Annotated in this window: 101 protein-coding genes (1 of these 101 only partly in view); 50 read left to right on the top strand and 51 right to left on the bottom strand. The window is 68.1% G+C overall.

Translation table 11 applies throughout. The features are described from left to right. The first annotated feature begins 107 nt into the window (after nt 1–107). Complete coding sequence (locus tag HWX09_RS15070) at nt 108–686, top strand: peroxidase-related enzyme (protein WP_027781584.1); 579 nt, start codon at nt 108–110, stop codon at nt 684–686. A gap of 131 nt (nt 687–817) precedes the next feature. Here the strand turns inward: HWX09_RS15070 and HWX09_RS15065 are convergent, their stop codons facing one another. After that, a complete protein-coding gene (locus HWX09_RS15065; RefSeq protein WP_027781585.1) occupies nt 818–1,693 on the bottom strand; it encodes an SDR family NAD(P)-dependent oxidoreductase in 876 nt (291 codons plus the stop codon). A gap of 189 nt (nt 1,694–1,882) precedes the next feature. Then, entirely contained in the window at nt 1,883–2,461 is a 579-nt protein-coding gene (locus HWX09_RS15060; RefSeq protein ID WP_027781586.1) for a TetR/AcrR family transcriptional regulator, read from the bottom strand. A 198-nt stretch (nt 2,462–2,659) separates the two neighbouring features. On the opposite strand from HWX09_RS15060, the gene zwf reads away from it, so the two are divergent. Further along, the gene (zwf, locus tag HWX09_RS15055; protein ID WP_027781587.1) at nt 2,660–4,135 is read left to right on the top strand and encodes a glucose-6-phosphate dehydrogenase; all 1,476 of its coding nucleotides are present in this window, start codon (nt 2,660–2,662) and stop codon (nt 4,133–4,135) included. 70 nt (nt 4,136–4,205) lie between these two features. Here the strand turns inward: zwf and HWX09_RS15050 are convergent, their stop codons facing one another. Continuing rightward, nucleotides 4,206–5,147, bottom strand: a complete 942-nt coding sequence (locus HWX09_RS15050) for a LysR family transcriptional regulator (RefSeq protein ID WP_027781588.1) — start codon at nt 5,145–5,147, stop codon at nt 4,206–4,208. A gap of 102 nt (nt 5,148–5,249) precedes the next feature. Between HWX09_RS15050 and HWX09_RS15045 the strand changes: the two genes are divergently transcribed. From HWX09_RS15045 to HWX09_RS15015, 7 genes are all read left to right on the top strand, one after another. Then, nucleotides 5,250–6,452 (top strand): MFS transporter, encoded by a 1,203-nt coding sequence (locus HWX09_RS15045; RefSeq protein WP_027781589.1) that lies wholly within the window; start codon nt 5,250–5,252, stop codon nt 6,450–6,452. Between the two features lie 26 nt (nt 6,453–6,478). Beyond that, on the top strand, nt 6,479–6,802 hold the full coding sequence (locus HWX09_RS15040) for a hypothetical protein (protein ID WP_027781590.1): 324 nt from the start codon (nt 6,479–6,481) through the stop codon (nt 6,800–6,802). A gap of 13 nt (nt 6,803–6,815) precedes the next feature. Further along, nucleotides 6,816–7,766, top strand: a complete 951-nt coding sequence (locus HWX09_RS15035) for an LLM class oxidoreductase (protein WP_027781591.1) — start codon at nt 6,816–6,818, stop codon at nt 7,764–7,766. A gap of 149 nt (nt 7,767–7,915) precedes the next feature. Continuing rightward, nucleotides 7,916–8,722, top strand: coding sequence for a 2,5-didehydrogluconate reductase DkgB (dkgB, locus tag HWX09_RS15030; protein WP_027781592.1), 807 nt, complete (start codon nt 7,916–7,918; stop codon nt 8,720–8,722). A gap of 69 nt (nt 8,723–8,791) precedes the next feature. After that, on the top strand, nt 8,792–9,907 hold the full coding sequence (locus HWX09_RS15025; RefSeq protein ID WP_027781593.1) for an alkene reductase: 1,116 nt from the start codon (nt 8,792–8,794) through the stop codon (nt 9,905–9,907). Nucleotides 9,908–9,927: 20 nt separating this feature from the next. Further along, complete coding sequence (locus HWX09_RS15020) at nt 9,928–10,932, top strand: aldo/keto reductase (RefSeq protein WP_027781594.1); 1,005 nt, start codon at nt 9,928–9,930, stop codon at nt 10,930–10,932. A gap of 168 nt (nt 10,933–11,100) precedes the next feature. Further along, entirely contained in the window at nt 11,101–11,619 is a 519-nt protein-coding gene (locus HWX09_RS15015; RefSeq protein WP_034185246.1) for a DUF3455 domain-containing protein, read from the top strand. Between the two features lie 103 nt (nt 11,620–11,722). On the opposite strand, the gene HWX09_RS15010 is transcribed toward HWX09_RS15015, so the two are convergent. Next, entirely contained in the window at nt 11,723–12,397 is a 675-nt protein-coding gene (locus HWX09_RS15010) for an O-methyltransferase (RefSeq protein WP_027781596.1), read from the bottom strand. Between the two features lie 49 nt (nt 12,398–12,446). Between HWX09_RS15010 and HWX09_RS15005 the strand changes: the two genes are divergently transcribed. Both HWX09_RS15005 and HWX09_RS15000 read left to right on the top strand, forming a co-directional pair. Next, nucleotides 12,447–13,124 carry a TetR family transcriptional regulator gene (locus tag HWX09_RS15005; RefSeq protein ID WP_027781597.1) on the top strand — a complete coding sequence of 226 codons (678 nt, stop codon included), beginning with the start codon at nt 12,447–12,449 and terminating at the stop codon, nt 13,122–13,124. 533 nt (nt 13,125–13,657) lie between these two features. Next, nucleotides 13,658–15,046, top strand: coding sequence for an NCS2 family permease (locus HWX09_RS15000; RefSeq protein WP_027781598.1), 1,389 nt, complete (start codon nt 13,658–13,660; stop codon nt 15,044–15,046). Nucleotides 15,047–15,248: 202 nt separating this feature from the next. Here HWX09_RS15000 and HWX09_RS14995 read toward each other — a convergent pair whose 3' ends face one another. Beyond that, nucleotides 15,249–15,650: a CopD family protein gene (locus tag HWX09_RS14995; RefSeq protein ID WP_027781599.1), complete on the bottom strand. Its 402-nt coding sequence runs from the start codon at nt 15,648–15,650 to the stop codon at nt 15,249–15,251. Further along, on the bottom strand, nt 15,647–15,955 hold the full coding sequence (locus HWX09_RS14990) for a DUF3817 domain-containing protein (protein WP_027781600.1): 309 nt from the start codon (nt 15,953–15,955) through the stop codon (nt 15,647–15,649). Before HWX09_RS14990 ends, HWX09_RS14995 begins: the two co-directional genes overlap by 4 nt. Nucleotides 15,956–16,062: 107 nt before the next feature. Between HWX09_RS14990 and HWX09_RS14985 the strand changes: the two genes are divergently transcribed. The 4 genes from HWX09_RS14985 to HWX09_RS14970 all read left to right on the top strand — a co-directional run bounded on the left by HWX09_RS14985 (nt 16,063) and on the right by HWX09_RS14970 (nt 20,345). Beyond that, nucleotides 16,063–17,010 (top strand): helix-turn-helix domain-containing protein, encoded by a 948-nt coding sequence (locus HWX09_RS14985; protein ID WP_027781601.1) that lies wholly within the window; start codon nt 16,063–16,065, stop codon nt 17,008–17,010. Nucleotides 17,011–17,076: 66 nt separating this feature from the next. Continuing rightward, nucleotides 17,077–17,997, top strand: a complete 921-nt coding sequence (locus tag HWX09_RS14980) for a LysR substrate-binding domain-containing protein (protein WP_027781602.1) — start codon at nt 17,077–17,079, stop codon at nt 17,995–17,997. Between the two features lie 226 nt (nt 17,998–18,223). After that, nucleotides 18,224–19,006: an ABC transporter substrate-binding protein gene (locus HWX09_RS14975; protein ID WP_027781603.1), complete on the top strand. Its 783-nt coding sequence runs from the start codon at nt 18,224–18,226 to the stop codon at nt 19,004–19,006. 223 nt (nt 19,007–19,229) lie between these two features. Beyond that, complete coding sequence (locus HWX09_RS14970) at nt 19,230–20,345, top strand: succinylglutamate desuccinylase/aspartoacylase family protein (RefSeq protein WP_027781604.1); 1,116 nt, start codon at nt 19,230–19,232, stop codon at nt 20,343–20,345. 149 nt (nt 20,346–20,494) lie between these two features. On the opposite strand, the gene HWX09_RS14965 is transcribed toward HWX09_RS14970, so the two are convergent. Beyond that, the gene (locus HWX09_RS14965; protein WP_027781605.1) at nt 20,495–21,301 is read right to left on the bottom strand and encodes a MetQ/NlpA family ABC transporter substrate-binding protein; all 807 of its coding nucleotides are present in this window, start codon (nt 21,299–21,301) and stop codon (nt 20,495–20,497) included. Between the two features lie 309 nt (nt 21,302–21,610). Here HWX09_RS14965 and HWX09_RS14960 point away from each other — a divergent pair, with 309 nt between their 5' ends. From HWX09_RS14960 to HWX09_RS14920, 9 genes are all read left to right on the top strand, one after another. Further along, complete coding sequence (locus HWX09_RS14960; protein ID WP_027781606.1) at nt 21,611–22,771, top strand: porin; 1,161 nt, start codon at nt 21,611–21,613, stop codon at nt 22,769–22,771. A gap of 218 nt (nt 22,772–22,989) precedes the next feature. Next, the gene (locus tag HWX09_RS14955; RefSeq protein WP_011548992.1) at nt 22,990–23,250 is read left to right on the top strand and encodes a DUF2866 domain-containing protein; all 261 of its coding nucleotides are present in this window, start codon (nt 22,990–22,992) and stop codon (nt 23,248–23,250) included. A gap of 124 nt (nt 23,251–23,374) precedes the next feature. After that, entirely contained in the window at nt 23,375–23,758 is a 384-nt protein-coding gene (locus HWX09_RS14950; RefSeq protein ID WP_027781607.1) for a DUF6232 family protein, read from the top strand. Nucleotides 23,759–23,944: 186 nt separating this feature from the next. After that, complete coding sequence (locus tag HWX09_RS14945) at nt 23,945–24,172, top strand: hypothetical protein (RefSeq protein WP_027781608.1); 228 nt, start codon at nt 23,945–23,947, stop codon at nt 24,170–24,172. Nucleotides 24,173–24,405: 233 nt separating this feature from the next. Continuing rightward, nucleotides 24,406–26,676 (top strand): TonB-dependent hemoglobin/transferrin/lactoferrin family receptor, encoded by a 2,271-nt coding sequence (locus HWX09_RS14940; RefSeq protein ID WP_027781609.1) that lies wholly within the window; start codon nt 24,406–24,408, stop codon nt 26,674–26,676. A gap of 49 nt (nt 26,677–26,725) precedes the next feature. After that, nucleotides 26,726–27,817: a hemin-degrading factor gene (locus HWX09_RS14935; RefSeq protein WP_027781610.1), complete on the top strand. Its 1,092-nt coding sequence runs from the start codon at nt 26,726–26,728 to the stop codon at nt 27,815–27,817. Continuing rightward, nucleotides 27,814–28,731 (top strand): helical backbone metal receptor, encoded by a 918-nt coding sequence (locus tag HWX09_RS14930; protein WP_027781611.1) that lies wholly within the window; start codon nt 27,814–27,816, stop codon nt 28,729–28,731. The genes HWX09_RS14935 and HWX09_RS14930 overlap by 4 nt, the downstream gene beginning before the upstream one ends. A 15-nt stretch (nt 28,732–28,746) precedes the next feature. Beyond that, the gene (locus HWX09_RS14925; RefSeq protein WP_027781612.1) at nt 28,747–29,841 is read left to right on the top strand and encodes an iron ABC transporter permease; all 1,095 of its coding nucleotides are present in this window, start codon (nt 28,747–28,749) and stop codon (nt 29,839–29,841) included. Nucleotides 29,842–29,860: 19 nt separating this feature from the next. Then, nucleotides 29,861–30,682, top strand: a complete 822-nt coding sequence (locus HWX09_RS14920; RefSeq protein ID WP_027781613.1) for a heme ABC transporter ATP-binding protein — start codon at nt 29,861–29,863, stop codon at nt 30,680–30,682. 83 nt (nt 30,683–30,765) lie between these two features. On the opposite strand, the gene HWX09_RS14915 is transcribed toward HWX09_RS14920, so the two are convergent. Next, entirely contained in the window at nt 30,766–31,377 is a 612-nt protein-coding gene (locus tag HWX09_RS14915; protein ID WP_027781614.1) for a trimeric intracellular cation channel family protein, read from the bottom strand. A gap of 8 nt (nt 31,378–31,385) precedes the next feature. Beyond that, entirely contained in the window at nt 31,386–33,518 is a 2,133-nt protein-coding gene (locus HWX09_RS14910; RefSeq protein ID WP_027781615.1) for a PBP1A family penicillin-binding protein, read from the bottom strand. A 242-nt stretch (nt 33,519–33,760) separates the two neighbouring features. Between HWX09_RS14910 and HWX09_RS14905 the strand changes: the two genes are divergently transcribed. Continuing rightward, nucleotides 33,761–34,555: an aminoglycoside phosphotransferase family protein gene (locus HWX09_RS14905; protein ID WP_027781616.1), complete on the top strand. Its 795-nt coding sequence runs from the start codon at nt 33,761–33,763 to the stop codon at nt 34,553–34,555. 353 nt (nt 34,556–34,908) lie between these two features. Here the strand turns inward: HWX09_RS14905 and HWX09_RS14900 are convergent, their stop codons facing one another. Next, nucleotides 34,909–35,799 (bottom strand): SDR family oxidoreductase, encoded by an 891-nt coding sequence (locus HWX09_RS14900; RefSeq protein WP_027781617.1) that lies wholly within the window; start codon nt 35,797–35,799, stop codon nt 34,909–34,911. Nucleotides 35,800–35,897: 98 nt separating this feature from the next. On the opposite strand from HWX09_RS14900, the gene HWX09_RS14895 reads away from it, so the two are divergent. Together HWX09_RS14895 and HWX09_RS14890 are read left to right on the top strand one after the other, a co-directional pair. Further along, on the top strand, nt 35,898–36,776 hold the full coding sequence (locus HWX09_RS14895) for a helix-turn-helix transcriptional regulator (RefSeq protein ID WP_027781618.1): 879 nt from the start codon (nt 35,898–35,900) through the stop codon (nt 36,774–36,776). 251 nt (nt 36,777–37,027) lie between these two features. Next, nucleotides 37,028–37,441, top strand: a complete 414-nt coding sequence (locus tag HWX09_RS14890; protein WP_027781619.1) for a hypothetical protein — start codon at nt 37,028–37,030, stop codon at nt 37,439–37,441. Between the two features lie 79 nt (nt 37,442–37,520). On the opposite strand, the gene HWX09_RS14885 is transcribed toward HWX09_RS14890, so the two are convergent. From HWX09_RS14885 to HWX09_RS14865, 5 genes are all read right to left on the bottom strand, one after another. After that, nucleotides 37,521–38,357 carry a bifunctional allantoicase/(S)-ureidoglycine aminohydrolase gene (locus HWX09_RS14885; RefSeq protein ID WP_027781620.1) on the bottom strand — a complete coding sequence of 279 codons (837 nt, stop codon included), beginning with the start codon at nt 38,355–38,357 and terminating at the stop codon, nt 37,521–37,523. A gap of 851 nt (nt 38,358–39,208) precedes the next feature. Next, nucleotides 39,209–39,646 carry a hypothetical protein gene (locus tag HWX09_RS14880; RefSeq protein WP_027781621.1) on the bottom strand — a complete coding sequence of 146 codons (438 nt, stop codon included), beginning with the start codon at nt 39,644–39,646 and terminating at the stop codon, nt 39,209–39,211. A gap of 375 nt (nt 39,647–40,021) precedes the next feature. Next, nucleotides 40,022–40,681, bottom strand: a complete 660-nt coding sequence (locus HWX09_RS14875) for an isoprenylcysteine carboxylmethyltransferase family protein (RefSeq protein WP_027781622.1) — start codon at nt 40,679–40,681, stop codon at nt 40,022–40,024. Nucleotides 40,682–40,857: 176 nt separating this feature from the next. Continuing rightward, nucleotides 40,858–41,034: a hypothetical protein gene (locus HWX09_RS14870; protein WP_175888582.1), complete on the bottom strand. Its 177-nt coding sequence runs from the start codon at nt 41,032–41,034 to the stop codon at nt 40,858–40,860. Nucleotides 41,035–41,288: 254 nt separating this feature from the next. Continuing rightward, entirely contained in the window at nt 41,289–41,708 is a 420-nt protein-coding gene (locus HWX09_RS14865; RefSeq protein WP_027781623.1) for an HIT domain-containing protein, read from the bottom strand. Between the two features lie 242 nt (nt 41,709–41,950). On the opposite strand from HWX09_RS14865, the gene HWX09_RS14860 reads away from it, so the two are divergent. Continuing rightward, entirely contained in the window at nt 41,951–43,372 is a 1,422-nt protein-coding gene (locus HWX09_RS14860; protein WP_027781624.1) for a serine hydrolase, read from the top strand. Between the two features lie 74 nt (nt 43,373–43,446). On the opposite strand, the gene HWX09_RS14855 is transcribed toward HWX09_RS14860, so the two are convergent. The 6 genes from HWX09_RS14855 to HWX09_RS14830 all read right to left on the bottom strand — a co-directional run bounded on the left by HWX09_RS14855 (nt 43,447) and on the right by HWX09_RS14830 (nt 49,010). After that, entirely contained in the window at nt 43,447–44,070 is a 624-nt protein-coding gene (locus HWX09_RS14855) for a glutathione S-transferase (RefSeq protein WP_027781625.1), read from the bottom strand. A gap of 72 nt (nt 44,071–44,142) precedes the next feature. Continuing rightward, nucleotides 44,143–45,642 (bottom strand): TIGR01777 family oxidoreductase, encoded by a 1,500-nt coding sequence (locus HWX09_RS14850; RefSeq protein WP_027781626.1) that lies wholly within the window; start codon nt 45,640–45,642, stop codon nt 44,143–44,145. After that, nucleotides 45,639–46,508, bottom strand: coding sequence for a DUF393 domain-containing protein (locus HWX09_RS14845; RefSeq protein WP_027781627.1), 870 nt, complete (start codon nt 46,506–46,508; stop codon nt 45,639–45,641). The genes HWX09_RS14850 and HWX09_RS14845 overlap by 4 nt, the downstream gene beginning before the upstream one ends. A 94-nt stretch (nt 46,509–46,602) precedes the next feature. After that, nucleotides 46,603–47,073 carry a DUF2269 domain-containing protein gene (locus HWX09_RS14840; protein WP_027781628.1) on the bottom strand — a complete coding sequence of 157 codons (471 nt, stop codon included), beginning with the start codon at nt 47,071–47,073 and terminating at the stop codon, nt 46,603–46,605. After that, nucleotides 47,070–48,389, bottom strand: coding sequence for an SDR family oxidoreductase (locus HWX09_RS14835; protein WP_027781629.1), 1,320 nt, complete (start codon nt 48,387–48,389; stop codon nt 47,070–47,072). Before HWX09_RS14835 ends, HWX09_RS14840 begins: the two co-directional genes overlap by 4 nt. An 87-nt stretch (nt 48,390–48,476) precedes the next feature. Beyond that, nucleotides 48,477–49,010, bottom strand: coding sequence for a MarR family transcriptional regulator (locus HWX09_RS14830; RefSeq protein ID WP_006480371.1), 534 nt, complete (start codon nt 49,008–49,010; stop codon nt 48,477–48,479). Between the two features lie 163 nt (nt 49,011–49,173). On the opposite strand from HWX09_RS14830, the gene fabV reads away from it, so the two are divergent. Then, a complete protein-coding gene (gene fabV / locus HWX09_RS14825; protein ID WP_027781630.1) occupies nt 49,174–50,376 on the top strand; it encodes an enoyl-ACP reductase FabV in 1,203 nt (400 codons plus the stop codon). Between the two features lie 49 nt (nt 50,377–50,425). On the opposite strand, the gene HWX09_RS14820 is transcribed toward fabV, so the two are convergent. Then, nucleotides 50,426–51,130 carry an SDR family oxidoreductase gene (locus HWX09_RS14820; RefSeq protein WP_027781631.1) on the bottom strand — a complete coding sequence of 235 codons (705 nt, stop codon included), beginning with the start codon at nt 51,128–51,130 and terminating at the stop codon, nt 50,426–50,428. Nucleotides 51,131–51,472: 342 nt separating this feature from the next. Between HWX09_RS14820 and HWX09_RS14815 the strand changes: the two genes are divergently transcribed. Continuing rightward, the gene (locus HWX09_RS14815) at nt 51,473–52,057 is read left to right on the top strand and encodes a TetR family transcriptional regulator (protein ID WP_027781632.1); all 585 of its coding nucleotides are present in this window, start codon (nt 51,473–51,475) and stop codon (nt 52,055–52,057) included. 46 nt (nt 52,058–52,103) lie between these two features. Here HWX09_RS14815 and HWX09_RS14810 read toward each other — a convergent pair whose 3' ends face one another. Together HWX09_RS14810 and HWX09_RS14805 are read right to left on the bottom strand one after the other, a co-directional pair. Next, a complete protein-coding gene (locus HWX09_RS14810; RefSeq protein ID WP_027781633.1) occupies nt 52,104–52,682 on the bottom strand; it encodes a membrane protein in 579 nt (192 codons plus the stop codon). Nucleotides 52,683–52,707: 25 nt separating this feature from the next. Then, complete coding sequence (locus tag HWX09_RS14805) at nt 52,708–53,238, bottom strand: GNAT family N-acetyltransferase (RefSeq protein WP_027781634.1); 531 nt, start codon at nt 53,236–53,238, stop codon at nt 52,708–52,710. A gap of 204 nt (nt 53,239–53,442) precedes the next feature. On the opposite strand from HWX09_RS14805, the gene HWX09_RS14800 reads away from it, so the two are divergent. The 3 genes from HWX09_RS14800 to HWX09_RS14790 all read left to right on the top strand — a co-directional run bounded on the left by HWX09_RS14800 (nt 53,443) and on the right by HWX09_RS14790 (nt 54,861). After that, nucleotides 53,443–53,808, top strand: coding sequence for a metalloregulator ArsR/SmtB family transcription factor (locus HWX09_RS14800; RefSeq protein ID WP_027781635.1), 366 nt, complete (start codon nt 53,443–53,445; stop codon nt 53,806–53,808). After that, nucleotides 53,780–54,265 carry an SRPBCC family protein gene (locus tag HWX09_RS14795; RefSeq protein ID WP_027781636.1) on the top strand — a complete coding sequence of 162 codons (486 nt, stop codon included), beginning with the start codon at nt 53,780–53,782 and terminating at the stop codon, nt 54,263–54,265. The genes HWX09_RS14800 and HWX09_RS14795 overlap by 29 nt, the downstream gene beginning before the upstream one ends. A 119-nt stretch (nt 54,266–54,384) precedes the next feature. Further along, nucleotides 54,385–54,861 carry an SRPBCC family protein gene (locus HWX09_RS14790; protein WP_027781637.1) on the top strand — a complete coding sequence of 159 codons (477 nt, stop codon included), beginning with the start codon at nt 54,385–54,387 and terminating at the stop codon, nt 54,859–54,861. Nucleotides 54,862–54,876: 15 nt separating this feature from the next. Here the strand turns inward: HWX09_RS14790 and HWX09_RS14785 are convergent, their stop codons facing one another. The 4 genes from HWX09_RS14785 to HWX09_RS14770 form a co-directional block, all read right to left on the bottom strand. Beyond that, nucleotides 54,877–55,992, bottom strand: a complete 1,116-nt coding sequence (locus HWX09_RS14785) for an amidohydrolase family protein (RefSeq protein ID WP_027781638.1) — start codon at nt 55,990–55,992, stop codon at nt 54,877–54,879. A 1-nt stretch (nt 55,993) separates the two neighbouring features. Continuing rightward, on the bottom strand, nt 55,994–57,298 hold the full coding sequence (locus HWX09_RS14780) for an MFS transporter (protein WP_027781639.1): 1,305 nt from the start codon (nt 57,296–57,298) through the stop codon (nt 55,994–55,996). A gap of 82 nt (nt 57,299–57,380) precedes the next feature. Further along, on the bottom strand, nt 57,381–58,673 hold the full coding sequence (locus HWX09_RS14775) for a CaiB/BaiF CoA-transferase family protein (protein ID WP_027781640.1): 1,293 nt from the start codon (nt 58,671–58,673) through the stop codon (nt 57,381–57,383). Further along, nucleotides 58,670–59,656, bottom strand: a complete 987-nt coding sequence (locus tag HWX09_RS14770; RefSeq protein ID WP_027781641.1) for a hydroxymethylglutaryl-CoA lyase — start codon at nt 59,654–59,656, stop codon at nt 58,670–58,672. The genes HWX09_RS14775 and HWX09_RS14770 overlap by 4 nt, the downstream gene beginning before the upstream one ends. Nucleotides 59,657–59,828: 172 nt before the next feature. Here HWX09_RS14770 and HWX09_RS14765 point away from each other — a divergent pair, with 172 nt between their 5' ends. After that, nucleotides 59,829–60,647 (top strand): IclR family transcriptional regulator, encoded by an 819-nt coding sequence (locus HWX09_RS14765; RefSeq protein ID WP_027781642.1) that lies wholly within the window; start codon nt 59,829–59,831, stop codon nt 60,645–60,647. A 145-nt stretch (nt 60,648–60,792) separates the two neighbouring features. Continuing rightward, on the top strand, nt 60,793–61,431 hold the full coding sequence (locus HWX09_RS14760; protein ID WP_027781643.1) for a 2-hydroxychromene-2-carboxylate isomerase: 639 nt from the start codon (nt 60,793–60,795) through the stop codon (nt 61,429–61,431). 29 nt (nt 61,432–61,460) lie between these two features. Here HWX09_RS14760 and HWX09_RS14755 read toward each other — a convergent pair whose 3' ends face one another. Beyond that, entirely contained in the window at nt 61,461–62,444 is a 984-nt protein-coding gene (locus HWX09_RS14755) for a LysR family transcriptional regulator (protein WP_027781644.1), read from the bottom strand. Between the two features lie 101 nt (nt 62,445–62,545). Between HWX09_RS14755 and HWX09_RS14750 the strand changes: the two genes are divergently transcribed. Both HWX09_RS14750 and HWX09_RS14745 read left to right on the top strand, forming a co-directional pair. Next, on the top strand, nt 62,546–63,778 hold the full coding sequence (locus HWX09_RS14750; RefSeq protein WP_027781645.1) for an MFS transporter: 1,233 nt from the start codon (nt 62,546–62,548) through the stop codon (nt 63,776–63,778). A gap of 424 nt (nt 63,779–64,202) precedes the next feature. After that, entirely contained in the window at nt 64,203–64,895 is a 693-nt protein-coding gene (locus HWX09_RS14745; protein WP_027781646.1) for a phosphatase PAP2 family protein, read from the top strand. Between the two features lie 99 nt (nt 64,896–64,994). Here HWX09_RS14745 and HWX09_RS14740 read toward each other — a convergent pair whose 3' ends face one another. Next, nucleotides 64,995–65,654, bottom strand: a complete 660-nt coding sequence (locus HWX09_RS14740; protein ID WP_027781647.1) for a glutathione S-transferase family protein — start codon at nt 65,652–65,654, stop codon at nt 64,995–64,997. Nucleotides 65,655–65,779: 125 nt separating this feature from the next. Beyond that, a complete protein-coding gene (locus HWX09_RS14735) occupies nt 65,780–66,850 on the bottom strand; it encodes an MBL fold metallo-hydrolase (RefSeq protein ID WP_027781648.1) in 1,071 nt (356 codons plus the stop codon). 307 nt (nt 66,851–67,157) lie between these two features. Here HWX09_RS14735 and HWX09_RS14730 point away from each other — a divergent pair, with 307 nt between their 5' ends. Together HWX09_RS14730 and HWX09_RS14725 are read left to right on the top strand one after the other, a co-directional pair. Beyond that, nucleotides 67,158–68,063 carry an HTH-type transcriptional regulator ArgP gene (locus HWX09_RS14730; RefSeq protein ID WP_027781649.1) on the top strand — a complete coding sequence of 302 codons (906 nt, stop codon included), beginning with the start codon at nt 67,158–67,160 and terminating at the stop codon, nt 68,061–68,063. A gap of 181 nt (nt 68,064–68,244) precedes the next feature. After that, nucleotides 68,245–68,457, top strand: coding sequence for a DUF1059 domain-containing protein (locus tag HWX09_RS14725; protein ID WP_027781650.1), 213 nt, complete (start codon nt 68,245–68,247; stop codon nt 68,455–68,457). A gap of 105 nt (nt 68,458–68,562) precedes the next feature. On the opposite strand, the gene ltaE is transcribed toward HWX09_RS14725, so the two are convergent. Beyond that, the gene (gene ltaE / locus HWX09_RS14720) at nt 68,563–69,576 is read right to left on the bottom strand and encodes a low-specificity L-threonine aldolase (protein WP_027781651.1); all 1,014 of its coding nucleotides are present in this window, start codon (nt 69,574–69,576) and stop codon (nt 68,563–68,565) included. A 385-nt stretch (nt 69,577–69,961) separates the two neighbouring features. On the opposite strand from ltaE, the gene HWX09_RS14715 reads away from it, so the two are divergent. Genes HWX09_RS14715 through HWX09_RS14705 form a run of 3 tightly spaced genes read left to right on the top strand, consistent with a single transcriptional unit; the run spans nt 69,962 to nt 72,571 of the window. Then, the gene (locus HWX09_RS14715) at nt 69,962–71,383 is read left to right on the top strand and encodes a cytochrome ubiquinol oxidase subunit I (RefSeq protein ID WP_027781652.1); all 1,422 of its coding nucleotides are present in this window, start codon (nt 69,962–69,964) and stop codon (nt 71,381–71,383) included. Between the two features lie 29 nt (nt 71,384–71,412). Further along, nucleotides 71,413–72,420 (top strand): cytochrome d ubiquinol oxidase subunit II, encoded by a 1,008-nt coding sequence (gene cydB / locus HWX09_RS14710; protein ID WP_027781653.1) that lies wholly within the window; start codon nt 71,413–71,415, stop codon nt 72,418–72,420. After that, nucleotides 72,392–72,571, top strand: coding sequence for a hypothetical protein (locus tag HWX09_RS14705; protein ID WP_027781654.1), 180 nt, complete (start codon nt 72,392–72,394; stop codon nt 72,569–72,571). Before cydB ends, HWX09_RS14705 begins: the two co-directional genes overlap by 29 nt. Before the next feature lie 123 nt (nt 72,572–72,694). On the opposite strand, the gene HWX09_RS14700 is transcribed toward HWX09_RS14705, so the two are convergent. From HWX09_RS14700 to HWX09_RS14685, 4 genes are all read right to left on the bottom strand, one after another. Further along, nucleotides 72,695–72,979, bottom strand: a complete 285-nt coding sequence (locus HWX09_RS14700; RefSeq protein ID WP_027781655.1) for a helix-turn-helix domain-containing protein — start codon at nt 72,977–72,979, stop codon at nt 72,695–72,697. A gap of 15 nt (nt 72,980–72,994) precedes the next feature. Continuing rightward, nucleotides 72,995–74,311: a HipA domain-containing protein gene (locus tag HWX09_RS14695; RefSeq protein ID WP_027781656.1), complete on the bottom strand. Its 1,317-nt coding sequence runs from the start codon at nt 74,309–74,311 to the stop codon at nt 72,995–72,997. A gap of 110 nt (nt 74,312–74,421) precedes the next feature. After that, nucleotides 74,422–74,616 carry a YqaE/Pmp3 family membrane protein gene (locus tag HWX09_RS14690; protein ID WP_027781657.1) on the bottom strand — a complete coding sequence of 65 codons (195 nt, stop codon included), beginning with the start codon at nt 74,614–74,616 and terminating at the stop codon, nt 74,422–74,424. Between the two features lie 159 nt (nt 74,617–74,775). Continuing rightward, nucleotides 74,776–76,452 (bottom strand): alkaline phosphatase family protein, encoded by a 1,677-nt coding sequence (locus HWX09_RS14685; RefSeq protein WP_027781658.1) that lies wholly within the window; start codon nt 76,450–76,452, stop codon nt 74,776–74,778. Nucleotides 76,453–76,701: 249 nt separating this feature from the next. On the opposite strand from HWX09_RS14685, the gene HWX09_RS14680 reads away from it, so the two are divergent. Beyond that, on the top strand, nt 76,702–76,923 hold the full coding sequence (locus tag HWX09_RS14680) for a hypothetical protein (RefSeq protein ID WP_011548933.1): 222 nt from the start codon (nt 76,702–76,704) through the stop codon (nt 76,921–76,923). A gap of 53 nt (nt 76,924–76,976) precedes the next feature. Here HWX09_RS14680 and HWX09_RS14675 read toward each other — a convergent pair whose 3' ends face one another. After that, complete coding sequence (locus HWX09_RS14675; RefSeq protein ID WP_027781659.1) at nt 76,977–80,813, bottom strand: DUF748 domain-containing protein; 3,837 nt, start codon at nt 80,811–80,813, stop codon at nt 76,977–76,979. A gap of 151 nt (nt 80,814–80,964) precedes the next feature. Next, on the bottom strand, nt 80,965–82,401 hold the full coding sequence (locus tag HWX09_RS14670) for a DUF1254 domain-containing protein (protein WP_027781660.1): 1,437 nt from the start codon (nt 82,399–82,401) through the stop codon (nt 80,965–80,967). 484 nt (nt 82,402–82,885) lie between these two features. Here HWX09_RS14670 and HWX09_RS14665 point away from each other — a divergent pair, with 484 nt between their 5' ends. After that, the gene (locus tag HWX09_RS14665) at nt 82,886–85,918 is read left to right on the top strand and encodes a heavy metal translocating P-type ATPase (RefSeq protein WP_080681194.1); all 3,033 of its coding nucleotides are present in this window, start codon (nt 82,886–82,888) and stop codon (nt 85,916–85,918) included. 150 nt (nt 85,919–86,068) lie between these two features. On the opposite strand, the gene HWX09_RS14660 is transcribed toward HWX09_RS14665, so the two are convergent. The 4 genes from HWX09_RS14660 to HWX09_RS14645 form a co-directional block, all read right to left on the bottom strand. Next, on the bottom strand, nt 86,069–86,548 hold the full coding sequence (locus tag HWX09_RS14660; RefSeq protein WP_027781662.1) for a GNAT family N-acetyltransferase: 480 nt from the start codon (nt 86,546–86,548) through the stop codon (nt 86,069–86,071). Nucleotides 86,549–86,732: 184 nt separating this feature from the next. Beyond that, nucleotides 86,733–86,888: a hypothetical protein gene (locus HWX09_RS14655; protein ID WP_011548928.1), complete on the bottom strand. Its 156-nt coding sequence runs from the start codon at nt 86,886–86,888 to the stop codon at nt 86,733–86,735. Between the two features lie 175 nt (nt 86,889–87,063). Beyond that, nucleotides 87,064–88,434 carry a hypothetical protein gene (locus HWX09_RS14650; protein ID WP_027781663.1) on the bottom strand — a complete coding sequence of 457 codons (1,371 nt, stop codon included), beginning with the start codon at nt 88,432–88,434 and terminating at the stop codon, nt 87,064–87,066. Between the two features lie 92 nt (nt 88,435–88,526). After that, entirely contained in the window at nt 88,527–89,225 is a 699-nt protein-coding gene (locus HWX09_RS14645) for an MgtC/SapB family protein (RefSeq protein ID WP_027781664.1), read from the bottom strand. Between the two features lie 114 nt (nt 89,226–89,339). Here HWX09_RS14645 and HWX09_RS14640 point away from each other — a divergent pair, with 114 nt between their 5' ends. Then, the gene (locus tag HWX09_RS14640) at nt 89,340–90,449 is read left to right on the top strand and encodes an AGE family epimerase/isomerase (protein ID WP_027781665.1); all 1,110 of its coding nucleotides are present in this window, start codon (nt 89,340–89,342) and stop codon (nt 90,447–90,449) included. Here HWX09_RS14640 and HWX09_RS14635 read toward each other — a convergent pair. Beyond that, complete coding sequence (locus HWX09_RS14635; protein ID WP_027781666.1) at nt 90,422–92,041, bottom strand: methyl-accepting chemotaxis protein; 1,620 nt, start codon at nt 92,039–92,041, stop codon at nt 90,422–90,424. The two genes, HWX09_RS14640 and HWX09_RS14635, sit on opposite strands and share 28 nt — an antisense overlap. Nucleotides 92,042–92,320: 279 nt before the next feature. On the opposite strand from HWX09_RS14635, the gene HWX09_RS14630 reads away from it, so the two are divergent. Beyond that, nucleotides 92,321–92,764, top strand: coding sequence for a PaaI family thioesterase (locus HWX09_RS14630; protein WP_027781667.1), 444 nt, complete (start codon nt 92,321–92,323; stop codon nt 92,762–92,764). Between the two features lie 58 nt (nt 92,765–92,822). Here the strand turns inward: HWX09_RS14630 and HWX09_RS14625 are convergent, their stop codons facing one another. The 5 genes from HWX09_RS14625 to prpB all read right to left on the bottom strand — a co-directional run bounded on the left by HWX09_RS14625 (nt 92,823) and on the right by prpB (nt 100,069). Beyond that, nucleotides 92,823–93,875, bottom strand: coding sequence for a CaiB/BaiF CoA-transferase family protein (locus tag HWX09_RS14625; protein WP_027781668.1), 1,053 nt, complete (start codon nt 93,873–93,875; stop codon nt 92,823–92,825). Between the two features lie 194 nt (nt 93,876–94,069). Continuing rightward, a complete protein-coding gene (gene prpF / locus HWX09_RS14620) occupies nt 94,070–95,260 on the bottom strand; it encodes a 2-methylaconitate cis-trans isomerase PrpF (RefSeq protein WP_027781669.1) in 1,191 nt (396 codons plus the stop codon). Nucleotides 95,261–95,284: 24 nt separating this feature from the next. After that, complete coding sequence (gene acnD, locus HWX09_RS14615) at nt 95,285–97,879, bottom strand: Fe/S-dependent 2-methylisocitrate dehydratase AcnD (protein ID WP_027781670.1); 2,595 nt, start codon at nt 97,877–97,879, stop codon at nt 95,285–95,287. 83 nt (nt 97,880–97,962) lie between these two features. Continuing rightward, a complete protein-coding gene (prpC, locus tag HWX09_RS14610; RefSeq protein ID WP_027781671.1) occupies nt 97,963–99,135 on the bottom strand; it encodes a 2-methylcitrate synthase in 1,173 nt (390 codons plus the stop codon). Nucleotides 99,136–99,175: 40 nt separating this feature from the next. Continuing rightward, nucleotides 99,176–100,069: a methylisocitrate lyase gene (prpB, locus tag HWX09_RS14605; RefSeq protein WP_027781672.1), complete on the bottom strand. Its 894-nt coding sequence runs from the start codon at nt 100,067–100,069 to the stop codon at nt 99,176–99,178. A gap of 170 nt (nt 100,070–100,239) precedes the next feature. Between prpB and prpR the strand changes: the two genes are divergently transcribed. Further along, nucleotides 100,240–102,222 carry a propionate catabolism operon regulatory protein PrpR gene (gene prpR, locus HWX09_RS14600; RefSeq protein ID WP_027781673.1) on the top strand — a complete coding sequence of 661 codons (1,983 nt, stop codon included), beginning with the start codon at nt 100,240–100,242 and terminating at the stop codon, nt 102,220–102,222. Nucleotides 102,223–102,237: 15 nt separating this feature from the next. On the opposite strand, the gene HWX09_RS14595 is transcribed toward prpR, so the two are convergent. Next, nucleotides 102,238–102,873, bottom strand: coding sequence for an ABATE domain-containing protein (locus HWX09_RS14595; protein ID WP_227789630.1), 636 nt, complete (start codon nt 102,871–102,873; stop codon nt 102,238–102,240). 275 nt (nt 102,874–103,148) lie between these two features. Between HWX09_RS14595 and HWX09_RS14590 the strand changes: the two genes are divergently transcribed. Further along, nucleotides 103,149–103,532 carry a VOC family protein gene (locus tag HWX09_RS14590; RefSeq protein WP_027781675.1) on the top strand — a complete coding sequence of 128 codons (384 nt, stop codon included), beginning with the start codon at nt 103,149–103,151 and terminating at the stop codon, nt 103,530–103,532. A gap of 188 nt (nt 103,533–103,720) precedes the next feature. Here the strand turns inward: HWX09_RS14590 and HWX09_RS14585 are convergent, their stop codons facing one another. Then, on the bottom strand, nt 103,721–104,569 hold the full coding sequence (locus HWX09_RS14585; RefSeq protein ID WP_027781676.1) for an ureidoglycolate lyase: 849 nt from the start codon (nt 104,567–104,569) through the stop codon (nt 103,721–103,723). Nucleotides 104,570–105,232: 663 nt separating this feature from the next. Between HWX09_RS14585 and HWX09_RS14580 the strand changes: the two genes are divergently transcribed. Further along, nucleotides 105,233–106,054 carry an IclR family transcriptional regulator gene (locus HWX09_RS14580; protein ID WP_027781678.1) on the top strand — a complete coding sequence of 274 codons (822 nt, stop codon included), beginning with the start codon at nt 105,233–105,235 and terminating at the stop codon, nt 106,052–106,054. A gap of 176 nt (nt 106,055–106,230) precedes the next feature. After that, complete coding sequence (locus HWX09_RS14575) at nt 106,231–106,782, top strand: hypothetical protein (protein WP_027781679.1); 552 nt, start codon at nt 106,231–106,233, stop codon at nt 106,780–106,782. A 606-nt stretch (nt 106,783–107,388) separates the two neighbouring features. On the opposite strand, the gene HWX09_RS14570 is transcribed toward HWX09_RS14575, so the two are convergent. Further along, nucleotides 107,389–109,616, bottom strand: partial view of a GNAT family N-acetyltransferase gene (locus HWX09_RS14570; protein WP_027781680.1) — the 3' portion only. Its footprint extends 130 nt past the window's final position; 2,228 of the gene's 2,358 nt are visible here — the last part of the coding sequence; its start codon lies off the right edge, out of view — the gene reads right to left on this strand; the stop codon is at nt 107,389–107,391.

Genomic DNA, 109,616 nt, shown 5'->3' with positions numbered 1-109,616 from the left:
GCAGCGGCTGCACCAGCTGCATCAAGGCCGGATATAGAGCTGCAGCCCATCCTGTCCGTCGAAACACGAGAAAACTGTTGCAAACGGGACGCGTTCATATAGACCTCATGATCGCTTCAGACAACGCGCCCGTCAGCCGCTTCCCGGTGCCGGCGCTCGAAGACCTGCCCGACGACATTCGCGAACGCATCTCGGCCGTCCAGGAAAAGTCGGGCTTCATCCCGAACGTGTTCCTCACCCTCGCGCATCGCCCGGACGAGTTTCGCGCATTCATGGCGTACCACGACGCGCTGATGGACAAGCCGGGCAACCTCACCAAGGCCGAACGGGAAATGATCGTCGTGGCTACCAGCGCCGTGAACCAGTGTCAGTACTGCGTGATCGCGCACGGTGCGATCCTGCGCATTCGCGCGAAGGACCCGCTGATCGCCGACCAGGTCGCGACCAACTACCGCAAGGCCGACATCACCGCGCGACAGAAGGCGATGCTGGACTTCGCGATGAAGGTGTCGCAGGCCGCGCATCAAGTGGGCGAAGCTGATTTCGACACGCTGAAAACGCACGGCTTCACCGAGGAGGACGTGTGGGACATCGCGGCGATTTCGGCGTTCTTCGGGATGTCGAACCGCATCGCGAACGTGACGAACATGCGCCCCAACGCGGAGTTTTACGCGCTGGGACGCTGAGCGCGCGACGGCAACGGCAGCGGCGACGGCTCGGCGATCCGGGCGTACACGCGCCCCTCTTCGACCGACCGCCGCGCGCCCCGGCGCAACATCAACGCGGCACACCGCCGCCGCGCGCCGCGGCCTCGCGCCTACTCGACCTGCTTCAACGCGTGCAGCCCTTCCGGCAGCGTCGCATCCGGAAACTGCGTGGACAGCGTCGCATCGCGCCACCGCGCCGCCTCTTCCGCGCGCTGCCGCTCCGCCTGCTCGCAGACGAACAGCGCATCGCCGCCGAGCAGCAAGCGCAGCGGCACGTCGTCGCGGCGCGACAACTCGACGATCAGCGCCGCGATCCGGGCGGGATCGCCGACCTCGTGGCCACCGTACGCGCCGAGCAGGTCGAGAATCTTCCCGACCGACGGCCGATAGTCGGGCAGCAGATCGTCGAGGCCGCGCTTCGCCTGCGCGGCCCATTCGGTACGCATCCCGCCCGGTTCGAGCGTGCACACGCGCACGCCGAACGGCGCGACTTCCTTCGCGAGCACGTCGCTGAATCCGCCGACCGCCCACTTCGCGGCTTGGTACGCCGACAATCCGGGCGTCGCCGAGCGCCCGCCGACCGACGACACCTGGAAGATGTGCCCGGCGCGCTGCGTGCGCATCGTCGGCAGCACCGCGCGCGTCAGGTTGATCACGCCGAACAGGTTCGTTTCGATCTGGTCGCGGAAGACGTCGGCGCCCGTCTGCTCGAACGGTGCCGTATGGCCGTAGCCCGCGTTGTTCACCAGCACGTCGATGCGGCCGAACGCGGCGCGTGCCGCCGCGACGGCCTGCGCGGCCGCCGCTTCGTCGGTGACGTCCAGCTCGACCGGCAGCACCCGGTCGCCATGACGCTCGGCCAGATCGGCCAGCCGCGCCGGATCGCGCGCGCCGGCCACCAGCCGGTCGCCCGCTGCCAGCACCGCTTCCGAAATCGCTCGCCCCAGGCCGCGTGCGGCCCCCGTTACCAACCAGACTTTCGACATTTTCCGCTCCTTGATCACGATAAAACGATGAAAATGAATGATTACTCACTCATTAATATGGGCGACGTATCGATCCTAGCCGACCTGTATCGCCCTGCCTGAAACCGTCCTGCCTTCCGTCGTGCGGCACACGCACCGCCTATGCCGCCACGACGGCCAAACCCTTCCGTCACATCGTTCGCGTCACGCTCACACCGCGTGCAACACGGCCCACAGCGCGCGAAACCCCGCTTCCCGGTAGGCATCGGCCCGCGCCGGATCGCGTGCGATCGACTCCATCGCGGTTTCCGCGATCGACGTAAACAACGCCGAGCAGAACGCATGCGCTTCGTCGCGGTTCAGCGCGCCCGACGCGGCGACCTGCTCGCGCAGCAACGCGCCGATCCCGCCGAAGCCTTCCGAGCCGGCCGCGCGATGCGCGTCGTCGATGCGCCCGCTCACGCCCAACTGCCGCAACGCGCGCCGGCCGTCCGGATTCGCGACGCCCCACGACACATAGCCATTCCACGCATGCCGCAGGGCCCGCTCGGCCGGCGCATGTTCCGGAAACCCGGTCATCATCGCGTCGCGCATGTCGGCCTTCAGGCTCAGGTACAGCGCGTTCAGCAACGCGTCCTTGGTCTCGAAGTACGTGAACACCGTCCCTTCCGCCACGCCGGCGAGCCTCGCGATGCGCGCGGTCGTCGCGCTCGGGCCGTCCTCGGCGAGCGCACGCGCGGCCGCGGCGAGGATGGCTTCGTGCTTGTCGGGACTGCGCGGTCGGGCCACGTTGATTCCTTTAATGAGTGAGCGCTCAATCATAATGGAGCGAAAAGGAGGAATGCAAGCCCTGTTACATCCGGGGGAACGCATACGCAATCCATCAAAACGGTGCACTATTGCGTTTTGCCGTACCGGCGCCGGCCATCCGGTGCCCGATGCCTCGACGTTCGTTTCACGTTCATCGTTTCAAACCGCGAACCTCCCATGACGAATCAGCCTTCCCAGACCGCGGCCGACCGGCCTGTCGACATGATCATCTTCGGCGGCGGCGGCGACCTGGCCGCCCGCAAGCTGTTGCCCGCGCTGTACATGGCGCACCTGCACTGCAATCTTCCGCCCGAGACGCGCATCATCGCCGTCGGCCGCCGCGACTGGGGCATCGACGGCTATCGCAAGTTCATGGACGAGCAGTCGCGCCCGTTCATCGACGAGAAGGCGTTCGATGCCGACGCGTGGAGCCGCTTCCTCGACCTGTTCAAGTACGTGCTGATCGACGTGAACGCGCCGGACGACTACCTGCGGCTCGCCGAAGCGGCGCGCGGCGACGCGATCCGCGTGTTCTACCTGTCGACGTCGCCGGAGCTGTTCACGACGATCTGCGACAATCTGTCGGCCGCGCACCTCGTCGACGCGCACTCGCGCGTCGTCCTCGAAAAGCCGCTGGGCCACGATCTCGCGTCCGCGAAGGCGATCAACGATGCGGTCGGCAAGCACTTCGAGGAATCGCAGATCTACCGGATCGACCACTATCTCGGCAAGGAAACCGTGCAGAACCTGATGGTGCTGCGCTTCGGCAACCCGATCTTCGGGCCGCTGTGGCAGGCGCCGAGCATCCGCAGCGTGCAGATCACGGTCGCGGAAACGGTCGGCGTCGGCAGCCGCGCGGGCTTCTACGACCACACCGGCGCGCTGCGCGACATGGTGCAGAACCACCTGCTGCAACTGCTGTGCATCGTCGCGATGGAGCCGCCCGTGTCGCTCGACCCGGACGCGGTGCGCGACGAGAAGCTGAAGGTGCTGCGCTCGCTGCGGCCGATGGCGCTGTCGGACGTCGCGCGCGACACGGTGCGCGGCCAGTACACGGCCGGCGCGGTCGACGGCCAGCCGGTCAAGGGCTATCTCGAGGAAGACAACGTACCGGCGGACAGCCGCGCGGAAACCTTCGTCGCGCTGCGCGCGCACATCAACAACTGGCGCTGGGCGAACGTGCCGTTCTTCCTGCGCACCGGCAAGCGGCTGCAGCGCCGCCAGTCGGAAATCGTGATCGAGTTCGCGGACATGCCGTTCTCGATCATCCCGACCGGCCCGCGCCATTACAGCAACCGCCTCGTGATCCAGCTTCAGCCGGAAGAGTCGATCCAGCTGCAGATGCTCGCGAAGGAGCCGGGCAGCGGGATGAACATGGTGCCCGTGAGCCTGAACCTCGACCTGCAGCAGGCGATTCCGGAGCGGCGCGCGGAAGCGTACGAACGGCTGCTGATCGACGTGATCCGCGGCCGCCTCACGCACTTCATGCGCCGCGACGAGCTCGAAGCCGCATGGTCGTGGGTCGAGCCGATCCTCGACGGCTGGAAGCAGCTCGGCGACCGGCCGCGGCTGTACACGGCCGGTACGTTCGGGCCGGCGGCTTCGTCGGCGCTGCTCGCGCGCGACGGGATGTCGTGGGCCGAAGAGGCGTAATCGCAACCCGACGGCGTGCCGCCGCGCGGCACGCCCGTTCCCGAAGGGCAGCGCCGCCTGCGCTACGCCGCTACTGCGACAGCAGCCACGTCGGCTTGCGCCGCGCCGGCGCATCGCCGGCGCTTCCGGCGCCGAGCACCTCGATCAGGTAATCGACGAACGATGCGATCCGCGACGAGATCGCGGTGTTCCGGTAATACACCGCGTTGATCGGCTGCTCGACCTCGAGCGTCTGCCGCGCGAGCACCTGCACGAGCCGCCCGGCCTCGCGATCCTGCGCGGTCACGAAATCCGACAGGCACACGACGCCGGTGCCCTCCAGCGCGAGCTGCCGCAGCGTCTCGCCGCTCGACGACCAGACGCCGGGCTCGATGCGGTAGGGCTCGCCGTCCGTGCCGAGGATCGGCCATACGTTCAGCGATTCGGGCTGCGTGAAGCCGAGCAGCGTGTGCTTCGCGAGATCCTCGACCTTGCGCGGCTGGCCGTGCGCTTCGATGTAGGCGGGGCTCGCAAGGATCCGCACCCGGCTGCTGCCGATGCGCCGGCTGTGCAGCGTCGAATCCTTCAGCCGGCCGATCCGGATCGCGACGTCGGTGCGCCGCTCCAGCAGGTCGATGATGCCCTCGTTGCTGTTCAGTTCCAGGTCGACCTTCGGAAAGCGTTCGCGGTAGCCGCGCACGAGCGGCACGATCACGTGCAGCATGAACGGCGTCGCGGCGTCGACGCGCAGGCGCCCGGACGGCATCTCGCGCCGCGCGAGCATCTGCTCTTCCGCGTTCTCGACCGATTCGATGATCGCGCGCGCGTTCTGCAGGAATGCGCGCCCTTCCTCGGTCAACTCGAGCCGGCGCGTGGTCCGGCGCAGCAGCGTGGTCTTCAGCTTCTCCTCGAGCCGTGCGAGCGTGCGGCTCGTCGCCGACACGGTGAGGTCGAGTTGCTGGGCGGCGGCCGTGATCGAACCGGTGTCCACCACGGCGGCAAAGGCCTGGAGTTCGTCGAGGGTGATCTTCATTATTGATTTGAAATCAAAACAATTTGGTTTATAGACCAGTTTTTCAGCAAAAGTAAAGCCGGCACACTGCGATCCGTTCCCACTGAAAACCCGGATCCCGTCATGCCACTCGCGTTGCTTGCGCTGACCATCAGCGCCTTTGCCATCGGCACCACCGAATTCGTGATCGTCGGGCTGATTCCGACGATCGGTGCCGACCTCGGCGTCAGCCTGCCGTCCGCCGGCCTGCTCGTCAGCCTGTATGCACTGAGCGTCGCCATCGGCGCGCCGCTCCTCACCGCGCTCACCGGCCGCGTGCCGCGCAAGGCGCTGCTCGCCGGGCTGATGGCGCTCTTCACCGTCGGCAACCTCGTCGCGTGGCAGGCGCCGGGCTACGAATCGCTGATCGTCGCGCGCGTCCTCACCGGCCTCGCGCACGGCGTGTTCTTCTCGGTCGGCTCGATCATCGCGACCACGCTCGTGCCGAAGGACAAGGCCGCGAGCGCGATCGCGACGATGTTCAGCGGCATGACCGTCGCGTTCGTCGCCGGCATTCCGCTCGGCACCTTCATCGGCCAGCACTTCGGCTGGCGCGCGACGTTCCTGATCGTCGCGCTGTTCGGCCTCGTCGCGTTCCTCGGCGCGGTCGCATTCGTGCCGCGCGGGCTGCCGCAAACGCCGCCGGCGCCGCTCGCCCGCCAGTTGCGCGTGCTGGCCCAGCCGCGCCTGCTGCTCGTCTATGCGATGACCGCGGTCGGTTACGGCGGTTCGCTGATCGCATTCACGTACATGGCGCCGCTGCTCGAACAGATCGCCGGCTTCACGCCGTCGCAGGTCAGCCTCGTGCTCGTCGGCTACGGCGTATCGGTCGCGGTCGGCAACGTGTGGGGCGGCAAGCTCGCGGACGCCGTCGGCCCCGTGAAGGCGCTCAAGCGGATCTTCCTGCTGCTCGCGATCGTGCTGCTCGCGCTGACCTTCACGATCCACGTGAAATGGCTCGCGGTGCTGACGATGCTCGCGTGGGGCGCCGTGGCGTTCGGCAACGTGCCGGGGCTGCAGGTGTACGTCGTCAAGCAGGCGCGCCACTTCGCGCCGGACGCCACCGACGTCGCATCGGGCTTCAACATCGCCGCCTTCAACCTCGGCGTGGCCGGCGGGTCGTCGCTCGGCGGCCTGATCGTCGCGAACGTCGGCCTCGGCCACACGCCGTGGATCGCCGCCGCCGTCACGCTCGGCGCATTCGCGCTCACCGCGTTGAGCGGCCGTCTCGACCGCCGCCACGGGCTGCCCGAACGCACGGCCGAACCCGTCGAACTCGCCCATTGAACGTCACCTTTGCAGGAGCCACCAGCATGAACGCATCGACCCCACGTCCGCCGTTCGCCGGCAAGACTTTCGAAGTCCGTTACGACGGCCTCACCGCGCTCAACGCGTACGACGAAGACGGCCGCCACATGCGCTACGAGATCACCGAAGGCCCGTACGCGGGCGCGAAGGGCGAAGTCGAATACACGTGGCAGCCCGTCGCCGGCGAGACGTACGCGATCTCGTGGCAGGAAGCCGATCGCGCCACCGTCGTGCATATCGACGATTTCGCCGCCGGCACGTCGCGCTCGTTCTTCACTGCGTCGTCGCTCGATTTCTACCGGCTCGACGGCAGCCTGCGCGCGGTCTGAACGGAGCCCGACCATGTCCACTTCACTCGACACGCTCGCCGACGGCGGCTTCAGCATCGGCATCGAACTGCCGCTCGACAACGACTGGACCGCGTCCGGCAACGCGAAACGCCGGCATGACGGCCGCCACCCCGGCGTGCCCGATCTGGAAATTCACGCGGAACTCGCGCAACTGGCCGACACGCTCGGTTTCCGCGCGCTCTGGGTGCGCGACGTGCCGGTGTACGACCCGTCGTTCGGCGACGCCGCGCAGGTGTTCGAAACGTTCTCGTATCTCGGCTACCTCGCCGGTGTCACGCGCGACATCCTGCTCGGCACCGCGGCCGTCGTGCTGCCGCTGCGCGAACCGCTGCTCACGCTGAAATCGGCCGCGACGATCCAGGAATTGAGCGGCGGGCGCCTGCTGCTCGGCGTCGCGAGCGGCGACCGGCCGGTCGAATATCCGCTGTTCGGCCGCGACTTCGCCACGCGCGGCGCGAACTTCCGCGACCAGATCGCGCTGCTGCGCGACGGCGCGCGCGGACATCTGCCGCCCGGCCTGGAAGTGCTGCCCGCCGCCCGTTCGCCGGTGCCGCTGCTCGTCGCGGGCCTCGCGCAGCAGACGCCCGCGTGGATCGGCGAACACATGGACGGCTGCCTCGCGTATCCGGGCACGCCGGCCGATCACCTGCAGCGCGCCGCGAACTGGCGTGCGGTGGCCGGCGACAAGCCGTACGTGAGCTTCATCCACCTCGACCTCGCGGAAGATCCGCACGAACCGCTGCAGCGGCACCGCTTCGGCGCCCGGGCGGGACGCGTCGCGCTGACGGAGGAACTCGCGGCGATGCGCGACGCGGGCGTGCGGCACATCGGCCTGCATTTCCGCCGCAACCGGCGGCCGCTCGACGAGACGATGGCCGAGATCGCGGCGGACGTGCTGCCCGCGTTCCATCCGAAAAAGAATCCGCAGGCGCACGCCGCATAAGACCGGCCACGGCCCGCACGCGCCCGCGATACGTTCAATATTTGACTTCAAATCAAATATCTTTGGCATCTAAAGGCGTTTATTTCATCAGTATCACGCGCCAGAATGACTCGCATACCGCAACCGTTCCCCTCTCCCAGGAGCACATGATGAGCAAGATTCCCGCATTCGGCCTCGGTACGTTCCGCCTGCAAGGCCAGGTCGTCATCGACTCGGTCCGCAACGGCCTCGAAGTCGGCTACCGCGCGATCGACACCGCGCAGATCTACGGCAACGAAGCCGAAGTCGGCGAAGCGATCGCCGCATCGGGCGTACGCCGCGAAGAGCTGTTCCTCACGACGAAGATCTGGGTCGACAACTACGCACCGGACAAGCTGGCGGCCAGCCTCGAGGAAAGCCTGCGCAAGCTGCGCACCGACCATGTCGACCTGACGCTGATCCACTGGCCGGCCCCGGGCAACGGCGTGTCGATCGACGCGTTCATGACCGCGCTGGCCGATGCGAAGGCGAAGGGACTCACGCGCCAGATCGGCATCTCGAACTTCAACATCGAACTGACGAAGGAAGCGATCGCGGCCGTCGGCAAGGACGCGATCGCGACGAACCAGATCGAGCTGAGCCCGTACCTGCAGAACCGCAAGCTGGTCGAGTTCCTGAATGCCGAAGGCATCCACGTGACGTCGTACATGACGCTCGCGTACGGCAAGGTGCTCGGCGACCCGGTGATCGGCGCGATCGCGCGGCGTCGCGACGCGACGCCGGCGCAAGTCGCACTCGTATGGGCGCTGCAACTCGGTTACTCGGTGATTCCGTCGTCGACCAAGCGCGAGAACCTAGCGAGCAACCTGCTCGCGCAGACGCTGCGCCTGACCGACGAAGACATGGCGCAGATCGCCGCGCTCGAACGCAATGGCCGCGAAGTCGACCCGGCCGGCCTCGCGCCGAAGTGGGACTGAGCGCGCCGCGCCCTTATTCGATATGACCCGCCCGCGGCCCGCCGGCCGCGGCACCGACAGGACACCAGCATGACCCGTGACCCGCTTTTCCAACCGCTGCGACTCGGCGCGCTGACGCTGCCGAACCGCATCGTGATGCCGCCGATGACGCGCTCGCGCGCGACCCAGCCCGGCGACGAAGCCAACGAACTGATGGCCGCGTACTACGCGCAGCGCGCGAGTGCGGGCCTGATCGTCAGCGAAGGCACCTACATCGCGCCGCTCGGCAAGGGCTACGCCTGGACGCCCGGCATTCATACGCCGTCGCAAATCGCCGGCTGGCGCAAGGTGACGGACGCCGTGCATGCCGCGCACGGCCGCATCTTCGCGCAGCTGTGGCACGTCGGCCGGCTGAGCCACACGAGCCTGCTCGGCGGCGCGCAACCGGTGTCGTCGTCGCCGCTCCAGGCGAAGGGCGTGAACGTGTTCATCGCCGGCGAAGACGGCAGCACGCCGGGCTTCGTGCAGGCATCCGAGCCGCGCGCGCTGTCGATCGACGAAATCCGCGAGATCGTCGATCAGTACCGCGCCGCCGCGCGCCATGCGATCGAAGCCGGCTTCGACGGCGTCGAGCTGCACGGCGCGAACGGCTATCTCGTGAACCAGTTCATCGACTCGAACGCGAACACGCGCACCGACGCGTACGGCGGCTCGCTGGAAAACCGGCTGCGCTTCCTGCGCGAAGTCACGCAGGCGCTGATCGACGGCACCGGCGACGCATCGCGCGTCGGCATCCGTCTCGCACCGCTGACCACGCTGAACGGCTGCGTCGACGACGATCCGGAAACGACCTACCTCGCCGCCGCGAAGCTGCTCGGCGAACTCGGCGTCGGCTACCTGCACATCGCGGAAGCCGACTGGGACGACGCGCCGCTGATGCCGGTCGCCTTCAAGCAGCAATTGCGCGCCGCGTACCCGGGCGTGCTGATCTATGCCGGCGCGTACACCGCCGAGCGCGCACGCGAAGCGATCGCCGCCGGCTGGGCCGACCTCGTCGCATTCGGCCGCCCGTTCGTCGCGAACCCCGACCTGCCCGAGCGCCTGCGCATCGGCGCCGCGCTCGCGACGCACGATCGCGACACGCTGTTCGGCGGCGGCGCCCACGGCCTGACCGACTACCCGATGCTCGCGCAAGCTGCCGCGTGAACGATCCCCAGGAATCCGACATGAGAATCACGCTTCCTTCCCGCCTGGGTTTCGGCACGGCGCCGCTGGGCAACATGTATCGCGACATTCCCCACGAAGAAGCACTGGCCACGGTCGACGCGGCCTGGGAAAGCGGTATCCGCTACTTCGACGCCGCGCCGCTATATGGCGCTGGCCTCGCCGAGCTGCGCCTCGGCGAAGCGCTCGCGGGCCGTCCGCGCGACGACTATGCGCTCGGCACGAAGGTCGGCCGGCTGGTCCTCGACGAACACGAGGACGCGTCGCAACGCGATCTCGGCGAAAAGGGCGGCCTGTTCCGCCATGGTCTGCCGAACAAGATCGTCTACGACTACACCGAGGACGGCACGCTGCGCTCGATCGAAGCGAGCCTCGAGCGGCTGCGCACCGACCGGCTCGACACCGTGTGGATCCACGATCCGGCCATCGACTTCCACGGCGAGCGCTGGCTCGACGTGTTCGACGTCGCGATGTCGGGCGCGGCCAGGGCACTCACGCGGCTGCGCGACGAGAAGGTCATCAAGGGCTGGGGCCTCGGCGTGAACCGCGTCGAGGCGTGCGAGCTCGCACTCGAGCGCTCCGATCCCGACGGCTTCCTGCTCGCAGGCCGCTACACGCTGCTCGATCATGCGGGCGCGCTCCAACGGCTGATGCCGGAAAGCGTCGCGCGCGGGCTCGGCATCATCGTCGGCGGTCCGTACAATTCCGGCGTGCTCGCCGGCGGCACCCACTTCGAGTATCAGCCGGCGACGCAGGAAATGCTCGATCGCGTCGCGCGCATCCGGCAGATCGGCGAACGCTTCGGCGTGGACGTCCGCGCGGTGGCGCTGCAGTTCTCGCTCGCGCATCCGGCCGTCGCGGCCGTGATCCCCGGCGCGAGCCGGCCCGATCGCATCGACGAGAACCTGCGGCTGGCCGCGGTGCCGATTCCGTCCGAACTGTGGCAAGTACTGAAGGCCGAGCGCCTGATCGCGGAACACGCGCCGACGCCGGCCGGCGCGGCCTGACGCGCTTCCAGGCGAGCGCCGCGACGAGCGGCGCGCATAACCATTCGGTCGCAATCGCGGCGACTATCGCCGCGATTGCCATTTCCGAATTGCAGCCTGCGCAATCGGCGTCTAGGGTTTACCGGATCGACTCCGCCCGACCCACCCGACCTGAAAGGACGCCCCGCCATGCCAAGCCGCTCTCCGAAACGCGACATGCTGCCGGCTCTCGCGGCAGGCCTTTCCTTCGCGGCCTTCACGTTGCCGGCTCATGCCGACGATGCGGCCGGTCTCGTGCCGCCCGAGCCTGCGACGCCCGTGCTGTCGACGACCGCGACTGGCGTGCAGATCTACGCATGCGAGTACGACCACGAACACCGGCTCGCGTGGACATTCCAGCGCCCGGAGGCAATGCTGTTCGACGCCGGCGGCACACTCGTCGTCCGGCACGGCGCGGGACCGTCGTGGGAAGCACTCGACGGCAGCCGTATCACCGGCAAGAAGCTTGCGGAAGCGCCTGGCACACGGCCGGGCAGCATTGCGCAACTGCTGCTCGCCGCGACGCCGGCCGCAACCGGTACGCTGGCTGGCGTGCGCTTCGTGCAGCGGCTCGATACAGCGGGCGGCATGCCGCCGGCGGCGACGTGCGCGACCGAGCATGCGGTCGGCCGCTTTCCGTACTTCGCGCGATATGTGTTCCTGAAGTGACACGCGCGGCGCCGTAAGCATCGAGCGTCATCATGGCAACTCGTCTGTTATTCAGCTTTCCTATATTTCAGGCACGGGAGCGTAAAACCGCCGACACGCTCGTTCAAGCCGTTCGGCCCGTCCGCATCGACAATTCGACGTCGCCGCCGAACGGCACCGACAGATAGCCGTTTTCCGGCGCACGCACGTAAGCAAGATAGTCGGGGCTGTATTCCGCGTTGTCTGCCACGACGAACGCCCCCGCCCTGAGCCGCGGCTCGACCAGCGCGAGAATCTCCGGGTACAGCGCCTTCGCCCCGTCGAGCAGCAGCAGGTCGACCGAATCCGGAAGGCCGGCGGCCAGCGTGCGCAGCGCATCGCCTTCGCGAATCTCCACGAGATCGGCCAATCCGGCCGCCGCCAGGTTCGCGTGCGCGCGCACGACCTTCGACGGCTCGAACTCGCTCGTGATCAGCCGCCCGCCTCCGTTGTCGCGCAGCGCGGCCGCGAGATGCAGCGTCGAAATGCCGAACGACGTGCCGAATTCGACGATTGCGTTGGCGCCGCTGCTGCGCGCGAGCATGTACAGCAGCGTGCCCGTCTCGCGCGACACGGCGAGCGGATAGTCCTTCAGGCGCGCATACAGATCGGCGTAGTCCGTCTTGCTGCGCATCAGCCGCGCTTGCTCGTCGCGCGACACGTTGGCGAAGTCGGGGCTCGTCGCGGGCGACGACGCGTCGGCTTCGTCGAACAGGCGCGCCAGCAGCGAAGCCAGCGGGTCGAGCATCAGGGTGGTCATGCGAATCTCCAGTATCGGGTTTGAGTGCGTCGTTGCACACAACTAGAATATGACGAACTATTCAGGTTTTACTATTCGCATTGGCAAACCGCTCATGACCGACCGCCGAAACACCCCGATTGCCACGCGCAAGCAGCCTCGGCAGGCGCGCTCGAACCGTCTCGTCGAGGACGTCCTCCAGGCGGCTATTCAGGTTTTGGCGAGCGAAGGCGCGCAGCGCTTCACGATGGCGCGCGTCGCCGAGCGGGCCGGCGTGAGCGTGGGCTCGCTGTACCAGTACTTCCCGAACAAGGCGTCCGTGCTGTTCCGGCTCCAGCACGACGAGTGGCGGCAGACGCACGCCATGCTGTGCGGGATGCTGCAGGACACGCGGAAGACGCCGCCCGAGCGGCTGCGCACCGCCGTCCACGCGTTCATCCGTTCGGAATGCGACGAGGCGCCGATGCGCATCGCCCTCGACGATGCCGCGCCGCTCTATCGGGACGCCCCGGAGGCGCACGAAGTGAAGGCCGAGGGCAACCGGGTGTTCAACGCGTTCATTCGCGAAGCGCTGCCCGACGTATCGGACGCCACGCATGCGCTCGCGTGTGAGCTGATCTTGACGACGCTCACGACGGGCGGCAAGGCGTTCTCCGAGACAGCGCGCACGCCGGCGGAAATCGACGCCTACTCGGCCGCGATGGCCGACATGTTCTGCGCGTATCTCGCGCATCTCGCACACGATTGAGGCCCGCGCCCGTACGGAAACCGCGCACGCGCGCCAGCCGTATCGTCCGGATGCAGATGGCAGAGGCGCGCGGCCGCGAATCCCGTCACCCGCCGCCGTTCGCACCGGCCGTCCCGGTCGCCTCGAAAGCCGTTCGTAATATTCCATGCGTCGCCCGCTTCCCCGCCCGCCGACCCTGCCTTCAAATAGTCGCCTTAACGGATTCGAACTAGGCGTATACACGCGTGTCGGCGCGACGGAGCCCCGTTGCACGCCGATATAAGCGCTGCGACATGCGCTGCATGCTCTTCCCCCGATGGGACGTGATGGGCGGCTCGCCTAACCTTCGCTACGGCAAAGCACACGTGACGGGGTCGACCACACCACGCGTCGTCCGACGCGACACCCTCGCGCTCGTTTCGATTCGCACGTAACGACACGCATCGCGCGTCATTCGTCTCCACGACGTTGCCGAACAATCCCAACCAGATACGAGACACCCTGACGACGGTTCGCTACGGACCGTTTCAGCATGCTGATAAAGGAGCAAGCTCATGAGTGATACCCCGGTGCAGCCGACGGTCGGCGTCGGCGCGCAAGAAACTGACTTTGGCACCCAGGGAGTCATCGACCGGTACTTCGGCATTTCGTCGCGCGGCAGCACGCAGCGTCGCGAAATCATTGCCGGCGTGACCACCTTCCTCGCGATGGTCTATTCCGTGTTCGTCGTGCCCGGCATGTTCGGCAAGGCCGGTTTCGACACGAGCGCCGTGTTCGTCGCGGTGTGTCTCACCACCGCGTTCGGCTCGCTGCTGATGGGCCTGTGGGCGAAGCTGCCGATCGCGATCGGCTGCGCGATCTCGCTGACCGCGTTCACCGCGTTCGGCCTCGTGCTCGGCAAGGGGCTGTCTCCGACGGTCGCGCTCGGCGCCGTGTTCCTGATGGGCCTCGTGTTTACCGGCATCTCGGTCACCGGCGTGCGTTCGTGGATCCTGCGCAACCTGCCCGCGGGCGTCGCGCACGGCACGGGGATCGGCATCGGCCTGTTCCTGCTGCTGATCGCATCGAACGACGTCGGCCTCGTGATCAAGAACCCGGGCGCCGGCCTGCCGGTCTCGCTCGGCCAGGTCACCGCGTTCCCGGTCATCATGTCGGTCGTCGGTCTCGCCGCGATCTTCGGCCTCGAAAAACGTCGCGTACCGGGCGGCATCCTGCTCGTCGTGATCGCGATCTCGCTGTTCGGCCTCGTGTTCGATCCGGCCGTGAAGTACCACGGCATCTTCGCGCTGCCGTCGCTGAGCGCACCGGGCCATGCGTCGCTGATCGGCGCGATGGACATCAAGGGCGCGCTGTCGATGGCCGTGCTGCCGAGCGTGCTGGCGCTGGTGATGACCGCCGTGTTCGACGCGACCGGCACGATCCGCGCGGTCGCCGGGCAGGCGGGCCAACTCGACGAGAACGGCCGCATCATCAACGGCGGCCGCGCGCTGACCGCCGATTCGATCAGCTCGATCTTCTCCGGCTTCCTCGGCGGCGCGCCGGCGGCGGCCTACATCGAGTCGAGCGTCGGCGTGGCCGCGGGCGCGAAGACGGGCCTCGCGGCAGCCGTGGTCGGCCTGCTGTTCCTCGTCGTGATGTTCTTCTCGCCGCTCGCGGGCCTCGTGCCGTCGTACGCCACCGCACCGGCGCTGATGTACGTCGGCCTGCTGATGCTCGGCAGCGTGAGCAAGCTGCACATGGACGACATGGTCGACGCGATGTCGGGCCTCGTGTGCGCGGTGTTCATCGTGCTGACCGCGAACATCGTGACGGGCATCATGCTCGGCTTCTCGACGCTCGTGATCGGCCGCATCGCCAGCGGCGAATTCCGCAAGCTCAACGTCGGCACCGTGCTCATCGCGGCCGTGCTCGTCACGTTCTACCTCGGCGGCTGGGCCATCTGATCGCGAGACATGCGCGACGTCGCCGGCACAAGGGCGACGCGCATCGAGACGAGATCGTCTCCTCCACCATCGTCGTTGATGGTCTCCAGGCCTGGGAACGCAAGTTTCCAGGCTTTTTTTGTCCGAGCGGCGCCCCGTGACATGCTTCGCGAAAACGGCGCGATGCCACTCGCGCCCGGTGCCGCGATCGCGGAGTTGACCGTCAGAACGGCTTGATCACGGCCAGCCCGACGACGAGCGCGGTCGCGACGATCACCGCGCTCGCCGCCTGCCCGAGCCATGGCGCCGGCATGACGACGAGATCGTCGCGCTCCATGCGCCGCAGCGTACCGGCCAGGATTCCGTGCAGCACCGACAGCGCGGCGACGAGCGCGAGCTTCACCGACAGCCACGCGGCGCCGAACCAGTGACCGCTCAGCGCGAGCGCGATGCCGGCGATCCAGACGATCGCGAGCGCGGGCGACGTCACCGTACGATCCCAGCGCCGCACCGCGCGATGCACGGCGAGGTTCGCAATACGGACCGCGACGGACGACAACAGCAACCCGCCGACGAACGTGACGACGGCGACCAGGTGCACGGCCTTCAGCACCAGGTAGATCATCGCGCGTGCCGCCTGCGCGCGATCCAGCCGGCGCTCGCCAGCCCCGCGAACGGCACGACGGCCGACAGCACGAGCCGTGCGACCTCGCCCCTGCTCCACAGCCCGCTCGATGCGGTGCCGACCACGGCCCATACGTACATGACGAACGCGATGCCGTGCACCGGGCCCATGATCGATACCGCGACCGGATACCCGGCCAGATGCTTGAGCGGCACGGCCACGCACACCAGCACGACGAGCGTGGTGGCCTCCATCAACGACAGGTATTGCAGGTTCCGCAACGCGTTGCGATCGTCTTGTTTCATCGGCAGGGCTCCAGGTGGGTCCGCCGCGATTGTCGCGTGTGGTGCAGGTTCCAGCCATTGGCTAGAATGACATCTTTCAACGGATTCCGGCCACGGCCGCACCCGCCATGCATACGGTCGCCGTTCTTGTGTTGCCCGATGTCGTCCCGTTCGATCTGGGCGTCGCATGCGACACGTTCGCGCGCGTGCGGGCGCCCGACGTCGCGCCCGCGTACCGCGTGCGCGTGTGCAGCGAGCAGCCGCGCGTCGGCGGCGACCTGTTCGAGCTGCGCCCGCCTTTTCGTCTCGATGCGCTGGCCGACGCCGATACGATCATGGTGCCCGGCACGTCGGTGCCGCTCGCGCCCACGTCGCGCCGCGTGCTCGACGCGCTGCGCGCGGCGGCCGCGCGCGGGTGCCGGATCGCGTCGATCTGCAGTGGCGCGTTCGTGCTCGCGGAAGCCGGGCTGCTCGACGGCCTGCGCGCGACGACGCACTGGCTCGCGGCCGCCGAACTCGCGCGCCGCTACCCGAACGTCGACGTCGACCCGAACGTGCTGTTCGTCGACAACGGCCGGATCCTGACGTCGGCCGGCGCGGCGGCCGGCCTCGATCTATGCCTGCACATGATCCAGGCCGACTATGGCGCGGCGGTCGCCGTCGACGCCGCCCGCAGCGCGGTGGCGCCGCGCGTGCGCGAAGGCGGGCAGGCGCAGTTCATCGCGCCCGAATGGCCGGCCGGCGGCGACGGACTGCACGACCTGATGGACTGGCTGCAGGCCAACCTGCGCAAGCCGCTGACGCTCGACGCGATCGCGCGCAAGGCGTCGACCAGCGTGCGCACGCTGACGCGGCGCTTCCGGGAGCAGACGGGCACGTCGCCGGGGCAATGGCTGCAGATCGTACGTGTCAGGCATGCGCAGCAGTTGCTGGAGGTGACCGAGCTGTCGATCGAACATGTGGCGACGGAAGCCGGGTTCGGTTCGGTCACCGCGTTTCGCGAACGCTTCGCGCGCATCGTCGGCACATCGCCGCAGCGTTATCGGCAGGCGTTCCGCGCGCGCGCCGATGCGTGACGTGCGTCGGGATCACCCCTGAAGCATCAATCCGCCGCCCCCTTTCGCGCCACCCGGACCCTATCGATGACCCGCATCCGCAACCCGTTGAACATGGCGCAGCTCCAGGCGTTCGTCTCCGCCGCGCACCTCAAGAGCCTGCGCGCCGCCGCCCGCGAGCTCGGCGTCACGCAGCCGGCGATCACGCACACGATCCGCGAGCTCGAAACCGCGCTCAACGCGGAGCTGCTCGCACGCAGCGTGCGCGGCGTCGAGCTGACCGCCTGCGGCGAGGCGCTGCTGCCGCGCGCCGAGCAGTTGCTCGGCGACATCCGCCGCACGGTCGAGGCGGTCGAGCAGGTGAAAGGCGAGATGTCGGGGCGCGTCGCGGTCGGCACGATGCCGTCGATCGCGCTGACCGCGTTGCCGCGCGCGGTGACGGCGTTCCGCGGGTCGATGCCGAACGTCAGCCTGCATCTCGTGGAAGTGACGGTGCCCGACGCGCTCGCGCAGTTGCGCAACGGCACGCTCGACATCGCTGCGATGCACCATGTGCCGGCGCTCGACCGCGATTTCACGCAATTGCCGCTGCTGTCGACCGAATTCACGATCGTGATGCGCGACGGCCACCCGCTCGCCCATGCGCGCCGGTTAGAGGAACTGCTCGACGCCGAGTGGATCGTCACCGTCGGCGCCGAGCAATTTCCGCACAGCGTGATGGTCGGGATGTTCGAGGCGCACGGGCTGCCGCTGCCGAAGCGTTTGCTGCGCTCGCCGATGTCGTTCGCGGTGACGCTGGGGCTCGTCGCGCGCTCGGACGTGATCGGCTGCTTCACGCGCCCGCTCGCCGCGATGGTCGCGCCGCTCGGCATCCGCACGGCCGAACTCGACGAAAGCATGCCGCGCTTCGACCTGTCGATCATCGCGCGGCGCGACCTGCTGCCCACGCCGGCCGTCTCGCACTTCGTCACGTGCCTGCAGCGCGCGGTCAACGAAACGCTCGGCTGAACCGTTCCTGTGTGTGAAACGGCGGCGCACCCGACGCGCCGCCGCCGGGCCCGGTATCGGGGCTTGTCCTAGGCGCCCTGCCGGTATTTTGTCTTGATAATCTTGCGCACGTCGCGCGCCCCCATCGGGCGGGCGAAACGGACTGTCCGACGCGAAGCCGCGGCGGGCCGAAGGCTTACGGCGCGGCACAACCGCGCACCCATCGAACAAAACGAGGAGTCACCGAGTGAAAAAGATTCTTGCGGCTGTGACCGTGGCCCTGCTCGCCGTATCGGCCGGCAGCGCGTACGCGAAAGACTGGACGACCGTGCGGTTCGGCGTCGACGCAAGCTACCCGCCTTTCGAATCGAAAGGCGCTGACGGCAAGGTGGTCGGCTTCGACGTCGATCTGGGCAACGAAATCTGCCGCCGCATGAACGCCAAGTGCGTGTGGATCGAAAACGACTTCGACGGGATGATCCCGGCGCTGAAGGCCCGCAAGTTCGACGGCGTGCTGTCGTCGATGTCGATGACGCCGGCGCGTCAGGAACAGATCGCGTTCTCGGCGAAGCTGTTCAACACGCCGACGCGCCTCGTCACGAAGAAGGGTGCCGGCCTGATGCCGACGGCCGAATCGCTGAAGGGCAAGACCGTCGGCGTCGAGCAGGGCACGATCCAGGAAACCTACGCGAAGACGTATTGGGCATCGAAGGGCGTGAACGTCGTGCCTTACCAGAACCAGGACCAGGTCTACGCCGACCTGATCTCCGGCCGTCTGGACGGCGCGCTGCAGGACGCGGTGCAAGCCGAGATCGGCTTCCTGAAGACGCCGCGCGGCGCGAACTTCGACTTCGCCGGCAAGGACATCGACGATCCGAAGACGCTCGGCAACGGCGCCGGTATCGGCCTGCGCAAGGAAGACACCGACCTGAAGGCGAAGATCGACGGCGCGATTGCCGGCATGCGCAAGGACGGCACGTACGACAAGCTCGCGAAGAAGTACTTCGATTTCGACGTCTACGGCAAGTAATCCGGCCGACAGACGCGCGATTCGGCGCGATGGGAACGGGCTCCGCGAGGAGCCCGTTTTTTTTGCGCGCGGCGCGGGCGACGTTTTTTTTCCGCGCCAACCTGATGATTCTCAACGGAAAACCGCGCGTTCTGGCGCCGGTTTGATGGCGGCGAGAAAGGCAACGTACAATCGATCTTCCTCGCACACGGATCATTCGCGGCTGCGCCGCACTTCCCTCATCATGCAAACGCAGACCCATCCGCTGATTTCCCCCGCCGTCGGCACCGAACGCCGGATCACCAGCTTCCATTACGGCCCGCGCGGCGGCAAGAAAGTCTACATCCAGTCGTCGCTGCACGCGGACGAGCTGCCCGGCATGCTGGTCGCCACGCTGCTGCGCCGCAAGATCGCCGCGCTCGAGGCCGCCGGCAAGCTGCTGGGCGAAGTCGTCGTCGTGCCCGTGCCCAATCCGATCGGCCTGTCGCAACACGTGTTCGGCGATCATCTCGGCCGCTTCGAGCTCGGCTCGATGCAGAACTTCAACCGCAATTTCTACGATCTCGCGGCGCTCGTGCTGCCGCGCGTCGAAGACCGCCTCACGAGCGACGCGCAGCGCAATCTCGCCGTCGTGCGCACCGCGATGCGCGAAGCGCTCGACGAACAGAAGCCGCGCACCGAACTCGACTCGCAGCGCCTCGCGCTGCAGAAGCTGTCGTTCGACGCCGATATCGTGCTCGACCTGCACTGCGACAGCGATGCGGTGATGCATCTCTACACGAATCCCGATCTGTGGCCGGACGTCGAGCCGCTGGCGCGCTATCTCGATGCCCAAGCGTCGCTGCTCGCGCTGAATTCGGTCGGCAACCCGTTCGACGAAATCCACAGTTTCTGCTGGTCGGATCTGCGCAACCGCTTCGGCGACCGCTTCCCGATCCCGAACGGCGCGATTTCCGTCACGGTGGAACTGCGCAGCGAACGCGACGTGTCGTACGAGTTCGCCGAAAAGGATGCGCAGGCGATCGTCGAATACCTGACCGAGCGCGGCGTCGTCGAAGGCACGCCGGCGCCGCTGCCGCCGCTCGCGCACCCTGCCACGCCGCTCGCGGGCACCGATCCGCTCGTCGCGCCCGTATCGGGCGTGATCGTGTTCCGTACGCCGGTCGGCGTGATGATCGAGGCAGGCCAGGCCGTGGCCGACATCGTCGATCCGTTGACCGATCGCGTCGTCACGCTGAAGAGCAGCGTGTCGGGCGTGCTGTACGCGCGCCAGATCGTGCGCTTCGCGACGGCCGGCATGGAAGTCGCGCGCATCGCCGGCGCGACCGCGATCCGCACCGGTTCGCTGCTGTCCGCCTGAGCCCGCGCGCGGCCCGCGCGCCGGACCTACCGCGGTTCGCATGCGGTCGCATGCACCAACGAAATCGCCCGCTTGCGCGGGCGATTTGCTTTCCGGAACGCGCGCCGGCGGCCGGCGATCGGCGGCCGGCCGACGCGCGCGAAAACCGTTCAGAACGCGGGCACGATCGCACCACCGAACTTCTGGTCGATGAACTTGCGCACGTCGTCCGATTCATAGGCCGCGACGAGCTTCTTCACCCACGGCTTGTCCTTGTCCTGCGCGCGCACCGCGATCAGGTTCGCGTACGGCCCGCGCAGATCCTCGATCGCGATCGCATCCTTCACCGGCGTGAGCCCGGCCTTGACCGCGTAGTCGGTGTTGATCGACGCGGCATCGACGTCGGGCAGCGCGCGCGGCAGTTGCGCGGCGTCGAGTTCGACGATCCTGATCTTCTTCGGATTCTCGGCGACGTCGAGCGGCGTCGCGTTCACGCCGTTCGTGCCGGCGCCGGCCTTCAGCTTGATCACCCCGTACTTCTGCAGCAGCAACAGCGCGCGGTTGCCGTTCGACGGATCGTTCTGGATCCCGACCTTCGCGCCGACCGGCAAATCCTTCAGCGACTTGAGCTTCTTCGAATAGAAGCCCATCGGGGCGGTATAGGTGAGCCCGACGTTGACGATCCTGTAGCCGCGCTGCTTGATCTGGCTGTCGAGGAACGGCTGGTGCTGGAAGCCGTTCGCATCGAGATCGCCGGCATCGAGCGCCGCGTTCGGCTGCACGTAGTCGTTGAATTCGATGACCTTGATCGCGAGGCCTTCGCGCGCGGCGACCTTCGTCACTTCGGTCCAGATCTGCGCGTCGGGGCCGCTCATCGTGCCGATCTTCAGCGTTTGCGGGTCGGCGTGCGCGCCGGGCGCGGCGAATGCCAGCGCGGCGGCAAGTGCGCCGAGGCCGGTCAGGATCGAATGTCGCATGGGGTGTCCTCTTGTCCCGTGTCGTTTGTTGGAGCACGGATCGTGGCACGGAGCCCGAACGCCATCAACCAAGCTTATTTCATGTGCATATTACGGCGCTGGATCAAACAACTGCCGAAATCGGTATAACTCCGGGCTAGGCAACCGGGCAGAATCCAGTGTCGCATCGGCACCACACATTCTTCATATGACAGACGCTGTCATATTCATTACGTGGCCCGCCGATAAAGTTGCGCCGGTCCGTGAACGCGCCCACAGAGTGCGCCGGAACCGCAACTGGACACGCCATTTATTCGCTCGGAGAATCCTTTGAACAAGAAACTGTTGACCATCGCCATCCTCGCAGCAACGGCCGGCGCGGCGCACGCGCAAAGCAGCGTGACCCTGTACGGCGTGATCGACGCCGGTATCAGCTATGTGAACCACAGCAAGAACGCTGCGGGCGGCAGCAGCAAGCTGTTCAAGTATGACGACGGCGTTGCCCAGGGCAGCCGTTGGGGCCTGCGCGGCACCGAAGACCTCGGTGGCGGCCTGAAGGCGATCTTCGTGCTCGAAAACGGCTTCAACAGCGGCAACGGCACGATCGGCCAGGGCGGCGCGATCTTCGGCCGTCAGGCTTACGTCGGCCTGAGCCAGTCGCAATACGGCACGGTCACGTTCGGCCGCCAGTACTCGTTCTCGACCGACATCCTCGGCTCGAACTACTCGACGGGCGGCAACACGATCGGCGGTAACTACGCGTACCACGTGAACGACGTCGACCAGCTCACGTCGAGCCGCATCAACAACTCGGTGAAGTTCCAGAGCGCGAACTACGCCGGCTTCACGTTCGGCGCGTTGTACGGCTTCTCGAACTCGACCGACTTCGCCGGCGCACCGGCCACGACGTCGGGCACGACGACGACGGCAGGCTCGTCGCGCGCATACAGCTTCGGCCTGAACTACGCGAACGGCCCGTTCGCCATCGGCGCCGCGTACACGGACATCCGCTTCCCGAGCCAGTCGACGCCGGCGTTCTCGACGACGATCGCGAACATCAGCACGGGCAACATCCGCGACCTGCGCACGTATGGCGTCGGCGGCCGCTACATCTTCGGCCCGGCGACCGCATGGCTGCTGTGGACGCGCACGCAGTTCACCCCGCTCGCGAGCGGCGCATCGGGCACGTTCTACAACGCATACGAAGCAGGCCTGAAGTACGCGATCACGCCGGCCCTGTCGGCAGCAGCCGGCTACACGTACACGAACGCCACGCAAAGCGGCAGCTCGGCGCACTGGAACCAGGGCGACCTGGGCCTCGACTACGCGCTCAGCAAGCGTACGGACGTGTACGGCCTCGTCGTCTACCAGAAGGCATCGGGCAACAACGTGCAGGCGCAGATCGGTTCGAGCACGAGCTACTTCAACACGTCGGGCAACGGTTCGTCGAACCAGCTGGCCGCTCGCGTCGGTATCCGTCACAAGTTCTAAAGCATCCGCTTGACGGTCCGCTCAACGCGCGGATCACGACGGCGAGAAGCGCCCCGCTCCACGCGGGGCGCTTTTTTATGGGCTTTTAAGTTTCGCTTAATTCTGGGCTGAGAGGATGCTCTCACCCCCCCTGTTGGCCGCCTGAGCATCGGCGGCTTTTTTTTTAAACGCCGACGGCGCCGCCATCGATTGCCCACAAGACAGGATCGGAGGCCATGATGATCGAAGATACCGTTTTCAGCCATCTGCACGCGATTCTGACGTGCCAACACTCGCTGCCGGTCCAGAGCTGCCGCGTCTCGGTTGAAATGCAGCGCCCCTGGGGCCGCCCGTATCGCCTCGTCGAATGGACGATGCATCTCGACGCCCCCGCGCGGCGCCAGATCGTGCCGGCCGAATCGACCGACGAAGAGATCGCCGAAGTCGTCGCGTCGCACGTGCCGGGCCGGCTGTACGGCGACGGCCGGCTGCAGTTCTGAACGCGGTTCCGCTCCCCCCGCTTCCCGTCTTTCGGCCGCGCCGCACGCATCGTGCGGCAGTCGGTCTCGTTTGACGCGGCAACGAAACCTGCTACGCTGCGCGTTTTCGTCCACGCAACACACGATGGAAAACGCATTCAACGAACGTGGCGTCATGGTCACGCGCAACGGCCTGTCGGCCGCCGGGCAGGTATTCGCCCTGCGTGACATCCGCCGCGTCGACGTCGTCAAGATTCCGAAGAACCGTCTCGTGCCGTCGCTGATCTCGCTGATCGGCGCGGCCATCGCCGTCGCCGGCGGCATCGGCGCATCGAGCGCCGCGCTGGTGGTCGGCGTGATGCTCGCCGTCGTCGGCTATCTCGCCTGGGCCACGCAGGACATCACGTATCGCCTGATGGTCGAGATGCCCGACGGCAAGCGCGAAGCGCTGTCGAGCGTCGACGCCGAGTTCGTCGAACGCGTCGCGCAGGTCGTGCGCGACGCGCAGGCCGTCACCGCCGGCGGCTGATTTCGCCTGCATCCGTGCCCGTGGCGTTTCGCGCGGGCTGCAAGAGCGCGGCGCGTGTCGGCTCGTGAAGCCTTCGCGTCGAATCACGGCCGCCCGCCGTCACGCACGCACCTCGCCTCCATTGCGCACGCCGACCGCCTAGTATGGAAAGAGCGGCCCGCCGCCGCATCGTCCGAGGAGGTCGGCATGAACGTCCAATCGCTGTCCGGCATGCTTCGCGCGCAGGAACTGCTGCTCGTGTCGATGATCCGCGCGCTTCCCCTTGACGAGCGCCGTGCGCTCGTCGACCTCTACACCGAACAGATCGCGTTCGCCGAACAGGCCGGTATCGAAAGCCACAGCGATCGCGCGACACACGATGCGTTCATCGCGCATGCGCGCAATCTGCTGATTCGCATCGAAGCGCTGGCGTAGGCCCCGTTTCTCCCGAATTTCCGCCCCCGGCTCGCGCAAGCCGTGCATGCGAGCGCTTACTCGCATGGGCCGCTTTGCGCCCTTGTATTGATAATAATTCTCATTTACACTGGTAAAGTTGTCAGTTGCCTTTCACATCGCCGTTTGCCGCATGCCGCGCGCAAACGGGCCAGCCAGGTGAACGCGTCACCCAGCCAGCCTTCGGGCTCGTTATCGTCAATGGGAGACCACCTGTGCATTGCTATACGCTGGCGCGGCGGCCGATCTGTGCCGCGCTGTTCGGCGCGTTCGGCCTGTCCGTCGCCACGGCTCACGCCGAATCGTCGCCGCAAGGCGCCACCCCGCCTGCTGCCGTCCTGACCGCCGCGTCCACGCGCGGCGATGCGGCGCTGCTCGACCCCGTCACCGTCACGGCCACTCGCACCGCCACCGCGGCGAGCCGCACGGCGGCGTCCGTGTCGGTGATCACCGACGACGATCTCGAGGAGCAGCAGGCCACCAACATCAAGGACGCGCTGCGCTACGAGCCCGGCATCACGGTGCGCCGCACCGCGTACCGGCCCGGCACCGCCGCGCTCGGCGGCGGCCGCGACGGCGATTCGAGCATCAACATCCGCGGCCTCGAAGGCAATCGCGTGCTGCTGATGGAAGACGGCATCCGCCTGCCGAACGCGTTCTCGTTCGGGCCGCTCGAAGCGGGTCGCGGCGACTACGCCGATCTCGACACGCTCAAGCGCATCGAGATCCTGCGCGGGCCGGCGTCGGCGCTCTATGGAAGCGACGGCCTGACCGGCGCGGTGAACTTCATCACGAAGGATCCGCGCGACCTGCTGTCGATCTACGACAAACCCCATTACTTCTCGTTCCGGCCGAGCTACGACTCGGCCGACCGCAGCATCGGCGCGACCGTGTCGGCCGCGGGCGGCAACGATCGCATCCAGGGGATGATCATCGCCGACGGACGGCGCGGCCACGAGGTCGACACGCGCGGCGGCAACAACTCGGCGAGCACGCTGCGCACGACGTCGAACCCGCAGGACGTCTATTCGGAATCGCTGCTCGGCAAGCTCGTGCTGACGCCGACCACGCGCGACACGATCAAGCTCACCGCGGAAACGGTGCAGCGGCGCGTGAGCACCGACGTGCTCTCCGCGATCAATCCGCCGACGACGCTCGGCCTCACGACGAACGACCGGCTCGAGCGCAACCGCTTCAGCGCCGACTACGACTTCCGCGACGACACGTTCCGCTGGTTCCAGACCGCGCACGTGCAGTTCTACTACCAGGACGCGAAGCAGGACCAGTACGCGTTCGAGACACGCGGCGCGCCGCTGAAATCGCGCTCGCGCGACAACCAGTACAAGGAACGCACGTTCGGCGGCGCCGCGTTCGCCGAAAGCGGCTTCGCGACCGGCCCGCTCGCGCACAAGCTGCTGTACGGCGTGGACGGCAGCCTGTCGCGCGTGACGAACATGCGCGACGGCACGGTGCCGGGCGTCGGCGAAGCGTTCCCGAACAAGGCCTTCCCCGACACCGACTACACGCTGTTCGGCGCATTCGTGCAGGACCAGATCGGCTACGGCCGCCTGCTCGTCACGCCGGGCCTGCGCTTCGACACGTACCGGCTGAGCCCGACCGGAAACGATCCGCTGTTCACCGGCAAGGCCGTGTCGACGAGCGCGAACGAACTGTCGCCGCGCGTCGCCGTGCTCTACGAGATCACGCCCGCGCTCATTCCGTACGTGCAGTACGCGCACGGCTTCCGCGCGCCGACTCCCGACCAGGTGAACAGCAGCTTCTCGAATCCGGTGTACGGCTACACGTCGATCGGCAATCCGGACCTGAAGCCCGAAACCAGCGACACGTTCGAAGCCGGCCTGCGCGGCAAGGCCGGCACCGGCTACGGCGTCGTGCGCTACAGCGCCGCTGCGTTCACCGGCCGCTACCGCAACTTCATCTCGCGCACGACGATCGCCGGCAGCGGCCGGCCGGTCGACCCGTTCGTGTTCCAGTACGTGAACTTCGCCGACGCGCGCATCCACGGCCTCGAAGGCCGCGCCGAATGGGTGATGCCGAACGGCATCACGCTGAAGACGGCGATGGCGTTCACGAAAGGTTCGACGCAGAACGACGGCGCGGCCAGCCAGCCGCTCGACACCGTGAACCCGTTCTCGGCCGTGTTCGGCGTGCGGTACGAGCCGAGCGAGCGCTGGTTCGTGCAGACCGACCTGCTGTTCCAGGCCGCCAAACGCGACAAGGACATCGACAAGTCCGACTGTTCGAACAAGGCGTGCTTCACGCCGCCGTCGTCGTTCGTCGTCGACCTGCGCGGCGGCTACCGCTTCAACAAGCACGTGAGCGCGACGATCGGCATCCGCAACCTGTTCGACCGCAAATACTGGAACTGGTCGGACGTGCGCGGCATCGCGGCCGATTCGCAGGTGCTCGACGCGTATTCGTCGCCCGGCCGCACGGTCGCCGTCAGCATGAAAGTGGATTTCTGATGCGCGTTGCCCGCGCTGCCACCCCAACCGTTACTTGAAGGAGTCCGACATGATGCAATCCGCCCTTCCCGGTCAATCGGCCACGCCGGCCCGCGCGGCCGCCGCACTGCGCGACGCGTTCATCAAGCTCAAGACGGAGCGGCAGCTGCGCAACCGCGACGTCGCGCAGGCGCTCGGCGTCAGCGAAGGCGAGGCGCTCGCCGCGTTCGTCGGCGAGCACGTCGTGCGGCTCGAAGCGCGCTTTCCGGCGATGTTCGAGGAAATGCCGCGCCTCGGCTGCGTGATGGCGCTGACGCGCAACGACACGGCCGTCCACGAAAAAGACGGCGAGTACGCGCAGATGAGCCACGATGGCCCCGTCGGCCTCGCGCTCGGCGACATCGACCTGCGCATCTTCTATCGTCACTGGGTGTCGGCGTTCGCGGTGCGCGACGAGACCGCGCACGGCCCGCTGAAGAGCCTGCAGTTCTTCGATGCACAAGGCCATGCGATCCACAAGGTCTACCTGCGCGCGCACAGCGATCACGCCGCATACGACGCGTTCGTCGAACGCTGGCGCGCGCCGTCGCAGGAAGCCGGCCTCGACGTCGCGCCCGCCGCGCCGAAAACGCCCGAGCGCGCGGACAGCGAGATCGACGTCGCGGGCTTTCGCGCCGCGTGGGACGCGATGACCGACACGCACCAGTTCTTCGGCATCACGCAGCGCTTCGGCGTAAGCCGCATGCAGGCGCTGCGCCTCGCCGACCCGCAATACGCGTATCCGGTCGAAACCGCGCATGCGTTGCGCCATGTGCTCGAACGGGCAGCCCAAAGCGGCCAGCCGATCATGGTGTTCGTCGGCAACGCGGGGATGATCCAGATCCATACGGGGCCCGTCGCGAACGTGCGCGAGGTCGGCGCGTGGATCAACGTCCTCGATCCGGGCTTCAACCTGCACGTGCGCGAAGACCTGCTCGCCGCCGCATGGGTCGTGAAGAAGCCGACGAGCGACGGCATCGTCACGTCGCTCGAACTGTTCGACCGGCAGGGCGACCACGTCGCGCTGCTGTTCGGCGAGCGCAAGCCGGGAAAGGTCGAACGCGACGACTGGCGCGCGCTCGTCGCGACGCTGCCGCCGGCCGCACGCGGGGACGCGCGGTGAGCGCGCGGCCATTCGATCCGCGCCGCCGCGCGGTGCTGGCGAGCGCGGCGGCCGGCGCGCTCGCGGGCGCGCTGCCCGGTAGCGTGCTCGCACAAGTTGCGCCGGCCGCACCGAAGCGCGTGATCGTGATCGGCGGCGCGCTCGCGGAGACCGCATTCGCGCTCGGCGGCGCCGAGACGCCGCGTTACCGGCTCGTCGGCGCCGACACGACCTGCACGTATCCCGACGCCGCGAAGCGCCTGCCGAAGGTCGGCTACCAGCGCGCGCTGTCGGCCGAAGGGCTGCTGTCGCTGCGGCCCGATCTCGTGCTGGCATCGGCGGAAGCCGGTCCGCCGACGGCGATCGCGCAGGTGAAAGGCGCCGGCGTCCCGGTCAGGACGTTCGACGAGCGCCACGACGTCGAATCGGTGCGCGCGAAGATCACCGGCGTCGCGCAGGCGCTCAACGTGCGCGATGCGGGCGCCGCGCTGCTGCGGCGTTTCGATCGCGACTGGCAGGCTGCACGCGACGCAGTCGCCGCGCGCGTACCCGGCGGCGCGCAGCCGCCGCGCGTGCTGTTCGTGCTGAACCATACCGGCACCCAGGCGCTCGTCGCCGGCCAGCGCACGGCCGCCGACGCGATGATCCGCTATGCGGGCGCGCGCAACGCGATGCAAGGCTTCGATCACTACAAGCCGCTGACGACCGAGGCGCTCGCGGCCGCCGCCCCCGACGTCGTGCTGATCTCCGACGAAGGGCTGGCGGCCGTCGGCGGTCACGCCGCGCTGCTCGCGACACCCGGCTTCGGCGCGACGCCGGCCGGCCGCGCGCGGCGCGTCGTATCGCTCGACGCGCTGTTCCTGCTCGGCTTCGGCCCGCGCCTGCCGCTCGCCGTCACGACCCTGCATCGACGTCTGTCGGATGCGCTCGCCTGATCCCGGATCGACACGATGCCCGCTCACGCTTCGCCCTTCGACGCGCCATCGCCCGCCTCGCGCACCGGCGCCGGCGCCGCGCGCGTCGGCACGTCGCGCCGCTTCGCGCCGTTCGTCCTGGCCGCGCTCGCCGTTCTGGTGGGCGCGATGTCCGTCGTCGCGCTGTGCGTCGGCGCGTACCGCATTCCGCTGGCGGAAGCCTGGGCCGCGCTGAGCGGCGACCCGGCCGCGCAACAGGCGCGCGCCGTGCTGCTCGACATCCGCGCACCGCGCGTCGCGCTCGCGCTGCTGGTCGGCGGCGGCTTCGGCGCGACCGGCGCCGCGATGCAGGCGCTGTTCCGCAATCCGCTCGCCGATCCGGGCCTCGTCGGCGTGTCGAGCGGCGCCGCGCTCGGCGCGACCACGCTGATCGTGCTCGGCCCCGCGCTCTTCGCCGCACACGCGAGCGCAGCCGCGCTGCCGGGCGCCGCGTTCGCGGGCGGCCTCGCGGTCGCGATGCTCGTCTACCGGCTCGCCGCATCGCGCGGCCGGCTTGCGCTGCCGCTGCTGCTGCTCGCGGGAATCGCGATCAATGCGCTGGCCGGCTCAGCGATCGGGCTGCTCACGTTCGTGGCCGACGACGCGCAGCTGCGTTCGCTGACCTTCTGGAGCCTCGGCAGCCTCGGCGGCGCGCAATGGTCGACGCTGGCGGCCGTCGCGCCGTGCGTCGCGATCGGCTGCGTGCTGCTCGTGCGTGAACGCGATGCACTGAACGCGCTGCAGCTCGGCGAAACCGAAGCGCTGCATCTCGGCGTGCCCGTGCAGCAACTGAAGCGACGCGTGCTCGTCGCGGTCGCGCTCGCGATCGGCGCGCTCGTGTCGTGCGCGGGCATCATCGGTTTCATCGGGCTCGTCGCGCCCCATTGCGTGCGCCTCGCGTGCGGCCCCGACCAGCGCATCGTGCTGCCCGGCGCCGCATTGCTCGGCGCGTTGCTGACGCTCGCGGCCGATCTGGCCGCGCGCACGGTCGCCGCGCCCGCCGATATTCCGCTCGGCGTGCTGACCGCGCTGCTCGGCGCGCCGTTCTTCCTCGCGCTGCTGTGGAAAAACCGCGGCGCGCTCGGCGGGTAATCCCTTTTTCACGACGACCATGCTGACTGCCCACCACCTCGACGTCGCCCGCCGGCACGACACGATCCTGCACGACCTGTCGCTGTCGATCGAACCCGGCCGCGTGACCGCGCTGCTCGGCCGCAACGGCGCGGGCAAGAGCACGCTGCTGAAGACTTTCGCCGGCGAACTGACCGGCAACGTCGCGCCGAACGGCGTGCGCGTGACGGGCGACGTCACGCTGAACGGCGAACCGCTCGCGCGCATCGACGCACCGCGGCTCGCATGCCTGCGCGCGGTGCTGCCGCAGGCCGCGCAGCCAGCCTTCCCGTTCAGCGTCGACGAAATCGTGCTGCTCGGCCGCTATCCGCATGCGCGGCGCAGCGGCGCCACGTCGCACCGCGATCGCGACATCGCCTGGCGCGCGCTCGAACGTGCGGGCGCCGAAGCGCTCGTCGGCCGCGACGTCACGACGCTGTCGGGCGGCGAGCTCGCGCGCGTGCAGTTCGCCCGCGTCCTCGCGCAGCTGTGGCCGGACCACGACGCAGCGGAATCCGGCCCACGTTACTTGCTGCTCGACGAGCCGACCGCCGCGCTCGATCTCGCGCACCAGCACCGGCTGCTCGATACCGTTCGCGCCGTCGCGCGCGAATGGCAGCTCGGCGTGCTCGCGATCGTCCACGATCCGAACCTCGCCGCGCGGCATGCGGATACGATCGCGATGCTCGCCGACGGCACGATCGTCGCGCATGGCGCCCCGCGCGACGTGATGACGCCTGCCCATATCGCGCGGTGCTATGGCTTCGCGGTGAAGATGGTGGAAACCGGCGACGGGACGCCGCCGGTGATGGTGCCCGCGTAGCGCAGGTGTGTATTGCAAGATCGTCGTGCCGCTCGATGTCGCGTGCTGCCCTCGTTGGCGGCCTTCACGAACGCCCGCCGTACTCAATGCTCGACATCCGCCGCGCCGAAGCTCCGCATCTTCCAGCCCAGCCGCACGGCGAGCATCCGCATCGCGAAGCCGACCGCCAGCGCGATCGCCGTCGCAAAGCCCGCGTCGATGCCGAGATGCTGCATCCCGACATACAGCGCGCCCGTGACGAACGCGACGCTCGCATACAGTTCCTCGCGCAGGATCAGCGGCATCTCGTTGCAAAGCAAATCGCGCAGCATCCCGCCGCACACGCCCGTGATCGCGCCGGCCAGCACGACGATGATCGGCGCCGTGCCGGTCGACGCGCCGATGTCGCAGCCGATGATCGTGAACGCCGCGAGGCCGATCGCATCGACGGTGACGAACAGCGTCTTCATCCGCACGACGTGCCGCGCCGCCCACGATGCGACGGTCGCCGCGACGAGCGTGATCACCAGGTATTCGGGATGCGCGATCCAGCCGAGCGGATAGTGGCCGAGCAGCACGTCGCGCACGGTGCCGCCGCCGAGCGCCGTCACCGCGCCGACGAGCGCGAGGCCGAAGCGGTCCATCCCGCGGCGCATGCCCATCAGCGCCCCCGACATCGCTTCCGCGACGATCGCGATCAGATAGAGCGTATGCATGGCGCGCGTCAGTCGTCGGTCCGGAACAGGTCGAGCACGCGTTCGCGCTCGGCCGCATCGACGGCGGCGGGCATCGGCTCGCCGGGCCTGCCGTTGTCGGCAGGCGCGTCCGACGCGTCCCGCACCGCCGCGCCGCCGCATGCAAAGCGGCTGCGGATATACGGCGGCACGTCGGCCGTACACGTGCCGCGCGTGTATTCGGCGTACACGAAATCGCCGTCGACGAGCGCGACGTCCTGCGGCGGCGTCGCATCGACCGGCGTGCGCCCGTCGACGGCCGTCTTCATGTAGTCGAGCCAGACCGGCAACGCCAGCGTCGCGCCGGTCGCGCGCCCCATCGGGCGCGGCGTGTCGTAGCCGAGCCACGCGACCGCGACGATGCCCGACGAGTAGCCGGCGAACCACACGTCCTTCGACCCGTTCGACGTGCCCGTCTTGCCCGCCGCGTCGTCACGCCGCAGCGCGAGCGCCCCGCGTGCGGTGCCGGCCCGCACGACGTCGCGCAGCATGCTGTCCATCACGAACGCATTGCGCGCCGACACGACCCGCTCGCCCGCCGGCACGGTCGCCTCGTACATCGCGCCGCCGTGACGCTGCTTCACCGACAGGATCAGGCGCGGCTCCATCCGCGTCCCGCCGTTCGCGAACACGCTGTATGCGCTCGCGAGTTCGAGCGGCGTCACCGCGCCCGCGCCGAGCGCGAGCGGCAGCGATGCCGGATTGCGCTGCGCGTCGAAGCCGAAATGCACCGCGTGCTGCTGCACGTAGCGCGCATCGGTGGCCTGCATCAGGCTGACCGCGACCAGATTCTTCGAGCGCACGAGCCCGCGCCGCACCGGGATGAAGCCTTCATAGCGATTGCCGAAATTACGCGGACGCCACGGCCGTGCGCCGGTTTCCGCGTGCGTGAGCGTGCGCTGCGTATCGTCGACGAGCACGCCGGGGAAGTAGCCCTTCTCCAGCGCCGCCGAATAGACGAACGGCTTGAAGCTCGACCCCGGCTGGCGATACGCCTGCAGCGCGTGGTCGAACACGTTGCGATTGAAATCCGCGCCGCCGACCAGCGCGAGCATGTCGCCGGTGGCCGCATCGAGCGACACGAGCGCGCCTTCGAGCCCGTTGCGCGCGTCGCGCTTCGCGCGCGGCTGCCGGCTCAGCGTGCGCTCGAGCGCGGCTTCGGCCGCGCGCTGGTCGCGCATCGAGATCGTCGTCGTCACGTCTAGGCCGAGCGTGTACGCGTCGTCATGAAACCGCTCGACCATCATTCGGCGCGCACGCTCGGCGACGTACGGCGCCGCGACGATCCCGGGCGGCGGCGTGGTCGCCAGCGCGACCGGCGCGTCGACGGCCGCGCGATACGTCGCCTCATCGATCTGACCGAGCGCGTGCATCCGGCCGAGCACGTAATTGCGCCGCGCGGTCGCGCGCGCCGGATTGACGACCGGGTTGAACGCGGACGGCGCCTTCGGCAACCCGGCGAGCACGGCCGCCTCGCCCGCGCTCAGCGCGTCGAGCGGCTTGCCGAAGTACACGTGCGCGGCGGCCGCGAAGCCGTACGCGCGTTCGCCCAGATAGATCTCGTTCATGTACAACTCGAGCAGCTTGTCCTTGCTGTATTCGCGTTCGAGCTTGGCCGCCATCAGGATCTCGGCGAGCTTGCGGCTCAGCACCTTGTCGCGCGTCAGGTAGAAGTTGCGCGCGACCTGCATCGTGATCGTGCTGCCGCCCTGCCCCGGCTGCCCGGTGACGACGTTCGCGAACGTCGCGCGCGCGAGGCCGCCGACATCGACCGGGCCGTGTTCGTAGAACTTCGCGTCCTCGGCCGCAAGCAGCGCGTGCCGCATCAGTGGCGGGATGCGTTCGAGCGGCACGAACTCGCGCCGCTCGACGCCGTATTCGGCCAGCAGGTCGCCGTCGCGCGAGAAGATCCGCAGCGGCAGCGCGGGACGATAGACAGCCAGGTGCTCGACGGACGGCAACTGCGTCCAGATGCGATCGATCGTCCATGCGCCGATGCCCGCGCATGCGAGCGTCAGGCCGAGCAGCGCGCCCGCGAGCGTGCGCCATACACGGCGGCGGCGCGGTGGTGCGGATGGCGGCGTGGACGGCGGCGGCGGCGGATTGGCGGTGTGGTCGGTCATGTCGGGCTCCTTCGTCAGTGCCGCGACGGCCGGCGCGCGAGCGGCGCCGATCGGTCACGAAAGGCGCGCATTGTCGAAGGGATCACGCGAAACCGGAACATTCTTTAGCCAAAGTTTGGCTGGCTAAATTTTATTTAGGAAAGTGCTTTGGGGCTCGCTCACACCGTGCATGCGGGTCTGCGGCATGTCGTCGCGACCGAGCGCGCCGGGCGCGTGAACCGGTTCGCTTGTACCATCGTCGGATGTTCGATCGATACCTCGACCTGTGGGGCCTCGTTCCCGACGGCGGCCCGATCCTGACCGCGAGCGGCGGCCTGCTGCCGGTCGTCTGGCACGCGCGGCCCGCGATGCTGAAGGTCGCGACGTGCGACGAAGAACGGCGCGGCAATGCACTGATGGCCTGGTGGAACGGGCAAGGCGCCGCGCAGGTGTGGCGACACGACGGCGACGCGATCCTGCTTGAACGCGCGCAGCCGGCGCCGTCGCTGGCCGCGTTGTCGGCAGCGGGCCACGATGACGACACGATGCGCATCGCCTGCGACGTCGTCGCGCGGCTGCATGCGCATCGTGCGCCGCAGGTGCCTACGGTTGTGCCGCTGCACGACTGGTTCTACGCGTTGCTGTCGAACGATGCAGACAACGACGCGCTGCGGCGCTCGGCAGCGATCGCACGCCAGTTACTGGCGGGGCCATCCGTCGACGAAGTCGTGCTGCACGGCGACATTCATCACGACAACATCCTGCATTTCGGCGATCGCGGCTGGCGCGCGATCGACCCGAAAGGACTACGCGGCGAGCACACGTTCGATTACGCGAACCTGTTCTGTAATCCTATGCATGACATTGCGGTCGATCCGGTGCATTTCGAGCGGCGCGTTGTGCTCGTGGCAGATGCGGCGCGGCTCGACCGGCGGCGGTTGCTGCAATGGATACTCGCGTGGTCGGGGCTATCGGCCGTGTGGTTGATCGAAGATGAACTGCCGCCCGATACGCGGCTGCAGGTCGCGAGGCTTGCGGCGGGTGCGCTCGGGTTGTAGCGATACGCATCGACCATGAAAACAGCCCATCACGGATTTCCGCGGGAAAGCGGCGAAGACCACCGGTATTCGGCCAGTTTCAGACACTCGACCATAACGACTAGATCACCGACAATCTTCAGTACCCGCTTGCCTTTGGTCAATATCGATGAAAGTTTCGAGAGATTTCGGAATCGTTGTCAGGCGGGCTGCAGCGGCCCGCGGGCTGATGCCTGACGCGCTACGGTTTGCCTTTTCTTCTTCGTCCGCATATCCATGACTTTTACGCCTCATGATATGCCCCGCCCACGAAATGACGGATAGGTCCGAGTGGAGCTGGAAAACGTCGTGCAATGCAACCTCAAAAACGACGCTTATGTCCTGTACCGCGCTTCGTCGAGATCCTCGATCAGTGTTGGTCCTGTCGGGTGCCAATCCAATCGCGCCTGTGTCCACGCGCTCGAAGCGGGCATATCCAGCCCGACGAACATCCCCATCCATCCGAAATGCGCTGCGGCTTCCGTCGGGGCGATCGAAATAACTGGCAACTCAAGGCCTCGACCCAGCGCCTCGGCGATTTCGCGACTGCTGATGCCCTCCTCGCCGACAGCGTGATAACGCGCGCCCCGTTCGCGCGCCTCCAGTGCGAGCCGGTAGAGACGCGCGACGTCGGATAGGTGGCCGGCCGCCCAGCGGTTGCTTCCGTCACCGACGTAGGCAACTACACCTTTTTCACGAGCCACGTCGATAAGCGGCCCAATGAGGCCCTGCTTGAACGGATTGTGAACTTGCGGCAGTCGTACCACCGACACGTTGATGCCCTGTTGTAGCAGAGTCTGCCCCGTCAGTTCGGAGACAATGCGCGGATTGGGATGACTGGCATTGAAGATGTCTTCGGTCGCGGGTTCGCCGTGCTGGCCGCCGCCCATTCCGGTCCCCGACGTGATGATCAGCGGTCGATCGGAACCCGCGAGTGCGGCGCCGAGTGCGGTAATCGCGCGCCTGTCCTTTTCGCAATTCTCGGCGAACCGGGTGAAATCGTGGTCGAACGCCAGGTGAATAACGCCGTCTGCCTTTGCGGCGCCGCTACGCAGGCTTTCCGGCTCCTCGAGCGTGCCGCGATGCGGCTCGGCGCCCGCGTCGATGAGTGCTCGCACTCCCGCGTCCGAGCGCGTCAAACCAATCACCTGATGACCGGCCCGAATGAGTTCGGGGACGAGCGCCGAACCGATAAAGCCCGTCGCACCTGTCAGGAAAATACGCATGGTGAAGCCTCCTTGGTCGTCAGGTGTCCACTATCCGATCATTTGTTATCCCGTTAAAGTAGTGACCTCATCATAGTAAAGCGACTAACAGGTTCACTATGTCAGTCAATACGCCCAGGTCGCTTGGAGATTTTCTGAGAAGCCGCCGGACGCGCCTTGACCCCGCGAGCTTTGGATTTACCGGGCGCAGGCGAACGCCTGGACTACGCCGTGAAGAGGTGGCCCAGCGCGCCAATATCAGCCCGACGTGGTACACATGGCTCGAACAGGGGCGTGGCGGTGCGCCTTCTGCGGAGGTGCTGGACCGGATCTCCAGTGCCCTGATGCTGACGCCTGCCGAGCGCGAGCATCTTTTCATGCTCGGGCTTGGGCGGCCGCCCGAGGTCCGCTATAACCCTGTCAACACTGTCAATCCTCGGTTGCAGCGGCTGCTCGATTCGTTGGACGCCAGCCCGGCGATCATCAAGACCGCTACCTGGGACGTCGTTGCCTGGAACCGTGCCGCCGCGGTGGTGCTGACTGATTACGGGACCTTGCCGTCCGGTCAGCGCAATATTCTCCAATTCCTGTTTCGCAATCCCGCCGTCCGCGAGAAGCAGCACGATTGGGAAAGCATCGCCCGTGTCGTGGTAGGCGCGTTCAGAGCAGATGTGGCTCGCGCGGGTCTCGCGTCCGAGGTCGGCGAGCTGGTTGCCGAATTGCGCGATCTTAGCGCGGAGTTTGACGCGCTGTGGCGGGACAACGAGGTACTTGACCAGAGCGAAGGAGACAGCGTCAAGCGACTTCAGCATCCCACGCTGGGCACGGTCGAACTGGAGTACTCGGCACTTTCCGTTGACGGTCGGCCAGACCTGGGCTTGATCATCTATACGCCGCTCGACAGTGAAGTCGCGGAGCGAATCAGGGCGCTTGCCGCACTACATCAGCGCGATGCTGTGGCCGAAGATGCGTCGCAAGAGGACGTACGAGCTGGATGACGTCGGCGACCGTTCAGGGTCGACGCCAGCCGTCGCCTTCCCGCGCCAGCGCATCCTTCGACGCGCGTCACGGACGGCGCCGCACCGATAGACGCAAGCGCTGAATCCCGAGCCCGCTCGAAACAGCGGCCGTCTGATCGTGGAGTAGTATTCCCGCATATTCAGGCGATTACCCGGCCTCTACGGCGCACAGCCGCCCCGTCTACGCGTAGTGGCGTCGGCCGTGGCGACGGCATTGATGGAAACGCATCATGTCAACCGAGTGGAAGCACCGCGTCAGACTGTTTGTTCAGCGTTTCTGGCAGCCGACCAGTGCGTGCATGACCTGCATGCCGGGGAGCTGGGGAAACATCGCGAGCGTTGCGCACTGGACTATCGCATTTCATACCGGTCTGCTTACCGGCCTTCTGGCTGTACTCCTGACTTTCACGCCTGTCTCGAAACTCTACGCGCATCGATACGGCAATGCGCTGGTCGTTGGCGTGCTGACGACGTTGGGCGATGCCTACTCGCACACGAGTCATTACCGTATCCCCTATGTCGAGCACATCGTGACGGGTGCGATTTCAGGTCTCCTGGCGCTGGCGGCCTCATACCTCTTCGAAGACCGCGCGCGACGCCTTCGCACGGTGTGGGTTCGAATTGTCGGACAGCTTACCCGCTGACTTTCCGACCCACGACGCACCCGAAAAAAAGCCCGCCGGCTTGCACCGACGGGCTTTCGTATCCGACTTGCGCGGCGTTTCAGCGCGCCGGGTTCAGCGTCAGATTCATGTGACGGTTCACATCCTTGTACAGCAGATAACGGAACCGCCCAGGCCCGCCCGAATAGCAGGCCTGCGGGCAGAACGCGCGCAGCCACATGAAATCGCCGGCTTCCACCTCGACCCAGTCCTGGTTCAGGCGATAAACGGCCTTGCCTTCGAGCACGTACAGGCCATGCTCCATCACGTGCGTTTCCGCGAACGGAATCACGCCGCCCGGCTCGAACGTCACGATGTTCACGTGCATGTCGTGACGCATGTCGCTCATGTCGACGAAGCGCGTCGTCACCCATGCGCCGTTGGTGCCCGGCATCGGGATCGGCTCGACGTCCTGCTCGTTGGTCACGAACGCTTCCGGCAGCGGAATGCCGTCGACGGCCTGATAGTGCTTGCGCACCCAGTGAAAACGCACCGCGGCATCGCTGACGTTGTGCAACGTCCAGTCCGCGCCCGGCGGAATGAACGCATAGCCGCCCGGCTTCAGCGTGTGCTGCTTGCCTTGCAGCGTCAGCTCGGCTTCGCCTTCGACGACGAACAGCACGGCTTCGGCGTTCTTGTCCTGCTCGGGCTTGTCGCTGCCGCCGCCCGGATTCACTTCGACGATGTACTGCGAGAAGGTTTCCGCGAAACCCGACAGCGGGCGGGCGATCACCCACAGACGCGTGTGGGTCCAGAACGGCAGCCAACTCGTGACGATGTCGCGCATCACACCCTTCGGAATCACCGCGTACGCCTCGGTGAACATCGCGCGATCGGTCAGCAGATCCGTCTGCGGCGGGTGGCCGCCATGCGGCGCGTAATACGTTGTCTTAGACATATTGCATCCAGGCAATGGGTTGGTCCGGCCCCGGGCGCTAACGGCATCGGGCGCTTCGCATGCGCGTGGGGCACGCATGCGGCGGCGGGACATCGTTGCCGGGGTGGCTGAAAGCGCATGCGCCTTCGATCGGTCGGCCAGGCTTCGCGTCGGGTCCGTCCGGTTCAGCGGACACGGCGGCCCGGGTTGTCGGGCTGCCGGCCGCGCCGCTGCGCTCTCGATCATGCGGCGAGGCGCGGACGGCGGCACGGTTCGACTCCGTACGCGAGCATCGCCGACGATAGCGAAGTCGATCCCGATCGACCAATTAAATGTTGCGATGACATCCATTCGATTTCGCACTACCCGTCGGCACCCGCGATGCGCAGTGGGGAAGCGTTGCGGGGCGGGCCGACCATCAGGGAAATCCTGACCGTTGCGACATTCGTCCAATGCGTCCGTGCACGGCAACGCAGCGTGCAAGCGCCGCTCTCGATGCAGCAGCCCGTTACGCGAGTCGAAGGCGGTTGCTACGTGCGCGGCAGCGGATCGCTGCGGCAGGATTGCGGGAGACGATCAGGTCAGCGTGGAACGAGCCGACGTGCCGAAGGAAAAGCAGATGTGATTCGGCCAACCCTGTCCGGACGCATTCGGACACGGCAGACGATATCGTCGAGAAACGGAAAAACGGCGGGAGGAGAATGACCGGCCCGTCGATCAGGCACATGGCTGCGGCTGATGAAGCCGGAGGAGAATCGCCGGTCTGGCCGGCGAAGCGGCCCGGCAGGGCGCCGGGCTGAAGCTCGCGTCGGGATGCCGACGCCGTCGGCGCGCCGGTGCGCGAGTCGCGCACCGTGCCGCGCCAGCGGCGATCAGTCCCAGTCGCGGTGGTGACGATGCTTGCGGTGACGGTAGCCGCGGTCGCCATGATCGCGATCGTACGAACTGCGCGACATGTTGCCGCCGAGTGCCGCGCCGGCGCCGCCGCCGACCGCCGCGCCCAGCAGGCCGCCCGTACGGCCGCCCATCGCATTGCCTGCCGCGGTACCTGCGCCGCCGCCGAGGGCGCCGCCGATGATCGCGCCGGTGCGCTCGCGACGGTTCGACGTCACCGCGCCGCCGGCGCCGCCGCCGATCGCGCCGCCGATGACGGAGCCGGTGCTGCCGCCGACCGCGCCGCCGACCGCTGCGCCGGCAACCCCGCCGAGCGCGCCGCCGAGCGCATTGTTCAAGTCACCGGCTACTGCCGGCAGTGCAGTCGCGCCGGTCAGCACGGCGACGACGAGAGCGGGGGCGATTTTCTTCCACATTCCCGTATTCTTCCTTGTTCGCAATTCTGGTTATCGAGGTCCGCTCGGTACGACGATCTGAATCGATCGACGTCGGGCCAGGCAATGTGCCGAACCGCGGACCAATTCATTTCAATGAGCTTGCGGCGAAGAATAGCACCGGTCCCACATTCGTGCCGTGGACATTCTGGTAACAAGTTGTTTACGAATCACGCATGTCGAACGCGTACTGGAAATCGCTCGAAACCCTTGTCGGTATTGACGCACGCAAGGGTTCGGCCCCGTACCGGGACAGGCGCCTCATGCAGGCGATCGCACGTTTGAGACACACGTGGCAACACATCTGCACACGCCGTAAGCGGCATCCGAACGACGGGCGTCCAAAAGACGACGGGGTCAGTACACGCCGGGCAGCAATCGCCACGTCCGCGCGCAATACGCGTCGTATTCGGCACCGAATTGCGAACGCAGCAATGCCTCCTCCGAGCGGATCCGCGCGACGAGCGGCACCAGCGTCAGCACGACCAGCAGCACGCCGACGCCCGAGCGGAACACCAACGCCCAGCCGAGCGAATTGACGAGCAGGCCGAGATAGCTCGGATTGCGGATGCGGCTGTAGATGCCGCCCGTCACGAGCGTATGGCCCGGCTGGATCGCGACAAGCCCGCTGAAGCGCTTGCCGAGCACGAACACGGGCCAGATCCGCAGCACGCCGCCCGCGAGGTACAGCACGACGCCGATCCAGCGCACGGTGTCGCCGCCGAAGGTCCAGACGTCGAGGCGGTCGGTCAGCGCGGGCAGGTACGCGAGCAGGAAGCCGCTCACCGCGAACGCCGCGAGCACCCAGCGGTTGTCACGGTTCTCGCGCTCGCCGCTGCTCAGGTTGCCTTCGGTGAACAGCACGGCGGCGGCCATCGCGAACGTCGCGACGGCGATGACGATGAACGGTGGATGCGAGAAGAAGGCAGCGAATCCGCCGCTGCCGAGCACGGCGAGCCCGAGATAGACGAGCGTGGCGACGCCCGACAGGACGACGACCTTGGGGGTAATTGTCATGATGACGGCCTCGCGGGGATGCGCTTTCCTGTGAAGTATAGGAACTGCGCACACCGGGTGCCGTGCGCCGCCGTCATGCGGCGCGCGCGTTCACGCGCATCGTCTGGCTAACGGTAGCCGCCCGGCCGGGACAGCCGGTACAGCCGGGGCGGCCGAGGCGGGCATCGGGTGCCGGATCAGCGGATGCGGAAGTGGCCGCCGATTCCGATGCTGACGGGCGGCGCGTAGTACGCGGGCGCATAACCGTAGCCATAGCCGTAGTAGGCCGGCGCGGGCGCGTAGCCGTACGGCGGCGCGACGTAGCAGCCGGACAGGCCGCCGATCAGGGCAAGCGTGATGAGAAGTCTGGACATGGCTCGGTTCCCGGCGCGAAAGACGAATGGCACCGCGCGAAGGCCGTGCCGCCGCGACGGGCAGCGGCCGGCACGAAGAGGCGATCCGCCCTTCCTGTCGCTCGATGAAACAATGCGCGGAGTCTAGCGCCGGGCCTGGCCCGCCGAGTTTCCCGGGCGGTTACACGTGTTACCTGGTGTGACCGCCGAAACAGGCTTTGGCGGCGCGACGGCTGGCCGGTGGACGGCCGCCGCGCCCAGTGCGTCAGGGGCTGTTACACGAAGCGGGCGCGAATGCGCCGCGCGAGCGCTTCGAGCGTCGCCGCGTCGGCGATGTCGCGCGCATGCATCCGCAACTCCGCGCCTTCCCAGCGCGGAATCACGTGGAAATGCACGTGCGGGACCGTCTGGCCAGCGGCCGCGCCGTTGAACTGACCGATGAACACGCCGTCCGGCTCGAGCGCCGCGCGCACCGCCGCCGCGACGCGCTGCGTCATGCGGATGCCGGCCGCGGCCGCCTCGCCGGACAATTCGAAAATCTGCGCGGCCGGCTCCTTCGGAATCACGAGCACGTGACCGTCGGCCTGCGGCATCAGATCCATGATCGCGAGCGTCGCGTCGTCTTCGGCGACCTTCACGCACGGCAGTTCGCCGCGCAGGATTTTGGCGAACGGGTTGTTGTTGTCGTAGGACATGGCGTTTTCCGATCTCGGTTGGACAGTGGGACTGGCAAAGCAATCCCGGACGATTATCGGCCGATGGCCCGCCCGATATCAACTCGCCCAACGCGCGACGCGTGCCGAACCGTCGAGCGCGCGGCAGCGCGAACGCATGCGGCCGCCATCGCGCGTCACGCGGTCGCGATTGCAACGCATCGCCCGAACCTGCGACACTGCCGGATCGTTGCCGGCCGGCACGCTACCGAGGACGCTCGCGCATGACGATTCCCCTCAAGAAGCTGATTCTGCGCGGTGTCGCGCTCGCGCTCGTTGGCGCGATCGGCTACACGGGCTACATGCTGTCCCGGCTCGCGCCGATCGCGACCGGTTATGCGGCCAAGGCGCTGTGTTCCGGCGTGTTCGTGTCGGGCCGCCCGGCCGCGTCCGTGATCGACGTCGACATCATGGCCGGCGTCCATCCGCTTCTGAAACTGGTGCGCCCGTCGATCGACCCCGACCATCATCGCGCGGTGGCGACCTTCGCCGGCTTCGCCGAACGCGAAGCCGACTTCCGGCCGGGACTCGGCTGCACGCTCGCGCTCGGATCCCCGACTGGTGCGGCGGCAGCGACCTTGCCCGCCGCATTGCCGGCCCTCCCCGACCTGCCGCCCGCGCCACCCTCATCGGCCGCACCGGCCACGCCGCCCGCCGGCATCGACGCCCACAAGCTGCAGACCGCGCTCGACCGCGCGTTCGACGAACCCGATCCGGCGCGGCCTCGGCGCACGCGCGCGGTGGTCGTGATGTGGCGCGGCCAGGTGATCGCCGAACGCTATGCGCCCGGCTTCACGGCCGACACGCCGCTGCCCGGCTGGTCGATGACGAAGACCGTCACGGCGGCGCTGGTCGGCACGCTCGTCGCGCGGCACAAGCTGTCGCCGGACGCGTCGGCGCTACTGCCCGAATGGCGCGGCAGCGGCGATCCTCGCGCGGCCATCACGCTCGACGAGTTGCTGCGGATGACGAGCGGCCTGCAATTCAACGAGGACTACGACGACCCGCTGTCCGACGTCGCGGTGATGCTGTTCACGCAGCCCGATACCGCGCGGTTCGCGTCGGCGAAGCCGCTGGCCGCGACGCCCGGTGCGCAGTGGTCCTACTCGAGCGGCACGAGCGCGATCGTCGCGCGCGTGATGCGCGAAGCACTGGGCGGCAGCGACGACGACTACCTCGCGTTTCCGCGCCGTGCGCTGTTCGCGCCGCTCGGGATGCGCAGCGCGGTGTTCGAGCCCGACGCGTCCGGCACGCTCGTCAGCGCGTCGTACATGTATGCGAGCGCACGCGACTGGGCGCGCTTCGGGCAGCTTCTGCTTCAGGACGGCGTGTGGAACGGGCAGCGACTGCTGCCGGAAGGCTGGGTGCGCTATCTGACGCGCGCGACGCCGCAGTCGTCGCGGCAGGAATTCGGCGCGCAGCTGTGGGTCAAGGTGCCGGAGCCGTTCAACGATCGCGATCCGCACGCGCGGGCGATGCCGGCCGACGCGTTTCACGCGGTCGGCCATGAAGGCCAGTTCGTGAGCGTGGTGCCGAGCCGTCAATTGGTGGTCGTGCGGCTCGGGCTGTCGCGGCCGGAAGCCGCGTGGAATCACGAGGCCTTTCTCGCGCGCGTGCTCGACGCGGTGCCTGCGCCCGGTGCGTGACGACGGGCGATTACCCGCCGGGCGCGTGAAGCGGCGGCAGCGACGCCGCCGCTTCACGCGCTATCCGCGCTGCATTACGGATTCGCGCTGCCCGCGTACTGCTTGAAACCCTCGCGCGTCGCGAGACGTTCGATATAGCGCGATACCGCCGGCAGGTCCGGATGCTCGAACGGCGTGCCGAACCAGCGGTTCACCGACAGGCCGACCGGAATGTCCGCGAGCGTGAACGTGTTGCCCGCCACATACGCACCGGTCTTTTCGAGCTGCGCATTCAGCACCTGCATGTGCTTCGTCCAGCCCGCGATCGACTGTGCGATGCCGTCCGGATCCTGGTGATCGGGCGATTTGCGCACGAGACCGAGGAATGCGCCGACCCACGAGCGGTTCAGGTCCGAGCCCTGCCAGTCGATCCACTGGTCGACCCGCGCACGCGCCTGCGGCTCGGCCGGATACAGCGCATCGCCGCCGTAGCGGTTCGCGAGGTAGCGGATGATCGTGTTCGATTCCCAGAGCACGAAATCGTCGTCCTTGATGACGGGCACGAGCGCGTTCGGATTCAGCGCGAGATAGGCCGGTTCGTGGGTCGTGCGAAAGCCCGCGCCCCAGTCTTCCTGCTCGAACGGCAGGTTCAGTTCGGTGCACAGCCACAGCACCTTGCGGACGTTGATGGACGGAATCTTGCCGAGGACGTGCAGCATGCAGTCTCCTTGTGGGGTCGGGTGCGGAGCGTTCGGGGCGCGCGGCACGCTCCGAATGCGTTCACGCTGAATTTATACACGACCGCGCGGGAAACGGCAGGCCGCGGGCGCGAAATCGGTGTGCGGCCGATTCGTCAGGTCGCGCAGCGCGTGCTCGGCCGTCGGGAAGCGGAACATGAATCCGTCCTGATGCAGCCGTGCCGGCATCACGCGCTGCCCGTCCAGCAGCAGTTCGGCCATCTCGCCCATCGCGGCGCGCAGCGGCGCGGCCGGCACGTGCAGCCACGCGGGGCGGCGCAGCACCTTCGTCACGACCTGCACGAACGCGCGCTGGGTCAGCGGCACCGGTGCGACCGCGTTGTAGACGCCGCGCATGCCTGCATGCGACATCGCGCGTGCGACGACGCGCAGCACGTCGTCGCGGTGAATCCAGCTCATCACCTGCGCGCCATCGCCCAATCGACCGCCCAGCCCGAAGTAATGCGGCAGCAGCATCGGGCGCAACGCCCCGCCGGGGCCGAACACGATGCCCAGCCGCAGCACCACCGCGCGCACGCCGTGGCGTTCGAGCGGCTGTGCGGCCGCCTCCCACTGCCGGCACAGTGCCGACATGAAGCCCGCGCCTGCGCTGCTGCCCTCGTCGAGCCGTTCGTCGCCCGGCCGCGCGCCGTAGTAGCCGATCGCGGACGCCTGGATCCACGTGCGAGGCTTGACCTCGGCGGTCTCGACCCAACGCATCAGCGCCTGCGTGACGCCGACGCGGCTGGCGAGCAGCAGCGCCTGCCTGCGCTTGCTCCAGCGCGCGCCCAGCACGGGCGCCCCGGCAAGATTGACGACCGTGTCGAAGCGCTCGTGCGGCTGCAACTGGCCGGCGGACGTCACGCTGCGCACGCGGCCTTGAAACAGGTAGCCCGCGCGCAGCGGATCGCGCGCCAGCAACGTGACCGTATGTCCCACATCGAGCAACTGGTTCACGAGCGTTTCGCCGATGAAGCCGGTCCCGCCGGCGACGAGCACGTTGCCCGGCCGCTGCCCCGCAAACGGGTTGGCGGCCGGCGCACGTTGCGCGATGCGGCACGCGGCGATCCCGTCGCGCAGGCCCGACACCGTCACGCCGACGGCGAACAGGCCGAGCAGCCAGCCGCGCCAGCCGAGGTCGATCGCGCGCAGCGCAGTCGGCTCGTGCATCCACACGGACAGTTGCATCGCGAGCATCCCGAACAACGCGCCGCCGTTGACGGCCAGCAGCGTATGCAGCACGCGCTCGGTCGCCGGCAGCTTGCGGCTTTGGTCCTCGACGACGAAATCCCACAACGTCAGCCCCACCTCGACGAGCACGACCGTCGCGAGGACGGCGACCCATGCGCCGTGAAACGCGACGTTCGCGATCGATGCGAACACGAGACCGTACAAAACGGATCGCACCGCATGAATCGCGAGTTCGAGCCGCGCACGCGGGCGGTGCGGCAGGTCCTGCGTCAGTTCGTGGTGGTAAAGCGTATCGAATGCGCCCATCGCGCCCTGCACGATCAGCAGATCGAGTGCCCAGTCGAAAGCAGGCAACGTGTTCATGCGGTATCCCTCCTCCACAACCAGACCAGCGGCGGCACCATCGCGACGAGTGCAGCGACGTCGACCGCCACGTGGCCCCACACCTGCGCCTGCCACGACAACAACATGTCCTGCGGCGCCCAGATCGACAGACCGGCCAGCAGCCAGCCCCACACTTCCCGTTTCCGCAACCGGTTGCCTAGATGGACGAGCGCGAGCATCCAGACCGACGCGCACTGCACCGTCGCGGCGATCAGCGACAGCCACCAGACCTGCTGGGCGCGCGCGGCTACGGGTGCGGTTCCCGTCCAGAAATGCCACTCGATGTCGCGGTGATACGTGTCGAGCGAGGATGCGCCTGCGATCCACGGAATGGCCGCGCCGACGAGCAGGTGCACGATCGCCGCTGCATACATCCAGCGCACGACGATGCGCCGCGACGTGTCGTGCGCCGGGCGGTTCGCTGCCGCGCTTTCGGCATCCCCACCGATGCCGCATGCGCCCCCTTCGCAGCAGGTTTCCGCTCGATACCCGAGCCAGTGCGATACGGCATGCCGATTGCGTGCCAGGCGGCGATACAGCGGCGCGAACACGGCACGCATCGCCGGCACGCGAAGCAGCCAGACGATCCTGTCGCGCCCGAGCAGCGTATAGGCAGCGAGAATGCTGTCGATGCCGGTCAGCATGCGTCCGTCGGGCAGACGCGCATGCAGTTCGCGATTCAGCGCGGGCAAGTCGACGCCCAGCGGCGCCGGATCGAACCCCGGCTTGGCGATATCGACGAACGCCAGCCGGTGTCGTGCGTCGCGGGCGCCGAGACGCCGGATTTCCGCAACGCATAACGGACATCGCCCGTCGAAGTAGAGAACCAATTCACTTGATTCCATGCTTTGCACTCCTTCTTGTTATCGCGAGCATCATGAACCGATCGATCGACTGCCTTCGCGCGTACGCCGCCGCTTCCACGCCACGGCGACGGGCTTACATCGGCTTGACCACCATCAGGAAGTAGACGGTCAGCATCGCGAAGAACGCCGGATAGCCGAGTAGTTCCCAGCGCTTTGCATAGCGCCAGTAGCGCTCCGGCAACGAGGCGTCGCCGTTCGCGTGCGCGAGCGTCGCCATCGATGCCAGTTCGAGCTGCAGCCATACGACCGGCAGCCAGCACGCACCGGCGACGGCGTACAGCACGATCGACGCGAGCAGCCACGGTGTATGCCACGGCCAGCCGGCCGTATGCGCGAGCCACAGGCCGGACGCCGGCTGGAAGATCACGGCCGGCGTCGTGAACCACCAGTCGGCGCGCACCACGAGCCGCGACACGGCCGCGATCGCGGGCACCGAGCGCGTGCGGTTCGCGAAGAACAGGTAGAACGCAGTGCCGAACCCCGTGCCGACCAGCAGCACCGAAGACAGGATGTGAAGCGCCTTGATGACGAGATAGGTATTCATGTGCGTTCTTCTTCTGAAAACAGGATCAACAGGATGGCGAGAATCGGCACGTTCTTGAGCACGGGGCCGAACGGTTCGGCCAGCAGGCCCGGCATCGTGACCGCGATGACCGCCGAATACGCGACGATCAGCGCCGCTTGCGCAGCCCACAGGCGCCGCGACGGCGCGGCGATGGTCGCGATGCCGAACGCGAAATCCAGCGCGCTGGCCGCGTAAAGCGCAATCAGTGCGGGCAGGCCCGTCAGGTGTGCGGGCGCCAGCAGCGCGAGGCTCGCGTGCAGCGGATGGATGAATGCGCTGGCGATCGCCGTCCAGATCCATACGATCGCGAGCGCGCCCTGCAACAACGGACGCCGCCACATCGCGAGCGCATCGCCGCGCAGCGCGGCGGCGTCCGCGCCGATGAAGCTGCCGATACCGCGCGGCGGCCGGCCCAGCACGGCGGCGGTGGCCGCCGGATCGCCGGTGTTCCCGCCGCGCAGCATCGTCCACGTGTCGCGCGTCAGCATCGCCCCCGGCAACGCGCCGAGCAGCGTGGCCGCCGCGCCGACCAGCGAGCCCGGCAGCGTCACGCGGGCCGCCGGCGAAAACCCGAGCGCGGCGCGGTAGCCGGCCAGCATCTCGCGGTATTCGACTTCGTCGCGGCCGACCACGTCGATCACCCGGCTGCCCGCCGCCGGCGCATCGCCCGCTTGCACGACGAGCCGCGCAACGACTTCGGCGAGATCGTCGACATGCACCGGGCGCAGCCGCTGACGGCCGCCCGCCGGCAATACCTGCATGGGGAGTGACGCGAGCATCCGGAAAAACCGCGCGGACGCGCCGGCCGCCCCGTAGACGAGCGCGGGGCGCACGATGCGGAAATCGATCGGCAGCGTCTGCAGGAAACGGTCGGCCGCAAGCTTGCTCGCGAAGTACCGCGTATCGCCGCGCTCGACCCCGAGCGCCGAGATCTGGATCACGCGCCGCACGCCGGCACGACAGCACGCGGTAAAGAGCGCGCACGGCGCGGCGCCATGCACGACGTCGAGCGTCGCGCCGCGCCGATCGGCCAGCATGCCGACCGCGTTGATCACCACGTCGACGCCCTTCAGCCGCGCCAGCCATGCGTGCGGATCGACGTCCCGCGCGAAGTCGATCGCGACGTCGTGCGGGCCGGCCGCGTGTCGCACGCCGCGCAGCACGCGATGCCCGCCGGCTTCGAGTTGCGCGCACAGCGCCCGCCCGATGAAGCCGTTCGCGCCGCACACGAGCACGGTCATGCCGCGTGCGCCGGTGCGCTCGGACGGGCAGGTCGACGGCAAGGCTGCGTTCATTTTCATCCTATACTTACAGTTATTTCTGTACAGACAGAAATAACAATCCCGAAAAAAGCGGGCTGTTGCCCGCACGTCCATCGCCGCTTACTTCGACGGCTTGCGCCTGACCGTCTGACTGATCTTCGCACCGATGCCGAGCGCCTTCATCAGCGTATCGGGCTTGAGCCGCAGCATCTCGTCCGACCACGTCGTGAGCGTCTCGACGAACTGCAGCGTGTCGCGGATGCGCTGTTCGGTCTCGCGGCTCTCGTTCGCGATCTCCGGGTTCGTCAGGCAATCGCGCAGCACCGTGAGCGTCGGCTCGATCTCGCGCTGCCGCCGCCCTTCGACGATCAGCTTGAACAATTCCCAGATGTCGGTGGACGTCTCGAAGTGGTCGCGGCGATCGCCCAGCACGTGCACCACCTTCGCGAGCCGCCACGCCTGCAGTTCCTTCAGGCTCGTGCTGACGTTGGAGCGCGCGACGTTGAGCGTCTCGGCGATTTCGTCCGCCGCCACCGGCCGGCCGGCCAGGTAAAGCAGCGCGTGAATCTGCGAGACGGTGCGGTTGACGCCCCACCGCGAGCCCATTTCGCCCCAGTGGAGAATGAATCGTTCGGCAATCGGTGTGAGTTCCATGTCGGAGAATTTATTCATTTCAGTTATTTCTGTCAAGAGAGAAATAACCGGGCGAACCGGCACCTTCCGGCCGCGCCCGCCCGCGATCGGCCGCTTCCTTTACAATGCGCGGGATTTTTCCGATTTCAGGCCGTCCCCGCCTTTCTGATAGACAGAGGTTTCCATGATCATCAAACCGCGCGTGCGTGGCTTCATCTGCGTGACGACTCATCCCGTCGGCTGCGAAGCCAACGTCAAGGAACAGATCGACTACGTGACTTCGCACGGCCCGATCGCCAATGGCCCGAAAAAGGTGCTCGTGATCGGCGCGTCGACCGGCTACGGCCTCGCCGCCCGGATCTCGGCCGCATTCGGCTCGGGCGCGGACACGCTCGGCGTGTTCTTCGAGCGCGCCGGCAGCGAAACGAAGCCGGGCACGGCCGGCTGGTACAACAGCGCCGCGTTCGAGAAATTCGCCGCGGAAAAAGGCCTTTATGCGCGCAGCATCAACGGCGACGCATTCTCCGACAAGGTCAAGCAGGTCACGATCGACACCATCAAGCAGGATCTCGGCAAGGTCGACCTGGTGGTCTACAGCCTCGCGGCGCCGCGCCGCACGCACCCGAAGACGGGCGAAACCATCAGCTCGACGCTCAAGCCGGTCGGCAAGGCCGTCACGTTCCGCGGCCTCGACACCGACAAGGAAGTGATCCGCGAAGTGTCGCTCGAACCGGCGACGCAGGAAGAGATCGACGGCACCGTCGCGGTGATGGGCGGCGAGGACTGGCAGATGTGGATCGACGCGCTGGCCGAAGCCGGCGTGCTGGCCGACGGCGCGAAGACCACCGCGTTCACGTACCTCGGCGAGCAGATCACGCACGATATCTACTGGAACGGCTCGATCGGCGAAGCGAAGAAGGATCTCGACAAGAAGGTGCTGTCGATCCGCGACAAGCTCGCCGCGCACGGCGGCGACGCCCGCGTGTCGGTGCTGAAGGCCGTCGTCACGCAGGCCAGCTCGGCGATCCCGATGATGCCGCTGTACCTGTCGCTGCTGTTCAAGGTGATGAAGGAAACCGGCACGCACGAAGGCTGCATCGAGCAGGTGTACGGGCTCCTGAAGGACAGCCTGTACGGCGCGACGCCGCACGTCGACGACGAAGGCCGCCTGCGCGCGGACTACAAGGAACTCGATCCGCAAGTACAGGGCAAGGTCGTCGCGATGTGGGACAAGGTGACGAACGAGAACCTGTACGAGATGACCGACTTCGCCGGCTACAAGACCGAGTTCCTGCGTCTGTTCGGCTTCGAGATCGCCGGCGTCGACTACGACGCGGACGTGAACCCGGACGTGAAGATCCCGGGCATCATCGACACCACGGTCTGACGGCGCGGCCCGCCGCCGCACTCGCGGCGGGTTCGCATTGCCGGCGGCGTCAATGCAGCGCCGGTTCTTCCAGATAGCCGCCCGACGACAGCGTGGCTTTCACCTGCCGCGTGAATTCGTCGGTCGACACTTCCTCCGCCCCCGCTTCGATGGCGTCGTACGCCTGGCGCACGACGTCGGCCGGCGTGGCTTTCGGCACGTCGAGACCGGCCGTCAGATCGGTATCGATGAAGCCGGCATGCAGCCCGACGACCTGCGTACGCTGCTCGCGCAGCGAATGGCGCAGCCCGTTGGTCAGCGCCCAGGCGGCCGATTTCGAGACACCATAGCCCGACAGGATCGGCGGGTTCATCCAGCTCGCGACCGACAGGATGTTCAGGATCGCGCCGCCGCCGTGAGCCGCGAGGGTACCCGCAAATGCCCGCGACATCGCCAGCATCCCGAACATGTTCGTCTCCAGATGAGCGCGTAATGCGTCGACCGCGCCGTCGTCGGTCAGGCTACCGAGCCGCGCGATGCCGGCGTTGTTGATCAGCAGCGTGACGTCGCGCGCCGCGTCGGCCGCCGCGGCGACCGACGCCGGATCCGTCACGTCGAGCTTCACGGGCACGACGCCCGGCAGCGTCACGCTGGCCGGATCGCGCGCCGCCGCATAGACCTTCCGCGCGCCACGTTCGAGCGCCTGCCTCGCGAACTCGAGGCCAAGCCCGCGGTTCGCGCCCGTGATGAAAACGACTGCACCTTCGATCTTCATGATCGTTCCTTTCCGAGATTCCATCCCGTGCGCGCCGGTTCGCCGTACGCGTCGAGATCCAATGAAAAAACCGCGCTGCCGACGCGGGCTGAACCGTTGCACCGCCGGTGCCGGACGGCAGGCAGTCCCGCCGCCCGCGCCGCCGCGCACCGAAGACCTGATCCACGTCGATCCGTGCGGCGCCGGTTGCTTCGCTTCGTCCGCGAAGTCGGCTACACTTGAATCTCAATGTCGATCACCATCGTCTTGGAGATGCATGGTGCCAGCGGGATGCCGGCACGTCAATGGTGATCGCCATTGTGTTTTTCAATCGGCGCAATTGCCGGAATGAGGGAGGGATCGATGGGCGTATCCAGACAGCAGGCTGCCGAGAATCGCAGCACGATCGTCGCGGCTGCGGAGCGGCTGTTCCGCGTGCGCGGCGTCGATGCGGTGGGCTTGACGGAACTGATGAAGGAAGCCGGCTTCACGCAGGGCGGCTTCTACAACCACTTCAAGTCGAAAGACGCGCTGGTCGCCGAAGTCATGGAAAAGGCGATGGCCGACCGCGCGGATTCGCCGAACGCCGGCAGTCTCGACGCGCAGCTGGCGGCCTATCTGTCGCCCGCGCATCGCGACGACGTCGAGGCCGGGTGTCCGCTATCCGGCTTCGCGGGCGACGCGCCCCGGCTGACCGATACGGCGCGCGCATGCTACGCGCACGGGCTCGCCGCGTATCTCGATCGACTGGAACGGATGGTGGCGACCGACGGCGCCACGCCGGAGCAGACGCGCCGCGACGCGCTTGCGGTCTTCAGCCAGATGGTCGGTGCGCTCGTGCTGTCTCGCGCGATCGCAGGCAGCGATCCCGCGCTGGCCGACGAGATTCTGGACGCGGGGCGGGACGCGCTGATCGGCCGACGCGGCGATCCGGTGGCGTCGGCGTAACGGTGTAACGGCGCGCCCTTCGACGCGGCGGCGCCGTCCTCGCGCGCTATTCGATTGCCCGCGCGGCATCCCACAGCGGCTGCGTGCCGCGCGCCGCATTCCACGCGGCAAACTGCGTGCGCCACGATTCGAACGGCTGCGCGAGCGGATGGCGCGGATCGTCGCTGAGCGCATACGCCATTCCTTCGATCAGCCAGCGCGGCTTGGTCAGGACGGCGAGGTTGCCGAGCACTTCGGCCTGGCGGTGATGGATCAGCTCGTGCGCGAGAAAGTAGGTCTGCCAGCCGTGCGGTGCGATCACCACGCCGAAATCGCCGAGCGTCAGCGCCGCGCGCGTGCCGAGGCCGAACGCATCGGCGCACGTGCGCGTCGCGCAGAACACGACGCGCGGTGCCGCGCGAAACGCGCCGACGGCAGCCGCCGCGCGTGCGTAGCCGTCGCGATAGAGTTGCTGCGCGTCGCCGAGCTTCGCGACATCGTCCGTGCAGATGTCGGCGCTCGGGCACGACACGCCGGGAACCAGCGCGGGCGCGACGACGCGCAGCGGCTTGACGAGCGCGTACGCGGCAATCGGCAGCGCGACGAGCAGGCCCGTGAGGGCGAAAGCGACATGGGAGCGTTTCATCGAGGCGGCGGTTCGACGGATTCCGTCACGCGAGTTGTTTGTGGAAATACGTCGTCGCGCAGAGCGCGCCGTCGGGCATCAGCGCATAGTTCGGCACGACGCCGACGCGTTGCCAGCCGGCCCGCTCGTACAGCCGCTCGGCGTCGCCGCCCGTCACCGTGTCGAGCACGAGCACGGTCTTGCCGGCGTCGCGCGCGGCCGCGTCGGCCGCCGCCATCAGCCGCGCGGCGACGCCCTGCCGGCGCGCGTGCCGCGACACGAGCATCTTCGCGACGTCCGCGCGATGCGGCTGGTTCTCGGGCTGCACGGTCACGACCTGCACGGTGCCGACGATCCGGCCGGACGTATCCTCGGCGACGAGCAGGATGCGCTCGCCGTTCGCCACGCCCTCGGCCACGCGCGTCCAGAATGCGACGGCGGTCGGCCGCTCGATCGGCAACATGAAGCTGACGGATGCGCCGCCTTCGACGCAATCGATCAGCACGTCGGCCAGCGCATCGACACAGGCCATCGCTTCGCTCGCGCCGACGCGGCGCACGGTAACAGGTTCGGTCATGCCATCTCCGGGAGTCGGATGGGCCGCATGCACGGGTTCGGCACGGGCCGGAATCGGAACGAACGCCGGCCGGGTATCTAGGCTCGCGCGACGGCGGCAGGCGTGCGGCAACGCGACGCCCGATCGGCGCGTGTTACCGCCCCATCATCGTACGCGACGGAAATTTTCGTTGCATCGGTTTCGACATCGTCTACACTTAGCCAAATGGATAACATTCAGCCCGGCATCAGCGACGTGTTCCATGCCCTCGCCGATCCGACGCGCTGCGCGATCGTCAGCGCGCTCGGCCAGGGCGAGCGGACCGTCTCCGCGCTGGCCGCGCCGTTCGACATGGCGCTGCCGTCGTTCATGAAGCATGTCGCCGTGCTCGAGCGCAGCGGCCTCGTGGCGACCCGGAAAACCGGCCGCTCGCGCACCTGCGCGCTGGTCGGCAGCCGGCTGACCGAGGCCGAGGCATGGCTCGCCGCGCAGCGCGCGCAGTGGGAAGCGCGATCCGATCGTCTCGTCGAATTCGTCGAACGCCGTCACCAGGAGGAGCAAGATGTCAGCAAGCCGCGTCGAACCCGCTGAAGCCAACGATCTCGTCATCACGCGTACGTTGCGCGCGCCGCGCCATGCGCTGTGGCGCGCATGGACCGACCCCGAACTGCTGAAGGAATGGTGGTGCCCGAAGCCGTGGACCACCGAGGTACGCGCGTTCGACCTGCGGCCGGGCGGCGCTTTCCATACGTTCATGCGCGGCCCCGACGGCGGCACGAGCGACAACCCCGGCTGCTTCCTCGAAATCGTGCCGGAATCGCGCATCGCGTTCACGTCGATGCTCGCGGGCGGCTGGCGGCCGCAGGCGCCGTGGCTGGGCTTCACGGCGATCGTCACGATGGCCGACGACGACGCGGGCAGCCGCTACGAGGCGCGCGTGATGCATCCCGACGCCGCGACGCGCGAGCGCCACGAAGCGCTCGGTTTTTTCGAGGGCTGGAACACCTGCATCACGCAGCTCGACGCCTTCGCCGCCACCCTGCGCTGAACGCCGCTTCGCGTGCGGTCATTGCATGCCGCCGCGCCCGCGCCTAGGATTCCTGAAGGAAGCACGACGACACGCCGAGCACCGGCGTGCACCGTCGCGCGCGCTTCGCGGGAGGCAACATGTTGCATACGCACACGCATTCGACCCGGGTCAGCCGGCACCTGAACGCTCCGCGCGGGCGCGTCTATCGCGCGCTGCTCGACCCGCACGCCGTCGAACAGTGGAAGGTGCCCGACGGCATGACCTGCCGCGTGCATGCTTACGATGCACGCGAAGGCGGCGCGCTGCGCGTATCGCTGAGCTACGACGCGCCGTCGGCCGGCACCGGCAAGACCACCGCGCACACCGACACCTATCACGGCCGCTTCGTCACGCTGGTGCCGGACCAGCAGATCGTCGAGATCGATGTATTCGAAACCGACGACCCGATGCTGCGCGGCGCGATGACGATCACGATCACGCTGTCCGACGAAGCGGGCGGCACGCGCGTGGACGCCGTGCATGACGGCGTCCCGCCCGGCGTGCCGGTCGCCGACAACGAGACCGGCTGGCGGATGGCGCTGGCGCGGCTCGCGGCGCTGGTGGAAGCCGGATGACGCCGCGCAAGCGCGTCAACCGAGCCGGTACACCCGCGTAACCGTGCCGCGGAACAGCGCGTCGCGCTCGCCCGCGCCGGCCTGCGCGGTCAGTCGCTTGAACGCGTTCCAGCCGTTCACGAACGCATACGACCCCTTGTCGACCGGGAAATTGCTCTCGAACATGCAGCGCCCGGGGCCGAATGCGTCGATGCAGGTCATCATCCACGGCTTCCATGCGTCGGCAAGCTGCGCCGAAGACGGCGGCTTCGCGCCTTTCTCGAAATCGAACCCGTTGATGCGCATCCCGAGGCCGCCGACCTTCACGTATACGTTCGGCAATTGCGCGAGCGTGCGCATCGACGCCGACCAGCGCGCGAATACCTCTGCCCGCTTGTCCGCATAGCTGGCAATCCGCACGACGCCACCGCAGTGGTTGACGATGATCCGCGTGTCGGGGTTCGCTTTCGCGAGATCGAACAATTCGGGCAACTGCGGAAAGAACAGCCACGCGTCGTACGACAGCCCGAGCGGCGCAAGTTGCGCGACGCCGGCCCGGTACGCGGGATCGAGCAGCAGCCCGCGCGGCACCGCCGACAGCGGATTGGCGAGCGTCGGATCGGCATCCCACGTCGTCAGGTGCCGAATGCCGCGAAACCGCCCGCGGCCGGCTTCGAGATGCGCTTCCAGCACGTCGCGCACGCGCGCGCCGAGCCGCAGGTCCGCGTGACCGACGATGCCTTTCGCGACGGCCACGGGGCCGTTCTGCAGCGGCTCGGTCACGCCGGCGACATAGGCCGTTTCGCCCACCGGCTTCAGTTCCACCGGGCCTGAATCGCGATAGCGCGTCTGCGCCTGCATGTAGACGGACGCCTGGATGTTGTGGCCCGAGCGCGCATCCTGCAGATAGTCGTCGAGCATGTAGATCCAGCCCGGCCGCTCATAGAAGTGATGATGCGCGTCGACGATCGGCAGGTCGGGCTCGAGCGCGGGTTCGAGCGCCGACGCGAGCCAGTCGGGGCGGACCGCGAGGTAGTTGCTTTGCGTCATCCGGGAAGCTCCGTCATGGGCCGGCGTGTCGGCGAACGCGGGCAGCGCGAGCGATGCGGCGGTCGCACCGATCAACCGGCGCCGTTTGATCGAAAAGGTCATGTCATTCGCTCCGGTCGAACGCGTACAGCGACAGCGTGAGCAGTGTCGTGACCGCCAGGACGATCGCGAGGCCGAGCATCCCGGCCGTGAACGTGCCGAAACCGTCCTTCAGGTAGCCGACGAGATAGGGGCCCGCGAATCCGCCGAGCGCGCCGATCGAATTGATCAGCGCCAGCCCGCCGGCCGCGGCCTGGCCGGACAGGAAGCGCGACGGCAGCGTGTAGAAGATCGTGCGGCCGGCAATCGTGCCGATCAGCGCGAGCGTGATGCCGACGAGCGCCGGGCCGAGGGTCAGGAAATGCGTCGACACGCCGAGCGCCACCGCGCCGATGAACAATCCGATCGCCAGGTTCGCGATCGGGCCGCCGCGACGGTCCACCCGTTTCGCCCACCCCAGCAGCGCGACCGTCGCGAAGAAGTACGGCACTGCGGACAACCAGCCCGTCTGCATCGTCGACATCCCGTGCGCCTTCAGCATTTGCGGCAGCCAGATGCCGATTCCGTACGAGCCCATCGTGAAGCCGAACGAAATCAGCGCAAGCACGTACACGCGCACGTCGCGCAGCGCCACGCCGAAGCGCTTCTTGCGGCCGGCGGCGCCATCGCGCTCGAACGCGCGTTGCAGCGCGGCACGCTCGTCGTCCGACAGCCATGTCGCATGCTCCGGGGAATCGGACAACAGCTTCAGTACGAGGAAACCGAGCGCGCACGCAGGCAGCCCTTCGACGATGAACATCCACTTCCAGCCGGCGAGCCCGAGCACGCCGTCGAGCTGCAGCAGCCAGGTCGAGAGCGGGCCGCCGACCAGCGACGACAGCGGCGTCGACACGGTGAACCACGCCAGCACGCGCGTGCGATAGCTCGCGGGAAACCACACGGCGAGGAAGAAGATCACACCGGGAAAGAATCCGGCTTCCCCGATGCCGAGCAGCAGCCGGATCGCGTAGAAGCTGGTCGGCCCGGTCGCGAGCGCGGTCGCGGCCGCCATCAGCCCCCACGTGATCATGATGCGGGCGAGCCAGCGGCGCGCACCGAAGCGGTACAGCGCGAGATTGCTCGGCACTTCGAACACGCAATAGCCGGCAAACATGATCCCCGCGCCCCAGCCGAACTGCGTCGCGGTCAGCCCGAGATCGCGGTTCATCGTGAGCGCCGCGAATCCGACGCTCGTGCGATCCAGATAGTTGAAGAAATACGCGAGCGCGAGCAGCGGGATGAAGCGCCACGCGGCCTTGCGCACGGCGCGTTGCTCGATCGCCGCGTCGGTCTCGCGATCGGCGGCCAGCGCCGGGGAAGCGGATGTCATGGTTGTCTCCGTGGATGCGGCGATCCTCCCCGCGCGGTGCGCGGCCGGGACGCCTTTGTTCGTTCGATGAATCGCGGCCGCGCTACGCGCTCGCCACTTCGTTCGCCGAAGGCGCGCCGCCCGGCCCGTCGCCGTGCGCGGCGGCGTCCGCGCCGTACCGCCCCGCGACGACGCCGGCATCGATCAGCGCACGCGCATCGTCCGGCGTGTAGCCGAGTTCGCCGAGCAGCGCGCACGTGTCCTGGCCGAGCGCGGGCGGCGCCGAGCGCAGCCGCAGGCGCTCGCCTGCGAGCGTCAGCGGCAACAGCGCCGTGCGCGTGTCGACCGGCCGGCCGGCGCTGCTCGCGTCGGCCGGCAGCGTCACGGCTTCGAGGCCGCCCGTGGCAAGCAGATGCGGATCGTCGAACAGGTCCTGCGGCTTCGTGATCGGTGCGTACGGCAGGCCGGTCGACTCGAAGATCGCGCCGATCTCCGCGGCCGAGTACGGCGCAAGCCGCGAACGCAGTTCGGGCAGCAGCCATTCGCGCGCCTGGACGCGCAGGTTGTTGGTCGCGAGGCGCGGATCCTCCTTCAGCGCAGTCAGGCCGAACGCGTCGCAGAACAGCACCCACTGCGTGTCCGACACGACCGCAAGAAAAATCTGTTCGTCGTCCTTGACGGAGAACACGTCGTAGACGGCCCACGCGGAAATCCGGCTCGGCATCGGCGACGCGGCCTGCCCCGTCACCGCGAACTGCATCATGTGCTGCGCGACGAGGAACACGTTGTTCTCGAACAGCGCGCTCTGCACCTGCTGGCCGCGCCCCGTGCGCTCGCGCTGCGCGAGCGCGGCCATCGCACCGATCGCGCCGAACATGCCGCCCATGATGTCGTTCACGCTCGCGCCCGCGCGCAGCGGTCGCCCTTCCGGGCCCGTCATGTAGGCCAGGCCGCCCATCATCTGCACGACCTCGTCGAGCGCGGTGCGATGCTCGTACGGCCCCGGCAGGAAACCCTTGTGCGACACGTACACGAGGCGCGGATTGAGCGCGTCCAGCGCCGGATAGCCGAGACCGAGCCGGTCCATCGTGCCGCTCTTGAAGTTCTCGCTGAAGACGTCCGCCGTCGCGACGAGCCGCAGCACGATCTCCAGCCCGCGCGGATCCTTCACGTCGACCGCGAGGCTTTTCTTGTTGCGGTTGAACATCCCGAAGAAGCCCGCGCCGGAGCCGCGCAGCGCCCGCGTGCCGTCGCCCGCGATCGGCTCGATCTTGATCACTTCCGCGCCGAGGTCCGCGAGCAGCATGCCGCACGTCGGGCCCATCACCATGTGCGTCATCTCGATCACGCGCACGCCCGCATACGGCAGCGCGGAGGCCGATTGCCGATCGTTCATCGTGCGGCTCCCGGCAGACATCCTTCCGGTTGCACGGCGGACGGAGCGCGGCCATCCGCATAGCGGAACCCCTTCGGCAACCCCGCGTCGGACACGTGGCCGTATAGCGCCTCGGACGGCAGCGCCGCATGCAGGATCGCGCGCGCGGCGAGCAGCGCGTCGACGTCGACGCCCGTGTCGTATCCCATCGCTTCGAGCAGGAACACGAGATCCTCGGTGACGATGTTGCCGGTCGCGCCCGGCGCGTACGGGCAGCCGCCAAGGCCGCCCTGGCTGGCGTCGATCGTCGTCACGCCAGCATCGAGCGCCGCAACGACGTTCGCGAGCCCCTGGCCGCGCGTGTTGTGGAAATGCGCGCCGCCGGCCTTGTCGCCGACTTCGCGCCGCAGGCGCGTGAACAGCCGGCGCACCTGTACGGGGTTCGCATAACCGCTGGTATCGGACAGGCCGATCTCGTCGACACCGCATTCAGCCATCGCCACCGCCATCGCGATCGTCTCGTCATCGCTGACGGCGCCCGCAATCGTGCAACCGAACGCAACCGACACCCCCGCCTCGATCTGCACTGACGGAAACCGTGCGTCGCGCAGCGCGACGATCGCGCGCACCTCGTCGATCATCTGCGCGGGCGTCTTGCGAATGTTCGCCAGCGAGTGCGCTTCCGTCACCGAGACCGGCAGCGTCAGCTTGTGCACGCCCGCGTCGAATGCGCCCTCGGCGCCGCGCAGGTTCGGCGCGAGCGCGGCGACGTGCAGCCCGGGAATCGCCAGCGCGTGCGCCACGACTTCACGTACGTCGGCCATCTGCGGCAACAGTCTGGCCGGCACGAACGACCCGACCTCGATCTCGCGCAGGCCGGCCGCGGCCAGCGCGGTGATCCAGCGCAGCTTGCCGGCCGTCGGCATCACGGCCTCGATGCTCTGCAGCCCGTCGCGCGGCCCGACCTCGCTGACCAGCACCTTCGGATGTTCGGAACCCTTCATTCGACGCCTCATCGTTCTATCTGAAAGAATATCGTTCTGTTTGACAGAACTTTAGGCGCGCGTTGAAGATGCGGTAAGCGGGGTATACCCGTGAAATTGCGTTTTTCTGGAACTTGAGTTCTGCCAGATAGAACGATATAGTCGATCGACCGTTATCCGAAGGAAGCACGTAGTGCCGACGAATCCAGCAAATCAGGCCGGCGACGCATCCGATCCGGCGACCGAAGAAGCGTCCAGCGGCGTCGCGGTGCTCGACCGCGCGTTCGCGATCCTCCGGGCGTTCGGCCAGACCGACGACCGGCTGTCGCTCGCCGAATTGTCGCGCCGCACCGGGCTATACAAGAGCACGATCCTGCGCCTGCTCGCCGCGCTCGAGCATGGCGGATTCATGCGCAAGCTCGATGACGGCCAGTACGCGATCGGGCACGAGCCGTTGCGGCTCGCGGCGTTGTACCAGCGTTCGTTCCGCGTCGGCCCGGTGGTCGAGCCGCTACTCGAGACGCTGAGCCGCGAACTCGGGGAAACGGCATCGTTCTATGTGCGCCAGGGCGACGTGCGCTCCGTGCTCTATCGCGTCGAGCCCGCGCGGGCGGTGCGCGTATCGATCCGCGTCGGCGAGGAGTTTCCGGTCGCACAGGGCGCATCGGGGAAGGTGCTACTGGCCTTCACCGACACGCAGGACGCCCGCTGGAACGACGTGCGCGAACAGCTGTGGGCCGCGTCGTACGGCGAGCGCGATCCGGAGACGGCATCGGCGTCCGTGCCCGTGTTCGGCGCGGCCGGCGAATGCGTCGGTGCGCTGACGGTGTCGGGCCCGAAATCGCGGCTCGCCGCCGCGCCGGCGATGACGGCGGCGCTCGCGATGCTGCTGCCGCTCGCGCAGAAGGCGACCGTCGCACTCGGCGGCACGGGCGCGCGCTACGACGCCGCCGCCGTGCGCGACAGCCTCGCGCGGCTCGCGTCGTCAGCGGACGACCCCGCCCAGTCGTAGGGAGCCGGTTGCATCCGGCAGGCGACACGGCAGCGCGAAAGGCAGCCGCATGCGACACTGGCCGCCGATGCACGCAGCGCGCCGTCCGCAGGCGACGCACCGCGCGTGCAACCGTCAACCGGCCCCGCACGAGGAGACACCCGCGATGAACGCCGCGCGTACCGCCACCTGGTATTTCGATTTCGTTTCGCCGTTCGCCTACCTGCAGCAGGAACAGTTCGACCGGTTGCCGCCCGCCGCCGCGTTCGAGCCGCGGCCGATCGTGCTCGGCGCGCTGCTCGCCCACTGGGGCCAGAAAGCGCCGGCGGAGATCGCGGCCAAACGCGTGTTCACCTATCGGCATGCGCAATATCGCGCGGACAAGCTCGGCATCGCGTTCCGGATGCCGCCCGCGCACCCGTTCAATCCGATCAAGCCGCTGCGCCTCGCGATCGCGATGGGCAGTTCGCCGGACGCGATCCGGCGGATCTTCCGGCACATCTGGCGCGACGGCCAGGACGTATCGACGCCGGCAGGCTTCGCCGCACTGTGCGAAGCCGTCGGCTTTCCGGAAGGCGTGACGGCCGTCGAGGCCCAGCCAGTCAAGGATGCATTGCGCGCGAACACGGATCGCGCGATCGCCGACGGCGTGTTCGGCGTGCCGACCTTCGCACTCGACGGCGACCTGTTCTGGGGCGAGGACGCGACCGACATGTTCGTGGACTGCGCGACGTCGCGCGCGTGGCTCGACTCGCCCGAAGTACGCCGCATCAGCGCGCTGCCCGAAGGGATCCGGCGCGGCTGACGGCGAGCCGCCACCGGGCGCCGCGGGTTTCAGCCGTCGCGCCCTTCGACGAGCGCCGGCACGGCCTCGCGCATCATCGCGGCGAACCGCACGAGCCGCGACGGATAGAACTGCGCATGCGGATAAGTCAGGTAGACGGGCAGCGGCGCGGCCTGCCAGTCGGGCGCGAGGTGCACGAGATCGCCGCGCGCGAGATCGTCGGCCAGCATCCACGACGATCCGACGCACGCGCCGACGCCCAGCAGCGCCGCGCTGCGCAGCGCATACAGGTTCGCGGTCGTGATGCGCGGGCGGATCGCGATGCGCCGCGTGTCGCCGGTGGCCGCATGCGTGAGCGCGAGCTCGGTACGGTAGTACGTGCGCAACGCGAGCCACGGCAGCGCGGCAAGCGCGTCCGGATCGGCCGGCACGTCGGCGCCGTTCAGCACCGACGGCGCGGCGACCACGAAGCGCGGCACCTTCGTCAGCCGGATCGCGACCACGCCCGGATCGGTGGGCTCGCCGACCTGGATCGCGCAATCGATGCCGCTGCCGACGAAATCACGCACCTCGTCCTGCAGCAGCCACTCGACCGACACGCGCGGATAGTCGCGCAGGAACTGCACGAGCGGCGCCACGAAACGCTGCTGCCCGAACGCGTGCGGCACCGCGACGCGCAGCAGCCCGTCCGGCTCCTCCTGCGCGCCACGCAAATCGGCCTCGAACGCCGCCCAGCTCGCCAGCAGCTCCTTCGCCCGCTTGAAGCAACGCTCGCCGTCGACGGTTAGCCGCATCGTATGGGTCGTGCGTTGCAGCAGCCGCATGCCGAGCGAACTTTCCAGCGCCTGCAGCCGCCGGCTGACGGTCGGCTGCGTCGTATGCAACTGCACGGCGGCCGCCGACAGGCTGCCGGCCTCGACTATGCGCACGAAGGTTTCCATCAGCTCGAAACGATAGCCGGCGCCGTCCACCGGCACCGTCTGAATGCGCCGAGACCCGCCAGCAGCGGGAGAGGGGGAAGATTTTTCGGTCATGCGTGTAGCGTATAACAAATCTGCGCCTGCCGGCACTACCGTCGCCGCCCGCGTACCGCCACACTCGCGTCCATCCCATTCTTCAACCGAGGATGTACGCGATGTCCACCCCGACCCGTCTCGACGCCACGCCCCGCGTGGCGCATGCCCCGGCCCATCCGGCCGCCCATTCGATGCCCGATCGCCGGCTCGTGCTGCTGCTCGCGGCCGCCGCCGGCCTCGGCGTTGCCCCGCTCTACTACGCGCAGCCGATGCTCGGCGCGCTCGCGCCCGATCTCGGCGCATCGGCGCGAGCGATCGGCTTCGTGCCGACGCTCACGCAGCTCGGCTATGCGCTCGGCATCCTGCTGCTCGCGCCGCTCGGCGACCGCTTCGACCGACGCCGCGTGATCGTGACCAAGGCCGCCGCGCTGGTCGTCGCGCTGCTGCTGGCCGCCGTCGCGCCGTCGCTCGGGCTGCTGCTCGCGGCGAGCTTCGCGATCGGCCTCGCGGCGACGATGGCGCAGGACGTCGTACCGGCCGCCGCGACGCTCGCCCACGACGCGCATCGCGGCCGCATCGTCGGCACGGTGATGACGGGGTTGCTGCTCGGCATCCTGCTGTCGCGCGTCGTGGCCGGACTCGTCGCCGAGACGGCCGGCTGGCGCGCGATGTTCGCGCTCGCGGCCGTCAGCGTCGCCGCGATCGGCGCCGTGGCCGCACGCGGGTTGCCGCGCTTCGAGCCGACCACGCGGCTGCCGTATCGCGCGCTGATCGGCTCGCTCGGCGCGCTGTGGCGCGACCATTCGGCACTGCGCCGCGCCGCCCTCGCGCAGGGGCTGCTGGCCATCGGTTTCAGCGCGTTCTGGTCGACGCTCGCGGTGATGCTGCACGGTGCGCCGTTCCACCTCGGCAGCGCGGCCGCCGGTGCGTTCGGCCTCGCGGGCGCCGCGGGCGCGCTGGCCGCCCCGATCGCCGGGCGGCTCGCCGACCACCACGGCCCCGAGCGTGTCACGCGGATCGGTATCGGCATCGCGACGGCGTCGTTCGCGTCGATGGCCGCTGCGCCGCTGATGTCGCCGCATGCGCAGCTCGTCCTGCTCGCGCTGGCGACGATCGGCTTCGATCTCGGCGTGCAGGCCACGCTGATCGCGCACCAGTCGATCGTCTACCGGATCGATCCCGCGTCGCGCAGCCGCCTCAACGCAGTGCTGTTCGTCGGCATGTTCATCGGGATGGCGGCCGGCGCCGCGCTCGGCAGTTTGTTGCTCGCGCAACTGGGCTGGAACGCGGTGACCGCGCTGGCCGTCGCGACGTCGCTGGCCGCGCTCGCCGTGCGGGTGTGGCGCAACTGAAGACGGGCATCGCGTCACGCCGGCGGGCAAGCCCACGAGGCTTGCCCGTTTTTTTATTTTTGATCGGCGCGCGCATGACGCTGCGCCGCCCGGCAGATTCGCACCGTTCCAGCGCGGCAATCATTCATCCGGCGCAAGGTCCGCAACGGCCTGTCGAATTGTCCAGTTCACCCAAATATTTTTCCGGCGCACGTGCGCGCCCGCACGCAAACGTCGGATGATTCGACCCTGCCGCACGGGACGGCGCGCTCCCATCCGGCCCCACCATGCAGCTCCGGTTTATCAGGGGATTCCCGGTATTTTTTCGTATTTTCTTCGAAATAACGGGTGACATACTTGCCCCCGTTGCGCTCCGTGCGAGCGCGCTTTCCGATCCAGCCGGCCGCTCGTCATGCGCTGCGCGTCCGCCCGGGTCGCACAGGACATGAACGATTTCGACACCACGATCCAGATCTTCCTCACCCACGTGACGTTCGGCCCGTTGATGAATCACGCGATCCGCGTGATCGCGGGCCTCTACACGTTCAAGGGCTTCGTGCTCATTCCCGTGCTGTGCTGGCTGTGGTTCCAGCCGGTCCCGCACCGCGAACGGCAACGCGAGCTGGTCGTCGCCACCGTCGCGAGCGGGATCATCGCGTTGGCCATCGGCCGCGTGCTTGCCCAGGTGCTGCCGTTTCGCGTGCGGCCGATCTACAACCCCGACCTGCACCTGCACTTTCCGTCGGCCGGACTGCGCGCGGCGACGCTGCAGACATGGAGTTCGTTTCCGAGCGATCACGCGATGCTGTGGATGGCGATCGCGACCGGCATCTTCATCATCGCGCGCCGCGTCGGCATCGTCGCGCTGCTGTATTCGATCGTGTTCATCTGCCTGCCGCGCGCGTATCTCGGCTTTCACTATCCGACCGACCTGATCGCGGGCGCGGCGATCGGCATCGCGATCGCCTGGCTGCTGACGCGCGACGCGATCCGGTCGCGATTCGCGCCGCCGGTGCTGGAGATGATCCGGCGCTTCCCCGCGCCGGCCTATACGCTCGCGTTCCTGCTGTGCTTCGAGTTGATCACGCAGTTCGACGAACTGCTGACGCTCGCGCAGTCGGCCACGCGCACGATGTGACGGGCACCTTCGCGATGCTGCCGCTGCTGTCGTTCCGTCGCCCCGGCGCGCGCTGCCGGCCATGCGCGGCCGCGGCCCGCCGTGCGACGGCCGCGCCCGTCAGTCGCGATCGGGCGCGCCGAGCGGAAAGAACGCACGATACGGCCGTGCCTCGTCCACCGCGCGCGCAAACGACGGCCGCGCGAGCAGACGCTTGCGGTACGCGATCACGTTCGCGAACGCCGGGTCGATCCGGTGCGTCCAGTCCGCGTAGAACAGGAACGGCGCCGCGCCGCAATCGGCGAGGCTGAAACGGTCGCCGGCCGCCCATTCGCGATCGGCCATCGTCTTGTCGAGCCACGCATACGACGTGTCGAGCATCGTGCGCGCGTCCGCCACTCCACGCGCATCGCGTTCGGCTTCCGGCCGCAGCGCATCGAACACGACCTTCTGCTGCGGCGTCGCCACGTAGTTGTCGAAGAAGCGGTCCATCGTCCGCGCCTCGAGCGCGGCGCGCGGATCGTCGGGCAGCAGGCGCACGGGGCCGGGATGGTTGAGGCCGAGATACTCGATGATGATCGACGCCTCGATCACCGTACGACCCGCGTCGACGAGCACCGGGAAGCGCTTCAGCGGCCACAGCGCGGTCAGTTCCTGCATCGGCTTCGGATCGTCGTGCGCGAGCACGCGATAGTCGAACGGCGTGCCGTTCTCGTACAGCGCGGTCAGTACTTTCTGGCAGTAGGACGAAAAGGGATGGGCGTAAAGCGTCGGCATCATTGACAGGTCTCCCGGGGTTTCGGCGCCGCGTCGTGCAGCGCCACATGATCGGATACCTGGACGACGCACGGCGCCCGGCCGTTTCGACATCGATCCGGAATTTTTTTGGAAGACTGCCTGGGCCGCTACGACCGGCCATCCGTCACGACACGCCCTTCGGCACGCCAGCGCAGCATTCCGCCGCCGAGATTCGCGACCGCGTCGAAGCCGGCCTTCTTCAGGATCACCGTCGCCTGCGCGGAGCGCCCGCCGGCCCGGCACACGGTCACGACCGGCCGCTCGCGCGCGATCTCGCCGATGCGCGCGGCCAGTTCGCCGAGCGGGATCGGCGTCGCGCCGGGCAGATGGCCGAGCGGGCCTGCGAATTCGTCCGGTTCGCGCACGTCGACGACCTGCACGGCCGGCAGATGATCCTCGAGCCATTGCGGATCGATTTCCCAGAAACCGGCGAACGTATAGACGAGGGGTGCCCAGTCGGCAGCCGCCTGCGCATCGGGCGCGTTCGCGGCGACGCCGCACTGGAGGTTCGCCGGCACCGCGACGTCGATCTGGCGCGGATGCGCGAGCCCGAGGTTGCGCATGTAGCCGGCGAAATCGTCTTCGCTGAGATCGCCGCCGAGGCGCGGGTTGAAGCGCCGCTCCTCGCCGACGCTCGTCACCGTGAGCCCGCGATAGTCGTGGGCCGGATACAGCAGGCACGCGGCCGGCAGCGTGAAGAGCCGGCCGTGCACCGCGCGATACAGCGCGCGCGGGTCGCCCTGCTGGAAGTCGGTGCGGCCGGTGCCGCGGATCAGCAGGCAATCGCCGGTGAACGCCATCGATTCGTCGTCGAGCACGAGGCTGATGCATCCGCTCGTGTGGCCGGGCGTCGCACGTACGGTCAGGTAGCGCGAGCCGAACGCGCAGCGGTCGCCGTCGTTCAGGTAGCGGTCGGCGCCCTGCGCGCCGCTCGCGGCCGAGATCGCGATCGCGCTGCCCGTGTGCTGCTTCAGGAGCCACGCGCCCGTCACGTGATCGGCATGCACGTGCGTGTCGACGGTCGCGACGAGCCGCAGCCCGAGTTCGTCGAGCAGCGCCACGTCGCGGCGCATCTGCTCGAACACGGGATCGATCAGCAGCGCCTCGCGCGATGCGCCGTCGGCGAGCAGATACGTGTACGTCGACGATTGCGGGTCGAAAAGTTGCCGGAAGATCATTGCTCTGTTGCTCCGTCGTCGTCTGGTTCTTCAGTGAGGTGTAGTCGGATCGGCATGCTGCATATCGCAGCCGGGCGCCGGCGTCGGCATGACGACATCGCCACCGCGCGAGCGGCATCGCACCCGCCGCGTTTCGCCCATTCATACAGCGTAGATCAAAATGCCCGCGCCGCCGGCATCACTCCGCGCGGCAACCGATTCCGACGACGAATCGCGCACGCTGGGACGATGCGCCGCGCCGGGACGGCCGCGCACGCTGCCTTACACTACGGCCTGTTCACGTCTCCGATCACAGGAATGCCCCGACATGTCGATGACGATCGATCCGAAGCAGGCCGCCGCGCTGCTGGCCGTCGCCGACACCGGCAGCTTCGAGCAGGCGGCCGTGCGCCTGCACGTGACCGCGTCCGCCGTCACGCAACGGGTCCGCGCGCTGGAGGCGAGCCTCGGCACGCCGCTCGTGCTGCGCACGCGGCCGTGCCGCCCGACGGTGGCCGGGCAGCGGGTGCTGCAACACCTGCGCCGCGTCGCGCTGCTGCAGGCCGACCTGCAGAGCACGCTCGCGACCGAGCGCGCATCGCCGATCTCCGTGACGATCGCGCTGAACGCCGACAGTCTCGGCACGTGGTTCCTGCCCGCGCTGACGTCCGTGCTCGCGGGCGAGCGGATCCTGTTCGAACTGATCGTCGAGGATCAGGATCACACGTTCGCGCTGCTCGAAAGCGGGATGGCGGTCGGCTGCGTGACGACCGAGCCCAAGCCGATGCGCGGCTGCATCGCGACGCCGCTCGGCACGATGCGCTACCGGCTGCTCGCGGCCGCCACGTTCGCGGTGCGCTGGTTTCCGCGCGGGCTGAACCGCACGAGCGCCCGCCGCGCACCCGTCGTCGCGTATTCGCGGCGCGACACGCTGCAATCGTCGTTTCTGAAGGAGAAGTTCGGGTTACCCGAGGGCGCGTACCCGTGCCACTACGTGCCCGGCACTCATTCGCACTTCGCCGCGGTGCGGCACGGGCTCGGCTACGCGATGGTGCCGGAGCCGCTGATCGGCACCGCGCCGCTCGACGCGCAGGGGCTCGTCGATCTCGCGCCCGCGCATCCGACCGACGTCACGCTGTACTGGCACGCGTGGACCGTGCAGTCCCCGACGATGGCGTCGCTGTCCGCACGGGTCGTCGAAGCGGCGCGCCGGCTGCTCGCGCCGTTGCCGTAACGCTGGCGGGTGAGCGGGTGAGCGGGTGAGCGGGTGAGCGAGTGATCGACGCTACCGGCGCGGTATGCGTCGCGGCGAGAAAGTCAGCCGCGCCGCCTATACTTTTTCCATCGGCCTCGCGAACGCGCCGCGCGGCCGATCATCCAGGTCCGGCCGTTCCCTTTCATGTGAGGAGAACATCATGTCCCGCCGCTATATCGATTGCCGCGAGTTTCCCAGCGCGATGCACTGCTCGGTCGCAATTTCCGCTGACTCCGACAACGAACTGCTGGAGGCCGCCGTGCAACATGCGGTCTCGGTGCACCAGCACACCGACAGCGCCGAACTGCGCACGCAGCTCAAATCGCTGTTCCGCGACGGCGCGCCACCCGTCGACACGCCGCCGCAAGCGTAATCCGCCGGCACGACGCGGATCGACCGACAGCGCGCCGCGTCACCCCTTCCGTGTGTTGCGTCATGCCAGATCGCGCCGGCCCGGCGCGGGCCGGCGCATTTCGCGTCACGCGCGACGCTGCGCGAAATACGCGCCGACCGCGTCGACGAACGTGTCGATGTCCGCGCGCGACACGTCGCAATGCGTGACGAAGCGCGACGCATACAGCATCTGCGTGAGGATCCCGCGCGCCTTGAGCCACGCCTCGAGCGGCGCGCAATCGGCTTCGGGGAATTGCGCGAACACCATGTTCGTCGCATGCGACAGCACCTTCACCGAGTCGATGCGCGCGAGGCCGGCCGCGAGATGCGCGGCATTCGCGTGATCGTCCGCGAGCCGCTCGACGTTGTGATCGAGCGCATACAGGCACGCCGCCGCGAGAATGCCCGACTGCCGCATCCCGCCGCCCAGCACCTTGCGCCAGCGCTGCGCGCGCTCGATCAGCGCACGGCTGCCGACCAGCACCGAGCCGACCGGCGCACCGAGCCCTTTCGAGAAGCAGATCGACACGGTGTCGAACGGCGCGCACAGCTCGGCGATCGGGCGACCCGATGCGACGGCCGCATTGCAGACGCGCGCGCCGTCGAGGTGCGTGGACAGCCCGCGGCCGCGCGCGAACGCGACGGCTTCCTGCACATAGCCTTCGGGCAAGACCTGGCCGCCGATCGTGTTTTCGAGCGCGAGCAGCCGCGTCCGGGCAAAGTGATTGTCGAGCGGCTTGATCGCCGCGGCGATCTTCGCGAGCGGCAGCGTGCCGTCCGGCGCGTTCTCGATCGGTTGCGGCTGGATGCTGCCGAGCACGGCCGCGCCGCCGCCCTCGTACTTGTAGGTATGCGCGAGCTGGCCGACGATGTACTCGTCGCCGCGCTCGCAATGCGACATCAGCGCGGCCAGGTTGCTCTGCGTGCCGCTCGGGAAGAACAGACCGGCTTCCTTGCCGGCGCGCTCGGCCGCCACCGCCTGCAGGCGCAGGACGGTCGGGTCGTCGCCCCAGACGTCGTCGCCGGTTTCGGCGGCCATCATTGCAGCCAGCATCGCCTGGCCTGGACGTGTCACGGTATCGCTGCGTAAATCGATCATCGCTGTGCCCTGAGTAAACGCGAGCCGGAACCGATGCGCCCGGCCCTGCCGAAACGAGACTGAGAGTGTACGCAATTCGCGCGGCGGCTGCCGCCCGCCGCCGCGCGCCCGGTTCCGCACGCGCGACGTCGTTCCGATGATGCGACGCGCCATATTGACGCACGTGCGTCAGACCGCCACGCCGCGGCCACACGCGCCGCGAGCGGTCTTCTTGATACGAATCAACGATTTAACCCGAATTGGCGCGCGACGGGCTGGACATCTGCGACGAGTTGGCGCATTTCGCGGTGCAACATCGCGACCCATACTCCAGCCAACCCCGCTGCCTGTCTGCCGGGGTCCGCCGGCACCCGCCGGCGGGTATCGTCAGCCTCGGTCATCTGGTATGGACACCGCACTTTCGGCCCTCGATCTGGCCCGCCTGCAATTCGCGTTCACCGTCTCCTTTCACATCGTCTTTCCGGCGCTGAGCATCGGCCTCGCCAGCTTCATCGCCGTGCTCGAATATCGCTGGCTGAAGACCGGCAAGCAGTACTACAAGACGCTCTGCCTGTTCTGGTCGAAGATCTTCGCGGTCGCGTTCGGGATGGGCGTCGTCTCCGGCGTCGTGATGAGCTATCAATTCGGCACCAACTGGTCCGGCTTCTCGAGCTTCGCCGGCGCCGTCACCGGCCCGCTGCTGATGTACGAGGTCATGACCGCGTTCTTCCTCGAGGCCGGCTTCCTCGGCATCATGCTGTTCGGCTGGAACCGCGTGAGCCCGCGCGCGCACTTCGGCGCGACGCTGATGGTCGCGATCGGCACGCTGATCTCGACGTTCTGGATTCTCGCGTCGAACAGCTGGATGCAGACGCCGCAAGGCTTCGAGATCGTCGATGGCCGCGTCGTGCCGACCGACTGGTTCGCGATCATCTTCAACCCGTCGTTCCCGTACCGCCTGTTCCACATGGCGATCGCCGCGTTCATCGTCGCCGCGCTGGTGGTGGCCGCGACAGGCGCGTGGCACCTGCTGAAGGGCCGCCGCGACAAGGGCGTGAAGAAGATGTTCTCGATGGCGCTGTGGCTGCTGCTGGTGCTCGCGCCGCTGCAAGCCGTGATCGGCGATCAGCACGGCATCAACACGCTGAAGCACCAGCCGGCGAAGATCGCCGCGATCGAAGGGCTGTGGGAAACCGAAAAGGGCGGCACGCCGCTCAACCTGTTCGGCATCCCGGACATGAAGGCGGAGACGACCCGCTACGCGGTGAAGGTGCCGCACCTCGGCAGCCTGATCCTCACGCACAGCTGGGACGGCGAGATCCGCGGGCTGAAGGACTTCCCGCCGCAAGACCGCCCGAATTCGACGGTCGTGTTCTGGAGCTTCCGGATCATGGTCGGCCTCGGCTTCGCGATGATCGGTCTCGCCGCGCTCGCCTGGCTGCTGCGCCGCCGCGGCCGCCTGTATGAATCGAAGTGGTTCCAGCGCTTCGCGCTCGTGATGGGCCCGACCGGTTTCGTGTCGCTGCTCGCGGGCTGGGTGACGACCGAAGCCGGCCGCCAGCCGTGGGTCGTGTATGGCGTGATGCGCACCGCGCAGGCCGTGTCGCCGCTGTCGGTGCAGCAGGTCAGCCTGTCGATGATGACGTTCGTGATCGTGTACTTCCTCGTGTTCGGCACCGGCGTGTACTACATGCTGAAGCTGATGAAGGCCGGCCCCGCGCTGCCCGACGTCGAGCACGACGCGACGCACGACCTGCCCGACACGCGCCCCGATCACACCGCGCGCCGCCCGATGTCGGCCGTCGACGAGCTGATCGAGACCGTCTGAGCCCACTCCTTTCGCATACGAGAAAACCTATGGACGTCACCGTAATCTGGGCCGCGATCATCGCATTGGGGCTCTTCATGTACGTCGTGCTCGACGGCTTCGACCTCGGCATCGGCATCGTCTTCCCGTTCTTCCCGGACGAGAAGGAACGCGACCTGATGATGAACACGGTCGCGCCCGTGTGGGACGGCAACGAGACGTGGCTCGTGCTCGGCGGCGCCGGGCTGTTCGCGGTCTTTCCGATCGTCTATTCGACCGTGCTGTCGGCGCTGTACCTGCCGCTGATCTTCATGCTGGTGTGCCTGATCTTCCGCGGCGTGTCGTTCGAGATCCGCGCGAAGGCGCGGCGCACGAAGCAGCTGTGGGATCTCGCGTTCATCGGCGGCTCGGCCGGCGCGACGCTGTTCCAGGGCATCGCGCTCGGCGCGTTCCTGCAAGGCATCGACGTGAAGGACGGCGTGTACGCCGGCGGCGCATTCGACTGGCTCACGCCGTTCAGCCTGCTGACGGGCCTCGGCCTGCTCGTGACCTACGCGCTGCTCGGCTGCTGCTGGCTCGTCGCGAAGACCGAAGGCGATCTGCAACGGCGCCTCCATCGCGTCGTGTGGCCGCTGACCGTCGTGCTGCTCGGCTTCATCGCGGTCGTCAGCCTGTGGACGCCGCTGCAGGATCCGGCCATCGCGCAGCGCTGGTTCGATTCGGGCCTGTTCTGGCGTTTGCTGCCGGTACCGTTCCTGGTCGCCGCGTGCGCGGTGTGGATGCGCCGCGCCGTGCGCGACCGGCACGACATGACGCCGTTCGTGCTCGCGCTGGCGCTGGTGCTGCTCGGCTACGTCGGTCTGCTCGTCACGCTGTTCCCGTATGCGATTCCTCAGACGATGACGATCTGGGAAGCGGCGGCGCCGCGTTCGAGCCAGACCTTCACGCTGGTCGGCGCAGCGGTTATTCTCCCGATCATCATCGCCTACACGACGATGGGTTACTGGGTATTCCGAGGCAAGGTGCGCCATGAAGACCAGCATTACTACCACCACTGATTCCGCCGGTCGCCCGCCCGAGGCGCCGCGGCCGCGGATGCGCGGCTGGATGTGGTTCGTCGTTCTTTGGGCGGGCGGCGTGATCGGCGCCGTCACGCTGGGCTATGCGTTCAAGATCTTCATGAACCTGACGCTGTTTGCGGTGAAATAAGCTGCGCGGGGTGCAACGCCCCGCATCCGGCCCTCTCGCCGTACTGCACGCTGCCGTGGCGCCTTGCGACATCGGGCCGGCGATCGGGTGAGCGGCGCCGGACGGCGGCGAATGCGCGACCGGCTACGCGTCCTGCCGCACCACGCCGAGTTTGAGCCCCAGCATGCCGAATATGCGGTTCATCGTCTGCACCGTCCCGTCGCTGCGCCCCTGTTCGATATCCTGAATCGTCTTGATCGACACGCCGGCAAGCGTCGCCATTTCCGCACTCGTCAGCCGCATCGTCTTCTTCAGGTGCCGCACCGATTCGCGCAGCGACCATTCGGGATGTGCGAGAACGCCCTCGATCGCTTGCCGCCGGAGCGAAAGCTGTTCGGGAAGCGGCAGCGCGTTGTAGCGTTTGTCCATCGTGTCGCCCTCCGCCTAGCCCAGCGCATCCAGTTCACCGGCAAGCCGCTCGAGTCCAGGCCGCAGAAACGCATGCACGTCGTCCTCCAATCCGAGACCGGCGCCGTGATCGGCGATTTCCTGCAAACGCGGCGCCATCGCACTCAGCCGCGCCTGCAATGCAGCACGGTCCAGCACGACATGCGTCTCGCCCGTCTGCGGCTCGCTCGACCGAACGACCGCATCAAGCACGCGCGCCCAGTCCGGCCGGCCACCGTCATTTCCTTCCCAACGAATACGCCTCGCAATGCCATCCGGATGCAGATACATCGGTGCAAAGTCGTAAAGCGGCGTCAGCGCGATGCGCCCGTCGAAATCGCGCTGCAACGCGGTGTTTCGCGCATGGTTGTCCTTGTTGCCCAACGCGAGATTCGCGACGTCGCGGCACAGGTATTCAGCCACCTCGGCCTGGGGGTTCGTGCATTGACGCACGAGATGCCGGCATACCTCGTCATGGCTCGGCACGACACCGAAGCCGGCCTTGCCCGTCAACGAAGCCACGCTTTCCTGAGCGAGCCGGACAACGCGACCGCCCACACGCGCACGATCGAAACGCCGGATGAAGAGCGAGCGGTCGCGCAGCACCAGCGGCGCATGCACGCGCAAGCCGAGACGCTGGGCCAATGACATGTAGGGCGCTTCGTGACGCAGGATCTGCGCGAGGCGCGCGTTCGCGCCACGTCCGAACTTGACGATGTAATGCTCGATCGCGCGCTCGTCCGGCAGCGTGTGATCGAGATAGAGCAGCCCGTCGTCGGCGCGGGTCAGCAGCAGCTTCGGCCACTCGCCCTGCACACCCGAAGAGCCCGCAACGAAGAATCCGTGCGCGGCAAGATATTCGCTGAACGCGTCGCCTCGCGCGACCACCTCCTCGTCGGTAAAACCTTGCTGCGGCCCCTGACGCTCGGCAAGCCATTGCGCCGCTTCCTTGACGCGCAGATTCCCGATCGAATTACCGGCCCCCGCGAGCAGCAGCGGCCAGTCGGCATGCTGCTCCGCCGTTTCCGGCAAACCGAGGCGGCGCAACAGTTCCTCGCGGCCGAAGCCTTGCGGCAGCAGATCGATCAGGAAAACAGGCCAATGCGGTGTCTCCAGTGGCTCGAGGCCAACCGGAAAACGGCACGTCATCGCATGCGCGTCGCGGGCAGGCCGATGCCGAATGGCCCACTCGACGTCGTAACCGGTATAAGCACGCGCGCGCCAACCTTCCCCGGGGTCGCCGAACAGGTTGACGACGCCGATGTCGTGCCAGGCACCGTCGGCATGGAGCTGGATCGTGCAGGAGGCGTTCATTTCGGAAGAAATATATATAAATTACCAAGCAGCGAGCAAGTAAAGTATATATTTTTCTACCGAAATGCAAATCTTCTTCGTCGAGTACGCCTGAGCAGGCGCACCTTGAATCAGCTTCTGCGGGTCAGCGCCGCCTCGATCTTGCGATCCGTCTTGTACTGGCTCAGCGCATACACCGACCAGATCGCGGCGGGCAGCCAGCCGATGATCGTGAGTTGCAGGAGCAGGCAAATGATCCCGGCGATCGGACGGCCGATCGTGAAGAACTGGAACCACGGGAGCAGCAGGGCAAGCAGAAGGCGCATGAACGATCCTCTCGGTACGTCGTTGAACGGGTGATGCGCGACGAATATGCCGGTGCATGCGGCGAAATTCAAGCCACACGACGGCAGGCGGCGCCGTCGACCGCCCGGCGCCGCCTGCGTCGACCGCCTCATGCGGCGGGCGCATTCCCGTTACCGCGCTTAGCGCCCGATACCCAGCCCCGGCAGCACGCCCGTGTTCTCGGCCACCACCGCGTGCAGCAGGCGTGGATCGGCGCCGAGCAGCGCGAGGATCGTCGGCGCGACCTGCTTCGTGCCGACGAGATCGTTCACCGTGCGCGCGCGATGGAGGCCCGGGTACGACACGAGCAGGCCGAGGTGGCTGTCGTCCGGCGCGTTGCCGCCGTGCTCCTCGTCCTTCTTCGTGCTCGACGTATAGATCACGCCCGGATTCGGCTGGACGACGATGTCCGGCGTGCGGCCGTTGGCCGGATCGCCGAAGCGGTCGGCGAGCGCCGCGCCATACAGCACGTACGCCTGCGGGCCGTCCGCGCAGATCCCCGGCGCGTTGCAGCCGAGATTCGCCTTCAGCGTCTGCACGACGGCCGTGCGCTGGCTGCGGTCGCGCAGCCAGATCAGCCCGACGTCGTCGGTCTGCACGAAGCCCGTGCCGACCAGGCCCGAACCGTCGTTCAGGTTGCCCGTCGCCGTGTTGTTCTGGCCGAAGTTGCCGTTCGGATCGATGTAGTTGTTCGCTTCGAGCAGCTTCGTCAGCGTGTCGCCGTTCTTCACGAGCTTCGTGTGATCGGTCGGCGACTGGCCGTGCTTCGACGTGACGATCACGGCCGTCGACGAATACAGGTTGGCCTGCTTCAGCGCCGCGACGACATGGCCGATCGAGTTGTCGACATACGTGATCGCATTCGCGACCTGCCCGTTCGGCGTGAAGTCGGCGTCGAGATAGCCGCCGCCCTTCGCGACCGGCGCCTTCTGCGCGACGCTCAGCGTCTGGAAGTTCGCGCCGAACAGCGTCGGCACCGGCGCATTCTTCGTGCCGGTCGAATCGCGGCCGCCGATCTGGTTGATCAGCGCCTGCACGTGGAGGTTGTCGAAGCGCGCGGTGTGCGAATAGACGTCGGTGTAGGCTGTGTTCGTCGCCGGGTCGATCGAATTGATCTCGGTGCGCATCAGATCGTCGACGCCGGTGCCCGACGGGCCGTTCAGCCAGTCGTAGCCCCACGCGTGCTTGTCGGCCCACGCGGTGTGCGCATTCGGCACGCCAGCCTTCACGGCCTCGAACACCGTGTTGGTCTTCACGTAGTTGTGCGGGTAGACCGGCACGCACTGGCCGTTGACCTTCGCATGCGGAATCGCCTGCGGATTGAACGCGCCGCCGCCGTCGAGGTGCACGAGCGCGCCGCCGTTCTGCGCGTCGATGCCGGTCGTCTCGTCGAACACGACGTTCCAGCCCTGCTTGCCCGAGCATGTCGAGTCGCTCGGCGCGTACAGGTTACGGTCGTACGACACGTCGTAGAACAGGCCGGCCGTCTTCGGCGAGCCGCCCGTCACAAGCGCGGCGAGGCCCGGAAACGAATCCGACAGCCCCGGCGTGTATGCATTCGCGTACGTCACGCCGCTCTTCGCGAGCACGGCGATGTTCGGGCACGTATTCGCGCCGATGCAGCGCGCGAGATCCTGCTCGTGCAGGCCGTCGATGCTGAGCAGCAGCACGTGCTTCACGACGCGGCTCGCCCGGCCGTTGCCCTCGCCCTGATCGTTACCGTCCTGTTGCGCCGCATGCACGCCTGCGCTGGCGAACGCCAGCGCGCCCGCCACCATCGCCGCCATCTTCCGCTGTTTACCGAAAAACGAAATCATCACCCCACCTCATCGATTGATGTTGAACTCCGTGACCTGCCATCAGGCGCGCAAAATATCGCCGGATCGTGGGGCGGACGGATGAAGCCAGGCTTTCTGTTCTCTGTCAAACGTAACCAAACGCAAGCGACATGAAGCGGTCGCCATGCGATGCGCGCCGTGCGCCGGCCGTGCGGCCGGATTTTTTTTCGGGTTGGCCGGCGACTATTGGCGTGTGATAAAGGGTTTTCCCTGACCCGGAGCACGAGTATGTCGACCCTGGAAGCTCTCCGGTTCGTGCTGGACGATGCACGTACCCCCGAAATCATTCGCCATCACGTCGTCGACGCGCTGCAGTACGCGTTGCGCAACTACGGACAGGTGTTTACCGCGAAGGAAGTCGAATGGCTGACGCAGTGGGACGACGCGCGTCTGCCGCTGGCCGCGAGGAAGGAGCTGGACAAGCGCGAACCGGCGATCGCCGGGCGCTGAAAAAAACCGCCGCGCCCGGCGGATGCGGGCGCGGCGGCGGATGGCGATGACGCTTACTGCAGCCCGAAGTCGACGCGGGTCGTCGCGCCCTTGTCCGAGATCCCCTTCGCGTCGAGCTTCGGCGCGACGACGAACATGCGGCTCGAGTCGATCTTGCCGTCGAGATACTGGCGCACCGCCTGCGCGCGCTGCTGCGCGAGCGCACGCAGCGCGTTGTCGTCGGCCGGCGCGTGATCGGCGAGCGCCTGCTTCATGTCCGCATCGGGCAGCGTCTTCTGCAGGCCGACGAGGTTGCGCGGCTTCTTGAAGTCGGCGGCCTTGTACGCGCGCGTCAGATACTTCGAGTATTCGGCCTTGTCGACCTTCACCGACATCGGATCGACGCTCTCGCCCTGGCCGACCACGTCCCTCAGCTTCTGCTGGCGCACCAGCCGCTCGACGTACGCGTCGCGCAGCCCCGGCGTGTCCTGCGCGGGATCGACGCGGCCGATCAGGTCGAGGCGGATCGACGGCTTCTCGGTCAGCATCTTCACGACGGTGTCGAGCTTCTTCTGCTGCGCGTCGGTCAACGCGTACGAACCCGGCGCGAACTCGACGTAGCCGAGATCCTCGCCGCCGCTGCCGCCGAACGCATTCGCGAGCAGCGTGAACGGCGACGTGACGGCCTTCGCGATCAGATTCAACACCGCGTGCCAGATCAGCCCGCCGACGCTGAACTCCGGATTCGACAGCGAGCCCGACACCGGCAGGTTCACGTCGATCTGGCCGCGCGTGTTCTTCAGCAGCGAGATCGCGAGCTTCACCGGCAGCTTCGTCGCCGTGTCGTTCTCGACACGATCGCCGAACGTGAGCTGGTCGATGAAGATGTGGTTGTTCGCCGACAGCTGGTCGTTCGCGAGCTGGTAGTGCAGATCGACGTTGAGCTTGCCCTTCGTGATCGGGTAGCCCGCGTACTTCGCCGAATACGGCGTCAGGTTGGTCAGCTCGATGTCGTGCGCGGTCGCCGTGAGGTCGAGCGCCGGTTTCTCGATCAGCGGGTTCACCGAGCCCTTGATCGAGATCGGCCCGTTGCCCGCGAGGTTCGCGGCGACGTCGACCGGCGCGGACGTCGTCGAATCCGTGCCGAACGCGCCGACCGTGCCCTTGATCGCGACGAGATTCGCCGTGTAGTTCGGCTTGATGAAGTTGTCCGTGTACGTGACGCGGCCGTTCTGCAGCAGCAGTTCGCCGAAGTGCATGCGCACCGGGTTCTGCGGCTGCGGCGCGGCCTTCACGACCACCGTCGCCGACGCGGCGGCCGGCACGGACGCCTGCTGCGCGGCCGCGGCCGACGCGGCCAGCGCGGCGGCCGGCGGCGTCACGCCCGGCGACAGCGGCACCGGCTCGCCCTTGCTCGCGTCGCGCGTGAGCGACTGCGCGGGGCCCGACTCCTTCGCGACCACGTCCTTCAGGTTCAGCCGCCCCTGCGCGTCGAGCAGCACGCGACCGTAGAAGTTCGAGAACGTCACGCGCGCGGCGTCGACGTCGGTGCCCTTCTCGTCGTAGTTCGCCTTCAGGTTCGACAGCGCGAGCGAGCGCCAGCCGGCGAACGGGTCGGAGGTCGCCTTGTCGAGCATCCGCACGTCGACCAGCGCGACGTCGCCGCGATAGGTCGCGCGCGGCCTGTCCTTCACCTGCGCGAAGGTCAGGTTGCCTTGCGCGTTGAGCAGCGCGCTCGCGATCGTCGCGTTCAGCGCGCTGCCGAAGTACGGCTCGAACGCGGCCGCGTCGAGGCGGTTGCCGTTGATCTTCAGGCCGAGCTTCAGCGGCTGCGCGGTCACGTCGCCCGACACGTTCAGCGAGCCCTTGCGGTTCAGCGTCGCCTTCAGTTGCACGGGCAGCGGCTTCGTCAGGTCGTCGCTCACCTTCTGCACCGACAGGTCCAGCGGCTTGATCGCCAGCTTCACCGGGCGCGGCGTCGACAGGTCGGTGAAGTTCGCGGACGCGTCCTTCACGTTCAGCGCGTCGATCCGGTAGTGCCACGTCGGCGCGACGGCCTGGGCCTTGCGCGCAACCGTGCGCTGCGGCACCGCCGCCTGCGCGGGTTCGGCCAGCGCCGCGAGGTCGATCTTGCCGTCCTTCAGGCGCTTCACGTCGAGCGCGAGCCCGCTCGCGTCGACGCTCGCGATCTCCGCGGTGCGCGCGGCGACGTCGACCTTCGCGATCTTCGCGCTCGCGTCGGGCAGCACGATCGCGGGCGCCTTGTCGTTCGGCGCGGCAACCTTCAGCGACTTCAGGCTGACCGTGCTGTCCGCGACTTCCGCGGCGAGCGGCGTCTTGCCCCAGTCGGTCTTCGCGTTGACGGTCGCGCCGAGCGTGCCGTCGAGCACGCGCGCGCGCGTCGCCTCGCCCAGGTACGGCTGCAGCGCCGGCAGCGCGAGCGCGGCGACCGTCAGCTTCGTGTCGGCCTGCTTCGCGGCAAGATTGAACGTGCCTTCGGCCCTCACGTCGCCGCCGCGCGACAACGATGTCGACAGCGTGTATTTCGCGGGCGTCTTGCCCTGCAGCGAGAAGCCGTCGAGCGTCGCGGCGAGCTTCGTCAGCGACATCGCGGTCGGCGGCGCCGGCACGCGGTCGTCGACGTTGATCGTGCCGCCGTCGATCGCGAAATGACGAATCGTCAGGTCGAGCGGCGGCGCTTCCTTCGCGGCGGCGCTGCCTTCGGCCTTCGCGGCGCTGGCGCCGCTGGCCGCGGCGACGGTGGCTCCGGAAGCACCGGAAACGGCGACGGCCGACGCGGCCGATGTGGTCGACTTGCCGGCTTCGGCCTTCGGTGCGGCGGCCGGCTGCGCGACGAGCTTCTCGACGTTCAGCACACCCTGCTTGTCGCGCGACAGGTCGACCACCGGCTGGTCGATCCGGATCTCGTCGAAGTGCATCGCGTTGCGCAGCGGCTCGAGGCCGGCCGCCGCGACGTGCACGCCGCGCGCGGCGAATAGCGGCGCCGACGCGCGGTCGGTCACCTTCGCGTCGTTCAGGTCGACGGTGCCCGACACGCGCAGCGCCGGCGTCTCGCCGCTCATCACGAAATTGACCGTCAGGTCGCTGCTCAGCAGGCCGCTCGTCACGGCCACCGGCAGCTTCGCCGGCACGTACGAGATCAGCTTCGGCACGTCGAGGCGGTCGAACTTCAGCGCGATCTCCGATTCGCGCGACTGCGCGAATGGCTTGGTCTTGCCGTCGATCGAGATCGGGCTGCCGTCGAAACGCGCGCGCAGCTTCGGCTCGACGAAGATGTCGGTCTTCGAGGCCAGCGTCGCGATGTACGGAATGCCGAGCGTCCAGTTGTCGACGACGTGCTTTTCGTTCAGCAGGCGATCGTCGAAGTCGATCCGGCCGTCGTTGACCTGGATGTTCGACACCGAGAACTGCGTCGGCTTGCTGTCGGGCTTCGGCGACGGCGACGAGAACTTCTCGATCAGGTCGGTGAAGTTGAAGCGCTGCGCGTCGTAGCGGACGATATGAAAGCGCGGCGCGTCGAGCCGGATTTCGTTGACGATCGGCGCGCCGCGGAACAGCGACGACCACGACGGCCTCACGACGAGCTTGCCGATGTCGATGAAGTCGCCCTGGCCGCCGCGCTCGCCGAGGCGGATGCCGTCGGCTTCGAGGTTCAGCGTGTACGGGTTCAGTGCGATGCGCTGGATCGTGGCCGGACGGTCGAGCTGCTTGCTCAACTGCTGTTCGGCGACATGGCGGATCAGCGGCGGCGCCGCGAAGAAGCCGAGCAGTCCGAATAAAACGATGAAGATCAGCAGGCCGATGCCGATACGCCGGGTCCGGCGCGAGCGTGCAACGCCACCGAGGGCATGGAGGGTCGAGGGTACGGTTTCTTTGTCTGCGCTTGCCATGCTTGAATATCTCGGGAATGGATGACGGGCCGCACCGGAGAACCGGGCGGCCGCGCACGCTATCCCGAAAGTATAGGCTCAGGAGGTGACGGTACGGAGGTCCGGCGCCGCCGCCGCGCCCGCCGGTCGGACAACGGCGGCGCTCAACCGTTCATTTCCGGACGACGGCGGGCGGCATCCACGATCCGTCGCTCGCCTGCGGCTTCGGCGCGTACAGGCGCAACGCGAGCGCGAAATCGGTACGCGGCGCCGGCAGCCAGTTGGCCGCATGCGCGCCGCCCGGCGACACCGACACGACGATGTCGACCGAGCCGTCGCGGTTGCGGCGCAGCCGGTCGCGATCGCCGAGCGAGCGGCGCGCCGACCCGACGTCGGGCAGCGCGCCGTTGGTCGTGTACGGCGTGAGCGTCCAGAACGCGCGCACCGGCGGCAGTGCGCCCGGCGCGAAATGCAGCACGTAGCGGTTCGCGCCGTTCAGCGAATGGCCGTCGCTGTCGACGCGGGTGATCGCGAGCGTCTCGTCGTCGCGCGTCGCGGTGCCGAACTGCGTGTAGGCCGCGTACGCGCGCAGCGCGTAGTCCTGGCCGTACTTGCCGGCCGTGTCGCCGATCCAGTTCCAGCCGTTCGCGCTCAGCAGGTTCGACGGCGGCGTCGCGAGCCGCGCACGCGCCTCGGCAACGCCGGCCGTCGCGGCCGTGAGACGGTCGCCCGTCCACAGCACCGGGTAGCCGGCCGTCACGCCGATGTCGCCGAGCGATTCCTGTGCGTGCGCGTCGTCGGCCGGCGCCGGATTGTCCTGCAGCGCCTGCGCGAAACGCGTGAAGAACGCCTTCGGGTCGAGCGCGGCCACCTGCTCGGCCGGCGTGCCGCCGCCCACCGCTTCGGACGGCGCGCTGCCCGCATGGACCGCGACCGACGCGCCGCGCTCGGCGCCCGTGTAGACCGACAGCGGCACCACGCGGATCGCACGCTGCAGTTTCTTCACGTTCGTCAGGTCGCGCCCGCCGCTCGTCTGCAGCCGCACTTCGAGCCACGCATTGGCGGACGGCACGTCGACGCGCAGCACGCCCTTCGGCAGCGTGCCCTGCCAGTCCTTCGCGGCGAAGGCAATCGTTTGCGATCGCCCGGCGCCACGGGCGCCGCGGGTCGCGACGCTCGACGACGACCACAGTACGTTCGTCCACATGTCGAGCGCGCGCGCGTCCCAGTAGCGGCCGCGCGTGTCGGGCAGCGTGACGATCACGGGTTCGGCGGCGACGTCGAGCCAGCCGGTCGAGTCGAGCGTGTCGACGCCCGGCAGCGGCGGATTGACCGCGCCGACGGGCGGCAGCGCCGCCGCGTGGCGCAGCGTGTTGAGCGGGGCCTGCCCCGGTTGCGCGCCGTCGCCGCCCGTCGCCGCTTCCTTCGCGACGTCCATCAGCACGAGCGGATACGCATAGATATAGGAGTCGGCGACTTCCGCACGCATCCAGCCGGTTTTCCGCTGGATCGCGTCCGGTTGCGACGCGCATCCTGCAAGCAACGCCGCAATGGCCAGCGACGCGCACGCGCGTCGCAGAGAAACTGATTCTCGCTGGTTTTCAATCATCGATTACTGGCCGAATATCGTTCTTTTCAGTCAACGCCCTGTTCGTCTCGTGAACGGCGAAAAAGGCACCCCAGCGTGCCCGGATGACCGTTTCGCTACAGTTCGTAACGGTGGGCGCTGATGTCAGGCCGGTATCATAGCGCCTAAGGGCATCCCCCAATATGCCGAATAAAGGGTAAAACGCTAGCCAACCCGTCAAAAAATCTGAAATATTTCACGGGATTCGGCAAAAAACCGAAACAGACCAGGAAGCATCGGCCCTCAATCGCCTCGCGAGCGCCAGGCTCCGCGCCTGAGCGCGTACGCGCACGCCCGGCACGCTCGCCCGGCTGTCCGTCTGGAAGGCGGGCGCTCACTTTCCATGTTGTGACAACCTGTGTGCATCGACATGCGTCGCATCGTCGCCGGCGCTTGACCTTACCATCATGGGAATGTTGATACTGGAACCATTCGCGGCACGAACCGCGCCTTTGGGGAATCCGACATGACTGAACCACTTGCCTCCGCGGCGCTGCAAACGATCGAGCTGAGCATCGACGGCATGCATTGCGGCGGCTGCACGGGCCGCGTGCAGCGCGCGCTGGCCGCCGTGCCGGGCGTCGTCGATGCGGCGGTCGATCTCGATGCGCATGCGGCAACCGTCACCGCGCAGGAGACGGTCGAGCCCGGTCGGCTCGTCGACGCCGTCCGCGAGGCCGGCTACCGCGCAGCGGTGCGCGAAGCGGCGGTCGAAGCCGTCTCGGCCACGCCTTCGGCGAACGCGCCACGCGCGGCAACACCGCCTGCGCCGGCTGCCGCCGCGACGATCGAACTCGATATCGACGGGATGACGTGCGCGTCGTGCGTGTCGCGCGTCGAGAAGGCGCTCGCGAAGGTGCCCGGCGTCACACGCGCATCGGTAAACCTCGCGACCGAACGCGCGACGGTCGATACGTCGGCCGGCGTTTCCGCCGCGCAATTGGCGGATGCCGTGAAGCAAGCCGGCTATGGTGCGACGCCGACGGTGTCGGACACCGCCGTACCGGCCGTCACCACCGCCCCGCCCGCCAGCATCGAACTCGATATCGACGGCATGACCTGCGCGTCCTGCGTGTCGCGCGTCGAGAAGGCGCTCGCCAAGGTGCCGGGTGTCACGCGCGCATCGGTCAACCTCGCGACCGAGCGCGCGACGATCGATACGTCGGCCGGCGTTTCCGCCGCGCAGCTCGCCGACGCGGTGAAACAGGCCGGCTACGACGCGACACCGGCTGCCGTCGCCACGCCTGCCGTCACGTCCGCTGCCGCCGACGTCGAACTCGACATCGGCGGCATGACCTGCGCGTCCTGCGCCGGCCGCGTCGAAAAAGCGCTGGCCGCCGTGCCGGGCGTCGCGCGCGCGACGGTCAATCTCGCGACCGAGAGTGCATCGGTGCACGGCGCCGGCGCACTCGACGCCGCCACGCTGATCGCTGCAGTCACCACGGCCGGCTACCGTGCGTCGCTTCCCGCCGGCGAAACGACCGGTGCCGACCTACAACCGGCCGGCCCCGCGCAGGCCCCCGACGCACGCAAGCGCCGCGAAGCGATCCGCGAACGCAACCTCGTGATCGGGGCCGCCGTGCTGAGCGCGCCGCTCGTCGCGCCGATGCTCGCCGCGCCGTTCGGCATCGACTGGATGCTGCCCGGCTGGCTCCAGCTCGTGCTCGCGTCGATCGTGCAGTTCGGCTTCGGCGCACGCTTCTACCGCGCGGCCTGGCATGCGATGAAGGCCCGCACCGGCAACATGGATCTGCTCGTCGCGCTCGGCACGTCGGCCGCGTACGGGCTGAGCCTGTGGGTGCTGCTGCGCGATCCCGCGCATCCCGGTCATCTGTATTTCGAAGCGTCGGCCGTCATCGTCACGCTCGTGCGCTTCGGCAAGTGGCTCGAATCGCGCGCGAAGCGCCAGACCACCGAGGCAATCCGCGCACTGAACGCGCTGCGCCCCGACCGCGCGCGCGTCGTCGAGCACGGCGTCGAACGCGACGTGCCGCTGGCGCAGGTGCGCGTCGGCACGCACGTCAGCATCCGGCCGGGCGAGCGCGTGCCCGTCGACGGCCGGATCGTGACCGGCCGCTCGCACATCGACGAATCGTTGATCACCGGCGAAAGCCTGCCCGTGCCGAAGGACGACGGCGACGCCGTCACGGCCGGCTCGATCAACGGCGAAGGCGCGCTCGTCGTCGAAACCACCGCGATCGGCGCGGAAACGACGCTCGCGCGCATCATCCGCCTCGTCGAATCCGCGCAGGCCGAGAAGGCGCCGATCCAGCGGCTCGTCGATCGCGTGAGCGAGGTGTTCGTGCCGGCGATCCTCGGCATCGCCGTGCTGACGCTGGCCGGCTGGCTGATCGCCGGCGCCGGGACGGAAACCGCGATCCTCAACGCGGTCGCGGTGCTCGTGATCGCGTGCCCGTGCGCGCTCGGCCTCGCGACGCCCGCCGCGATCATGGCCGGCACCGGCGTCGCGGCCCGGCACGGCGTGCTGATCAAGGACGCGCAGGCGCTCGAGCTCGCGCAGCGCACGACCGTGATCGCGTTCGACAAGACCGGCACGCTGACCGAAGGCAAACCGTCCGTGACGGCGTTCGACGCCGTCGGCGTGCCGCGCGACGAAGCGCTCGCGCTCGCGGCGGCCGTGCAGCGCCAGAGCGACCATCCGCTCGCGCGTGCGGTGGTCGCCGCGCATGACGCGGACCTGGCCGCACAGGGCGGCGGCGCCGAGTCGGTCGTCGCGACCGATGCGCGGGCGGTGCCCGGGCGCGGCGTGGAAGCGCACGTCGGCGGGCAGCAGCTCGCACTCGGCAGCACGCGCTGGCGCGACGAACTCGGCATCGCGGTACCGCCGGCGCTCGACGCCCGTGCGGCGGAACTTGAGGGCGCCGGCAACACGATCTCGTGGCTGATGCGTGCCGATGCGCCGCGCGCGGTGCTCGCGCTGATCGCATTCGGCGACACCGTGAAGCCGGGCGCCCGCGACGCGATCGCGGCGTTGTCGGCGCGCGGCGTCGCGAGCGCACTCGTGACGGGCGACAATCGCGGCAGCGCGGCGGCCGTCGCGGCGGCGCTCGGCATCGGCGAAGTGCACGCGCAGGTCCTGCCCGACGACAAGGCACGCGTCGTCGCCGAGCTGAAGCGCACGCACGGCGGGATCGTCGCGATGGTCGGCGACGGGATCAACGACGCGCCCGCGCTCGCCGCGGCGGACGTCGGCATCGCGATGGCGACCGGCACGGACGTCGCGATGCACACGGCCGGCATCACGCTGATGCGCGGCGACCCGGCGCTCGTCGCCGACGCGATCGACATTTCCAGACGCACGTACCGCAAGATCCAGCAGAACCTGTTCTGGGCGTTCGTGTACAACCTGGTCGGCGTGCCGCTCGCGGCGTTCGGGTTGCTGAACCCGGTGATCGCGGGCGCGGCGATGGCGTTTTCCAGCGTCAGCGTCGTGACCAATGCGTTGCTGCTGCAGAGATGGAAAGGCCGCGCGCGGTGATGCGGCAGGCGGTAAATGCCGGATGATCGAACCGGCCGTCCGGCGCTCGACGCTCGATCAACAGGAAGGATCGGTAGGCGTGCCGACGTTGGTCGGCTACCCGGCATGCCGCACCGGCAGCCCGTCACGCCGCATCGCGGGCCAGCGGATTCAGTCCGACACGACCGGTTTGATCAACGTCGTGGTGATCGGCGCGAAGCCGCACGCGCGATACAGCGCACGCGCCGCCGCGTTGTGGTTGAACACCGACAACCCGATCTCGGTGACGCCGTACCGGCGCGCCTCGGCGTCGAGCGCATCGAGCGCGCGCGTGGCCCAGCCCTGGCGACGCCGGGACGGGACGATGTCGAGGTCGTAGATGAACAGTGTGCGGTTCGGCCCTTCGGGGACGATCGCGTACCAGAGGTCGCCCACCGGGTCGCCGCTGGCGCCGTCGATGAGCGTGACGAGGGTCTGGCCGGCGCTCAGCAGGCCGTCCGGCAGCAGCGTGTCGAAACAGGCGCGCGCACGATCGGCCGCGGCTTCGACAGCATTTTGTCCGGAGGAAACGAGATCGCGCGCGTAGCCGTCGATGGCTCGCGTGCGGTACGCGTGGAATTCGCCGGCCGTCATCGGCCGCATCTGCAGCATGGCCCGGTCGCCGTGAACGGAATCGGACTTCCAGTGTAGCGGGACGGTCGCACCGGCGCGCGATGCGGCGGTGGAAAAACGGGCAGGCAGGTGCGGCGGACGCCGCGCCGAATCAGCGAATCAGCGAATCAGCGAATCAGCGAATCAGCGAATCAGCGAATCAGCGAATCAGCGAATCAGCGAATCAGCGACGATACAGAACGATCGGCACGAGGTTGGCACGGCGCACGCGCTCGGCTTCGGCGTGACGTGCGGCGTACGAGTATTCGGCGTCGAGCGGCAGGTGCGGGGACACGAACAGGTCGTCGATTTTTTGCAGCAGGGCGAAGATGAAGCTCATGTGAGACTCCTGACAGATAGGACTAGGGTTTTCCCTTAAATCGCCTCCATTTTAAGGGTTTTCCCTGAATTCCGCCAGTAAGCTGCATCGGTTTGCCGCACGCGCGTAACAGCCGATCACCGATGCGGAACCGCGATCCTTGCTCCGTCACGCTCCCAGGATAGGGTCGAAACGATTAACGCGTGCGACGAACCCGCTTCGCGACGGCCGCCTCGCGGTTCGCGTTGCGCTGAAGTCGGTCGACTTGCGACAGCAGCGCTTCGTGGTGCTCCTCGAGCGTCATCAGCGTGGCCTGCTGCGTCGACAGATCGGCCGCGAGGCGATCGATCCGTTGCTGCTTGGTCGCCACGTCCTGCTTCAGGTGCGCGATCTGCCGCGTTTGCAGCACCAGCGCGACGAGCCCCGCCAGCACGACGACAGCCAGCGCGAGCAGTAAACGGTTGACGCGGCGCATCTCGCGATCGGCCGTGCGCGTCAGGCCGTCCACGTCGGACTGCAGCACGGCGAGCCGGTCGGTCAGCGGGCTCAGGTGCGTGTCCGGATCGAAGGCTGGCGCGGCCGGTTGGGTACGCTCCGACGACGGCTTGGTCACGAACGACGCGGCGGATGCCACCGGCTGCGCAACCGGCGACGGCGAAGCGTCGGGCTGCCGGGCCGTGTCGCGGGGCTTCGTGGAAGGCGGGGCGATCGCCGGTTCGGGCGAAGGTGCCGACCCTGCCGACTGTGCCGGCGTGTGCGGCTCGACCGGCGCGGCGGCGGGCGGCGGGTTCGATTCAACCGCTTCCGGCTTCGAGTCGACGCTCGTCGCAACCGATACGGTTTGCGTCGCCGTCGCTTCGTTGGGTCCGGCAGCCGCCCGGCGCTTGCCGCCCGACGACGAGCGGCGCTCCTTCACCGCGTCGCCCGAAGATTTCCCTTCGCGGGATTTGACGACTGCCGCCTCGACGACAGGCTGCGCGACTTCGCCATCTGCCACTTGCGATTCCGCCGCCAGCGTCACGGCGCCATCGGCGGCTTGCCGCTTCGTCTCCGCGTTCGCGGCGTCGTCACCCCCGGGCACATCGATCCGCGTAACGCCGCCATCGCCCGCCGGCAAATCGGCTGCCTTCGTTGCAAGACCCGCTGCAGATGCGCCATCGACGATCGCGGCCATATCGCGTTCAGGCGTCGAAACGGCCGCGATCTCCCTATCCGTCGCCGCCGTACCTTCGGTTTCAGCATGCGTTGCCGCAACCGCATCCGCAGGCGGGATGAAACCGTCGAGCGTGGCTTGTCGCCCGTCGTCGGCACCGGCCGCCGCATCGGCTTCGTCGACCGCTTCATCGCGCGCCGCAACCGGCATGCGCTCGCCCGGCTCCAGCACCGGATCGCCGAACAGGTCGAGCGTCCGTTCGTCGCGCGGGCCGTCGCCGGCCGGTGCCCCGCCGGATCGTGCCGTCGCCCTTGCGGACGTGCTGCCTGCGGCAGCGGCCGAGCGCTGGCGCGAACGGGCCGACGAACGGGTGGAACGGGAACGGGAGCGTGGCGTGGAAACGGATTCGGTCATGGAAATCGGATAGCGGGGCCCGCAGGCGCGAACCCGGATGTCGAACGGAATCGGTGGTCGGCCATTGTCGCACGCCCCGCAATCGATTCACGCTATTCGTCGCCCGCGAACCCGCTCCCGTCGTCGAAACGCGTGACGCCCGGCAGTGCGCGCAGCTTGTCGCAGATCGCCTTGTATTCGAGTTCCGACACCCGCGCCAGCGCGATGCGCACCTCGTCCTGCTCGCCCGTGTCGTCGGCGCGCTGCACGATGAACTGCTTCACGCGCGCACTGTCGGGACCGAGCGCCGCGTGCAGCGAATCGAACGTCAGCGTGCCGCTCGCAACCGTCAACGCAAGCTGGCGCCGCTGGCGCACCGTGAAATAACGCCGCTCCAGCGGCTTGATGCCGGCCAGGATGATCAGGATGATGATCGTCGCCGAAATCGACGCGACATAGAGCCCGCCGCCCACCGCGAGGCCGATCGCGGCGACCGACCACAGGCTCGCGGCCGTCGTCAGCCCGCGCACGATCTCGCCGCGCAGCAGGATCGAGCCCGCGCCGAGGAAGCCGATGCCCGACACGACCTGCGCGGCGATCCGCGACGGATCGAGCACGACGTGGTCGCTGCTGCCGAGCACGTCGGCGAAACCGAACGCCGACACGATCATGATCAGCGTCGAGCCGACGCACACCAGCATGTGCGTGCGCAGGCCGGCCGCCCACGACAGGCGCTCGCGCTCGAAGCCGATGACGCTGCCGAGCGCCGCCGCGAGAACGAGCCGCATCACGAGTTCCAGGTTGCTGAGCATCCGATTTCTCTCCTTTTTTTGGTGCCGGCCGCGCGGAATGTTTTATCCTTGGCCCCGGCCGCGCCGATTCTCCGGGCCCGCCGATACGTTTCGATCCAAGCGCTCAACCCCGCCATGTCCGTTTCCGACTCCGCTTCCGCTCAGGCCGCCCAACTGCGCCACCATTTCGCGCACGTCGTCTTGCCGATCTGGCGGGGTTCAGGGTTCGACTCAGCCTTGCAACTGCCGTTCGAGGCCGTCGATCCGGCCACCCACGCGCCGCTGCCCGTGACCCGTTATCGCGCAATGGCGTGCGCGAGGCAACTGTTCGTGTTCGCGCAGGCCGGCGACACCGCGCATGCGGCCACGCTGTTCGATGCGCTGTGCCGGCACTTTCGCGACCCGCGCCACGGCGGCTGGATCTACAGCGTCGACGCGCAGGGCGCGCCGCTCGATACGACCAAGGATCTCTATACGCACGCGTTCATCGTGTTCGCGTGCGCCGCATGGCATGCGGCGTCGCGCGACGCCGCCGCGCGGACGGTGGCGGAAGAAACCGCCGCGCTGATCCAGGACCGCTTCGCGCCGCGCCACGGCGACGCGCTGCTCGATGCCGCGCGCCACGCCGATTTCTCGTCATCCGGCAGCGGTGCGCTGCAGAATCCGCTGATGCATCTGACCGAAGCGTGGCTCGCGGCCGCCGATGCATTCGGCGACCCGGCGTTCGACGATGCGCTCGCGCGCACCGCGCAGGCCGTCGAGCACACGTTCGTTGATGCGGCGACCGGCTGCGTGGCCGAGTTGCCGCTCGGGGCGGCCGACAACCGTTTCGAGCCCGGCCATCAGTTCGAGTGGTTCTATCTGGTCGACGCGGCCGGCGCGCAGCTCGCGCAAACCGGGCTCCCCGCCGCGCTGTCGCGCGCGTTCGCGTTCGCCGAGCAATACGGCGTCGATGCGCAAACGGGCGGCGTCTGCGCGGCGCTCGACGCGCAAGGCGCATGCATCGACGGCACGCAGCGGATCTGGGCGCAGACCGAATACCTGCGCGCGCTCGCGACGCACGGCGGCACGCCGGCCTCGGCACCGCTCGCGCGGCAAATCGAGCGCTTCGCCGCGCGCTTCCTGCATCCGCGCGGCTGGTTCGAGTGCAAGACGGCGGACGGCCAGGTGTCGCGCGCCGACATGCCGTCGACGACGCCCTACCACCTCGCGACTGCCTACGCGGCGCTGCCGGTCGGCGCGTAACCCGCATCGGCGAACGACGGCGCCGCGCGTTCGCCGCGTGCGGCGCGTCCATCGCCCAGTTCGAACACCGACACCGCCTGCATCAGGTGCGCGGTCTGGTCGTTCAGTGACGCAGCGGCCGCCGCGACTTCCTCGACCAGCGCCGCGTTCTGCTGCGTGAGCTGATCCATCTGCGTGACGGCCTGGTTCACCTGCTCGATCCCGACGCTCTGCTCGACCGACGCCGCCGTGATCTCCGACATCGTCTGCACGACCCGCGTGATCGACGCCGACACCGTGCGCATCGCGTCGCCGGCGCGCTCGACGAGCTCCGCGCCGCCGTTGATCTGCGCGACCGAATCCTCGATCAGCGCCTTGATCTCCTTCGCCGATTGCGCGCTGCGCTGCGCGAGCGAACGCACTTCGCCCGCGACCACCGCGAAGCCGCGCCCCTGTTCGCCGGCCCGCGCGGCCTCGACCGCCGCGTTCAGCGCGAGAATGTTGGTCTGGAACGCGATGCCGTCGATCACCGAGATGATTTCCGCGATCCGCCCCGAGCTCTGCGCGATGCCGCGCATCCGGTCGATCACGCTGTCGACCACACCGCCGCCGTGGCTCGTCGCTTCGAGCGCCGCGTCGGCCAGCGCGCTTGCCGCACGGGCGCTGTCGGTGTTCTGCCGGACGGTCGCGGTCAGTTCCTCCATGCTCGCGGCGGTTTCCTCGAGCGAAGCAGCCTGCGTGCCCGTGCGCGCCGACAGATCGGCGTTGCCGCCGGCGATCTCGCCCGCGCCGAGGTGGATCGCATCGGACGCGTGGCGCACCGTGCGCACGGTGCCCGCGATGCTCGTCTGCATCGTGGCGAGGCCGCGCAGCATCCGGTCGATCTCGAACACGCCGCCCGCCTGCACGGCTTCGTCGAGACGGCCCTGCGCGATCCGCTCGAAATGGCGGCCGGCCTGCTCCAGCGGCGCGACGACCGCACGCCGCGCGGCCGCGTAGATCGCGGCGCTCGCCGCGAGCATCGCCACCAGCAGCACGATGCCGACCGACTTGAACCACAGCATGCCGCCGTCGATCGTGTCGAGCGCCGCGCGGCTCGAGGTGCCGCCATAGTCGGTGAAGCGATGCAGCTCGGCGATGTACTTGTCCTGGAAGCCCTGGGTCGGCTGGTCGAGGAACGCCTGGATGTTGTCGGCGTCGAGAAACTGCACGAGTTCGCCCAGCGCGCCGCGCAGCGCACGATAGCGCTCGGTGAGCGCCGCGACACGCGCGCGGTTGGTATCGTCGACCGGCTGCGCGGCCGTCAGCACGGCGAACGCCTTGTCCGCTTCCGCGAGCGACGCGCCCGCATGGCGGATGATGTCCTCGGGCTTCGGGCCGCCGCGCACCATCCGCGTGCCGGCACGCGACAGGTTGATGCGCGCGTCGAGCAGTTGCTCGGTCGCCCGGCTGGCCGCGCCGACCTGCGCGATCGCGACGTTCGACAGATCGTCGACGCCGCTGCGCGTCGACGCGAGCGTCCAGAAGCCGAGCGCTTCGATTGCAAGCAGGAAGAGGCAGAACACGGTCAACACGCCGAGCAGACCCGACGCGAGCTTGATTTTTCCGAACATGGGGGATTCCTGGAGAGCGGACGATGAGGCGATGCCCCGGCATTAGCGGCATTTCTTCGTCGGACTTTAGGCGGATTGCCGGCAACGCAGGTCAATCGCTCGGTTCGCGCGCGCATTCGCGCCGAATCGCCCGCAAACGCGGAGATCTTGGGTATTCGACGCAATAATCGCGTCGCATCGCACCGGAATTTGCCCGAAACGCGGACGAATTTCCTTGCTTATCCGAAGCCCCCTTCCTAGAGTTCAGCGCAAGCGGGCACTCATTTCTAAGGAAGTTCAATGACCGACATCACGGACCACGCGCGCGGGGCATTGCGCGCGCAACCGTTCAGCATGCTGCTGGGCACGCAGCTGATGCATATCGGCGACAACGAAGTGTCGCTGTGTCTGCCCGTGCGCGAGGAACTGCGGCAGCAGCACGGCTTCGTGCACGGCGGCGTCATCAGCTATCTCGCGGACAACGCGCTGACGTTCGCCGGCGCGCTCGTGCTCGGCCCGCGCGTGATCACCGCCGAATACAAGATCAACTACCTGCGGCCGGCCGTGAACGGCACGCTCGTCGCCCGCGCGAAGCTCGTCTACGCGGGCCGGCACCAGGCGACGTGCCAGTGTCACGTGTTCGTCATCGACGGCGATCACGAGCGGCTCGTCGCGATCGCGCAAGGCACGATCAATCGCGTCGGCGACGGCAAGGTGCCGGACAGGCCGGAAGAAACGGCGTGAGAACGGCCCGAGCGGCCCGCGCACGATATCGCGGCCGCTTGACGCCCGCGTCGCGCCGCTAGGCCGCGTCGTCCCCCGTCAGCGGCAAAAACCGCGGCGCCACCCGCGCCCGCACGTTCCCGTGCTCATCCGTCCGATAGATTCCGCGTGCCGCGTTGTGCGGATGCACGGCCGCGTCGGCCACGCTCAGCACCGGCGCGAAACACGCGTCGGTGCCTTCGAGCAGCGCGCGCCAGTGCGCGGACGGCTGCTGCGCGAACACTTCCGCGAAACGCGCCTTCAGCGCGGGCCAGCGCGCCCGATCGTACTGCGACGCGGGATCGACGTCGGTCAGCCCGAGCCGTTCGACCAGCAGCGCATAGAACGGCGGCTCGAGCGCGCCGATCGTCACGCATTCGCCGTCCGCGCAGCGATACACGTCGTAGAACGGCGCGTCGTGGAACAGGCTCGGCTGCGTGCCGCCGAGCTGCCCGTTCGCGCGTGCCCACAACGCGAGCGACCCGAGCATCGACACGATATCGACGATCGCGCCGTCGACCACGCGCCCCGGCCCGCCGCCGCGCACGTCGAGCAACGCACAGACGATCCCGAATGCGAGCCCAAGCGCGCCGCCCGCATCGCCGACGACGGTCGGCGGCACGCCCGGCCGGCCGTCGCGCGGCGCGGACAGCGACAGCAGCCCGGTCAGCGCGACGTAGTTCAGGTCGTGCCCGGCCGCGGCCGCGAGCGGGCCGTGCTGGCCCCAGCCCGTCATGCGTCCGTAGACGAGCTTCGGATTGCGGCGCGCGCAAGCGTCGGGCCCGAGGCCGAGCCGCTCCATCACGCCGGGCCGCAGCCCCTCGATCAGCGCATCGGCCCGCGCGATCAAGTCGAGCGCGGCGTCGCGGCCGGCGGGCGCCTTCAGATCGAGTTCGACGATCGTCTTGCCTTCGCGCAGCAGGTCGCCGTCGCGGGCCCGCAGCGCGTCCGGCGCGCTGGTGCGGCCGGACGGGCGTGCGACCAGCGTGATGCGCGCGCCCATTCCGGCGAGCATCCAGCCCGCGAGCGGGCCGGGGCCGAGACCTTCGAATTCGACGATGTGGATGCCGGAAAGCGGCGCGGCGAGTGACATGCGATTCTCCTGTCGACTTGCACAGGCCCCGTGATTCGCGGTCGACCTGCGTCAGCGCGTCGGTTCGATGCCTTGGTCATCGAATGGCTTCCGCCGCGCACCCAGCAAACAAAAATCCCTGCGCAGCGGATTCACTTCGCAGGGATCGGCCCAAGGTTCGGTTGCGCCACGCCGCACGCACGAACCGTCATGCATCAGAACGCATCCCCCGGCACCCGCACCCAGCCTTCCATCAACACGCGCGCGCTGCGGCTCATGATCGCCTTCGTGACGCTCCACTCGCCGTTCTCGTGCCGCGCCTCCGCGCCGACGCGCAGCGTGCCCGACGGATGCCCGAAGCGCACCGCGTTGCGTTCGCCGCCGCCCGCCGCAAGATTGACGAGCGTGCCGGGGATCGCCGCGGCCGTGCCGATCGCGACCGCCGCCGTGCCCATCATCGCGTGATGCAGCTTGCCCATCGACATCGCGCGCACCAGCAGGTCGACGTCGCCCGCCTTCACGTGCTTGCCGCTCGACGCGACGTAGTCGGCCGGCTTCGCGACGAACGCGATCTTCGGCGTGTGCTGCCGCGTCGCGATTTCGTCGAGCGTGTCGATCAAGCCCATCCGCAACGCACCGTGCGCGCGGATCGTCTCGAACTTCTCGAGCGCCTTCGCGTCGCCGTTGATCGCGTCCTGCAACTCCGTGCCCGTATAGCCGATCGCTTCCGCCTCGACGAAGATCGTCGGGATACCCGCGTTGATCATCGTCGCCTTCAGCGTGCCGACGCCCGGCACGGCCAGATCGTCGACGAGGTTGCCGGTCGGGAACATCGAGCCGCCCGCGCCTTCTTCCTCGGCGGCCGGGTCCATGAATTCGAGCTGCACTTCGGCGGCCGGAAACGTGACGCCATCCAGTTCGAAATCGCCCGTTTCCTGCACCGCGCCGTTCACGATCGGCACGTGAGCAACGATCGTCTTGCCGATGTTCGCCTGCCAGATCCGCACGGTCGCGACGCCGTCGCGCGGCACGCGTGCCGGATCGACGAGCCCGCCGCTGATCGCGAACGGGCCGACCGCCGCCGACAGGTTGCCGCAGTTGCCGGTCCAGTCGACGAATGCCTTGTCGATCGCGACCTGACCGAACAGGTAGTCGACGTCGTGGCCCGGCCGCGTGCTCTTCGACACGATCACCGTCTTGCTGGTGGACGACGTCGCGCCGCCCATCCCGTCGATCTGCTTGCCGTACGGATCGGGGCTGCCGATCACGCGCAGCAGCAGCGCGTCGCGCGCGGCGCCGGGCGCCTGCGCGGCATCCGGCAGATCCTGCAGCCGGAAGAACACGCCCTTGCTGGTGCCGCCGCGCATGTACGTGGCGGGAATCCTGATTTGAGGAATGTGAGCCATGTCTGTGTTCCCAATGTGCGCCGTTCAGGCCGCCTGCGACGATTCGAGGAAGTCCTGCGCGAAACGCTGCAGCACGCCGCCCGCCTCGTAGATCGACACTTCCTCGGCCGTATCGAGCCGGCACGTCATCGGCACCTCGACACGCTCGCCGTTCCTGCGGTGAATCACGAGCGTCAGGTCGGCGCGCGGCGTGCGCTCGCCGATCACGTCGAAGGTCTCGGTGCCGTCGATGCCGAGCGTCGTCCGGTTGGTGCCGGGCTTGAACTCGAGCGGCAGCACGCCCATCCCGATCAGGTTGGTGCGGTGGATCCGCTCGAAGCCTTCGGCGGCGATCGCCTCGACGCCCGCGAGCCGCACGCCCTTCGCGGCCCAGTCGCGCGACGAGCCCTGGCCGTAGTCGGCGCCGGCCACGACGATCAGCGGCTGCTTGCGATTCATGTACGTCTCGATCGCTTCCCACATCCGCATGACCTTGCCTTCCGGCTCGACGCGCGCGAGCGAGCCCTTCTTCACCGCGCCGTCGACCACCGCCATCTCGTTGATCAGCGTCGGATTCGCGAAGGTCGCGCGCTGCGCGGTCAGGTGGTCTCCCCGGTGCGTCGCGTACGAGTTGAAGTCTTCTTCCGGCAGGCCCATCTTCGCGAGGTACTCGCCGGCCGCGCTGTCCAGCAGGATCGCGTTCGACGGCGACAGGTGGTCGGTCGTGATGTTGTCGCCGAGCACCGCGAGCGGGCGCATGCCCTTCAACGTGCGCTCGCCGGCAAGCGCGCCTTCCCAGTACGGCGGACGGCGGATGTACGTGCTCTGCGCGCGCCAGTCGTAGAGCGGCGCCGCGCGCTCGCCCGCGTCGGCGCTGCGCGCGAACATCGGCTCGTAGACCTTGCGGAACTGCTCGGGCTTCACGCTCGACGCGACGATCGCATCGATCTCCTCGTCGGTCGGCCAGATGTCCTTCAGCGTGACGGGCTGCCCGTCGGGGCCGTGACCGAGCACGTCCTGCTCGATGTCGAAGCGGATCGTGCCGGCGATCGCATACGCGACCACGAGCGGCGGCGACGCGAGGAACGCCTGCTTCGCATAGGGATGAATGCGGCCGTCGAAGTTGCGGTTGCCGGACAGCACGGCCGTCGCGTACAGGTCGCGATCGACGATCTCCTGCTGGATCTTCGGATCGAGCGCGCCCGACATCCCGTTGCAGGTCGTGCACGCGAACGCGACGATGCCGAAGCCGAGCTTCTCGAGTTCGGGCAGCAGGTTCGCTTCTTCCAGATACAGCTCGACCGCCTTCGAGCCCGGCGCGAGCGAGCTCTTCACCCACGGCTTGCGCGTGAGGCCCTTCGCATTCGCGTTGCGCGCGAGCAAGGCCGCCGCGATCACGTTGCGCGGGTTGCTGGTGTTCGTGCAGCTCGTGATCGCGGCGATGATCACCGCGCCGTCGGGCATCTCGCCCGGCTTCTCTTCCCACCGGCCGGCGATCCCGCGCGCGGCCAGATCGGACGTCGGCAGCCGCTTGTGCGGGTTCGACGGGCCGGCCATGTTGCGCACGACGCTCGACAGGTCGAACGTCAGCGTGCGCTCGTATTGCGCGTGGGCCAGCGTATCGGCCCACAGTCCGGCCGCCTTCGCGTAGGTCTCGACGAGCTTCACCTGCTCGTCGCTGCGGCCGGTGAGGCGCAGGTAGTCGATCGTCTGGCCGTCGATGAAGAACATCGCGGCCGTCGCGCCGTATTCAGGCGCCATGTTCGAGATCGTCGCGCGATCGCCGAGCGTCAGGCTCGCCGCGCCTTCGCCGCGGAACTCGAGGTACGCGCCGACCACCTTTTCCTTGCGCAGGAACTCGGTCAGCGCGAGCACCACGTCGGTCGCGGTGATGCCGGGCTGGCGCTTGCCGGTCAGCTCGACGCCGACGATGTCCGGCAGGCGCATCCACGACGCGCGGCCGAGCATCACGTTCTCGGCTTCGAGCCCGCCGACGCCGATCGCGATCACGCCGAGCGCGTCGACGTGCGGCGTGTGGCTGTCGGTGCCGACGCAGGTGTCCGGATACGCGACGCCGTCCTGCGCCTGGATCACCGGCGACATCTTCTCGAGATTGATCTGGTGCATGATGCCGTTGCCCGGCGGGATCACGTCGACGTTCTCGAACGCCTTCTTCGTCCACTCGATGAAGTGGAAGCGATCCTCGTTGCGGCGATCCTCGATCGCGCGGTTCTTCGCGAACGCGTCCGGATCGAAGCCGCCGCATTCGACGGCGAGCGAGTGGTCGACGATCAATTGCACCGGCACGACCGGGTTCACCTTCGCCGGATCGCCGCCGCCGTCCGCGATCGCGTCGCGCAGGCCGGCGAGATCGACGAGCGCCGTCTGCCCGAGGATGTCGTGGCACACCACACGCGCCGGGAACCACGGAAAATCGCGTTCGCGCTTGCGCTCGATGATCTGCTTCAGCGACTCGGCGAGGATCGCCGGATCGCAGCGGCGCACGAGGTTTTCGGCGAGCACGCGCGACGTGTACGGCAGCGTGTCGTAGGCGCCGGGCGCGATCGCGTCGACCGCGGCACGCGCGTCGAAATAGTCCAGCGACGTGCCGGGCAGGGGTTTGCGGTTGGCGGTATTCATGATGTGGGGCGGGAATTCGGGGGATGACGTGCCGCGCGCGCAGGCCGCCCGCATCACGGGCGCCGGTGCGCGCGACAGGCGTTTCAACGCTTCTCGATCGGCACGAACTGCAGGTCTTCCGGGCCCGTGTAGTTCGCGCTCGGGCGAATGATCTTGTTGTCGATGCGTTGCTCGATGATGTGCGCGCTCCAGCCCGACGTGCGCGAGATCACGAACAGCGGCGTGAACATCGCGGTCGGCACGCCCATCATGTGATACGACACCGCGCTGAACCAGTCGAGGTTCGGGAACATCTTCTTCGCGTCCCACATCACCGCTTCGAGGCGCTCGGCGATGCCGTACAGCTTCAGGTCGCCCGCTTCCTTCGACAGCTTGTGCGCGACGCCCTTGATCACCTTGTTGCGCGGATCGGAGATCGTGTAGACCGGGTGGCCGAAGCCGATCACGACTTCCTTGTTCTCGACGCGGCGGCGGATGTCGGCTTCGGCGTCGTCCGGCGAGCTGTAGCGGCTCTGGATTTCATACGCGACTTCGTTCGCGCCGCCGTGCTTCGGCCCGCGCAGCGCGCCGATCGCGCCGGTGATCGCCGAGTAGATGTCCGAGCCCGTGCCCGCGATCACGCGGCCCGTGAACGTCGACGCGTTGAATTCGTGCTCCGCGTACAGGATCAGCGACGTGTGCATCGCCTCGACCCACGATTTCGACGGCGTCTTGCCGTGCAGCAGGTGCAGGAAATGGCCGCCGATCGAGTCGTCGTCGGTTTCCGTCTCGATGCGCTTGCCGTTGTGCGAGAAGTGATACCAGTACAGCAGCATCGAGCCGAGCGACGCCATCAGGCGATCGGCGATGTCGCGCGCGCCCGGCAGGTTGTGGTCGTCCTTCTCCGGCAGCACGGTGCCGAGCACCGACACGCCCGTGCGCATCACGTCCATCGGGTGGGCCGACGCCGGAATCTGTTCGAGTGCGGCCTTCAGTGCGCTCGGCAGGCCGCGCAGCGCGCGCAGCTTGGTCTTGTAGGCGGCCAGTTCGGTCATGTTCGGCAGCGTGCCGTGCACGAGCAGATGCGCGATTTCCTCGAATTCGCACGATTCGGCGACGTCGAGAATGTCGTAGCCGCGATAGTGCAGGTCGTTGCCGGTCTTGCCGACCGTGCACAGCGCGGTGTTGCCGGCCGTCACGCCCGACAGCGCCACCGACTTCTTCGGCTTGAATGCGCCTGCGGCGGCCGGTGCTGCTGCGTCTTTCGTCTCGCTCATGTTTTCCTTCTCCAATGGGTATCGGGGGGCGCGGGCCGCGTTACTTCTTGCCCTGCGCGAACAGTTCGTCGAGCTTGCGCTCGTATTCGTGATAGCCGAGGAAGTCGTACAGCTCGGCGCGCGTCTGCATCGTCGGCACGGCTGCCTTCTGGGTGCCGTCGCGGCGCAGCGTTTCGTAGAAGTTCAGCGCGGCCTTGTTCATCGCGCGATACGCGCCGCAGCAGTACAGCGCGATGTCGACGTTCGCCTCGCGCAGCTCGTCGACCGTGAACAGCGGCGTCGAGCCGAATTCGGTCAGGTTCGCGAGGATCGGCACCTTCACGGCCGCCTTGAAGCGGCGGTAGTCGTCGAGCGTCTTCATCGCTTCCGGGAAGATCATGTCGGCGCCGGCTTCGACGTACGCGACCGCGCGCTCGATCGCCGAGTCGATTCCCTCCGCGGCGGCCGCGTCGGTACGCGCCATGATCACGAACTGATCGTCGGTACGCGCATCGACCGCGGCCTTCACGCGATCGACCATTTCCTCGATCGGCACGACTTCCTTGCCCGGGCGGTGGCCGCAGCGTTTCTGGCCGACCTGGTCCTCCAGGTGCACGGCCGCGACGCCGGCGTTGATGAACGAGCGGACCGTGCGCGCGATGTTGAATGCGCCGCCCCAGCCCGTGTCGATGTCGACCAGCAGCGGCAGGTCGGTCGCGTTGGTGATTCGGGTCGCGTCGATGAGCACGTCTTCCATCGTGCTGATGCCGAGATCGGGAATGCCGAGCGAGTTCGCGGCGACGCCGCCGCCCGACAGGTAGACGGCCTTGAAGCCGACGGCCTGCGCCATCTTGGCCGCGTACGCGGTGATCGCGCCGACCACCTGCAGCGGCTGCTCCGCCGCGACTGCCGCGCGGAACTTCGCGCCGGCGCTCTGAAGATGCGTATTGCTCATGAACGGCCTCCTGATGGAATGCCCGATAACAGCAAGGACCGGGCCAGCTCGCGAAACGCCGCTAACCCACTGATTCTTAAGCACCCGGCCCGAGCGAGGCGGCGCCGGGATATTTCAATTCAGCAATTTCATGTTTCAAAAATGAAATCGCGCGCGCATAATCGGCCGTCATGGACCTCTCTTCGACCAAGCCCGTCGGTCCGGCCGACCGCACGGTGCGCCCGCGCATCTGGGCGATGGGCATCAGCCGCCTGCGCGACCTGTTTCGCGAGATCGCCGGCGAGTTCGACGAACGCGCCGACGTGCGCATCGTGACGCGCGCGTACGAGGATGCGCTCAGCGCGATCGCCGAGGCCGGCACCGCGCGGCCCGACGTGATCGTCGCGGCCGGCTCGAACGGCGGCTTCCTGAAAACGCGCGCCCAGGTGCCGGTGGTGGTCGTGTCGCCGACCGGCTTCGACGTGATGCAGGCGCTCGCGCGCGCCCGGCGCGATGCAGCGCGGATCGCACTGGTCAGCGCCGGCGAAACGCCGCCCGAAGTGCGCCGCTTCGTCGCCGCGTACGGCCTCGACGTGCAGTTTGCGTCATATCAGTCCGCGCAGGAAGCGGAAGCCTGCGTGCACGACCTGCGCGATCGCGGCATCCAGACGATCGTCGGCCCGGGCCTCGTCACCGATCTCGCGGCCAGCGCCGGCATGGGCGCGGTGTTCCTGTATTCGCATGCGTCGGTGCGCAAGGCCGTCGAGACGGCGCTCGAAGTCGCGTATGCGACGCACGCCGAGGCATTCCGCCGCCAGCGGCTCGACACGCTGCTGCAGCACCTGCGCGACGGCGTGGTCGCGCTCGACGCGCGCGGCCGCGTCGAGGCGATCAACGAACGGCTCGCGTCGGCGCTCGGGGTCGAACCGGCGGCGGCCGTCGGCCGCGCGCTCGTCGACCTGCGGCCCGAGCTGCGCACGCTGCGCGGCGAGGACGGCGATGCGCTCGCGACCGTACGCGGCGTGCGCTACGTCGTGCATCGCGGGCCGCTGGTCGATCGCGGCGTCACGTCGGGCAGCGTACTGACGTTCCAGGAATCGCGCGCGGTCGAACGACTCGATCGCGCGCTGCGTTCGCAACCGACCACGCAACAGTTCGCCGCACGCTACGCGCTCGACGACGTGGTCGGCGCATCGGCGCCGATGACGCGCGTGCGCGAGCTCGTGCGCCGCTACGCGAAATCCGACGCGACCGTGCTCGTGCTCGGCGAAAGCGGCACCGGCAAGGAAATGATCGCGCAGAGCCTGCATGCGCTGTCCGCGCGGCGCAGCTATCCGTTCGTCGCGGTCAACTGCGGTGCGTTTCCGGAAGCGCTGCTCGAGAGCGAACTGTTCGGCTATGAAGAAGGCGCGTTCACCGGCGCGCGGCGCGGCGGCAAGACCGGCCTGTTCGAGGCCGCGCACCGCGGCACGCTGTTTCTCGACGAGATCGGCGAGATGCCGCCGTCGCTGCAGAGCCGGCTGCTGCGCGTGCTGCAGGAGCGCGAGGTGATCCGCCTCGGCTCGACCGAGCCGATCCGCATCGACGTGCGCGTGATCGCCGCGACGCACCGGCCGCTGCTCGCGGCCGTCGAGGCCGGCACGTTCCGCGCGGATCTCTATTACCGGCTCAACATCCTGAACGTCGGCCTGCCACCGCTGCGCGAGCGCGCGGCCGACATTCCCGCGCTCGCGGCGACGCTGCTCGTGCAGGCCGCGCGGCGCGAGCCGCGTCTGGCCGAACGCGTGCGCGACACCGACGATGCACTGCGCGTGCTCGACGCGACGCAAGCGACGCTCGCGCGCTACCGCTGGCCCGGCAACGTGCGCGAACTGCAGAACGTGGTCGAGCGGATCGCGGTCGAGCTGGCCGAGGAAGTCGATGAAAGCGATCCGGGCGCCCCGTGCACGGCGCTCGCCCCCGGCGCGCTGCAGGTGATCGCACCCGAGCTGTTCGTCGCGCCGCCCGACGCGGCCGACGCCGATGACGCGCAAACGCTGCACGCGCGCCGCCGTCGCGCGGAAGCCGACGAGATCCGTGCGGTGCTCGACGCGTGCGGCGGCGACCGCGACCGCGCCTGCGCGATGCTCGGCATCAGCAAGACGACGCTGTGGCGGAAGTTGTCGGCGAAATAGGTTCGGGTCGCCCCGTCATTCGGCCTTGTGATAGTGGCGATACGCCTTCGCGCGATTGCCGCACGAAGACATCGAGCACCAGCGCCGGCTGCCGTTCTTGCTGTCGTCGATGAACAGCCACTGGCATGCATCGTTCGCACAACGCTTGACCTTCGCGAGCCGCGCGCCGCCGAGCAGGTCGATCGCCGACCACAGCACCGGGCTCAATAGCCCCGCGAGCGTCGCACCCGACGCGTCGATCCGCCACGCATAGCGGCCGTCGACGCGCGCCAGCGCAACGCGCGGCGACGCTTCCGCCAGAAAGCCGCCGAGCAGCGCGAGATCGGCATCCCGCGGCTCGCGCTGTTCCGCCTGTGCATTAAACAGCCGGTATAGCGCCTCGCGCAACGCGAGCGCCTGCGCGAGCATTGTCGGCTCGTCGTCCTTCTCCTTCTCTTTCTCTTCGTCGGGCACGCGACATGCGTCGGCCAACTCGCCCGGTACGCCCGCCTGTTCGCGACACCACGCCAGCAGGTCGTCCATCGTGCCGAAGGTTTCCGTCGGCGGGTCGCTGCCGCGCCAGTACAGCGTGTTCGCGAAATCGAGGCTCAGCGTGTCGGGCGGCGCCGGGATCAGGCAGTCCGTCGTGACGGAAGGTTGCATTTTTCTCATGATCCGATCGTATCTAACCACCATGCCGGTTGACAAGCACTCGAGCGATTTCTAACATAACCGGCAAGGTGGTTAAAAACAGGTTTGCCGCACCGACGCCCCTTCAATTCAAGGAGACACAGATGATCGATCGTCTTTCGTTCAACGTTATCCACACCGCCGCCGGCCGCACGTACGACGACACCACGCTCGGCGCGCTTCGCTACAAGCGGCTGGCATGGTGTCTATGAGCAGGTTTGCCGCACTGACGTCCACATCAGTTCAAGGAGCCACAGATGATCGATCACCTTTCGTTCGGCGTTGCGCACATCGGCCGCAGCCGCACCTTCTACGACAGCGCGCTCGGCGCACTCGGCTACAAGCGTCTGTATAGCGACGACGGCGCCATCGGGTACGGCACGACCGAGCCCGAGCTGTGGTTGCAGCACGCCGCTCGCCCCGTCGTCGCCGATCCCGATTCGGGGCTGCACCTGTCGTTCAAGGCCGCGTCGCCGGTCGAGGTCGACGCGTTCTACCGCGCCGCCCTTGAGCACGGCGGCAAGGACAACGGCGGGCCCGGCAAGCGCGAGCATTACGGCCCCGGCTATTACGCGGCGTTCGTCGTCGACCCCGACGGGTATCGGCTCGAAGCGCATTGCGAACTCGACAACGTCGTTTGATCCGCTTCGTCCGCACGCGGACGAGCAACAAAGGCCCGGTTCCGCATCGCGCGGAACCGGGCCCCTGATTTCGGCTACATCGTCGTTCGGTACGCGCCGCTCGCGGCGACGGTCATGCCGACGGATCGGGCAGCATGGCCGGCGCGCGGGTGGCTGCGTCCTCCAGTCGGCCCGCGCCGCTCACGCGCTCATTGCGCGTTGCGCGTGCTCTGCAACTGCTCGCCGAGCCCTTCGATCCCGAGGCGCACCATCTGGCCGGCCTTCAGGAACACCGGCGACGGCTTGATGCCCATGCCGACACCCGGCGGCGTACCGGTCGTGATCACGTCGCCCGGCTGCAGCGTCATGCAGGTCGACAGATACGCGATCAGTTGCGCGACCGTGAACACCATCGTGCGCGTGTTGCCGCTCTGATAACGGTGGCCGTCGATTTCGAGCCACAGGTCGAGACGCTGCGGATCGGGTACTTCGTCGCGCGTGACGAGCCACGGGCCGAGCGGGCCGAACGTGTCGAAGCCCTTGCCCTTGTCCCACTGGCCGCCGCGCTCGATCTGCCATTCGCGCTCGGACACGTCGTTGACGACGCAGTAGCCCGCGACGTAATCGAGCGCGCGCGCCTCGTCGACGTCCTTGCACTTCGCGCCGATCACGACACCCAGCTCCACTTCCCAATCGGTCTTGACCGACCCCTTCGGGATGTCGATGCCGTCGTTCGGGCCGCAGATCGAACTCGTCCACTTGCCGAACACGACCGGCTCCTTCGGCACCGCCATGCCGGCTTCGGCTGCGTGGTCGGCGTAGTTCAGGCCGATGCCGATGAACTTGCCGACCTGACCGACGCACGCGCCGATGCGCGGCTCGCCGGACACGAGCGGCAGCGTGGCCGGATCGATGGCGCGCAGCCGCGCGAGACCCGCGTCGGACAGCACCTCACCGGCAAGATCCTGCACATGCGCGGACAAGTCGCGAATCCGGCCGGCCGCGTCGAGGACGCCGGGCTTTTCCTGGCCGGACGGGCCATAGCGAAGCAGTTTCATCGTGCTTAACCTCTGTTGTCGAATGGGACAGGATACCGGCCGCCGTGGCCTTTCGCGGCCGCGCGCCGGACGGGTTGTCGATCGTCGAGTGCACGCGTCGGCGCCGCATGCGGCATGCCGTCGACGCGCGAGAGTCGCGCGGGCGCAGCGATCGCGGCGCCGTACGACGGTACGGCGCGCATCGAACGGGCGGCCGCCGGTCTGCGCATCGGCGACGACGGCCCGGCATCCGCGACGCGTGCCGGGCCATGCCGGCCGGCTGCACGCGCGGCCGCGCCGTCGCTGGCCCGCAAGCCTTTGTACCATCGGCCGCGCGCCGTGAAATGACGCGCGACGGATACCGACTATTGGTGCGCCTGCCGACACTGCGGCGCAGCATGCGCGGCCCCACCGTCGATCGATCGGCAGTCGTGCGCGGCCGCGCCTGCCATCGGCACATGAATACTGGCTATTCGGGGTGCCCCTGTCATCGAAAACGTTTGCTTATCCGTTCTTGTTCGGTAACGATCGGTAAAAAGACGCTGCATTGCACACTGGATGTTTATTGCTAAGCTCGTACGGATGGCTTTCATAGCCATACGCGGAGCCGCCCTATACGCGTGCAGAACCGGCCAGCGTGCGTCGCCAACCGATCGACGGCAATCCCCCAACCTCACACCGACAATGCAGACAACCAACGACCCGCTTCCCGGCAGCGACGCACGGGAATCGATGGCCGCTATCGACCGCTATCGCGCACCCGCGCTCGACAAGGGCCTCGACATCCTCGAACTCCTGTCCGAGCAGAAAGAAGGACTCACCCGCACCGAAATCACGAAGGAACTCGGCCGTAACGCGAGCGAAATCTACCGGATGCTCGAACGCCTCGTCGCGCGCCGCTACGTGATGCGTTCGACCGGCGGCGACCGCTACACGCTCAGCCTCAAGCTGTTCGCGCTTGCGCACCGGCATCCGCCGATGAACCGGCTGATCGCCGAGGCACTGCCGCCGATGCAGCGCTTCGCCGATGCCGCCGAGCAGTCGTGCCACCTGTCCGTCTACGATCGCGGCAACCTGCTCGTGATCGCGCAGGTGGACGGGCCCGGCCCGTGGGGCGTGTCGGTCCGGCTCGGCTCGCGCGTCGGCCTCGCCGATACGGCATCGGGGCGCATGATGTTGGCGTTCCAGGGCGCCGAGCAACGCGCGCACATGCTGGCCGAGCACCACAAGGTCAGGGGCGAGGCGCCGCTGAACGAACAGGAGCTCGCGAATGCGTGTCAGTCCATCCGGCAGTCCGGCTATCTGCGTCAGGACAGCCGGCAAGCGTACGGCGTGACCGACCTGACCGTGCCGATCCTCGGGCCGGCCGGCCACGCGATCGCGGTGCTGACGTGCCCGTACATGCGCCGGATCGATGCGCACATGGCGCCGTCCGTCGACGGGGTCGTCGGCGCACTGCGCGACACGGCCGCCCATCTGTCGATGTGCCGCACCGAGACCTGCTGACGCGCGGGTTACCCGGCAAAGTGCAGCGGGCACGGCACAGCGGCGCCGGCGCCGGGTGTATGCGACGCCCGTGCGGTGCCCGATGCGCGATGCCGCATCGGGCACCCGCGGCGCTACGCTAGAATAGCGGCCCTCTCAAAAACTACGGCGGCCGGTTGTCGCGGCCGTCGTGTCCGATGGATGTCATGGCCAAACTTCTGAACGATCAAGAATTCCAGCGTTTCTCCGAACTTCAGCAGAAGCAGGCAAGCTTCACGATCACGCCCGAGGAAGCGGACGAGTTGCGCGATATCGTCGCGCGCGCGCAGAAAAAGCGCGACGATCGTGCCGCCGCCATGCAGGCGATCGAAAACTACATCGAGCAGTTCGACATCACGCCTGACGAACTCTTCTCGCCCGAGCAGATCGGCGACGCGGCCCGCACCTACGGGCTCATCACGGCGACCAAGAAGGAACGCACTCTGCCGCCGTCGATCACGTTCAACGGCAAGCCGTACCAGTGGACCAAGACGCTTCCGGACGACGTGCGCGGCGCACTGTTCGACGCGTTCACGTCCGGCGAGTCGGTCAAACGCTTCATCGCGATGCCGAAAGACACCGCGCGCTGCGCGCTCACGATCGCCCGCCTCGAGCGCGAAACCGGTGCCATCTATGCCGATTCGCACCTCGAGGAACTCGCGATTTCGCGCGACCAGGTGAACGACGCGGCATCGAAGCTCGCCGCGTGAATGTGATCGCGGGCACGGTTCCTGCGTGCCCGCACCCGCGCGTCACGCCGGCATGGGCCGGCGCCGCGCCCCTGGGAGCCATGCGTTCGCATGCTCCCGAAAAAGCTCACCTCGGCATCCTGCAAGCGCTCACCACGGTCTCCCGAAAAGCCTCACCCAAGGCTCCCGGAGACACTCACCGACGCCTCCCGAACGTCCTCACCAATCGCTCCCGCAAGTGCTCACCGAGGCCTCCCGGAAAGGCTCACCGGCCTCTCCCGCAGGTGCTCACCACGCTGTCCCGAAAAAGCTCACTCGCCGCTCCCGAAAAGTCTCACCTTGGTGACGGCTCTGAAAATGCGAGGCCGGAATACGGTAGCGAATGCCTGCACGCACATCGGTTGAAACGGCTGCGGCGGACGAATATCGCAGCACGGCGTGAGCATCGCCGGACGCCATGCGTGCGTTACGGTATCGCTTCGACCGACAGGTCCGACACGTTGACAGACGCTTTGCTTCGAGACAGGCTCGAACGCTTTGCATTCCTTATTTAGCATCCGACATGGCGAAACGTTCGGACGCATCGACACCACGCTCTGCCCCAAGCGCCAGACCTGAAACCGACGCCTACGGCTGCAACTTCATCCTGAAACCCACGACGCCGGGCTCCTCCGTCGTCGACACCGCAAACCCGCACGATTTCGCGAGCGAGATCATCGCCGAATTCTCGCGCAGCGCCTCGCCGACCATCCAGGCAGTGCCGCGCGAGCGCGCGTAGTCGATGATGCGGGTCATCATCAGCCGGCCAAGCCCCTTGCCCTTTTGATCGGGCCGTACCGCGATCGCGAACTCCGCCGTCTCGTTGTCGGGATCGGCGACCGCACGCGCGACCGCGAGCGTGTGGTCGCGCCCCGACACATCGGTGAACGACACGATGAAAGCCATCTCACGGTCGTAGTCGATCTGCGTCATGCGCGCCACCTGCGAATGGTCGAAGCTGCGCACCGCGCCGAAGAAACGCATCCGCAAATCTTCCGGCGTCATCGCACCGAGCAGTTCGTTGTGTGCGGCCTCGTCTTCCGGACGGATCGGACGGATCGTCACCGTCTCGCCACGCCACTCGAGCGTCTGCTCGAGGTGCCGCGGATACGGCATGATCGCGAGCCGGCTGCGCCCCGACGCCAGCGTGATGCGCGGCGCGACCACCCATGCGCGATCGGACAGCACGCGCAGCGTGACCGACATCGCGACGACTTCGCGCACGTCGCAGACGACCTGCGACAGTGCCGTCAGCGCGTCGAGCGTCGGCTCGACGGACGTCCTGCGCGCATACGGCGAGCGCTCCATCACCGCGCGGGCGAGCACCGTGTTCAGCGGCGGCAGGCCGTAGACGACGAACGGCGCCGATACGCCATCGGCCGGCGGCACGGCATAGCGAAACACCGGACCGAAATTCGAATCGTCGTACATGTCGACCGTGATGTCGACGACCTTCTTGCCGGCCGGTTCGTTGGGCTGCTCGCCCTGCAGACCGAAACGGGACAACCAGCGCAGCGCGGCTTCGCCGGCCAGTTCATGCTGACCGGCTTCGACCATGCGGCGTGCGTCGGCCTGGGCGGACGCCACGCACTCGGCCGGCTGCAGCGGCGTGCCCTCCGGCGTCTGCATCAGCAACTGGCGCCCGAGGTTGTAGTCGACGAGACGCGCATACGCGCGTGCGAGCCGCTGCGGCGTCGTGTGCACCGGGATGCCGTTCGCGTGCAGCGCATCGCGGGTCGCCGCGTCGACCGCCCCGAAGAAACACGCGAGGATGCCGCGATGCGCATACTGCCGCGAGTCGATCAGCGTGCGCGCGACCGAATCGGCCGGCGCGCTGTGCGAAGTGGAATGAACGACGAACAGCGTGCCCGTCTGCGGAAACGGGGCGAGCGCCTTGATTGCCGCGGCAAAGTGCTCGGGGCGCGCATCGTCGCCCAGCGTAAGCGGATTGGCTGGCGCCGCGAGATGCGGCAACGCGGCCGCGACGGCCGACGTTGCCGCGGGCGACCAGTCGGTCAGCACGTCGCGCACGTCGGCCACCGCATCGACCGCGAGTTTCGCCACGCCCGCATCGCTCGTCACGAGCGTCGCCGCCCCCCGTGCGGTGACGCGGCCGACGCCGAGCGTCTCGATTTCGTCGAGCAGATCGTCGAGCGCATCGACGCGCACCATGCCCGCGCGCTGGAACGCCGCCGTGTAGAGCGCGTCGCCGGGATCGGCACGGCCGGTGCGCAGCGCGAGCACCGGCTTGTTGCGGGCGGCCGCGCGCGCCGCTGACATGAACTTGCGCGCCGCGCGCACGGTATCGAGTTCGAGCAGGATCGCGCGCGTGCCGGGATCGCTTGCCAGATAGTCGAGGACGTCGCCCGCATCGACATCGGATTCGCTGCCGAGCGCGACGACATGCGAAAAGCCGAGGCCCCGCGCATCGGCCCAGCCAAGCACCGCGTTCGTCAATGCATTCGATTGCGACACCCATGCGACGCCGCCCGACCGCGCCGTATATGCAGGCGCGCCGAAATGCGCATGCCGCGCGGGCGACAACACGCCGAGACTGCCCGGCCCGACGATACGGAGCACGAACGGCTTCGCCGCCTTCAGCGTGCGATCGACCGCGGCGCGATCGGCCTCGGTGCGCGCCTCGCCGACGATCACCGCGACGCGCGTGCCCAGCTCACCGAGCTTGCGCACGATGCCGGCCCAGGTCGCGGGCGGCGTGCAGATCACGGCAACCGACGGCGGCGCGGGCAGCCGGTCGACATCGGAGACGACCGTATGCCCGTCCAGCTCGCGATATTTCGGATTGACCGGCCACA

Source organism: Burkholderia sp. BCC1208 (assembly GCF_902833095.1).
GTDB lineage: Bacteria > Pseudomonadota > Gammaproteobacteria > Burkholderiales > Burkholderiaceae > Burkholderia.
The sequence above is the reverse complement of the archived record's forward strand: the minus strand, read 5'-3'. Positions and strand labels throughout refer to the sequence as shown.

What these genes read in the sequence shown, in the direction of transcription:
- HWX09_RS15070 (WP_027781584.1), top strand. Translation starts at nt 108, where the DNA reads ATGATCGCTTCAGACAACGCGCCCGTCAGCCGCTTCCCGGTGCCGGCG.
- HWX09_RS15065 (WP_027781585.1), bottom strand. Translation starts at nt 1,693, where the DNA reads ATGTCGAAAGTCTGGTTGGTAACGGGGGCCGCACGCGGCCTGGGGCGA.
- zwf (WP_027781587.1), top strand. Translation starts at nt 2,660, where the DNA reads ATGACGAATCAGCCTTCCCAGACCGCGGCCGACCGGCCTGTCGACATG.
- HWX09_RS15050 (WP_027781588.1), bottom strand. Translation starts at nt 5,147, where the DNA reads ATGAAGATCACCCTCGACGAACTCCAGGCCTTTGCCGCCGTGGTGGAC.
- HWX09_RS15045 (WP_027781589.1), top strand. Translation starts at nt 5,250, where the DNA reads ATGCCACTCGCGTTGCTTGCGCTGACCATCAGCGCCTTTGCCATCGGC.
- HWX09_RS15040 (WP_027781590.1), top strand. Translation starts at nt 6,479, where the DNA reads ATGAACGCATCGACCCCACGTCCGCCGTTCGCCGGCAAGACTTTCGAA.
- HWX09_RS15035 (WP_027781591.1), top strand. Translation starts at nt 6,816, where the DNA reads ATGTCCACTTCACTCGACACGCTCGCCGACGGCGGCTTCAGCATCGGC.
- dkgB (WP_027781592.1), top strand. Translation starts at nt 7,916, where the DNA reads ATGAGCAAGATTCCCGCATTCGGCCTCGGTACGTTCCGCCTGCAAGGC.
- HWX09_RS15025 (WP_027781593.1), top strand. Translation starts at nt 8,792, where the DNA reads ATGACCCGTGACCCGCTTTTCCAACCGCTGCGACTCGGCGCGCTGACG.
- HWX09_RS15020 (WP_027781594.1), top strand. Translation starts at nt 9,928, where the DNA reads ATGAGAATCACGCTTCCTTCCCGCCTGGGTTTCGGCACGGCGCCGCTG.
- HWX09_RS15015 (WP_034185246.1), top strand. Translation starts at nt 11,101, where the DNA reads ATGCCAAGCCGCTCTCCGAAACGCGACATGCTGCCGGCTCTCGCGGCA.
- HWX09_RS15010 (WP_027781596.1), bottom strand. Translation starts at nt 12,397, where the DNA reads ATGACCACCCTGATGCTCGACCCGCTGGCTTCGCTGCTGGCGCGCCTG.
- HWX09_RS15005 (WP_027781597.1), top strand. Translation starts at nt 12,447, where the DNA reads ATGACGAACTATTCAGGTTTTACTATTCGCATTGGCAAACCGCTCATG.
- HWX09_RS15000 (WP_027781598.1), top strand. Translation starts at nt 13,658, where the DNA reads ATGAGTGATACCCCGGTGCAGCCGACGGTCGGCGTCGGCGCGCAAGAA.
- HWX09_RS14995 (WP_027781599.1), bottom strand. Translation starts at nt 15,650, where the DNA reads ATGATCTACCTGGTGCTGAAGGCCGTGCACCTGGTCGCCGTCGTCACG.
- HWX09_RS14990 (WP_027781600.1), bottom strand. Translation starts at nt 15,955, where the DNA reads ATGAAACAAGACGATCGCAACGCGTTGCGGAACCTGCAATACCTGTCG.
- HWX09_RS14985 (WP_027781601.1), top strand. Translation starts at nt 16,063, where the DNA reads ATGCATACGGTCGCCGTTCTTGTGTTGCCCGATGTCGTCCCGTTCGAT.
- HWX09_RS14980 (WP_027781602.1), top strand. Translation starts at nt 17,077, where the DNA reads ATGACCCGCATCCGCAACCCGTTGAACATGGCGCAGCTCCAGGCGTTC.
- HWX09_RS14970 (WP_027781604.1), top strand. Translation starts at nt 19,230, where the DNA reads ATGCAAACGCAGACCCATCCGCTGATTTCCCCCGCCGTCGGCACCGAA.
- HWX09_RS14965 (WP_027781605.1), bottom strand. Translation starts at nt 21,301, where the DNA reads ATGCGACATTCGATCCTGACCGGCCTCGGCGCACTTGCCGCCGCGCTG.
- HWX09_RS14955 (WP_011548992.1), top strand. Translation starts at nt 22,990, where the DNA reads ATGATCGAAGATACCGTTTTCAGCCATCTGCACGCGATTCTGACGTGC.
- HWX09_RS14950 (WP_027781607.1), top strand. Translation starts at nt 23,375, where the DNA reads ATGGAAAACGCATTCAACGAACGTGGCGTCATGGTCACGCGCAACGGC.
- HWX09_RS14945 (WP_027781608.1), top strand. Translation starts at nt 23,945, where the DNA reads ATGAACGTCCAATCGCTGTCCGGCATGCTTCGCGCGCAGGAACTGCTG.
- HWX09_RS14935 (WP_027781610.1), top strand. Translation starts at nt 26,726, where the DNA reads ATGATGCAATCCGCCCTTCCCGGTCAATCGGCCACGCCGGCCCGCGCG.
- HWX09_RS14925 (WP_027781612.1), top strand. Translation starts at nt 28,747, where the DNA reads ATGCCCGCTCACGCTTCGCCCTTCGACGCGCCATCGCCCGCCTCGCGC.
- HWX09_RS14920 (WP_027781613.1), top strand. Translation starts at nt 29,861, where the DNA reads ATGCTGACTGCCCACCACCTCGACGTCGCCCGCCGGCACGACACGATC.
- HWX09_RS14915 (WP_027781614.1), bottom strand. Translation starts at nt 31,377, where the DNA reads ATGCATACGCTCTATCTGATCGCGATCGTCGCGGAAGCGATGTCGGGG.
- HWX09_RS14910 (WP_027781615.1), bottom strand. Translation starts at nt 33,518, where the DNA reads ATGACCGACCACACCGCCAATCCGCCGCCGCCGCCGTCCACGCCGCCA.
- HWX09_RS14905 (WP_027781616.1), top strand. Translation starts at nt 33,761, where the DNA reads ATGTTCGATCGATACCTCGACCTGTGGGGCCTCGTTCCCGACGGCGGC.
- HWX09_RS14900 (WP_027781617.1), bottom strand. Translation starts at nt 35,799, where the DNA reads ATGCGTATTTTCCTGACAGGTGCGACGGGCTTTATCGGTTCGGCGCTC.
- HWX09_RS14895 (WP_027781618.1), top strand. Translation starts at nt 35,898, where the DNA reads ATGTCAGTCAATACGCCCAGGTCGCTTGGAGATTTTCTGAGAAGCCGC.
- HWX09_RS14890 (WP_027781619.1), top strand. Translation starts at nt 37,028, where the DNA reads ATGTCAACCGAGTGGAAGCACCGCGTCAGACTGTTTGTTCAGCGTTTC.
- HWX09_RS14885 (WP_027781620.1), bottom strand. Translation starts at nt 38,357, where the DNA reads ATGTCTAAGACAACGTATTACGCGCCGCATGGCGGCCACCCGCCGCAG.
- HWX09_RS14880 (WP_027781621.1), bottom strand. Translation starts at nt 39,646, where the DNA reads ATGTGGAAGAAAATCGCCCCCGCTCTCGTCGTCGCCGTGCTGACCGGC.
- HWX09_RS14875 (WP_027781622.1), bottom strand. Translation starts at nt 40,681, where the DNA reads ATGACAATTACCCCCAAGGTCGTCGTCCTGTCGGGCGTCGCCACGCTC.
- HWX09_RS14870 (WP_175888582.1), bottom strand. Translation starts at nt 41,034, where the DNA reads ATGTCCAGACTTCTCATCACGCTTGCCCTGATCGGCGGCCTGTCCGGC.
- HWX09_RS14865 (WP_027781623.1), bottom strand. Translation starts at nt 41,708, where the DNA reads ATGTCCTACGACAACAACAACCCGTTCGCCAAAATCCTGCGCGGCGAA.
- HWX09_RS14860 (WP_027781624.1), top strand. Translation starts at nt 41,951, where the DNA reads ATGACGATTCCCCTCAAGAAGCTGATTCTGCGCGGTGTCGCGCTCGCG.
- HWX09_RS14855 (WP_027781625.1), bottom strand. Translation starts at nt 44,070, where the DNA reads ATGCTGCACGTCCTCGGCAAGATTCCGTCCATCAACGTCCGCAAGGTG.
- HWX09_RS14850 (WP_027781626.1), bottom strand. Translation starts at nt 45,642, where the DNA reads ATGAACACGTTGCCTGCTTTCGACTGGGCACTCGATCTGCTGATCGTG.
- HWX09_RS14845 (WP_027781627.1), bottom strand. Translation starts at nt 46,508, where the DNA reads ATGGAATCAAGTGAATTGGTTCTCTACTTCGACGGGCGATGTCCGTTA.
- HWX09_RS14840 (WP_027781628.1), bottom strand. Translation starts at nt 47,073, where the DNA reads ATGAATACCTATCTCGTCATCAAGGCGCTTCACATCCTGTCTTCGGTG.
- HWX09_RS14835 (WP_027781629.1), bottom strand. Translation starts at nt 48,389, where the DNA reads ATGAACGCAGCCTTGCCGTCGACCTGCCCGTCCGAGCGCACCGGCGCA.
- HWX09_RS14830 (WP_006480371.1), bottom strand. Translation starts at nt 49,010, where the DNA reads ATGGAACTCACACCGATTGCCGAACGATTCATTCTCCACTGGGGCGAA.
- fabV (WP_027781630.1), top strand. Translation starts at nt 49,174, where the DNA reads ATGATCATCAAACCGCGCGTGCGTGGCTTCATCTGCGTGACGACTCAT.
- HWX09_RS14820 (WP_027781631.1), bottom strand. Translation starts at nt 51,130, where the DNA reads ATGAAGATCGAAGGTGCAGTCGTTTTCATCACGGGCGCGAACCGCGGG.
- HWX09_RS14815 (WP_027781632.1), top strand. Translation starts at nt 51,473, where the DNA reads ATGGGCGTATCCAGACAGCAGGCTGCCGAGAATCGCAGCACGATCGTC.
- HWX09_RS14810 (WP_027781633.1), bottom strand. Translation starts at nt 52,682, where the DNA reads ATGAAACGCTCCCATGTCGCTTTCGCCCTCACGGGCCTGCTCGTCGCG.
- HWX09_RS14805 (WP_027781634.1), bottom strand. Translation starts at nt 53,238, where the DNA reads ATGACCGAACCTGTTACCGTGCGCCGCGTCGGCGCGAGCGAAGCGATG.
- HWX09_RS14800 (WP_027781635.1), top strand. Translation starts at nt 53,443, where the DNA reads ATGGATAACATTCAGCCCGGCATCAGCGACGTGTTCCATGCCCTCGCC.
- HWX09_RS14795 (WP_027781636.1), top strand. Translation starts at nt 53,780, where the DNA reads ATGTCAGCAAGCCGCGTCGAACCCGCTGAAGCCAACGATCTCGTCATC.
- HWX09_RS14790 (WP_027781637.1), top strand. Translation starts at nt 54,385, where the DNA reads ATGTTGCATACGCACACGCATTCGACCCGGGTCAGCCGGCACCTGAAC.
- HWX09_RS14785 (WP_027781638.1), bottom strand. Translation starts at nt 55,992, where the DNA reads ATGACCTTTTCGATCAAACGGCGCCGGTTGATCGGTGCGACCGCCGCA.
- HWX09_RS14780 (WP_027781639.1), bottom strand. Translation starts at nt 57,298, where the DNA reads ATGACATCCGCTTCCCCGGCGCTGGCCGCCGATCGCGAGACCGACGCG.
- HWX09_RS14775 (WP_027781640.1), bottom strand. Translation starts at nt 58,673, where the DNA reads ATGAACGATCGGCAATCGGCCTCCGCGCTGCCGTATGCGGGCGTGCGC.
- HWX09_RS14770 (WP_027781641.1), bottom strand. Translation starts at nt 59,656, where the DNA reads ATGAAGGGTTCCGAACATCCGAAGGTGCTGGTCAGCGAGGTCGGGCCG.
- HWX09_RS14760 (WP_027781643.1), top strand. Translation starts at nt 60,793, where the DNA reads ATGAACGCCGCGCGTACCGCCACCTGGTATTTCGATTTCGTTTCGCCG.
- HWX09_RS14755 (WP_027781644.1), bottom strand. Translation starts at nt 62,444, where the DNA reads ATGACCGAAAAATCTTCCCCCTCTCCCGCTGCTGGCGGGTCTCGGCGC.
- HWX09_RS14750 (WP_027781645.1), top strand. Translation starts at nt 62,546, where the DNA reads ATGTCCACCCCGACCCGTCTCGACGCCACGCCCCGCGTGGCGCATGCC.
- HWX09_RS14745 (WP_027781646.1), top strand. Translation starts at nt 64,203, where the DNA reads ATGAACGATTTCGACACCACGATCCAGATCTTCCTCACCCACGTGACG.
- HWX09_RS14740 (WP_027781647.1), bottom strand. Translation starts at nt 65,654, where the DNA reads ATGATGCCGACGCTTTACGCCCATCCCTTTTCGTCCTACTGCCAGAAA.
- HWX09_RS14735 (WP_027781648.1), bottom strand. Translation starts at nt 66,850, where the DNA reads ATGATCTTCCGGCAACTTTTCGACCCGCAATCGTCGACGTACACGTAT.
- HWX09_RS14730 (WP_027781649.1), top strand. Translation starts at nt 67,158, where the DNA reads ATGTCGATGACGATCGATCCGAAGCAGGCCGCCGCGCTGCTGGCCGTC.
- HWX09_RS14725 (WP_027781650.1), top strand. Translation starts at nt 68,245, where the DNA reads ATGTCCCGCCGCTATATCGATTGCCGCGAGTTTCCCAGCGCGATGCAC.
- ltaE (WP_027781651.1), bottom strand. Translation starts at nt 69,576, where the DNA reads ATGATCGATTTACGCAGCGATACCGTGACACGTCCAGGCCAGGCGATG.
- HWX09_RS14715 (WP_027781652.1), top strand. Translation starts at nt 69,962, where the DNA reads ATGGACACCGCACTTTCGGCCCTCGATCTGGCCCGCCTGCAATTCGCG.
- cydB (WP_027781653.1), top strand. Translation starts at nt 71,413, where the DNA reads ATGGACGTCACCGTAATCTGGGCCGCGATCATCGCATTGGGGCTCTTC.
- HWX09_RS14705 (WP_027781654.1), top strand. Translation starts at nt 72,392, where the DNA reads ATGAAGACCAGCATTACTACCACCACTGATTCCGCCGGTCGCCCGCCC.
- HWX09_RS14700 (WP_027781655.1), bottom strand. Translation starts at nt 72,979, where the DNA reads ATGGACAAACGCTACAACGCGCTGCCGCTTCCCGAACAGCTTTCGCTC.
- HWX09_RS14695 (WP_027781656.1), bottom strand. Translation starts at nt 74,311, where the DNA reads ATGAACGCCTCCTGCACGATCCAGCTCCATGCCGACGGTGCCTGGCAC.
- HWX09_RS14690 (WP_027781657.1), bottom strand. Translation starts at nt 74,616, where the DNA reads ATGCGCCTTCTGCTTGCCCTGCTGCTCCCGTGGTTCCAGTTCTTCACG.
- HWX09_RS14685 (WP_027781658.1), bottom strand. Translation starts at nt 76,452, where the DNA reads ATGATTTCGTTTTTCGGTAAACAGCGGAAGATGGCGGCGATGGTGGCG.
- HWX09_RS14680 (WP_011548933.1), top strand. Translation starts at nt 76,702, where the DNA reads ATGTCGACCCTGGAAGCTCTCCGGTTCGTGCTGGACGATGCACGTACC.
- HWX09_RS14675 (WP_027781659.1), bottom strand. Translation starts at nt 80,813, where the DNA reads ATGGCAAGCGCAGACAAAGAAACCGTACCCTCGACCCTCCATGCCCTC.
- HWX09_RS14670 (WP_027781660.1), bottom strand. Translation starts at nt 82,401, where the DNA reads ATGATTGAAAACCAGCGAGAATCAGTTTCTCTGCGACGCGCGTGCGCG.
- HWX09_RS14665 (WP_080681194.1), top strand. Translation starts at nt 82,886, where the DNA reads ATGACTGAACCACTTGCCTCCGCGGCGCTGCAAACGATCGAGCTGAGC.
- HWX09_RS14660 (WP_027781662.1), bottom strand. Translation starts at nt 86,548, where the DNA reads ATGCTGCAGATGCGGCCGATGACGGCCGGCGAATTCCACGCGTACCGC.
- HWX09_RS14655 (WP_011548928.1), bottom strand. Translation starts at nt 86,888, where the DNA reads ATGAGCTTCATCTTCGCCCTGCTGCAAAAAATCGACGACCTGTTCGTG.
- HWX09_RS14650 (WP_027781663.1), bottom strand. Translation starts at nt 88,434, where the DNA reads ATGACCGAATCCGTTTCCACGCCACGCTCCCGTTCCCGTTCCACCCGT.
- HWX09_RS14645 (WP_027781664.1), bottom strand. Translation starts at nt 89,225, where the DNA reads ATGCTCAGCAACCTGGAACTCGTGATGCGGCTCGTTCTCGCGGCGGCG.
- HWX09_RS14640 (WP_027781665.1), top strand. Translation starts at nt 89,340, where the DNA reads ATGTCCGTTTCCGACTCCGCTTCCGCTCAGGCCGCCCAACTGCGCCAC.
- HWX09_RS14635 (WP_027781666.1), bottom strand. Translation starts at nt 92,041, where the DNA reads ATGTTCGGAAAAATCAAGCTCGCGTCGGGTCTGCTCGGCGTGTTGACC.
- HWX09_RS14630 (WP_027781667.1), top strand. Translation starts at nt 92,321, where the DNA reads ATGACCGACATCACGGACCACGCGCGCGGGGCATTGCGCGCGCAACCG.
- HWX09_RS14625 (WP_027781668.1), bottom strand. Translation starts at nt 93,875, where the DNA reads ATGTCACTCGCCGCGCCGCTTTCCGGCATCCACATCGTCGAATTCGAA.
- prpF (WP_027781669.1), bottom strand. Translation starts at nt 95,260, where the DNA reads ATGGCTCACATTCCTCAAATCAGGATTCCCGCCACGTACATGCGCGGC.
- acnD (WP_027781670.1), bottom strand. Translation starts at nt 97,879, where the DNA reads ATGAATACCGCCAACCGCAAACCCCTGCCCGGCACGTCGCTGGACTAT.
- prpC (WP_027781671.1), bottom strand. Translation starts at nt 99,135, where the DNA reads ATGAGCGAGACGAAAGACGCAGCAGCACCGGCCGCCGCAGGCGCATTC.
- prpB (WP_027781672.1), bottom strand. Translation starts at nt 100,069, where the DNA reads ATGAGCAATACGCATCTTCAGAGCGCCGGCGCGAAGTTCCGCGCGGCA.
- prpR (WP_027781673.1), top strand. Translation starts at nt 100,240, where the DNA reads ATGGACCTCTCTTCGACCAAGCCCGTCGGTCCGGCCGACCGCACGGTG.
- HWX09_RS14595 (WP_227789630.1), bottom strand. Translation starts at nt 102,873, where the DNA reads ATGAGAAAAATGCAACCTTCCGTCACGACGGACTGCCTGATCCCGGCG.
- HWX09_RS14590 (WP_027781675.1), top strand. Translation starts at nt 103,149, where the DNA reads ATGATCGATCACCTTTCGTTCGGCGTTGCGCACATCGGCCGCAGCCGC.
- HWX09_RS14585 (WP_027781676.1), bottom strand. Translation starts at nt 104,569, where the DNA reads ATGAAACTGCTTCGCTATGGCCCGTCCGGCCAGGAAAAGCCCGGCGTC.
- HWX09_RS14580 (WP_027781678.1), top strand. Translation starts at nt 105,233, where the DNA reads ATGCAGACAACCAACGACCCGCTTCCCGGCAGCGACGCACGGGAATCG.
- HWX09_RS14575 (WP_027781679.1), top strand. Translation starts at nt 106,231, where the DNA reads ATGGATGTCATGGCCAAACTTCTGAACGATCAAGAATTCCAGCGTTTC.